Annotated in this window: 94 protein-coding genes (1 of these 94 only partly in view); 74 read left to right on the top strand and 20 right to left on the bottom strand. The window is 69.6% G+C overall.

Annotated elements, in window-relative coordinates; translation table 11 throughout:
* Positions 1-128: 128 nt before the first annotated feature.
* Together E4P42_RS08925 and E4P42_RS08920 are read right to left on the bottom strand one after the other, a co-directional pair.
* Complete coding sequence (locus tag E4P42_RS08925) at positions 129-707, bottom strand: TetR/AcrR family transcriptional regulator (RefSeq protein ID WP_135125221.1); 579 nt, start codon at positions 705-707, stop codon at positions 129-131.
* 32 nt (positions 708-739) lie between these two features.
* Positions 740-3553, bottom strand: a complete 2814-nt coding sequence (locus E4P42_RS08920) for an aconitate hydratase (RefSeq protein WP_135125219.1) — start codon at positions 3551-3553, stop codon at positions 740-742.
* 173 nt (positions 3554-3726) lie between these two features.
* On the opposite strand from E4P42_RS08920, the gene E4P42_RS08915 reads away from it, so the two are divergent.
* From E4P42_RS08915 to E4P42_RS27380, 21 genes are all read left to right on the top strand, one after another.
* Positions 3727-4308 (top strand): DUF6676 family protein, encoded by a 582-nt coding sequence (locus E4P42_RS08915; RefSeq protein ID WP_135125217.1) that lies wholly within the window; start codon positions 3727-3729, stop codon positions 4306-4308.
* 222 nt (positions 4309-4530) lie between these two features.
* Positions 4531-5967, top strand: coding sequence for an NlpC/P60 family peptidoglycan endopeptidase RipA (gene ripA / locus E4P42_RS08910; protein ID WP_135125215.1), 1437 nt, complete (start codon positions 4531-4533; stop codon positions 5965-5967).
* A 41-nt stretch (positions 5968-6008) separates the two neighbouring features.
* Positions 6009-6686 (top strand): NlpC/P60 family peptidoglycan endopeptidase RipB, encoded by a 678-nt coding sequence (gene ripB / locus E4P42_RS08905; protein WP_245233953.1) that lies wholly within the window; start codon positions 6009-6011, stop codon positions 6684-6686.
* A gap of 155 nt (positions 6687-6841) precedes the next feature.
* Positions 6842-7999, top strand: coding sequence for a MoxR family ATPase (locus tag E4P42_RS08900; RefSeq protein WP_135125213.1), 1158 nt, complete (start codon positions 6842-6844; stop codon positions 7997-7999).
* Positions 7996-8943, top strand: coding sequence for a DUF58 domain-containing protein (locus E4P42_RS08895; protein ID WP_135125211.1), 948 nt, complete (start codon positions 7996-7998; stop codon positions 8941-8943). Before E4P42_RS08900 ends, E4P42_RS08895 begins: the two co-directional genes overlap by 4 nt.
* 67 nt (positions 8944-9010) lie before the next feature.
* The gene (locus tag E4P42_RS08890) at positions 9011-10018 is read left to right on the top strand and encodes a VWA domain-containing protein (RefSeq protein WP_135125209.1); all 1008 of its coding nucleotides are present in this window, start codon (positions 9011-9013) and stop codon (positions 10016-10018) included.
* Positions 10019-10065: 47 nt separating this feature from the next.
* Positions 10066-10830, top strand: a complete 765-nt coding sequence (gene fabG1 / locus E4P42_RS08885) for a 3-oxoacyl-ACP reductase FabG1 (RefSeq protein WP_135125206.1) — start codon at positions 10066-10068, stop codon at positions 10828-10830.
* Positions 10831-10849: 19 nt separating this feature from the next.
* Positions 10850-11659, top strand: coding sequence for an NADH-dependent enoyl-ACP reductase InhA (inhA, locus tag E4P42_RS08880; RefSeq protein WP_135125204.1), 810 nt, complete (start codon positions 10850-10852; stop codon positions 11657-11659).
* A 69-nt stretch (positions 11660-11728) separates the two neighbouring features.
* Positions 11729-12709: a ferrochelatase gene (locus tag E4P42_RS08875; protein WP_245233952.1), complete on the top strand. Its 981-nt coding sequence runs from the start codon at positions 11729-11731 to the stop codon at positions 12707-12709.
* 273 nt (positions 12710-12982) lie between these two features.
* Positions 12983-15409 carry an FAD-dependent oxidoreductase gene (locus E4P42_RS08870; RefSeq protein WP_135125199.1) on the top strand — a complete coding sequence of 809 codons (2427 nt, stop codon included), beginning with the start codon at positions 12983-12985 and terminating at the stop codon, positions 15407-15409.
* 2 nt (positions 15410-15411) lie between these two features.
* Positions 15412-16557, top strand: coding sequence for an N-methyl-L-tryptophan oxidase (gene solA / locus E4P42_RS08865; protein WP_135125197.1), 1146 nt, complete (start codon positions 15412-15414; stop codon positions 16555-16557).
* Complete coding sequence (locus E4P42_RS08860; protein WP_135125195.1) at positions 16554-17711, top strand: aromatic ring-hydroxylating dioxygenase subunit alpha; 1158 nt, start codon at positions 16554-16556, stop codon at positions 17709-17711. The genes solA and E4P42_RS08860 overlap by 4 nt, the downstream gene beginning before the upstream one ends.
* A gap of 4 nt (positions 17712-17715) precedes the next feature.
* Positions 17716-19206 (top strand): aldehyde dehydrogenase family protein, encoded by a 1491-nt coding sequence (locus E4P42_RS08855; protein ID WP_135125193.1) that lies wholly within the window; start codon positions 17716-17718, stop codon positions 19204-19206.
* 19 nt (positions 19207-19225) lie between these two features.
* Entirely contained in the window at positions 19226-20761 is a 1536-nt protein-coding gene (locus E4P42_RS08850) for an APC family permease (protein WP_135125191.1), read from the top strand.
* The gene (locus tag E4P42_RS08845; protein WP_135125188.1) at positions 20754-22277 is read left to right on the top strand and encodes a GMC family oxidoreductase; all 1524 of its coding nucleotides are present in this window, start codon (positions 20754-20756) and stop codon (positions 22275-22277) included. Before E4P42_RS08850 ends, E4P42_RS08845 begins: the two co-directional genes overlap by 8 nt.
* Positions 22278-22328: 51 nt before the next feature.
* Positions 22329-24104, top strand: coding sequence for a putative nucleotidyltransferase substrate binding domain-containing protein (locus E4P42_RS08840; protein WP_135125277.1), 1776 nt, complete (start codon positions 22329-22331; stop codon positions 24102-24104).
* 10 nt (positions 24105-24114) lie between these two features.
* Positions 24115-24903 (top strand): IclR family transcriptional regulator, encoded by a 789-nt coding sequence (locus E4P42_RS08835; RefSeq protein WP_135125186.1) that lies wholly within the window; start codon positions 24115-24117, stop codon positions 24901-24903.
* Between the two features lie 92 nt (positions 24904-24995).
* The gene (pafA, locus tag E4P42_RS08830; RefSeq protein ID WP_135125183.1) at positions 24996-26354 is read left to right on the top strand and encodes a Pup--protein ligase; all 1359 of its coding nucleotides are present in this window, start codon (positions 24996-24998) and stop codon (positions 26352-26354) included.
* Between the two features lie 188 nt (positions 26355-26542).
* Positions 26543-27376 carry a hypothetical protein gene (locus tag E4P42_RS08825; RefSeq protein WP_245233949.1) on the top strand — a complete coding sequence of 278 codons (834 nt, stop codon included), beginning with the start codon at positions 26543-26545 and terminating at the stop codon, positions 27374-27376.
* A gap of 283 nt (positions 27377-27659) precedes the next feature.
* On the top strand, positions 27660-28616 hold the full coding sequence (locus tag E4P42_RS08820; RefSeq protein WP_245233948.1) for a hypothetical protein: 957 nt from the start codon (positions 27660-27662) through the stop codon (positions 28614-28616).
* A 1460-nt stretch (positions 28617-30076) separates the two neighbouring features.
* Positions 30077-30928, top strand: coding sequence for a secretion protein EccK (locus E4P42_RS27380; RefSeq protein ID WP_245233947.1), 852 nt, complete (start codon positions 30077-30079; stop codon positions 30926-30928).
* A 167-nt stretch (positions 30929-31095) separates the two neighbouring features.
* Here the strand turns inward: E4P42_RS27380 and E4P42_RS08810 are convergent, their stop codons facing one another.
* Positions 31096-31914: a hypothetical protein gene (locus E4P42_RS08810; protein ID WP_135125172.1), complete on the bottom strand. Its 819-nt coding sequence runs from the start codon at positions 31912-31914 to the stop codon at positions 31096-31098.
* A 127-nt stretch (positions 31915-32041) separates the two neighbouring features.
* A complete protein-coding gene (locus tag E4P42_RS08805) occupies positions 32042-34336 on the bottom strand; it encodes an EspA/EspE family type VII secretion system effector (protein WP_135125170.1) in 2295 nt (764 codons plus the stop codon).
* Positions 34337-34571: 235 nt separating this feature from the next.
* Here E4P42_RS08805 and E4P42_RS08800 point away from each other — a divergent pair, with 235 nt between their 5' ends.
* The 6 genes from E4P42_RS08800 (at position 34572) to E4P42_RS08775 (ending at position 41431) form a co-directional block, all read left to right on the top strand.
* Positions 34572-35558, top strand: a complete 987-nt coding sequence (locus tag E4P42_RS08800) for a YafY family protein (protein ID WP_135125167.1) — start codon at positions 34572-34574, stop codon at positions 35556-35558.
* Positions 35555-36532: a YafY family protein gene (locus tag E4P42_RS08795; protein WP_135125165.1), complete on the top strand. Its 978-nt coding sequence runs from the start codon at positions 35555-35557 to the stop codon at positions 36530-36532. Before E4P42_RS08800 ends, E4P42_RS08795 begins: the two co-directional genes overlap by 4 nt.
* A 28-nt stretch (positions 36533-36560) precedes the next feature.
* The gene (gene tatA / locus E4P42_RS08790) at positions 36561-36812 is read left to right on the top strand and encodes a Sec-independent protein translocase subunit TatA (protein WP_135125162.1); all 252 of its coding nucleotides are present in this window, start codon (positions 36561-36563) and stop codon (positions 36810-36812) included.
* A 70-nt stretch (positions 36813-36882) separates the two neighbouring features.
* Positions 36883-37833 (top strand): twin-arginine translocase subunit TatC, encoded by a 951-nt coding sequence (gene tatC, locus E4P42_RS08785; RefSeq protein WP_135125159.1) that lies wholly within the window; start codon positions 36883-36885, stop codon positions 37831-37833.
* The gene (locus tag E4P42_RS08780) at positions 37817-40573 is read left to right on the top strand and encodes an RNA helicase (RefSeq protein WP_135125157.1); all 2757 of its coding nucleotides are present in this window, start codon (positions 37817-37819) and stop codon (positions 40571-40573) included. The genes tatC and E4P42_RS08780 overlap by 17 nt, the downstream gene beginning before the upstream one ends.
* A 39-nt stretch (positions 40574-40612) precedes the next feature.
* A complete protein-coding gene (locus tag E4P42_RS08775; RefSeq protein ID WP_135125154.1) occupies positions 40613-41431 on the top strand; it encodes a DUF4333 domain-containing protein in 819 nt (272 codons plus the stop codon).
* Here the strand turns inward: E4P42_RS08775 and E4P42_RS08770 are convergent.
* Positions 41428-42378 carry a 5'-3' exonuclease gene (locus tag E4P42_RS08770; protein ID WP_135125152.1) on the bottom strand — a complete coding sequence of 317 codons (951 nt, stop codon included), beginning with the start codon at positions 42376-42378 and terminating at the stop codon, positions 41428-41430. The genes E4P42_RS08775 and E4P42_RS08770 overlap by 4 nt on opposite strands.
* Positions 42379-42417: 39 nt before the next feature.
* Between E4P42_RS08770 and E4P42_RS08765 the strand changes: the two genes are divergently transcribed.
* Positions 42418-43560, top strand: a complete 1143-nt coding sequence (locus E4P42_RS08765) for a Xaa-Pro peptidase family protein (RefSeq protein ID WP_135125149.1) — start codon at positions 42418-42420, stop codon at positions 43558-43560.
* 80 nt (positions 43561-43640) lie between these two features.
* Here E4P42_RS08765 and E4P42_RS08760 read toward each other — a convergent pair whose 3' ends face one another.
* Positions 43641-44066 carry a F420-dependent biliverdin reductase gene (locus E4P42_RS08760; protein ID WP_135125147.1) on the bottom strand — a complete coding sequence of 142 codons (426 nt, stop codon included), beginning with the start codon at positions 44064-44066 and terminating at the stop codon, positions 43641-43643.
* Positions 44067-44100: 34 nt separating this feature from the next.
* On the opposite strand from E4P42_RS08760, the gene E4P42_RS08755 reads away from it, so the two are divergent.
* A complete protein-coding gene (locus E4P42_RS08755) occupies positions 44101-44850 on the top strand; it encodes an SDR family NAD(P)-dependent oxidoreductase (protein ID WP_135125144.1) in 750 nt (249 codons plus the stop codon).
* Positions 44851-44910: 60 nt separating this feature from the next.
* Here the strand turns inward: E4P42_RS08755 and E4P42_RS08750 are convergent, their stop codons facing one another.
* Positions 44911-45999 (bottom strand): phosphotransferase family protein, encoded by a 1089-nt coding sequence (locus E4P42_RS08750; protein WP_245233946.1) that lies wholly within the window; start codon positions 45997-45999, stop codon positions 44911-44913.
* A gap of 155 nt (positions 46000-46154) precedes the next feature.
* The gene (cobG, locus tag E4P42_RS08745) at positions 46155-47285 is read right to left on the bottom strand and encodes a precorrin-3B synthase (protein WP_209305732.1); all 1131 of its coding nucleotides are present in this window, start codon (positions 47283-47285) and stop codon (positions 46155-46157) included.
* A 57-nt stretch (positions 47286-47342) separates the two neighbouring features.
* On the opposite strand from cobG, the gene E4P42_RS08740 reads away from it, so the two are divergent.
* The gene (locus E4P42_RS08740) at positions 47343-47888 is read left to right on the top strand and encodes a cyclic nucleotide-binding domain-containing protein (RefSeq protein ID WP_245233945.1); all 546 of its coding nucleotides are present in this window, start codon (positions 47343-47345) and stop codon (positions 47886-47888) included.
* A 9-nt stretch (positions 47889-47897) separates the two neighbouring features.
* On the opposite strand, the gene E4P42_RS08735 is transcribed toward E4P42_RS08740, so the two are convergent.
* Complete coding sequence (locus E4P42_RS08735) at positions 47898-48812, bottom strand: TauD/TfdA family dioxygenase (protein WP_135125137.1); 915 nt, start codon at positions 48810-48812, stop codon at positions 47898-47900.
* A gap of 148 nt (positions 48813-48960) precedes the next feature.
* Here E4P42_RS08735 and E4P42_RS08730 point away from each other — a divergent pair, with 148 nt between their 5' ends.
* The 6 genes from E4P42_RS08730 to E4P42_RS08705 all read left to right on the top strand — a co-directional run bounded on the left by E4P42_RS08730 (position 48961) and on the right by E4P42_RS08705 (position 53630).
* On the top strand, positions 48961-49608 hold the full coding sequence (locus E4P42_RS08730; RefSeq protein ID WP_135125135.1) for an ABC transporter permease: 648 nt from the start codon (positions 48961-48963) through the stop codon (positions 49606-49608).
* Positions 49605-50780, top strand: coding sequence for an ATP-binding cassette domain-containing protein (locus E4P42_RS08725; protein WP_135125132.1), 1176 nt, complete (start codon positions 49605-49607; stop codon positions 50778-50780). The genes E4P42_RS08730 and E4P42_RS08725 overlap by 4 nt, the downstream gene beginning before the upstream one ends.
* Positions 50777-51556, top strand: coding sequence for an ABC transporter permease (locus tag E4P42_RS08720; RefSeq protein WP_135125129.1), 780 nt, complete (start codon positions 50777-50779; stop codon positions 51554-51556). The genes E4P42_RS08725 and E4P42_RS08720 overlap by 4 nt, the downstream gene beginning before the upstream one ends.
* Complete coding sequence (locus E4P42_RS08715; protein WP_135125126.1) at positions 51553-52539, top strand: glycine betaine ABC transporter substrate-binding protein; 987 nt, start codon at positions 51553-51555, stop codon at positions 52537-52539. The genes E4P42_RS08720 and E4P42_RS08715 overlap by 4 nt, the downstream gene beginning before the upstream one ends.
* Before the next feature lie 321 nt (positions 52540-52860).
* The gene (locus tag E4P42_RS08710) at positions 52861-53241 is read left to right on the top strand and encodes a PPOX class F420-dependent oxidoreductase (RefSeq protein WP_135125124.1); all 381 of its coding nucleotides are present in this window, start codon (positions 52861-52863) and stop codon (positions 53239-53241) included.
* A complete protein-coding gene (locus tag E4P42_RS08705) occupies positions 53241-53630 on the top strand; it encodes a PPOX class F420-dependent oxidoreductase (RefSeq protein ID WP_135125122.1) in 390 nt (129 codons plus the stop codon). Before E4P42_RS08710 ends, E4P42_RS08705 begins: the two co-directional genes overlap by 1 nt.
* A 3-nt stretch (positions 53631-53633) precedes the next feature.
* Here E4P42_RS08705 and E4P42_RS08700 read toward each other — a convergent pair whose 3' ends face one another.
* Positions 53634-54332: a dienelactone hydrolase family protein gene (locus E4P42_RS08700; RefSeq protein WP_209305733.1), complete on the bottom strand. Its 699-nt coding sequence runs from the start codon at positions 54330-54332 to the stop codon at positions 53634-53636.
* Between the two features lie 61 nt (positions 54333-54393).
* Here E4P42_RS08700 and E4P42_RS08695 point away from each other — a divergent pair, with 61 nt between their 5' ends.
* Genes E4P42_RS08695 through E4P42_RS08680 form a run of 4 tightly spaced genes read left to right on the top strand, consistent with a single transcriptional unit; the run spans position 54394 to position 58974 of the window.
* Positions 54394-54894 carry an FxsA family protein gene (locus tag E4P42_RS08695; RefSeq protein ID WP_167759409.1) on the top strand — a complete coding sequence of 167 codons (501 nt, stop codon included), beginning with the start codon at positions 54394-54396 and terminating at the stop codon, positions 54892-54894.
* A gap of 21 nt (positions 54895-54915) precedes the next feature.
* Positions 54916-56508 (top strand): amidohydrolase, encoded by a 1593-nt coding sequence (locus tag E4P42_RS08690; protein ID WP_135125118.1) that lies wholly within the window; start codon positions 54916-54918, stop codon positions 56506-56508.
* Complete coding sequence (gene lnt, locus E4P42_RS08685) at positions 56501-58207, top strand: apolipoprotein N-acyltransferase (protein WP_135125115.1); 1707 nt, start codon at positions 56501-56503, stop codon at positions 58205-58207. Before E4P42_RS08690 ends, lnt begins: the two co-directional genes overlap by 8 nt.
* Positions 58204-58974 carry a polyprenol monophosphomannose synthase gene (locus tag E4P42_RS08680; RefSeq protein ID WP_135125112.1) on the top strand — a complete coding sequence of 257 codons (771 nt, stop codon included), beginning with the start codon at positions 58204-58206 and terminating at the stop codon, positions 58972-58974. The genes lnt and E4P42_RS08680 overlap by 4 nt, the downstream gene beginning before the upstream one ends.
* Positions 58975-58980: 6 nt before the next feature.
* On the opposite strand, the gene rbpA is transcribed toward E4P42_RS08680, so the two are convergent.
* On the bottom strand, positions 58981-59319 hold the full coding sequence (rbpA, locus tag E4P42_RS08675) for an RNA polymerase-binding protein RbpA (protein ID WP_135125109.1): 339 nt from the start codon (positions 59317-59319) through the stop codon (positions 58981-58983).
* Positions 59320-59443: 124 nt separating this feature from the next.
* Between rbpA and E4P42_RS08670 the strand changes: the two genes are divergently transcribed.
* The 9 genes from E4P42_RS08670 to E4P42_RS08630 all read left to right on the top strand — a co-directional run bounded on the left by E4P42_RS08670 (position 59444) and on the right by E4P42_RS08630 (position 68115).
* Positions 59444-59785 (top strand): hypothetical protein, encoded by a 342-nt coding sequence (locus tag E4P42_RS08670; protein WP_135125107.1) that lies wholly within the window; start codon positions 59444-59446, stop codon positions 59783-59785.
* Positions 59786-59819: 34 nt separating this feature from the next.
* The gene (locus E4P42_RS08665; protein ID WP_245233944.1) at positions 59820-61472 is read left to right on the top strand and encodes an ATP-dependent DNA helicase RecQ; all 1653 of its coding nucleotides are present in this window, start codon (positions 59820-59822) and stop codon (positions 61470-61472) included.
* 80 nt (positions 61473-61552) lie between these two features.
* A complete protein-coding gene (locus tag E4P42_RS08660; protein ID WP_167759408.1) occupies positions 61553-62791 on the top strand; it encodes an alpha/beta fold hydrolase in 1239 nt (412 codons plus the stop codon).
* A gap of 92 nt (positions 62792-62883) precedes the next feature.
* Positions 62884-63609, top strand: coding sequence for a hypothetical protein (locus tag E4P42_RS08655; RefSeq protein WP_135125102.1), 726 nt, complete (start codon positions 62884-62886; stop codon positions 63607-63609).
* Between the two features lie 127 nt (positions 63610-63736).
* A complete protein-coding gene (locus E4P42_RS08650) occupies positions 63737-64549 on the top strand; it encodes an ABC transporter permease (RefSeq protein ID WP_371287003.1) in 813 nt (270 codons plus the stop codon).
* Complete coding sequence (locus tag E4P42_RS08645; RefSeq protein ID WP_135125100.1) at positions 64546-65289, top strand: ABC transporter ATP-binding protein; 744 nt, start codon at positions 64546-64548, stop codon at positions 65287-65289. The genes E4P42_RS08650 and E4P42_RS08645 overlap by 4 nt, the downstream gene beginning before the upstream one ends.
* A 47-nt stretch (positions 65290-65336) precedes the next feature.
* Positions 65337-66365 (top strand): ABC transporter substrate-binding protein, encoded by a 1029-nt coding sequence (locus E4P42_RS08640; RefSeq protein WP_135125269.1) that lies wholly within the window; start codon positions 65337-65339, stop codon positions 66363-66365.
* 1 nt (position 66366) lies between these two features.
* The gene (locus E4P42_RS08635; RefSeq protein WP_135125098.1) at positions 66367-67515 is read left to right on the top strand and encodes an LLM class flavin-dependent oxidoreductase; all 1149 of its coding nucleotides are present in this window, start codon (positions 66367-66369) and stop codon (positions 67513-67515) included.
* Positions 67516-67539: 24 nt separating this feature from the next.
* Complete coding sequence (locus E4P42_RS08630) at positions 67540-68115, top strand: hypothetical protein (RefSeq protein ID WP_135125095.1); 576 nt, start codon at positions 67540-67542, stop codon at positions 68113-68115.
* A gap of 7 nt (positions 68116-68122) precedes the next feature.
* Here the strand turns inward: E4P42_RS08630 and E4P42_RS08625 are convergent, their stop codons facing one another.
* Positions 68123-68806: a hypothetical protein gene (locus tag E4P42_RS08625; RefSeq protein ID WP_135125093.1), complete on the bottom strand. Its 684-nt coding sequence runs from the start codon at positions 68804-68806 to the stop codon at positions 68123-68125.
* 77 nt (positions 68807-68883) lie between these two features.
* Here E4P42_RS08625 and E4P42_RS08620 point away from each other — a divergent pair, with 77 nt between their 5' ends.
* From E4P42_RS08620 to E4P42_RS08595, 6 genes are all read left to right on the top strand, one after another.
* Positions 68884-70395 carry a carboxylesterase/lipase family protein gene (locus tag E4P42_RS08620; RefSeq protein WP_135125091.1) on the top strand — a complete coding sequence of 504 codons (1512 nt, stop codon included), beginning with the start codon at positions 68884-68886 and terminating at the stop codon, positions 70393-70395.
* A gap of 44 nt (positions 70396-70439) precedes the next feature.
* The gene (locus E4P42_RS08615; protein ID WP_135125088.1) at positions 70440-72389 is read left to right on the top strand and encodes a primary-amine oxidase; all 1950 of its coding nucleotides are present in this window, start codon (positions 70440-70442) and stop codon (positions 72387-72389) included.
* A gap of 170 nt (positions 72390-72559) precedes the next feature.
* Positions 72560-74548, top strand: coding sequence for a phosphotransferase (locus E4P42_RS08610; protein WP_135125086.1), 1989 nt, complete (start codon positions 72560-72562; stop codon positions 74546-74548).
* A 22-nt stretch (positions 74549-74570) separates the two neighbouring features.
* Complete coding sequence (locus tag E4P42_RS08605; protein WP_135125267.1) at positions 74571-74897, top strand: YnfA family protein; 327 nt, start codon at positions 74571-74573, stop codon at positions 74895-74897.
* Positions 74898-74962: 65 nt separating this feature from the next.
* Positions 74963-75175, top strand: a complete 213-nt coding sequence (locus E4P42_RS08600; protein ID WP_135125083.1) for a DUF2945 domain-containing protein — start codon at positions 74963-74965, stop codon at positions 75173-75175.
* Positions 75176-75185: 10 nt separating this feature from the next.
* The gene (locus E4P42_RS08595) at positions 75186-75530 is read left to right on the top strand and encodes a DUF3140 domain-containing protein (RefSeq protein WP_135125080.1); all 345 of its coding nucleotides are present in this window, start codon (positions 75186-75188) and stop codon (positions 75528-75530) included.
* 6 nt (positions 75531-75536) lie between these two features.
* On the opposite strand, the gene E4P42_RS08590 is transcribed toward E4P42_RS08595, so the two are convergent.
* On the bottom strand, positions 75537-76424 hold the full coding sequence (locus tag E4P42_RS08590; protein ID WP_135125078.1) for a hypothetical protein: 888 nt from the start codon (positions 76422-76424) through the stop codon (positions 75537-75539).
* A 76-nt stretch (positions 76425-76500) separates the two neighbouring features.
* Between E4P42_RS08590 and E4P42_RS08585 the strand changes: the two genes are divergently transcribed.
* Positions 76501-76998, top strand: a complete 498-nt coding sequence (locus tag E4P42_RS08585; protein ID WP_135125075.1) for a gluconokinase — start codon at positions 76501-76503, stop codon at positions 76996-76998.
* 78 nt (positions 76999-77076) lie between these two features.
* On the opposite strand, the gene E4P42_RS08580 is transcribed toward E4P42_RS08585, so the two are convergent.
* The 3 genes from E4P42_RS08580 to E4P42_RS08570 all read right to left on the bottom strand — a co-directional run bounded on the left by E4P42_RS08580 (position 77077) and on the right by E4P42_RS08570 (position 79266).
* The gene (locus E4P42_RS08580) at positions 77077-77667 is read right to left on the bottom strand and encodes an RDD family protein (protein WP_135125073.1); all 591 of its coding nucleotides are present in this window, start codon (positions 77665-77667) and stop codon (positions 77077-77079) included.
* Positions 77668-77773: 106 nt separating this feature from the next.
* A complete protein-coding gene (locus E4P42_RS08575; protein WP_135125070.1) occupies positions 77774-78739 on the bottom strand; it encodes a DoxX family protein in 966 nt (321 codons plus the stop codon).
* Between the two features lie 38 nt (positions 78740-78777).
* Positions 78778-79266 (bottom strand): DUF6328 family protein, encoded by a 489-nt coding sequence (locus tag E4P42_RS08570; RefSeq protein ID WP_135125067.1) that lies wholly within the window; start codon positions 79264-79266, stop codon positions 78778-78780.
* Between the two features lie 181 nt (positions 79267-79447).
* Here E4P42_RS08570 and E4P42_RS08565 point away from each other — a divergent pair, with 181 nt between their 5' ends.
* From E4P42_RS08565 to E4P42_RS08540, 6 genes are all read left to right on the top strand, one after another.
* Positions 79448-80845: a xylulokinase gene (locus E4P42_RS08565; RefSeq protein ID WP_167759414.1), complete on the top strand. Its 1398-nt coding sequence runs from the start codon at positions 79448-79450 to the stop codon at positions 80843-80845.
* A 112-nt stretch (positions 80846-80957) separates the two neighbouring features.
* Complete coding sequence (locus E4P42_RS08560) at positions 80958-81791, top strand: DeoR/GlpR family DNA-binding transcription regulator (RefSeq protein WP_167759407.1); 834 nt, start codon at positions 80958-80960, stop codon at positions 81789-81791.
* On the top strand, positions 81788-83314 hold the full coding sequence (locus E4P42_RS08555; protein WP_135125059.1) for an FGGY-family carbohydrate kinase: 1527 nt from the start codon (positions 81788-81790) through the stop codon (positions 83312-83314). Before E4P42_RS08560 ends, E4P42_RS08555 begins: the two co-directional genes overlap by 4 nt.
* The gene (locus E4P42_RS08550; protein WP_135125057.1) at positions 83311-84348 is read left to right on the top strand and encodes a zinc-binding dehydrogenase; all 1038 of its coding nucleotides are present in this window, start codon (positions 83311-83313) and stop codon (positions 84346-84348) included. The genes E4P42_RS08555 and E4P42_RS08550 overlap by 4 nt, the downstream gene beginning before the upstream one ends.
* On the top strand, positions 84345-85022 hold the full coding sequence (locus E4P42_RS08545) for a class II aldolase/adducin family protein (RefSeq protein ID WP_135125055.1): 678 nt from the start codon (positions 84345-84347) through the stop codon (positions 85020-85022). Before E4P42_RS08550 ends, E4P42_RS08545 begins: the two co-directional genes overlap by 4 nt.
* Before the next feature lie 68 nt (positions 85023-85090).
* Positions 85091-86308 carry an acyl-CoA dehydrogenase family protein gene (locus E4P42_RS08540; RefSeq protein WP_135125052.1) on the top strand — a complete coding sequence of 406 codons (1218 nt, stop codon included), beginning with the start codon at positions 85091-85093 and terminating at the stop codon, positions 86306-86308.
* A gap of 10 nt (positions 86309-86318) precedes the next feature.
* On the opposite strand, the gene E4P42_RS08535 is transcribed toward E4P42_RS08540, so the two are convergent.
* Positions 86319-86948 (bottom strand): flavodoxin family protein, encoded by a 630-nt coding sequence (locus tag E4P42_RS08535; RefSeq protein WP_135125049.1) that lies wholly within the window; start codon positions 86946-86948, stop codon positions 86319-86321.
* A 116-nt stretch (positions 86949-87064) separates the two neighbouring features.
* On the opposite strand from E4P42_RS08535, the gene E4P42_RS08530 reads away from it, so the two are divergent.
* Together E4P42_RS08530 and E4P42_RS08525 are read left to right on the top strand one after the other, a co-directional pair.
* Entirely contained in the window at positions 87065-87877 is an 813-nt protein-coding gene (locus tag E4P42_RS08530) for an acyl-CoA thioesterase domain-containing protein (RefSeq protein ID WP_135125045.1), read from the top strand.
* A gap of 26 nt (positions 87878-87903) precedes the next feature.
* Positions 87904-89385: an FGGY-family carbohydrate kinase gene (locus E4P42_RS08525; RefSeq protein ID WP_135125042.1), complete on the top strand. Its 1482-nt coding sequence runs from the start codon at positions 87904-87906 to the stop codon at positions 89383-89385.
* Positions 89386-89416: 31 nt separating this feature from the next.
* On the opposite strand, the gene E4P42_RS08520 is transcribed toward E4P42_RS08525, so the two are convergent.
* Positions 89417-90454, bottom strand: a complete 1038-nt coding sequence (locus E4P42_RS08520; protein WP_135125039.1) for a sugar-binding transcriptional regulator — start codon at positions 90452-90454, stop codon at positions 89417-89419.
* 117 nt (positions 90455-90571) lie between these two features.
* Here E4P42_RS08520 and eltD point away from each other — a divergent pair, with 117 nt between their 5' ends.
* From eltD to E4P42_RS08480, 8 genes are read left to right on the top strand one after another with little or no spacing between them, the layout of a single operon-like run.
* Positions 90572-91660 carry an erythritol/L-threitol dehyrogenase gene (gene eltD / locus E4P42_RS08515; protein ID WP_135125036.1) on the top strand — a complete coding sequence of 363 codons (1089 nt, stop codon included), beginning with the start codon at positions 90572-90574 and terminating at the stop codon, positions 91658-91660.
* A 53-nt stretch (positions 91661-91713) separates the two neighbouring features.
* Positions 91714-93084, top strand: coding sequence for an extracellular solute-binding protein (locus E4P42_RS08510; protein ID WP_167759413.1), 1371 nt, complete (start codon positions 91714-91716; stop codon positions 93082-93084).
* A 32-nt stretch (positions 93085-93116) separates the two neighbouring features.
* On the top strand, positions 93117-94073 hold the full coding sequence (locus E4P42_RS08505; protein WP_135125034.1) for a carbohydrate ABC transporter permease: 957 nt from the start codon (positions 93117-93119) through the stop codon (positions 94071-94073).
* A gap of 3 nt (positions 94074-94076) precedes the next feature.
* Positions 94077-94955 carry a carbohydrate ABC transporter permease gene (locus E4P42_RS08500; RefSeq protein WP_167759406.1) on the top strand — a complete coding sequence of 293 codons (879 nt, stop codon included), beginning with the start codon at positions 94077-94079 and terminating at the stop codon, positions 94953-94955.
* Positions 94955-96073, top strand: coding sequence for an ABC transporter ATP-binding protein (locus E4P42_RS08495; RefSeq protein ID WP_135125021.1), 1119 nt, complete (start codon positions 94955-94957; stop codon positions 96071-96073). Before E4P42_RS08500 ends, E4P42_RS08495 begins: the two co-directional genes overlap by 1 nt.
* Positions 96070-97197 (top strand): ABC transporter ATP-binding protein, encoded by a 1128-nt coding sequence (locus E4P42_RS08490; protein ID WP_135124995.1) that lies wholly within the window; start codon positions 96070-96072, stop codon positions 97195-97197. The genes E4P42_RS08495 and E4P42_RS08490 overlap by 4 nt, the downstream gene beginning before the upstream one ends.
* Positions 97194-98945 carry a D-erythrulose 4-kinase gene (gene derK, locus E4P42_RS08485; protein ID WP_135124993.1) on the top strand — a complete coding sequence of 584 codons (1752 nt, stop codon included), beginning with the start codon at positions 97194-97196 and terminating at the stop codon, positions 98943-98945. Before E4P42_RS08490 ends, derK begins: the two co-directional genes overlap by 4 nt.
* A complete protein-coding gene (locus E4P42_RS08480) occupies positions 98942-99409 on the top strand; it encodes a ribose-5-phosphate isomerase (protein ID WP_135124991.1) in 468 nt (155 codons plus the stop codon). The genes derK and E4P42_RS08480 overlap by 4 nt, the downstream gene beginning before the upstream one ends.
* A gap of 19 nt (positions 99410-99428) precedes the next feature.
* Here the strand turns inward: E4P42_RS08480 and E4P42_RS08475 are convergent, their stop codons facing one another.
* A complete protein-coding gene (locus E4P42_RS08475) occupies positions 99429-100331 on the bottom strand; it encodes a glycosyltransferase family 2 protein (RefSeq protein ID WP_245233943.1) in 903 nt (300 codons plus the stop codon).
* A gap of 414 nt (positions 100332-100745) precedes the next feature.
* Between E4P42_RS08475 and E4P42_RS08470 the strand changes: the two genes are divergently transcribed.
* On the top strand, positions 100746-103214 hold the full coding sequence (locus E4P42_RS08470; RefSeq protein WP_167759405.1) for an alpha/beta fold hydrolase: 2469 nt from the start codon (positions 100746-100748) through the stop codon (positions 103212-103214).
* On the opposite strand, the gene E4P42_RS08465 is transcribed toward E4P42_RS08470, so the two are convergent.
* Positions 103207-103698 (bottom strand): hypothetical protein, encoded by a 492-nt coding sequence (locus E4P42_RS08465; protein WP_135124987.1) that lies wholly within the window; start codon positions 103696-103698, stop codon positions 103207-103209. The two genes, E4P42_RS08470 and E4P42_RS08465, sit on opposite strands and share 8 nt — an antisense overlap.
* Before the next feature lie 235 nt (positions 103699-103933).
* Between E4P42_RS08465 and E4P42_RS08460 the strand changes: the two genes are divergently transcribed.
* A protein-coding gene (locus E4P42_RS08460; RefSeq protein ID WP_135125261.1) for a DMT family transporter crosses the window boundary here: on the top strand, positions 103934-104240 show its 5' portion. The gene runs 527 nt beyond the window's last position; the window shows 307 of its 834 coding nt (coding positions 1-307); the start codon lies at positions 103934-103936; its stop codon lies beyond the right edge, outside the window.

Below are 104240 nucleotides of genomic sequence, written 5' to 3'. Positions count from 1 at the left end.
CGGTCAGCCGAGCATTAGCGTGGGACACGAGGACCTCCGTGTGTGTGAAGACGTCAGACATCTCCACTAAGCCCGGAGGTCCTCCCCTCTCACAGCCAAACCGTCAACAACGTCCCTGCCGAGTACATCTAGCCGGTGCCGGAACCCTGCTGGCGCACCGACGCCTCGACCAGGTCGAGTACCGCGCTGAGCTTCTTCGGGTCGTCCCCGGAGGCCAGCCGTGCCACCAGGCCGTCCAGAACCAGGTCGAGGTAGGTCTGCAGGACGTCGCTGGGGACGTCGTCGCGCAGCCTGCCCGCCTGCTTCTGACGCCGTAGCCGTGCCGTGGTGGCCGCGGACAACTCCGCGGAGCGCTCGGCCCAGCCCCGGCTGAACGCCGGGTCGTTGCGCAATTTGCGGGCGATCTCCAGCCGGGTGGCCAGCCAGTCGAACTGCTCCGGTGCCGCCAGCAGGTCACGCATCACCTGAATCAGTCCTTCGCGCGAGGCCACATCGGCCATCCGCTCGGCGTCCTCGCGCGCCAACTCGAAGAACAACGTGTCCTTGTCGCGGAAGTGGTGGAAGATGGCGCCGCGCGACAGCCCGATCGTCTGTTCGAGCCGTCGCACGGTCGCCTCGTTGTATCCGTACTCCGCGAAGCACCGACGCGCGCCGTCGAGAATCTGCCGCCGCCGGGCCGCCAGATGGTCATCGGTGACCCGGGGCATTCGTGCCTCCTCGCGCCGCGCTCGCCGGACCCTTACTTGGACTTGAGCATGTTGCGCAGCACGTACTGCAGGATGCCGCCGTTGCGGTAGTAGTCGGCCTCACCGGGGGTGTCGATGCGCACCACCGCGTCGAACTCGACCTTGTCGCCGCCTTCCTTCGTCGCGGTGACGTGCACGGTCTTCGGCGTCTTGCCCTCGTTGAGCGCCTCGATCCCGGTGATGTCGAACGTCTCGGTGCCGTCGAGCTTGAGGCTCGCGGCCGACTCACCCTCGGGGAACTGCAGCGGGATGACGCCCATGCCGATCAGGTTGCTGCGGTGGATGCGCTCGAACGATTCGGTGATCACCGCCCGCACGCCGAGCAGCCGGGTGCCCTTGGCCGCCCAGTCGCGCGACGAGCCGGAGCCGTACTCCTTGCCGCCGAGCACCACCAGCGGGATGTCCTGCGCGGCGTAGTTCTGCGCGGCGTCGTAGATGAACGCCTGCTCGCCGCCCTGGGTGAAGTCCCGGGTGTACCCGCCCGACACGTCGTCGAGCAGCTGGTTCTTGAGCCGGATGTTGGCGAACGTGCCCCGGATCATCACCTCGTGGTTGCCGCGGCGCGAGCCGTAGGAGTTGTAGTCCTTCTTCTCCACCCCGTGCTCGTCGAGGTACTGCGCGGCCGGTGTGCCCGGCTTGATGCTGCCGGCGGGGGAGATGTGGTCGGTGGTGACCGAATCGCCCAGCAGGGCCAGCACCCGCGCACCGCTGATGTCGGTGACCGGCTGCGGTTCGGCCGGCATGCCGTCGAAGTACGGAGGCTTGCGCACGTAGGTCGACTCGGCGTCCCACTCGAACGTGTCACCGCTCGGGGTGGGCAGGTTGCGCCACCGCTCGTCGCCCTTGAACACGTCGGCGTAGTTCTTGACGAACATCTCCTGGCTGATCGCGTTGGCGATCGTGTCCGAGATGTCCTTCTGCGACGGCCAGATGTCCTTCAAGAACACCTCGTTACCGTCTTTGTCCTTGCCCAGGCAGTCGGATTGGAAGTCGAAGTCCATGCTGCCGGCCAGCGCGTAGGCGATCACCAGCGGCGGCGACGCGAGGTAGTTCATCTTCACGTCCGGGTTGATCCGGCCCTCGAAGTTGCGGTTACCCGACAGCACCGCGGTGACCGACAGGTCGTTGTCGTTGACGGCCTTGCTGATCTCCTCCGGCAGCGGACCGCTGTTGCCGATGCAGGTGGTGCAGCCGTACCCGACCAGGTAGAAGCCCAGCTTCTCCAGGTACGGCCACAGGCCGGCCTTGTCGTAGTAGTCGGTGACGACCTGCGACCCGGGTGCCATGGTGGTCTTGACCCACGGCTTGGAGGTCAGGCCCTTCTCGACGGCGTTCTTGGCCAGCAGCGCCGCGCCGAGCATCACCTCGGGGTTGGAGGTGTTGGTGCAGGAGGTGATGGCGGCGATCACCACGGCCCCGTGGTCGAGCACGAACTCGCCGCGCTCGTCGGATTTCACCGTGATCGGGTTGGTCGGTCGGCCCTCGGCGCCGTTGGCCGCGGAGACGACCTCGACGGCATCCTCCTCGGCGAACGACAGCGACACCGGATCGCTGCCCGGGAAGGTCTCCTCGACCGCCTCGTCGACGTTCGAGTGCGCCGGCGAGTTGCCGTTCTCCACGTAGTTGTGGATGTCCTTGCGGAACGCGGACTTCGCGTCATCCAGGGCGATGCGGTCCTGCGGACGCTTGGGCCCCGCGATCGAGGGCACCACGTCGGCCAGGTCCAGTTCGAGGTACTCGGAGAACTTCGGCTCGCGGCTCGGGTCGTGCCACATGCCCTGCTCCTTGGCATAGGCCTCGACCAGCGCGAGCTGCTGATCGCTGCGGCCGGTCATCCGCAGATAATCGATGGTGACGTCGTCGATCGGGAAAATAGCGGCGGTAGAACCGAATTCGGGGCTCATGTTGCCCAGCGTGGCGCGGTTGGCCAGCGGCACCTCGGCCACGCCCTCACCGTAGAACTCGACGAACTTGCCGACCACGCCGTGCTTGCGCAGCATCTCGGTGACGGTGAGAACCACGTCGGTGGCGGTGACGCCGGGGCGGCGCTCACCGGTCAGCTTGAAGCCGACGACGCGGGGAATGAGCATCGAGACGGGCTGGCCGAGCATCGCGGCCTCCGCCTCGATGCCACCGACGCCCCAGCCCAGCACGCCCAGGCCGTTCTCCATCGTGGTGTGGCTGTCGGTGCCGACACAGGTGTCCGGATAGGCCACCCCGTCCCGGTCCATGACGACACTGGCCAGGTACTCGATGTTGACCTGGTGCACGATGCCGGTGCCGGGCGGCACCACCTTGAAGTCGTCGAAGGCGCCCTGACCCCAGCGCAGGAACTGATAGCGCTCGCCGTTGCGCTCGTATTCGATCTCGACGTTGCGCTCGAAGGCGTCCTCGCGGCCGAACAGGTCGGCGATCACCGAGTGGTCGATGACCAGATCGGCCGGCGCCAGCGGGTTGACCTTCTGCGGGTCGCCGCCGAGGTCGCCGACGGCCTCGCGCATGGTGGCCAGGTCGACGATGCACGGCACGCCGGTGAAGTCCTGCATGATCACGCGGGCCGGCGTGAACTGGATCTCGATGCTCGGGTCGGCCTCGGGATCCCAGTTGGCGATGGCCTCGATGTGGTCCTTGGTGATGTTCGCGCCGTCCTCGGTGCGCAACAGGTTCTCGGCGAGCACCTTGAGGCTGTAGGGCAGCTTCTCGGTGCCGGGAACCTTGTCGAGGCGGTAGATCTCGTACGACGTGCCGCCGACCTCGAGGGTGTCACGGGCATCAAATGAGTTCTTCGACGAATCCTTACTGCTCACATCAACTCCCGGCTAGTTCTCGCCGTCGACGGGCTGTGTCGGCGGCGCTCCTGACTCTAACAGTACGCTTGTCCTGCATTTCACTCCAGGGCGGAGTCACGGCCGGGTACCAGTCTGGTCGCCGTCCGCGGGCCCTGCCACCCGGGTACCCGCCGTCGCGGTACCGTCTGCTCGTGAGCGCTCCGCATGTCCTGCCCTTCCTGCCCGGGTACATTCCGACGGACGTATGCGGGCTGGTCGGACGGGATCCGGCGACCACGCCGGTGGACACCTGCATGAGCGAGGTCGTCGCCGACGTTCGCGACGACGGGGTGAGTGCGCCGGCCGCCGATCAGGCCGCGCTGCGCCAGGTGGTCTCCGAGGCGCGCGCCGACGGTATCGATCTCAAGATCGTCGTCATCCCGACCAATCCGCCGCTGGACACCCCGCTGCGCGACATCGCCACCGAGGTGGGTCAGGCCTACCCGGGGTCGACCGTGCTCGCGATGAGCCCGTCATTCGCCGGCGCGTACAGCACGCAGTTCGACCGCGTCACCCTGGAGGCCGGGCAGGACCTGGCCAAGACCGGCGATCCGGTGCAGTCGTCGGAGAATTTCGTGAGCCAGCTCAACACCCCTGATTTCCCCTGGACGGGCCTGACAATTGTGGTGGTTCTGGCCGTCGCCGCCGCGGTTGCGGCAACGCGGTGGTTACAGATCCGAGGCAAACGCTCGGTGCAGGGGGAGCCGGCCACTACGGGGACTGACCAGGGCTGATCCGCCCGCCGGCCGCGGTCGGCAAATTCGATAATCACCTTTCGATAACAAGTCTGGCAATTACATTGTTGTAATTTGTGACTAAAGTTTCTTCAGCGTCGAATGTGACGTACGGTGCTGTCGGTACCCAATGTTGTCGTTGTGTCTGCTGTGACTTCTGAGCATGGGTGCGCCGACGAATGTGCCGGCACGTTCGCGTCGACCCGAGGAGACCTGAGTCGAATGAAGCGCTCCACTCGCGCCGCCGCCTCCCGGATGTACGGCCGGGCCTGCGCGCTGCCGCTGACCGTCGGAATGCTGATGGGCACGGTCCTGTGGGGCGGCGGTACGGCGGCCGCCGACCCCGACGACGTGGCGACGCTCGTCGCCGCCGTCGCCAACGCCGACCAGAAGCTGCAGGAACTCGGCGCCGCGGTGCAGAGCACCCAGGAAGGCGTCAACAAAGCCATCCTCGACGTGCAAAATGCCCGGGACGCCGCGGCCACCGCACAGCGCGAGCTGGAAGCCAGCCGGCGCGGTATCGAGGACGCCACCATCGCGATCGAGTCGGCGCAGCAGCGGTTCGACACGTTCGCCGCCGCGACCTATGTCAACGGACCGTCGTCGTCGTACCTCGCCGCCGGTGACCCGGCGGACATCCTGCACACCGCCTCGACCGCGCAGACGCTGTCGATGACCTCGGCGCGGGTGATGGAGAACCTGCAGCGCGCCCGCACCGAACAGGTCAACAAGGAGTCCGCGGCCCGGCTGGCCAAGCAGAAGGCCGACCGGGCGGCGGCAGACGCCCAGGCCAGCCAGCAGGCCGCGGTCGCCGCGCTCACCGAGGCGCAGCGCAACTTCGGCGGTCAGCAGGCCGAACTCAACCGGCTCACCGCCGAACGCACCGCGGCGCAGACCCGGCTGGCCGAGGTCCAGAAGGCGTCGACCACCCGGGCGACCGCACCCGCGCCCGGACCGGCTCCCGCCCGGGCGGCGGCACCGCAGGCCGTGGCGCCGTCGGGCAACTGGGACCGCACGCCCGGGGCCACCGCGCCGGCCACCCAGAACTGGAACACCGCGTGGGATCCGACGCTCCCGGCCATCCCGAGCGCGTTCGTCAGCGGGGACCCGATCGCGATCATCAACGCCGTCCTGGGCATCACCGCCACCTCGGCGCAGGTGACCCAGCAGATGGGGCGCAACTTCCTGCAGAAGCTGGGCCTGCTGCCCACCCCGTCCGGCTACACCAACAATGGCGCGATCCCGCGGGTCTACGGCCGGCAGGCCACCGAGTACGTCATCCGCCGCGCGATGTCGCAGATGGGCGTGCCCTACTCCTGGGGTGGCGGCAACGCGGCCGGCCCGAGCCGCGGCATCGACTCAGGCGCCGGCACGGTCGGGTTCGACTGCTCCGGGTTGGTGCTCTACGCCTTCGCCGGCGTCGGCATCAAACTCGACCACTACTCGGGCTCGCAGTACAACGCGGGCCGCAAGGTCCCCAACTCCCAGATGCGCCGCGGCGACCTGCTGTTCTGGGGACCCAACGCCAGCCAGCACGTCGCGATCTACCTCGGCGACGGCCAGATGCTCGAGGCCCCGTACACCGGCAGCCACGTCAAGGTCTCGCCGGTGCGCACCAGCGGCATGACCCCGTACGCGACTCGATTGATCGAATGGTGACTTTGTTGAAAGCGTTGCGCGCGTTGGTGTCCCGCTGCGGTATGGCGATCCTCGCGGTCGCCGCCGCGGGCGCGATGCTGGTGGGCGCCACTCACACCGCGGCGGCCGCGCCCGAGGACGGGCAGTGGGATCCGACGCTGCCGAAGCTGATCAGCGCGGGCGCGCCCGGCGACCCGCTGGCGATCGCGAATGCGTCGCTGGCCGCCACCGCGCAGGCCACCCAGGTCACCATGGACCTCGGTCGCAAGTTCCTGTCCAGCATGGGGCTGGGCGGCGCCGCCCCGGCGGCGGGTGTGGCACCCGGCCGGGTGCGCGGTCCGCAGGCCATCGAATACGTCATCCGCCGCGGCGCGTCGCAGATGGGCACCCCGTACTCGTGGGGCGGCGGCAAACCCAGCGGGCCCAGCCGCGGCATCGACTCGGGCGCCAACACCGTCGGTTACGACTGCTCGGGGTTCACCCAGTTCTCCTACGCCGGTGTCGGGGTCCTGATCCCGAAGTACTCCGGGGACCAGTACGACACCGGGCGCAAGGTGCCCGTCGCCCAGGCCAAACGTGGCGACCTCCTGTTCTGGGGACCCGGCGGCAGCCAGCACGTCGCGATGTACCTCGGCAACGGGCAGATGATCGAGTCGTCGGGCAGTGCGGGCAAAGTGACGGTCAGCCCGGTCCGCACCTCGGGTCTGCAGCCCTACGCGGCCCGCATCATCGAATCCTGAGCGCACGCTGAGGCCACCCGGGCAGCGTCGACGGATCCGGAAGTGCCTGGAATAGTTGAGGCGGGCGCCGGTGCGCCCGAGCGCTGACGCGGGAACGGCCTGCGGCACGGGCCCGGAGAGCGGCTCGACTGGAAGCAACAGTGGGAGGAATCTCGATGACGTCACCGAGTGGGCCGCCGCAGGGCGCCGGAGGCTTTTCCGGCTCGAATCCCGCGCAGGGGTACCCCGCCGGTTCGCACGCCGCTCCGCAGGGCCAGCCGCCCGCGCACCACAACGGCGGGCTGCAGGGTGAGGTCAACACTCTCGAACGCGCCATCTTCGAGGTCAAGCGCATCATCGTCGGCCAGGACCGCCTGGTGGAGCGGATGCTGGTCGGCCTGCTGGCCAAGGGCCACGTGCTGCTCGAAGGTGTGCCCGGTGTCGCGAAGACGCTGGCGGTCGAGACGTTCGCCAAGGTGGTCGGCGGCACGTTCGCCCGCATCCAGTTCACCCCCGACCTGGTGCCCACCGACATCATCGGTACCCGCATCTTCCGGCAGGGTAAGGAGGAGTTCGACATCGAACTCGGCCCGGTCGTGGTCAACTTCCTGCTCGCCGACGAGATCAACCGCGCCCCGGCCAAGGTGCAGTCGGCGCTGCTGGAGGTCATGGCCGAACGCAAGATCTCCATCGGTGGCAAGACGTTCCCGCTGCCGCAACCGTTCCTGGTGATGGCGACCCAGAACCCGATCGAGCAGGAGGGCGTGTACGCGCTGCCCGAAGCCCAGCGCGACCGCTTCCTGTTCAAGCTCAACATCGACTACCCGTCGCCCGAGGAAGAGCGGGAGATCATCTACCGCATGGGCGTCAAGGCGCCCGAGCCCAAGCAGATCCTCGCCCCCGGCGACCTGCTGCGGCTGCAGGATGTCGCGGCCAACACGTTCGTCCACCACGCGCTCGTCGACTACGTCGTGCGGATCGTCACCGCGACCCGCGAGCCGGAGAAGTTCGGGATGCCCGACGCGAAGTCGTGGATCGCCTACGGCGCCTCCCCGCGCGCGTCGCTGGGCATCATCGCCGCCGCCCGCGCACTGGCGCTGGTGCGCGGCCGCGATTACGTGATTCCCCAGGACGTCGTCGAGGTCATCCCGGACGTGCTGCGCCACCGCCTGGTGCTCACCTACGACGCGCTGGCCGACGAGGTCTCGGCCGAGACCGTGATCGGGCGCATCATGCAGACCGTGGCGCTGCCCCAGGTGAATGCCATTCCGCAGCAAGGGCCTTCGGGTCAGCCCGCAGTCCCGGCCGGGGCGGGCGTGGCGGGCGGTCGGTGACCGAGCCCGCACGCCGCACGGTCGACCTGCCGTCGCTGCAGCGCGGGGAGATCCGCGACCCCGCGCTGTCGGCGGCGCTACGCAAACTGGAACTGACCGTCCGGCGCAAACTCGACGGCGTTCTGCACGGCGACCATCTCGGGCTGCTGCCCGGCCCCGGCTCCGAACCGGGGGAGTCGCGGATGTACGAACCCGGCGACGACGTGCGCCGTATGGACTGGTCGGTCACCGCGCGCACCACCATCCCGCACGTGCGGGAGATGATCGCCGACCGCGAGCTGGAGACCTGGCTGGTGGTCGACATGTCGGCCAGCCTCGACTTCGGGACCACCGGCAGCGAGAAGCGCGACCTCGCCGTGGCCGCGGCCGCGGCCATCACGTTCCTCAACAGCGGGGGCGGTAACCGCATCGGGGCGATCATCGCCAACGGCGACACGGTGCGGCGGGTGCCCGCCCTGTCGGGCCGCATGCACGAGCAGGAGATGCTGCGCACGATCGCGACCATGCCCAAGGCGCCACCGGGCGTGCGCGGCGATCTGGCCGCCGCCATCGACGCGCTGCGTCGCCCCGAACGCCGCCGTGGGATGGCCGTGGTGATCAGTGACTTCCTCGGCCCGATCAATTGGATGCGGCCACTGCGCGCCATCTCCGGACGCCACGAGGTGCTCGGCGTCGAGGTGCTCGACCCGCGCGACATCGAGCTGCCCGACGTCGGTGACGTCGTGCTGCAGGACGCCGAGACCGGGGTCACGCGCGAGTTCACCATCGACCACCAGCTGCGGGAGGACTTCGAGCGGGCGGCCGCCGAACACCGCGCCGAGGTCGCCCGCACGCTGCGGCGCTGCGACGCCCCGCTGCTGACGTTGCGCACCGACCGGGACTGGATCGCCGACGTGGTGCGGTTCGTGGCCCAGCGGCGGCGCGGCGCCCTGGCCGGCCGATGAGCGCTTGCGCGAAGAGCAACTGGCGCCGATGACACGACACATCGATCGACGAAATGACAAGTAACACATGACTTTGCCGTTGCTCGGCCCGATCTCGCTGTCGGGTTTCGAACACCCGTGGTTCTTCCTGTTCCTTCTCGTCGTGCTCGGACTGGTCGGCCTCTACGTCATCGTGGCGCTGGCCCGGCAGCGGCGGATGCTGCGCTTCGCCAACATGGAGCTGCTGGAGAGCGTCGCCCCGAACCGGCCCAAGCGGTGGCGGCACCTGCCGGCCATCCTGTTGGTCGCCGCGTTACTGCTGCTGACTGTCGCGATGGCGGGTCCGACCCGCGACGTGCGGATCCCGCGCAACCGCGCGGTGGTGATGCTGGTGATCGACGTGTCGCAGTCCATGCGGGCCACCGACGTGTCGCCGAGCCGGCTGGCCGCCGCGCAGGAGGCGTCCAAGCAGTTCGCCGACGAGCTGACCCCGGGCATCAACCTCGGGCTGATCGCCTACGCCGGCACCGCGACCGTGCTGGTGTCGCCGACCACCAACCGCGAGGCCACCAAGAACGCGATCGACAAGCTGCAGCTGGCCGACCGCACCGCGACCGGTGAAGGCATCTTCACCGCGCTGCAGGCCGTCGCCACGGTCGGCGCGGTGATCGGCGGCGGTGACGAACCGCCTCCGGCGCGCATCGTGCTGTTCTCCGACGGTAAGGAGACCGTGCCGTCGAACCCCGACAACCCCAAGGGTGCGTTCACCGCGGCCCGCACGGCCAAGGATCAGGGTGTGCCGATCTCGACGATCTCGTTCGGCACCCCGTACGGCTACGTCGAGATCAACGATCAGCGCCAACCGGTTCCGGTGGACGACGAGATGCTCAAGAAGATCGCCGACCTCTCCGGTGGCGAGGCGTTCACCGCGTCCAGCCTCGAGCAGCTGCGCGAGGTGTACTCGAATCTGCAGCAGCAGATCGGCTACGAGACCATCAAGGGTGACGCCAGCGTGGGCTGGCTGCGGCTCGGCGCGCTGGTGTTGGCACTCTCGGCGCTCGCCGCGATGCTGATCAACCGCCGGCTGCCCGGTTAGCTAAGGCGATTTCTTAAGAATGGCGGGCACCGACTAAGTTGACGGACATGACTTCCACCGAGGATCGCGTTGACGCTGCCGGTGACACGGGCGGGCGGCCCGCGTTCGTCTCCCGTTCGGTGCTCGTCACCGGCGGCAACCGGGGCATCGGCCTGGCGATCGCGCAGCGGCTGGCGGCCGACGGGCACAAGGTCGCGGTGACCCACCGCGGATCCGGCGCCCCCGAGGGACTGTTCGGCGTCGAGTGTGACGTCACCGACAACGAGGCCGTCGACCGCGCCTTCAAGGAGGTCGAGCAACACCAGGGGGCGGTCGAGGTCCTGGTGTCCAACGCCGGCATCTCGAAGGACGCGTTCCTCATGCGGATGACCGAGGAGCGGTTCGAAGAGGTCATCAACGCCAACCTCACCGGCGCGTTCCGGGTGGCGCAGCGGGCCTCGCGCAGCATGCAGCGGAAGCGGTTCGGCCGCATCATTTTCATCGGTTCGGTCTCGGGCATGTGGGGCATCGGCAACCAGGCCAACTACGCGGCCGCCAAGGCCGGGCTGATCGGTATGGCCCGCTCCATCTCGCGCGAACTGGCCAAGGCCGGGGTGACCGCGAACGTGGTGGCGCCCGGCTACATCGACACGGAGATGACCCGGGCCCTGGACGAGCGGATCCAGGCCGGCGCGCTCGACTTCATCCCCGCCAAGCGGGTCGGCACCGCCGAGGAGGTGGCCGGAGCGGTCAGCTTCCTGGCTTCGGAGGACGCGACCTACATCGCCGGTGCGGTGATCCCGGTCGACGGCGGCATGGGCATGGGTCACTAAGGAAGGTAAGGACTTTCACATGGCAGGCTTTCTCGAAGGTAAGCGGATCCTCGTCACGGGGATCATCACCGACTCGTCGATCGCGTTCTACATCGCCAAGGTCGCCCAGGAGGCGGGCGCCGAGGTGGTGTGCACCGGCTTCAACCGGATGCGGCTGATCGAGCGGATCCTCGACCGGCTCCCGTCGAAGCCGCCGCTGCTCGAACTCGACGTTCAGAACGACGAGCATCTCGACACCCTGGCCGACCGCATCACCGAGGTGATCGGCGAAGGCAACAAGCTCGACGGTGTGGTGCACTCGATCGGCTTCATGCCGCAGACCGGTATGGGCATCAACCCGTTCTTCGACGCCCCGTACGAGGACGTCGCCAAGGGCATCCACATCTCGGCGTACTCGTACGCCTCGCTGGCCAAGGCCGTGCTGCCGATCATGAACCCGGGCGGTGGCATCGTCGGCATGGACTTCGACCCCACCCGCGCGATGCCGGCCTACAACTGGATGACCGTCGCCAAGAGTGCGCTCGAGTCGGTGAACCGGTTCGTCGCCCGTGAGGCCGGCAAGGTCGGTGTGCGGTCGAATCTCGTTGCCGCCGGGCCGATCCGGACACTGGCGATGAGCGCGATCGTCGGCGGCGCCCTCGGCGACGAGGCCGGCGCCCAGATGCAGCTGCTCGAGGAGGGTTGGGACCAGCGCGCCCCGCTGGGCTGGAACATGAAGGATCCCACCCCGGTCGCCAAGACGGTGTGCGCCCTGTTGTCGGACTGGCTGCCCGCCACCACCGGCACCATCATCTACGCCGACGGCGGCGCCAGCACCCAGCTGCTCTAGTGGAGTGCCCCGTTGTTTGACGCGCTGCTCGTGCTGTCGTTCGGTGGCCCCGAGGGCCCCGAGCAGGTGATGCCGTTCCTGGAGAACGTGACCCGCGGACGCGGGATCCCGCGCGAGCGGCTGGCCAGCGTCGCCGAGCACTATCTGCACTTCGGTGGGGTCTCGCCGATCAACGGGATCAACCGGGCGCTGATCGAGCAGATCGAAGCCGAACTCGCCGAGCGCGGCGAGGATCTGCCGGTGTACTTCGGCAACCGCAACTGGGAGCCGTACGTCGAGGACACGGTCACCGCGATGCGCGACGCCGGTGTGCGGCGCGCGGCGGTGTTCGCCACCTCGGCGTGGGGTGGCTACTCGAGCTGCACGCAGTACAACGAGGACATCGCCCGGGGCCGCGCGGCCGTCGGCGACGACGCGCCCGAACTGCTCAAGCTCCGGCACTATTTCGACCACCCCCTGTTCATCGAGATGTTCGCGGAGTCGATCCACGCTGCGCGGCAAGAGCTTCCGGCCGAGCTGCGTGACGACGCGCGGCTGGTGTTCACCGCGCACTCGATTCCCACCGCCGCCGACGACCGGCACGGACCCCGCCTATACAGCCGCCAGGTGCACTACGCCGCCCGGCTGGTGGCCGCCGCCGCGGGCGTCGACGAATTCGACCAGGTGTGGCAGTCGCGGTCGGGGCCGCCGCGCATCCCGTGGCTGGAACCCGACATCGGTGACCACATGACCGCGCTGGCCGAACAGGGCGTGCGGGCAGTGATCATCTGCCCGATCGGCTTCGTGTCCGACCACATCGAGGTGGTGTGGGACCTCGACAACGAGGTGCGCGAGCAGGCCGCCGAACTCGGCATCCTGATGGCACGCGCGACCACGCCGAATGCCGACCGCAGGTTCGCCCGCCTGGCGCTGGACCTGGTCGACGAGCTGCGGCAGAACCGCCCGCCGACCCGGGTCGCGGGGGCGGACCCGGCGCCGGGCTGCGGGCACACCGTCAACGGCACGGTGTGCGCCGACTCGCCGCGGTGTACGGCGATCATCACCAGCTGAGCCCGCTGGTCCGCCCGCGTGTGGCGGCGCCCGCCAGCTGCCGCGAGTTCCCCCCGCCTGGGCGCGAGACTGAAGCTACGCAGGGGTCTACCCGCACTTCCGCTGCATAGGTTCAGTCTCGGGGCGCGCCCCGGCACGCGTCGGTTCCCAGCGATCTCCCAGCGTGTTCACCTTGCGCTCCGCGCTGGCCGGGTGAACAATCGCTGTTGCGTATAGAAGAGCGCGTTGCGTAATATGCAACAGCATCTTCCCTCAGTGGAAGCCGGTTCATTCATGCCGAGAATCGTGATCATCGGTGCCGGGATCGTCGGGACATCGCTGGCCGACGAGTTGACCGCGCGCGGGGCCACCGACGTCACCGTGGTCGACCGTGGGCCGCTGTTCGTCACCGGCGGCTCCACGTCGCACGCGCCCGGCCTGGTCTTCCAGACCAACCCGTCGAAGACCATGACGGCGTTCGCGCGGTACACCGTTGAGAAGTTCTGCGCGCTCGAGCACCCCGACGGGTGGGCCTTCAACCAGGTCGGCGGCCTCGAGGTCGCCACCACGCCGCAGCGCTGGGCCGATCTACACCGCAAGGCCGGCTGGGCGCAGGCCTGGGGCATCGAGGGACGGCTGCTCACGCCCGGCGAATGCGCCTCCCTGCACCCGCTGCTGGACCAGGACCGGATCCTCGGCGGATTCCACACGCCTGCAGACGGTTTGGCCAAGGCCGTGCGCGCCGCCGAAGCGCAGGGCAGGCGGGCGATGGCGCGCGGCGCGACGTTCCTGCCGCACACCGAGGTGCTCGGCGTCCTCGACCACCACGGCCGGGTCACGGGCGTGCGGACGTCCACCGGCGTCATCGACGCCGACGTCGTGGTCTGCGCGGCCGGGTTCTGGGGCGCGCAGCTGGCCAAGCAGGTCGGGCTGGTGGTGCCGCTGGTGCCGATGGCCCATCAGTACGCGAAGACCGGCCAGGTGGCGCCGCTGGCCTGCCGCAACACCGAGCCGGCGGAGGCGGGGTTGCCGATCCTGCGCCACCAGGACGCCGACCTGTACTTCCGCGAGCACGTCGACCGCGTGGGCATCGGCTCCTACAGCCACCGCCCGATGCCGGTGGACCTGTCCACGCTGATGGCCGACACCGCCGACGAAGCCATGCCGTCGATGCTGCCGTTCACCGACGAGGACTTCGCGCCCGCGTGGGACGCCGCGGTCGGACTGCTGCCCGCGCTCGGCGACGCGAAGGTCGAGGAGGCGTTCAACGGGATCTTCTCGTTCACCCCGGACGGCTTCTCGATCATGGGGGAGCACCGGGAGCTGGCGGGTTTCTGGGTGGCCGAGGCGGTCTGGGTGACGCACTCGGCGGGCGTGGCCCGAGCGACGGCGGAGTGGATCCTCGACGGCACCCCGACGGTGGACGTCAGCGAATGCGACCTCTACCGGTTCGAGGACGTCGCGCGCAGCCCGGAATTCGTCATGCAGACCAGTTCGCAGGCCTTCATCGAGGTGTACGACATCGTGCACCCGTACCAGTTCCGTGAGAAGCTGCGCGGGCTGCGCACCAGCCCGTTCCATGCCCGCCACCGCGAGCTCGGCGCGTACTTCTACGAGGGCGGCGGCTGGGAGCGCCCGGCGTGGTTCGACGCCAACGCCGACCTGCTGACCGGACTGCAGGTCCCCGACCGCGACGACTGGTCGGCGCGGTTCTGGTCACCGATCTCGGTCGCCGAGGCCCGGGCGACCCGGGACCGCGTCGCGATGTACGACATGACCCCGCTGACCCGCTACGAGGTGTCCGGGCCCGGCGCCGCGGCGTTCCTGCAACGGATGACCACCAACAATGTCGACAAGAGCGTCGGGTCGGTGACTTACACCCTGATGCTCGACGAGGCCGGCGGGATCCGCAGCGATCTGACCGTCGCCCGGCTGGGGGAGAGCACGTTCCAGGTCGGTGCGAACTCCCCGCGCGACCTCGACTGGCTCGAGCGGCACCGGCCGGACGACGTGATGCTGCGGGACATCACCGGCGCGACCTGCTGTGTGGGCCTGTGGGGCCCGCTGGCCCGCGACGTCGCCCAACCGCTGTGCCCGGACGACCTGTCGCACGGCGCGTTTCGCTACTTCCGTTGTCTGCGCACCTATCTGGGCGCCATCCCGGTCACCATGATGCGGGTGTCCTACGTCGGCGAGCTCGGCTGGGAGATCTACACCAGCGCCGACTACGGCGCAGCGCTGTGGGACCTGCTGTGCGAAGCCGGCCGCGCGCACGGCATCGTTCCCGCCGGCCGGATCGCGTTCAACAGCTTGCGCATCGAGAAGGGCTATCGCAGCTGGGGCACCGACATGACGCCCGAACACCTGCCCGCCGCGGCCGGCCTCGACTTCGCGGTGCGGATGGACAAGGGTGACTTCGTCGGCCGCGCGGCGCTCGAGCGGGCGTCCGAACCGGCAAACCTGCTGCGCAGCATCGTGTTCGAGGACCCGAGTGCGGTGGTGCTGGGCAAGGAGCCGGTCTTCCGGGACGACCGGTGCGCCGGGTACGTCACCAGCGCCGGCTTCTCGGCCACGGTCGGGCGCACCATCGCCTACGCGTGGCTGCCTGCCGACGCCGCCACTGGTGAATCGGTGACCGTCGACTACCGGGGCACCCGCCACCGGGCCGTCATCCACCCCGAACCGGTCGTGGACCCCGACATGCTGCGGATCCGGAGATAGCCATGGTGCACCCGACACATGCGGACGTCATCGTCATCGGCCTGGGGGGAATGGGCAGCGCCGCGGCCTACCACCTCGCCGCGCGCGGTCAACGCGTCCTCGGACTGGACCGTTTCACCCCGGCCCACGACAAGGGCTCCAGCCACGGCGGATCCCGCATCATCCGCCAGTCGTATTTCGAGGACCCGGCCTACGTGCCGCTGCTGCTGCGCGCCTACGAACTGTGGGACCAGCTGGCCGCCGACGCCGCCCGCGAGGTCTACCGGATGACCGGCGGACTGTTCATCGGGCCGCCGGACTGCCTCACCGTGGCGGGCAGCCTGCGGGCCAGCCGTGAGTGGGACCTCCCGCATGAGGTGCTCGACGCAGCGGAGATCCACGCCCGGTATCCGAATTTCACGCCGCGCCCCGGGGACATCGCGCTCTACGAGGCCAAGGCCGGCTTCGCCCGCCCCGAACTGACCGTGCAGGCGCACCTCGACCTCGCCGAACGCGCCGGCGCCACGCTGGTGTTCGGTGAAACGGTGACCGGATGGCAGGAGACCGCCGAAGGCGTCGCGGTCACGACCACCGGCGGCACCCACACCGCCGGACAGCTGGTGATCTGCCCCGGGGCGTGGGCGCCCGAACTGCTCTCCGAGTTCGGCATCCCGATCACCGTCGAACGGCAGGTGCTGTACTGGCTCGACCCCGTCGGCGGCACCGGCCCCTTCGAGGACCACCCGATCTTCATCTCGGAGAACGCGGACGGCGAACAAATCTACGGGTTTCCGGCCATCGACGGGCCGGCCGGCGGTGTCAAGGTCGCGTTCTTCCGTAAGGGCACCGTCTGCACCCCCGACACCATCGACCGCGTCGTGCACGACCGCGAGATCGCCGAGATGCGCGCCGAGGTGGCGCACCTGATCCCGGCGCTCGACGGGCCCTGCGTGCACTCCGCGACGTGCATGTACTCCAACACCCCGGATCAACACTTCGTCATCGCCCGCCACCCCGCCGCCGCCAATGTCACGGTGGCGTGCGGCTTCTCGGGTCACGGGTTCAAATTCGTGCCCGTGGTGGGCGAAATTCTGGCGGACCTGGCGATCGACGGCGCCACCCGCCATCCCATCGACCTGTTCGACCCGCGACGGCTGGTGACCGCATGACCGCCACCCAACACCCGCCCACACTGCTGGCCACGCTCGGCGGCGACTACTACACCAGCGAGGCGGTGTTCGCCGCCGAGCAGGAGAAGATCTTCGAGAACTCGTGGATCTGCGCGGCGCGGTCCGCAGACCTCGCGCTGGCGGGCCAGTTCAAGAAGGTCCAGATCGGCCGCGAGAGCGTGCTCGTGGTCCGCGGCCGCGACGGCATGCTGCGGGCGTTCCTCAACGTGTGCCGCCACCGCGGCGCCCAACTGTGCACCGAATCCGAGGGACAGGTGCGCCGGACGCTGCGCTGCCCATACCACGCGTGGACCTACGCGCTGGACGGAAAGCTGGTGGCCGCGCCCAACATCGCGGCGCTCACCGACGACGACGGGGTAGCGATCGACCGGTACCGGTACGGGCTGGTGCCGGTCGCGCTCACCGAGTGGCTCGGCTACGCGTGGGTGTGCCTGGCCGACCTGCCGCCGTCGTTCGAGGAGACCGTCGTCGGCGAGGTGACGCTGCGGCTCGGCGACGACGGGGCGGTCGACCGGTACGGAATCGACGGGCTGCAGCTGGGCCGGCGCGTGGTCTACGACGTAGCGGCGAACTGGAAGCTCATCGTCGAGAACTTCATGGAGTGTTACCACTGTGCGTCGATCCATCCCGAACTCGTCGACGTGCTGCCGGAGTTCGCGCGCGGGATGGCCGCCCAGTCCTACGTCGGTCACGGCGCCGAATTCGCCGCGGACGTCGCGGGTTTCACCGTCGACGGGACGGACGGGTTCGGCAGGCTGCCCGGGCTGATGGCCGACCAGGACCGGCGCTACTTCGCGATCACGGTGCGGCCGTCGGTGTTCGTCAACCTGGTACCCGACCACATCATCTTCCACCGCATGTATCCGCTGGCGCCCGACCGCACGGTCGTCGAATGCGACTGGCTCTACGCGCCGGACGTGGTGGCCGCCGGGCACGACGTATCGCACTCGGTGGAGCTGTTCCACCGGGTCAACCAGCAGGACTTCGCGGCGTGCGAACGCACGCAACCGGCCATGTCCTCGCGCGCGTATCAGCACGGCGGTGTTCTCGTCCCTGCCGAACATCACCTCGCGGAGTTCCATCAGTGGGTAGTGTCCCGTCTCGGCACGTCGGACGGCTGCGCAAGGGGTTAGACCCATGGACGGTGAACCGGACCTCTACATCGGGGGGTCATGGCGGCATGCGTCCGACCGCGGCACCCGCGACATCGTCAACCCCGCCGACGGCAGCGTCGCCGCCACCGTCGACGAGGCGACACCCGACGATGCCCGCGCCGCCGTCGCCGCCGCCCGCGCCGCGTTCGACGACGGCGCCTGGCCCGCCACACCGGTCGCCGACCGTGCCGCGCTGCTCGACCGCGTCGCCGACCTGCTGATCCGCGACAAAGAACGGCTTGCCCTGCTCGAGACCCGGGACACCGGTAAGACCCTGACCGAGAGCCGCATCGACATCGACGACGTCACCTCGGTGTTCCGCTACTACGCGCGGCTGGTGGCCGTGCAGTCCGACAGACTCGTCGACGTCGGCGATCCCGCCATCGTCAGCCGCGTGGTCCGTGAACCGATCGGCGTCTGTGTGCTGATCGCGCCGTGGAACTACCCCCTGTTGCAGATGTCCTGGAAGGTGGCACCGGCCCTGGCCGCCGGCTGCACGATGGTGCTCAAACCCAGCGAGGTCACACCGCTGACCACGATCGCGTTCACCCGCCTGATCGAGGAGGCCGGTGTTCCGGCGGGCGTGGTGAACCTGGTGCAGGGCAGCGGCGCCACGCTCGGGTCCGCGCTCACCGACACCTCCGAGGTCGACTTCATCTCGTTCACCGGCGGTGTGGCCACCGGACGCACCATCGCCGAGACGGCGGCCAAGCACGTCACCAAGGTGGCGCTGGAACTCGGCGGGAAGAACCCCCACCTGGTGTTCGCCGATATCGGCGACGGGGAAGCGTTCGACACCGCCGTCGACCACGTGCTCACCGGTGTCTTCCTGCACTCGGGGCAGGTGTGTTCGGCGGGCACCAGGCTGATCGTCGAGGAGTCGATCGGCGACGACTTCGTCGCCGCGCTGGCCGCGCGGGCGGGCAAGATCCGCGTCGGGGACGGCATGGACCCGGCGAGCGAGACCGGGCCGCTGGTCTCCGAACAGCACCGCGAGAAAGTCGAGCGCTATGTGGCGCTCGGCCTCTCGGAGGGCGCCACGCTCGTGTGCGGTGGGGCCCGGCCGGACGACCCGGCGCTGGCGACCGGCAGCTACTACCTGCCCACGATCTTCGACCGGTGTGACCGGTCGATGCGGATCGTCACCGAGGAGACCTTCGGCCCGATCCTGACGGTGGAGCGGTTCACCGACGAGGCCGAGGCGGTCGCGCTCGGCAACGACACGGAATACGGTCTCGCGGCCGGGGTGCGGACCTCCGACCCCGCGCGGGGCGAACGGGTGGTGCGGGCATTGCGGCACGGCACCGTATGGCTCAACGACTTCGGCTACTACACCGCGGCGGCGGAGTGGGGTGGCTACGGCAAGTCGGGTAACGGACGCGAACTCGGACCCACCGGGCTCGCCGAATACCAAGAGATCAAACACATCTGGCACAACACCGCACCGCAGGCCGCCGGCTGGTTCAAGGGCTGAACCCCGAGAGGACACACAGATGGTCATCAAGGAACCGCACGCCGACAGCGGTCTGGACGATTTCGGCTACCGGGAATCGCTCGACCGCAGCATCGGCAAGTTCGCCAGCTTCGCCGCAGGAGTCAGCTACATCTCGATCCTGACCGGCACCTTCCAGCTGTTCTACTTCGGCTACGGCACCGCGGGACCGGCCTACCTGTGGTCATGGCCGATCGTGTTCGTCGGTCAGATGGCCGTGGCGCTGTGCTTCATGGAGCTCGCCGCCAAGTACCCGGTCGCGGGATCGGTCTACAACTGGAGCAAGAAACTGGCCAGCCGGCTGGTCGGCTGGACGTCGGGCTGGCTGATGCTCACCGCGTCGATCGTCACGATCTCCGCGGTGGCGCTGGCCTACCAGCTGAACCTGCCGCGGCTGTGGAGCGGGTTCCAGATCATCGGCGACGGCAGCGGCGAATACGACTACGCCGCCAACGCGGTACTGCTCGGCACGGTGCTCATCGCGTTCACCACGCTGGTCAACGCGCTCGGCGTGCGGCTGATGGCGATGATCAACAGCAGCGGGGTGTTCATCGAACTGATCGCCGCTGTGCTCATCGCGTTCCTGCTCGCCATCAACATCCAGAACACCCCCGAGGTGTTCTTCTCCAGCAACGGATACGGGGCCGAAGAGTCCATGGGCTTCCTCGGGGCGTTCCTCATCGCCTCGCTGGCGTCCGGATACGTGATGTACGGCTTCGACACCGCGAGCTCGCTGGGGGAGGAGACCGTCGAACCGCGGCGCACCGCACCCAAGGCCATCGCCCGAGCCATCCTCGCCTCGTTCGTGATCGGCGGCGCCATCCTGGTGTTCGCGGTGATGGCCGCCCCGAATCTGCAGGACCCGCAACTCGGTGAGAGCTCCGGCGGACTGCAGTACATCGTCGAACAGGTCATGTGGGGGCCGCTGGGCAAGATCTTCCTCGCCTGCATCGTCGTCGCCGTCACCGTGTGCTGCCTGGCGGTGCACACCGCCGCGATCCGGCTGACGTTCGCGATGGCCCGCGACAACGCGCTGCCGTTCGGCGAGAAGCTCGCCACGGTGCACCCGAAGACCCAGACCCCGATCGTGCCCGCGGTGACCATCGGCATCATCGCGGTGATCATCCTGGTGCTCAACATCGCCAACACCCAGATCTTCACCGTGCTCACCTCGATCGCGATCATCATGATCTACCTGGCCTACCTGATGGTCACCGGGCCGCTGCTCAAGAAGCGCCTGCAGGGCCAGTGGCCGCCGAAAGATCTGAAGGAGGGCGGCTACTTCACCATGGGCCGCTGGGGGCTGCCGGTGAACATCGTCGCGGTGGTGTGGGGCATCGGGATGGCGCTCAACCTGGCGTGGCCGCGCGCCGCGGTCTACGGCGAACCCTGGTACAACACCTGGGGCGCATTCGTCTACATCGGCGTCATCCTCGGCGCCGGACTGATCTGGTACGCCGTCAAGGGCCGCCACCACATCGGCTGCCTCGAGTCCCACGCCGCGACAACGAAAACCGAGGCTCGCCTCGATGGCTGACACGGGCACGTTCGATTACGTCATCGCCGGGGGTGGGACCGCCGGATGCGTGCTCGCCGCCCGGTTGTCGGAGAACCCCGGCGTCACCGTCTGCCTCATCGAGGCCGGGCCTACGGATGTGGGCGACGACAACATCCTGGTGCTCGACCGGTGGATGCACCTGCTCGACTCGGGATACGACTGGGACTACCCGATCGAACCGCAGGAGCGCGGGAACTCGTTCATGCGGCACGCGCGGGCCCGTGTCCTCGGCGGATGTTCGTCGCACAACTCCTGCATCGCGTTCCATCCGCCGGCCGAGGCGCTCGACGAGTGGGTCACCATGGGCGCCGCCGGCTGGGGCGCCGCCGAGATCCTGCCGCTGACCGACCGGTTGACCAAAACGGTGCTCCTGCGCGACGTCCCGCCCGAAGATCCCTGCGGGACTGCGGTTCTCGAGGCGGCCGCGGCGGTCGGCATCCCCACCGTCGCGTTCAACCGCGGCGAGACGGTCCGCAACGGGGCGGGCTGGTTCCAGATCAACGCCGGCGAGGACGGCCTGCGGAACTCGACGTCGCACGCGTTCCTGCACCCGATACTGGGCACCCGGCGAAACCTCGAGGTGCGCACCGACTGCTGGATCGCCGAGATCCTGTTCGACGAGGCGTTGCAGGCCACCGGGGTGCGCTATCAGCGGCCCGACCTCACCGGCTACGACGCCGTATCCGCCCGCCGCGAGGTGATCGTGTGCGCGGGCGCGATCGACACCCCGAAGCTGTTGATGCTGTCGGGGATCGGGCCGACCGCGCACCTACGGGAGATGGGCATCGCGGTGCGCGTCGACTCGCCGGGAGTCGGCGCGAACCTCGATGACCACGTCGAAGGCCTGGTGTTCTGGGAGGCGTCGCGGCCGATGGTCTCGACGTCGACCCAGTGGTGGGAGATCGGGCTGTTCACCACCCTGGATGACGGTGCCGCACAACCCGACCTGATGATGCACTACGGCAGCGTTCCCTTCGACATGAACACGCTACGGCGCGGCTACCCGACCACCGACAACGGATTCTGCCTCACGCCCAACGTCACCCAGGGCCACAGCCGCGGCACCGTGCGGTTGCGCACCCGCGACTTCCGCGACCGCGCCCGCGTCGACCCCCGCTACTTCACCGACCCCGACGGCTACGACGAGCGGATCATGCTCGCCGGGGTGCGGCTGGCCCGCCGGATCGCCGAGCAGGCGCCGCTGGCCGACTGGGTGGCACGCGAACTCGCCCCCGGCCCCGACGCCACCACCGACGACGAACTGCTCGACTACATCCACCAGTGCCACAACACCGTCTACCACCCGGCGGCCACCGCGCGGATGGGCGCGGCCGACGATCCGATGGCCGTACTCGACCCGCAGCTCCGGGTCAAGGGAGTGACGGGACTGCGGGTGGTCGACGCGTCGGCGATGCCGAAACTGCCTGCGGTGAACCCGAACATCACGGTCATGACGATGGCCGAGAAATGCGCCGACCTGATCCGGGGAGTCTGATCACGCGTGGCCGTCCGGGCCTTCCTGGCCGAGCACACGCCGTTCCAGTCGATGGCCGGCGACGACCTCGACCGGTTGGCGGAGGCGGCGACGGTCGAGGAGTTCGGGCCCGGTGCGGTCGTCGCGGACTACACGCACCGCGTGCCGGATGACGTGTGGATGGTGGTCACCGGGCAGGTGACGCTGCACGCGTCCGCCGACGGATCCGTCATCGACACCGTCAACGCGGGCGGGATCTTCGGGTACACGCCGCTGCTCATCGGCGGAGGGATGCCGTTCGAGGCGCGCGCCGGGGTCGCCAGCACGCTGCTCCGGCTGCCGGCTGCGCTGGTGCGCACCCAGCTGGCCAGCCCCGCCGGACTGGCGTTCCTCGCGTCGTCAGCATGGCAGGCGACCACCGCCGACCGGCCGACGCTGGCGGCCACCACCGACGGTCAACCCGTCGGCGAGCTGGTCCACGGCGACGTCCTGATCGTCGACGCGCAGACCACGGTGCGCGACGCCGTCGTCCGGATGACCGAACGCCGGGTGTCCTACGCGCTGATCCGCCGCCCTGACGGGGCGCTGGGCATCTTCACCGACTGGGATCTGCGGGCCCGCGTCGTGGCCGAAGGTCTGCCGGTCGACATCGAGATCGGCCGGGTGATGAGCGCCCCGGCCCGCACCGTCACCGCCGACCTGACCGCCGAGACCGTGCTGATGGAGATGCTCGAGCGCGGGGTGCGGCACATGCCGGTGCTGACCGGGCGCGGCATCGTCGTCGGCGTGCTCGAGGACGCCGACCTGCTGGCCGCGTCGGCGCGTCAGAGCTTCACGCTGCGCCGCGCGATCGGCGCCGCCGCGGACGCGCGCGCCCTGCAGCGCGTCGGGCAGCGGGTGCAGGGCATCGCCGCCGAACTGTTCGGGAACGGCACCAAGGCGTCGGCCACCAGCGCGATCCTGTCGGTCATCGTCGACAGCCTGGTGCGCCGCGCCCTCGAGGTGGCGCTGGCCGAATCCGGCAGCGCCCCGGCCGACGAATTCGCCTGGCTCACGCTGGGCAGTGTGGCGCGCCGCGAGGCGATGCCGTCGTCCGACGTCGACAGCGCGCTGAGCTGGCATCACGAAAGCGACTCGGGTGCAGCGGTGCTGCGCGACATCGCCCGGCGTGTGCACGCCATCCTCGACGGGTGCGGGCTGCCGTCGGACCGCAACGGGGCGGTCGCCAGCACGCCGGCGTTCTCCCGGTCGGCCGCCGACTGGTCGGCCGCGGCGCAGGGTTGGCTGGACGATCCGCTGCGCGACCGCGGGCTCATCCTGTCGTCGCTGCTGATCGACGGCCGGGTGGTGTGGGGCGACGCCGCGCTGCACACCGTGCCCGCCGCCTACCGCCGCATCGGTGAGCGGCATCCCGACGCGCTGCGCCTGCAGCTTCTCGACGCGCTGTCCGGGCGGGTGCGGACCCGGTCGCTGCGCGATGTGCTGGCCCGCCGCGGCGGTACCTTCGACCTCAAAAACCACGCGATATCGCCGATCGTGAACCTGGCCCGCTGGGGCGGGCTGGCCGCCGGGCTGACGACGGCGACGACGCCCGCCCGGCTGGCGGCGGCCGCGCAGGCGCGGGCGATCAGCGAGCAGGACGCGACCACGCTGTGCGACGTGTTCCGCATGCTGCAGCGCCTGCGGATGACCCACCAGGTCGACCAACTCACCGCCGGCCACACCCCGAACGACGTGATCACGATGTCGGAGCTCTCACCGCTGCACCGCAGCCTGCTCAACGACGGCCTGCGCGAGATCGCGGCTGTGCAGCGGCGGGTGCGCCAATCCGGGATCCCACCCGTTTAGGCTGACGCCGATGCCACAGGGAGATGACAGGCCGGCCGCCGCGGTGCAGTCCGTCGACCGCGCACTGGTCGTGCTGGAGATCCTGGCCCAGACGGGGCAGGCCGGCGTCACGGAGATCGCCGCGGCGCTCGACGTGCACAAATCGACCGCCTCCCGGCTGATCGCGGTGCTGGAGTCCCGCGGCTACGTCGAACAGGTGTCGGGGCGCGGCAAATACCGGCTCGGATTCGCGATCGCTCGGCTGGCGCGCGCCAGCAGCGGGCACCTTGACCTCGGCCGGCTGAGCCAGGACGTCTGCGACGACCTCGCCGAGGACCTCGGCGAGACGGCCAACGTGGCGATCCTCGACGAAAACCGCATCGTCAACATCGTCGAGGCGATCGGACCGGGGGAGATCACGCTGCGGACCTGGGTCGGCCAGAGCTGCCCGGCGCACGCGACTTCCAGCGGGAAAGTGCTGCTGGCCGGCCTGGACGTCGCGGAGGTGCGCACCCGCCTGAGCGATCCGCTGCAGTCCTTCACCCCAGCCACCATCGGCACGCTCGACGATCTGGTGGCCGAACTGGCGGCGGTACGGGACCGCGGCTGGGCCAGCGTCACCGAGGAGCTGGAAGTCGGGCTCAACGCGGTCGCCGCGCCGGTGCGCGATGCGGGCTCACAGGTGGTGGCGGCGCTGAGCGTGTCGGGCCCGTCGTACCGCATGGGCGAAGAGAAGTTCGGCGACGTGGCCAAGCGTGTCACGGCCGCCGCCGACGCGATCAGTCGCCGGCTGGGATGGATCGAGCCCGATACGGCCTGACGTGACACCGCCCCGTCGCGGTGTCAATGGGCGCAACGCCCGGCGCACCCGTTGCGCGCCGTACGCCGCGACGAACCCGTAAGCTCGATGACGTGCAGCGACGAATCATGGGCATCGAGACCGAATTCGGCGTGACCTGCACGTTCCATGGTCATCGCCGGCTCAGTCCGGACGAGGTTGCCCGCTATCTGTTCCGGCGCGTGGTGTCGTGGGGCCGCAGTTCGAACGTCTTCCTGCGCAACGGCGCGCGGCTGTATCTCGACGTCGGTTCGCACCCCGAGTACGCCACCGCCGAATGCGACAACCTGATCCAGTTGGTCACCCACGACCGGGCCGGTGAGCGGGTCCTGGAAGACCTGCTGATCGATGCCGAGCAGCGGCTCGCCGACGAGGGCATCGGCGGCGACATCTACCTGTTCAAGAACAACACCGACTCGGCGGGCAACTCGTACGGCTGCCACGAGAACTACCTGATCGTGCGGGCGGGGGAGTTCTCCCGGATCTCCGACGTCCTGCTGCCGTTCCTGGTCACCCGCCAGCTGATCTGCGGCGCGGGCAAGGTGCTGCAGACGCCAAAAGCGGCGACGTTCTGCCTGAGCCAACGCGCCGAACACATCTGGGAGGGCGTGTCCTCGGCGACCACGCGATCGCGCCCGATCATCAACACCCGCGACGAACCGCACGCCGACGCCGAGAAGTACCGCCGCCTGCACGTCATCGTCGGCGACTCCAACATGTGCGAGGCCACCACGATGCTCAAGGTGGGCACGGCGTCGCTGGTGCTGGAGATGATCGAGGCCGGGGTGCCGTTCCGCGACTTCTCGTTGGACAACCCGATCCGCGCGATCCGCGAGGTCAGCCACGACCTGACCGGGCGGCGTCCGGTGCGGCTGGCCGGCGGCCGGCAGGCCAGCGCGCTCGACATCCAGCGCGAGTACTACTCGCGCGCCGTCGACTACCTGCAGACGCGGGAGCCGAACTCGCAGATCGAGCAGGTGGTGGACCTGTGGGGCCGCCAGCTCGACGCGGTGGAATCGCAAGACTTCGCGAAGGTCGACACCGAGATCGACTGGGTGATCAAGCGCAAGCTCTTCCAGCGCTACCAGGACCGCTACGACATGGAGCTGTCCGACCCGAAGATCAGCCAGCTCGACCTGGCGTACCACGACATCAAGCGTGGCCGCGGGGTGTTCGACCTGCTGCAGCGCAAGGGCCTCGCCGCGCGGATCACCACCGACGAGGAGATCGAGGCCGCGGTCAACACGCCGCCGCAGACCACCCGGGCCAAGCTGCGCGGGGAGTTCATCAGCGCCGCCCAGGAGGCCGGGCGCGACTTCACGGTCGACTGGGTGCACCTCAAGCTCAACGATCAGGCGCAGCGCACGGTGCTGTGCAAGGACCCGTTCCGGTCGGTCGACGAGCGGGTCAAGCGGCTCATCGCCAGCATGTAGCCCTTCCGGATCGGCTGCACATTTGGTGCAGTGTGGGTGGACCGTGCTCAGGTAGCATTTGCTGGAGTATTCGTTGACGGTTGGCCGATACGTGTCTTGAAGCGGGTGGGGGTTCGATCTTGTCTGCGGCACACTTGCTGGGTGTTCCGGAGATGAGGCTTCGCGCGCTTGGTGATGGGGGGGCGTCGATGACCGAGCTGAGGGTGAACACCGGCGAGCTGGCTAACGGGGGCAATGGTCTGGCCGAGGGCGCGCGGGCGATTCCCGAGCCGCTGCAGCCTCTGGTGACGTCGGGCACCGATGCGTTGTCGCTGGCACTCAATGCGCGGACCAACGAGATCGAGCAGCCCCTGATCGAGGGCATGCCCAAGACCAAGGCCGAAGCGCTGGCGACGGCGGAGAACATCATCAGGGCCGCCGGGATGTACGAGCAGACCGATCAGGAGATCGCCGACCGGATCCGCAAGGCGCTCGACGAGCTGGACGGGGCGGGAGCGCCCGGTGCCGGGGTTTCCGGTGGCGCGTCCGGTGCCGAGGGAGCTGCCGGGGCGGGCGGCGGTGCGGCGCCGGCGGCGGGTGGTGCGGATGCCATGGGCCAGATGGGTCAGATGTTGGGCATGCCGCTCCAGATGGCGCAGCAGGCCGCGCAGATCCCGATGCAGCTCGCCGGGATGGCGGCGTCGATTCCGCAGCAGATGATGCAGGGTCTCCAGGGCGGAATGCAGCAGATCGGGCAGATGACGGGTCAGCGGAGCGAGATGGGCGGCAAGGACGACAAGGATCGGCGCGAGGAGCTCGAGGACCGCGAGCGTCCTGACGAGCGGTCCGAACGGCCGGAGCCGGAGCGGGCGCCGGAGGGCGCCGCGGCCGGGGATGGCGGCGGCGAGCGAGCACCCGAGTATGTGCCGCGACATGCCGCGCCGGAGACACCGCCGGTGGAGCAGGCGCCCGAAGCTGTGCCCGTTCCGCCGAAGCCGGCGCCGACGCGACCCGCAGAGGCCGACCCGTCGATTCTGTTGTGACAGTGACTGTTCCTGACGCAAAGGTGCGCTTATGACGATGCCTCCCCCTCCCAACCCGTACGGCGGACAGCCTCCGTATGGCGGTCAGCCACCGCATGGTGGGCAGCCGCAGTGGGGAGCGCAGCCGTCGTGGGGTGGGCAGCCGCCGGCGGGTGATGCCAGTGGGCAGTTCGGGGGTCCGCCGCCGTGGGGGCCGCCGCCGCAGCAACCGCAGTGGGGTGGTCCGCCGTCCGGCCCGCCGCCGGGCAAGGGCGGTAAGGGCAAGTGGATCCTCGGCGGGCTGGTGGTGTTGCTGGCCGTCGCGCTGGCGGTGACCATCACTGTCTTGGTGACGCGGCCGGATCCGGATGGCAATTCGCCGGCGGGGCCGGGCGACGATCAGGCGTCGGAGTACGCAAGCGCGGATGACACGGGGCCGGTCAACATCATTACGGAAGATCCGACGTGTGATGCGTGGGGACGGATCAGCCGGTCATACAGCGATTCGGCAGCCGCGGCAGGTTGGGCGGAACGAGACGATTCAGTGCCGGCGGCTGGTTGGAATGTCGAACAGCGGCAGATGTACGAAGTTGTTGGCGAATCGATGGCGACGGCTGCGGATGCAGCGGTCAACCTGACGAAGGCGACACCGCATCGAGTGATGCGCGAGCTCTACGAACAATTTATCGCCTACGCCGAGGACTTCACAACGCGTCTCCCCGATTACGTACCGACCGACGGAAAACTCGCTGTAGTAGTAGATAGTCTTTCCTCGGCTCTGGCTATGATCTGTTCCGCAATTGATTTTAATTCCGCGGAAGCGCTGGCCCCGTTAGTCGAGCCGTCTCCGACGCCTACCGAAGTCGCACGGCCTCCTAGTGAAGCTGCTGACCGCGAGATTTTCCTTGAGTCTCCTATCGGAGTTTGCGCTGCGTGGGAAGTCGAGGCTGAGGCTTTCTCGTCGAAGGTCGTAGGGTGGCAAGCGATCGACTCAAACCTCTCGGCCGCGCAATGGTCTCCGGAGCAGCGCAAAACGATTGAAGACACTGTACCCGTGATGCGGGCAAGTGCCCAAAGGCTGCAAGAGTTGGGGGGAAGAAGTGGGAACGCAACATTTGAAGATATGGCCTATCTAGCATCCCGTTATCGCGCAGCGTACGCTGCAGGACTTCCCAACTACTCCAGCGCCGACAATTTCGTTTCTTCGGCGGCCACCTACCTTGTGAATTTCTTACTCTCCGCGTGTCAGGCGTCTGAGTGATAGGCGGAGGCGCAGGCAAGCCGAAGCCCATAGGGCCGTACGCGGGTGAGATGACAGGTTCCGGTGCCTGGCCGGAGGTTGACGAAAGCGTCTTCACCGAGCGCGCCAACACCTTGGAGCAGATCCGATCAAGCTTGGAAGGCGCCCGGGATACATTCGCGAACCATAGCGCCGCGATCTTTAATGGCCCCTTCGTATGGAACGGGAATGCTTCGATCAAAGCCGCTGCTGAAGTTAACGAGCATGCCCAATCGATGCGGTCATATGATCAGCGACTCCGAGATGCGGTCACTTGGTGCGCAGATGCTGCGAACGGAATCTCGTCGCTCAAAGATGGCATTGCCGAGAATGTACAGGCAGCTCAAGATCAGATATCTCGGCTCGAAAGCGAGGCGGCCGCCAAGAACCTCGACGCGACAGCCGCTGTCAGATCGTTTGTAAATGGCAGATACCTCGAGAATCTCAACGCCGTAAATGGCCTTGCTGAGCGCTTCGGCGGGAAACCGACTTCGCCAAAGGTGCCCTTTGATGAGACGGAAATCAAAAGCTCGGAGAACAATGGCGACGCCCCCGGTGACGGCAATCCGCTGGCAACGTTCACTGCCAAGCCGCTGGACATGACAAAAGTGTCGTCGCCGACCTCGGGCCCATCGCCGGTCCAAGCGCCAACGGCTACACCCGCTTCGCATAAGCCGATGGATATCGCCCCACCGGAAGCCCCTGTGCCGGCCCCCGTACCAGAGGTAGCGCCTCCTCCGCCGAGTTTTGTGCCGAAACCGACCGATGTGCAGCAAGTTGGAGCGCCGGTCGCAGGTCCGGCTTACCCTGCCCCGACCGGCGGAGGCGGCGGCGCTCCACGGCCGCAAGCACCGACTGTGCCCAGTGTGCCGTCGACAACCGCAGGTAACGCCCCGAGTGCGCCTACGTCGCCGCTAGCAAGCGGCTCCACGAGCGCTCCCACCATGGGCAGTGCAGGGATCTCAGCAGGAGGCCTCAGCTCCGGAGGGGGTGCCTCATCTGGGGGGAGCTCGTTGGACGGGTTGTTCGGTGACAGTCCAGCCTCTGGAGGCGACGGCTCGGCCGTGGATACTGGTTTCGACCCATCGCAGGCCAGCGCCGCAGGCGGCCCTTCAAGCGGCTATGGCACACCGCCGCCCATTCAAGCTACCGCCGAGGCACTTTCGAACATCGGGCCAGCGATTCAGCCGGCCGCTGCGGCGGTGCCGGCGCCCGTCGCCCCTCCGCCGGTCGACACGGCAGCCACAACGGCATCCGCTCCAGTGAGTACCAGTGCAGCGAGCACACCGGTCACGCCGCCGTCGACACCGCCGTCGGCAACTCCCGCCGGTCCTCCCATGTCAGGTGGTGCTCCGGCCATGCCGCCGGGCATGCCATTGGGGCCGCCTCCGACGCCGTCACCGGCCGCACCGGTCGCGCCGGCTTCGGCGATGCCACCGCCCGTGGCGCCTGCCGCACCGAACGCCGCGTCTGTTGCCGGTGCACCCGCGCCGGTGCCGGTATCGGCCGCGCGGGCGGAACGGGATGCCATTGCCGGTTCGATGCGACGTCAGTCCAGCGGTGATCCGGTGCAGGTTGCTCGCCGGATCGGTGCCGCGTTGAACGCGTATCGCTCGATAGATTTCGGGTTCTTCTGGCTGACCGGCGTGACGAAGGAGGGGACGCTCCTTGTCGCGAACAGCTACGGCATTGGCTACATCCCGGACGGGGTGAAGCTGCCCGAGCAGGTGAAGATGGTCAGCGCTGATGAGTCGATTCCCCTGGAGGAGCGGGCGAAGTGGGCGACGTTCCCGATGCTGGCCTTACATGGCTGGGCACAGCATCACGACACGGCGCTGCGTGCGGTGGTGGCGACCGCCGACCAGTTCGACGGGTTCGACCCGGGCGCTGCGCGGGTCATCCTGCAGCCCGACGACATTCCGGAGAAGGGTGACATCGCCGGCCGCTCGAGGCTTGAGATCGTCGCCCCGAACGCGGTGAAACAGCTGAACTCGGTCAGCGACGCATCGCTTGGTGATCTGCTTCCGCCTGCGCCGGTCGATGCCAATGCTCCTGAAGACAAGTCGATGTCGCTGTGGTTCGACGTGATGAAGCCGATGATGAGTACGGCACCTGATCGGGGCGGCGCGCATCTCGCGGCCATGGTTATTTTCGCTGACCACGCCCAAGTGCTGGCGGTGCACCGGGCGCAGACGGCGACCGACGCGGAACTACAGCGCGCCGCTATCGCCGACTGGGTCTACTGGCAGCACGTCAGCGTCATGTGCGGCGACGCTATTGCGGTAAAGCACTAGCCTCTAACGCAGCGTGTCCGGCCGTCCACCTAGGCAAGCGGGCGTCCGTCTGTCTGCTTGAAGGAGCCAAGCGGGAGGATCAGCGCTCGTAGGAAGGTCCCGAGTCTGTATGGCCATCCTGCAGACGCAATGTGTCGCGCACTGGTGTGACGGTCAATTGCAGCGGTTCACGCATTAGCGATTCGTTGATAATTGTCATTGAAGTCGGCGATCGCTGCACTGACGGCTGGATAAGCCGACAGGAAATTGGAGAGTTGGGCTGCATACAGACTCGACTGCGCGTTGTCGACGCGTCCGGGCGAGATCAGCGTTCCTTGTGGATCGAAGAACTGGGCGCTGATCCGAGGATCACTGCCGCGGACCATCCGGGACACGACCGCGTATTCCAGCTGACTCTTCGGGCCTGATAGCGAGACACGGCCGCCCTCACCGTCTTGCTCTACTCGAGCGATCAATCCCAGCAGGCGGCCGGCGAATTTCGTTTCGCCGCGCACGGAGCCGGTGATGGGAGCTGCGGGGTCGGCTGCGGCCTGATCTGCGAAGGCTTCTTCGTAACGGTCAACGCGCTGCCGTGCTTCGGCGACGAAGCCTTGGCCTGCCGGACCTGCCGAGTTCATCGTCGAGAACAATGAGGCGGTTCGCGGCATGTCACTGTCGGGCGCATCCAGCGGTGCGAAACCCGTTGTGCCCGCGGGATCTCCGACCATGGCTCCTTGGTAGGAAATGAGTGCAGCAGCGAGCGACTCGAACAGAGCCGGGTTGCGACCTTCGCAGTCACGCGTTGCATCCGGATGCTCCGCGAAGAACTCAGCCACCGAATGTGCGATCTTTCCGGCCGCTTGCGCGGAAGGCTGATCCGCACCGTCGACGGCGGGACGAATCCACGTGAACAGACCTGCTGGTTCAGCGCCGTCCTCAGGCCATTCGTAGCTGCAAGTCCGCTCGAGGAACGAGGCGCCGTCTTCTCCGGTAACGACTTCCGCCACCGCCGCTGGGTCGTCCCCCGCCGGTAGCGCCGGCAGCTCAGGTGCGCAGGAAGTAACGAGGATTAGCGACGCCATAAAGGCGAGCAGGATCCGAGCGCCCCGGATTATCGATGACCGGCTCATCTGCTTATCCGCCCGGTTGAATCTGAGGGATCGAAGGGAGCCCATGAAGCATCAGATATGTGGTGCGATAGTTGGTGACTGATGCGTTCAACTCCGGATGGGTGGTCGCCAGATAGTTGGCGAGTTGTGTGTCATAGGCGCTCCAGTCAGCGGGGCTGATCGTGTTAGGGGGCTTCAGCGCGCCCGTTCTCTCGTCGAAGAACCGCGGGTCGATGTAGCCGGAATTCGGATCAGCGAATCGGCTTGCTACCTCGTACTGCACGTTCGTGGCGCTGTGCTGCGCGTCCTGTTGCGTGGCGCTCAGGCCGATATCGGTTACGTAACCGGCTTGAGGATCAATCTTGAAGTCCGTCCTCTCGGGCGGGGGTCCCAGAAGGATGTTGTCCGCCTGGCCGGTGATCAAGTCTCCGCCGGGTGCGTAAGACGCCACCTGATCGATTATCTCTTTCTTCCAGTTGTACGAGGCTTCTGCCGCTGAGAAGGCCTGTTCCGCGTTCATACGACCGTTTTGAATGCTCGACGCTAATTCGAGGTGTTGGCCGCCGTTGATCGCGCCCAACAATCGGGCCGAACTACTGAGGTCGTCCAATCGACTGTCGGTCGTGCGCAGGTCGGGGTTCTCCGCGGCGAGATCTCCGAAGGAGTGCTGCAGACCGAGGACGTGGCTGTAGGCCGCCTTATTGAACTCTCTTGCGGCGTCCTCATTCGAATCGATCACGGAGAAAAGCTGCTTGGTCACTTGCATATCGCTGCCGAGATCTTCGAGTGGCTGGAAGCCGTGAGGCTCGACGCCTTCCCCGACCATGGCGAGTTGGTACGGTTGCAAGCCTGTTGCGAACGACTTCACGAGCTCAGGATTGAGTTCACCGATCTGCTGGTTGCCGGGGAGATTAAGAAGCTCCGGACCGTGATTCGCGAGGTAGGTCGCATACTTTTGCGCTGTCTCCGCGGCGATCTGTCCGTCGGGGCCAGTAGTGCTCGCAGTCCACTCGAACAGGTTCCCCGCCGCCTCCCCGTTGTCTATCCATGCGCGGTGAGTGATGCCTTCCATGAATTCGTCGGGATCAACGCCTTCAATACCCGAGCTTCCGCCAGCAATCGCACTGTGAATAGCTTGGTGGTCTGGTGCCACCGCGTCGAAGACATTCGACACCAGTGGGTCGAGCACCTGAGGGCGCCGGTCGTCAGGGAGGGTGGCCTCCTCAGCGCTCTGTTGCCAGCCGGGAGACTCCATGATGTCCGCGGTTTTTCGCAGCAACCCGCGATCAATCTCGGTGCTTGTTTGGAAGCGGTCGTCGCCGTCTTTCACGATCGCTGCGATCTGCTCAAGCCTTGGCGCGCCAGCCGAGCCGGGCGCTTCTAAGGTGTCACGAACATCTTTCGGTAGCTGGTCAAATCCGCCCTTAACCGGCACGCTGGGGTCGTCTAGGGCGCCTACCTCCGTCTCAGTCTTGGGGAAGGTGACGTCCGGGTCGCTCACCAACTGCCACGAGTCGCCGATGATGTCCTTGTGGTCGCCCAGTCGTTGCTCGACTTCGCGGAGGCGATCCACGCTCATGCCGTGTTGCTGGGCCTGCATCTGACTGAGGTACGAGCCCTGCTCGGGGCTCAGCGGCTGACCCGGCCAAATGGAGTCGAGCACCGCGTCAACACGACCAGCGGCCTGCGCATCGCCAGATAAGGCGTCTTGAACATCCTGCTTAGCGCGCTCTTGGAACTCCCCTTCTTCTTTCTTCTCGTCTTCGTTGCCCAGCGCTTCTGCTTCGCCGTCGCCTTTGTCCTCCTTGATGTCGCCGGCGAATCGGATGGTCTCCTTGAGCGAGTCGTATTCCGAGGTGATGGCGCCGATGTTCTGACCGATGGTGTTGGACTGCTTGTTGGTCTGCTCGACAACTTCGGTGAGCCGCCCAAGTCCGGCTTTGGCGATCTGCAGCTCCATCTGGTGCCGCTGCTTGCCGGGCGGGAGGCTGTTGACTGCGTCGGTCACCCATCGCTTGACGCTGTTGAGATTCTGCCGGCCGGTCGCCACCACCTGAGCGGAGTTGTCGACCTGCTGGGCGATCTTCTGGTCGAGCTGGGCGAGCTGGGTGAAGACGGCTTGGTGGTCGGTGTTGGCCTTGTCGTAATTCGACGCGGCCGCCCCGGACCACTTCGAGCCCGGCGCCGCCGACGACAGCCCGGTGCCGAGCCCGGTGAGCTGCGAACTGTTGTCGAAGTCCGCGCCCGACTGCGGGCTGCCCTGGCCGAATGTCTGCCGCGCGTTGTTCCAGTTCGCATAGAAGCCGCCGACTGCACTCACTGCCGCGCCACCCACCCCCGCAACCCCATTTGCTCAGTATCTCCCAGACCCGATGACGTCGGTGTCACGAATCCGACCCGACCGGGGACTATGGCAACCGGCAATGTCGAACGCGTCGCACTGACCTTGATAGCGGCCCGACGGCGGGACTCCCGGCTCGCTGGCTGAACTTCGAAGACCACGCCGCACCCACAGAAGCGTCGCCCCACACCTCCGACGCCTTAAGCTCGTAGGAGTGGCCACCTCCAAAGTCGAACGGCTGATGAACCTGGTCATCGCACTGCTGTCGACGCGCACCTTCATCACCGCCGACCGCATCCGCCAGGTCGTCGCCGGCTACGCCGACAGTCCCAGCGACGAGGCCTTCTCCCGCATGTTCGAGCGCGACAAGAACGAACTGCGCGACCTCGGCATCCCGCTGGAAACCGGCCGCGTCTCCCAGTTCGACCCCACCGAGGGCTACCGCATCAACCGCGACGCCTACGCGCTGCCCGCCGTCGAGCTCACCGCCGACGAGGCCGCCGCCGTCGCTGTCGCCACCCAGCTGTGGGAGTCGCCCGAACTCATCACCGCCACGCAGGGTGCCCTGCTCAAACTCCGCGCCGCCGGCGTCGACGTCGACGCCGGTGACAGCGTCGCCATCTCCACGGCGACCCTGCCCGGCGTCCGCGGCTCCGAGGCGACGCTGCGCACCCTGCTCGACGCCATCGACGCCGGCCAGGCCGTCCAGTTCGGCCACCGCCAATCCCGCACCGACCCCTACAAGACCCGCACCGTCGAACCGTGGGGCGTCGTCACCCACCGCGGCCGCTGGTACCTCGTCGGCCACGACCGCGACCGCGCCGCGCCCCGCACATTCCGGCTGTCCCGCATCGCCGACGACGTCACTGTCATCGGCCCCCCGGGCGCCGTCCGCAAACCCGAGGACGTCGACCTCAAAGACCTGGTGCACCGCGCCGTCGCCGAATGGCCCACCGGTACCCAGGCCCGCGTCTGGGTCGCCGAGGGCCGCGCCACCGCGCTGCGCCGCCAGGCCGTCGTCGAAGGCCCCATGACCCTCGGCGGCCGCGCCGGCGACGTCGTCACCGTAGAAATCGGCATGTTCGACCGGCTGGCCCGCGAGGTCGCCAGCTACGGCGCCGACGCCATCGCGCTGGAGCCCGAGTCGCTGCGCGACGACGTCATCGCCCGCCTCACCGCGCAGGCGGAGGTGACCGCATGAGCGCCGTCTCCACCCGCCTGGTCCGGCTGCTCAACATGGTTCCGTACTTCCAGGCCAACCCGCGGATCACCTACACCGAGGCGGCCTCCGACCTCGGCGTCAGCGTCGACCAGCTCCGGACCGACCTCGACCAGCTGTGGATGTGCGGCCTGCCCGGCTACGGCCCCGGCGACCTCATCGACTTCGAATTCTCCGGCGACACCATCGAGGTCACGTTCTCCGCGGGCATCGACCATCCGCTGCGCCTCACCTCGCCCGAGGCCACCGGCGTCCTGGTCGCGCTGCGGGCCCTGGTCGACGTGCCCGGCATGGTCGACCCCGAGGCCGCCCGCAGCGCCATCGCCAAGATCGAGCAGGCCGCCGGCGCCGCCGGCCACGACATCAGCGACGCCGTCACCGCCGTCGAGGAACCCGCCCCGGTCGAGAGCGAGGCCGCCGCGGCCGTGCGCACGGCCGTGCGCAACGCCCGCGCCTTGACCATCGAGTACTACTCGGCCTCCCACGACGTGCTGACCAGCCGGACGGTCGACCCCATCCGGGTCGTGCTGGTCGCCGACCACAGCTACCTCGAGGCGTGGTGTCGTTCGGCCGAAGGCGTGCGCCTGTTCCGCTTCGACCGCATCGTCGACGCCCGCGTGCTCGACGAACCCGCGGCACCCCCGCCGCCGGCGGTCGAGGCGGGTCCGGACACCTCGCTGTTCGACGCCGACCCGGCTCTGCCGTCGGCGACCCTGCTGATCGACCCGTCGGCGTCCTGGATGTTCGACTATTACCCCCTGCGCGTGGTGCGCGAACTGCCCGACGGCGCCTGCGAAGCGGCCATGACCTACGCCTCCGACGCCTGGATGGCCCGCTTCGTCCTCGGCTTCGGTTCGGCGGTGCGGGTGCTCGAACCGCAGGCGCTCGCCGACAAGGTCCGCGAATCCGCCGCCGCGGCCCTGCTCGCCTACGCCCGGAGCGGCACCGGCGGGTAGACTCGGCGGCGACTTCGAGGAGGTGCACATGGGCGGTCTGCAACCCTGGCATTGGGTAATCGTCATCGCGGTGTTCGTGCTGCTGTTCGGCGCCAAGAAACTGCCGGATGCGGCGCGCTCGCTGGGCAAGTCGATGCGGATCTTCAAGTCCGAGATCAAGGAGATGCAGGCGGAGGGCAAGTCCGACACCCCGCCGGCCACGCCGATCGCCTCCGAGCGAGTCGACGTCGCCGATCCGGCCACCACTGCCGACAAGACGTCGGACAAGCGGTCGGCCTGACCACTCCGTCCCGCGCGGCGTGACGCCGCGTCGTCAGGCCGCACTCGCCGGCGGCCTCTAGGCAATACACGTGCAAATCCCCGGAATCATCAAGCGGCTCAACCCGCGGCAGCGTCGCGCCCAGGTGAACCCCGACGGCACCATGTCGTTGGTCGAACACCTGCATGAACTGCGCAACCGGCTCCTGGTGGCCGCCGCCGCGGTGGTGCTCACGACCATCTTCGGTTTCTGGTGGTACAGCCACGGCGTCTTCGGCTTTCCGAGCCTCGGTGACTGGCTGCGCGGCCCGTACTGTGCGCTGCCGGCGTCCGCCCGCGCCGACATCACCCCCGACGGCGAGTGCCGACTGCTCGCGACCGCGCCATTCGACCAGTTCATGCTGCGCCTGAAGGTCTCGCTGATGGCGGGCATCGTGCTGGCCTGCCCGGTGTGGCTCTATCAGCTGTGGGCGTTCATCACCCCCGGCCTGTACAAGAACGAACGCCGGTTCGCCGCGGTGTTCGTCGCCATCGGCTCGATCCTGTTCATCGCCGGTGCGGTGCTGGCCTACGTGGTGCTGTCGACCGCGTTGAGCTTCCTGCTCACCGTCGGCAGCGACGTCCAGGTCACCGCCCTGTCCGGCGACCAGTACTTCGGCTTCCTGATCAACCTGCTGCTGGTGTTCGGGTTCAGCTTCGAGTTCCCGCTGCTGATCGTCATGCTCAACTTCATCGGGATGCTGCCCTACGAGAAGCTCAAGGCGTGGCGGCGCGGGCTGATCTTCGCGATGTTCGTGTTCGCCGCCCTGTTCACGCCCGGCTCGGACCCGTTCTCGATGCTGGCGCTGGCCTGCGCGCTGACCATCCTGCTCGAGATCGCCATCCAGGTCGGCCGCATCCACGACAAGCGCAAGGCCAAGCGCGAAGCGGCCGTCGCCGTGCCCGACGACGAGGCCGCTCCGATCGGCACCGCCGAACCGATCGAGGCCCCCAGCGCCGTGCCGACCCCGTCGCGCGTCAACGTCCATGACGAATCCACCTGACACCCAGCTCGCCGCCTTCACCGCCGCGCTGCCCTTCACGCTCGACCCGTTCCAGATCCGCGCCTGTCAGGCACTCGAATCCGGCCACGGCGTGCTGGTGTGCGCGCCGACCGGCGCCGGCAAGACCGTCGTCGGCGAGTTCGCCGTCCACCTCGCGCTGGCCGCCGGCGGCAAGTGCTTCTACACCACCCCGATCAAGGCGCTGAGCAATCAGAAGCACAGCGATCTGGTGCGCCGCTACGGCGCCGAGAAGATCGGCCTGCTCACCGGCGACCAGTCCATCAACGGTGACGCCGACATCGTCGTGATGACCACCGAAGTGCTGCGCAACATGCTGTATGCCAACTCGCCTGCGCTGCAGGGATTGTCGTACGTCGTGATGGACGAGGTGCACTTCCTGGCCGACCGGATGCGTGGCGCGGTGTGGGAAGAGGTGATCCTGCACCTGCCCGACGAGGTGCGGCTGGTCAGCCTGTCGGCGACGGTCAGCAACGCAGAGGAGTTCGGCGGCTGGATCCAGACCGTGCGCGGCGACACCACCGTGGTGGTCGACGAGCACCGTCCGGTGCCGCTGTGGCAGCACGTGCTGGTCGGCAAGCGGCTGTTCGACCTGTTCGACTACCGCGCGCACAACGCCGACCGCAGCGGCCGCGAACTGATCGTCGACCCCGAACTGCTGCGCCACATCGCCCACCGCCGGGAAGCCGACCGGATGGCCGACTGGCAGCCTCGCGGCAAGGGTCGCGGCGGCCACCGCGGCCGCCCCACCATGTACCGCCCACCGGCCCGGCCCGATGTCATCGCCGCGCTGGACCGCGAAGGACTGCTGCCGGCGATCACGTTCGTGTTCTCCCGCGCCGGCTGCGACGCCGCGGTCAAACAGTGCCTGCGCTCCCCGCTGCGGCTGACCTCCGAGGAGGAACGCAAACGCATCGCCGAGGTGGTCGACCGGCGCTGCGCCGACCTCGCCGAGGACGACCTGATCGTGCTCGACTACCACGAGTGGCGCGAAGGGTTGCTGCGCGGCCTGGCCGCCCACCACGCGGGCATGCTTCCGGTGTTTCGGCACACCGTCGAGGAGCTGTTCACCGCCGGGCTGGTCAAGGCCGTCTTCGCCACCGAGACCCTGGCGCTGGGCATCAACATGCCCGCCCGCACCGTCGTCCTCGAACGCTTGGTGAAGTTCAACGGCGAGCAGCACATGCCGCTCACGCCGGGGGAGTACACCCAGCTGACCGGGCGGGCCGGCCGCCGCGGCATCGACGTCGAAGGTCACGCGGTGGTGCTGTGGGGCACCGAGGTCGAACCCGCCGAGGTCGCCGGGTTGGCGTCCACCCGCACATTCCCGCTGCGCAGCTCGTTCGCGCCGTCCTACAACATGACCATCAACCTGGTGCAGCAGATGGGTCCCGCGCAGGCGCGCCAACTGCTCGAGCAGTCGTTCGCGCAGTACCAGGCCGACCGGTCGGTGGTCGGGTTGCGCCGCGGGGTGGAACGCGGTGAACGCGTGCTCGATGAGATCGCCGCCGAACTCGGCGGCCCCGAGGCGCCGATCCTCGACTACGTGCGGCTGCGCGCCAAGATCGCCGAACGCGAACGCGCCCAGTCGCGCGCGTCGCGGTTGCAGCGCCGGGTCGCCGCCAACGACGCGCTGAGCGCCCTGCGCCGCGGCGACATCATCACCATCACCCACGGGCGGCGCGGCGGGCTGGCCGTCGTCCTCGAATCCGCCCGCGACAGCGACGACCCACGCCCGCTGGTGCTGACCGAACACCGCTGGGCCGGTCGCATCTCGTCGGCCGACTATCCCGCCGCGACTCCGCGCGTCGGCACCATGGCGCTGCCCAAACGCATCGAACACCGCAACCCGCGTGTGCGCCGCGACCTGGCCTCGGCGCTGCGGTCGGCCGCCGAAGGCATCGTCCCGCCGTCGGGTCGCCCCCGCCGCGGCGGCGCCCCCGCCGAGCAGGATTTCGACCCGGAGCTGACGGCGCTGCGCGAGAAGATGCGCCGCCACCCCGCCCACCAGCTGCCCGACCGCGAGGACCACGCCCGCCTGGCCGAGCGATATTTGCGCATCGAACGCGACAACGCCCAGATCCGGCAGAAGGTGGCGGCCGCGACCAATTCGCTGGCCCGCACCTTCGACCGCATCGTGGTGCTGCTCGGCGAACGCGGCTTCATCGACACCACCGGCGACGACCCCGAGGTGACCGACGACGGCCGGCTGCTGGCCCGGATCTACAGCGAGAGCGACCTTCTGGTGGCCGAATGTCTGCGCGGGCGGATCTGGGAGGGGTTGGAACCGGCCGAGTTGGCGGCGGTCCTGTCGTCGGTGCTCTACGAGTCGCGCGGCGACACGCCGGGCGCGCCAGCGGGTTCGGAGGCGCCGACCGGGAAGGTGCGCCGCGCGCTCAACCAGACCCGCCGGCTGTCGGCCGAATTACGCGCCGACGAGAACCGCCACCGCATCGCCCCCGGCCGCGAACCCGACGAGGGGTTCGTCACCGCCGTCTACCGCTGGGCGACCACCGGCGACCTCACCACCGCGCTGGCCGCCAGCGACGTCACGGGGAGCGGGTCCCCGCTGTCCGCAGGCGATTTCGTGCGCTGGTGCCGCCAGGTGCTCGACCTGCTCGACCAGGTCCGCAACGCCGCCCCGAACCCCGCCCTGCGCGGTGTTGCGAAACGCGCGATCAACGACATTCGACGCGGCGTCGTGGCAGTTGATGCGGGGTAGTGTGTTGCCAGCGAACGGACCGACGACCAAGGAGACACGATGAGCGGACCGCAAGGTTCTGATCCCTCGCAGCCGTGGGCCGGTCAGCAGCCGGACGCGGCCAAGGATCAGCCGGCCGGCGACCCGTCGAACACCCAGTGGCAGTCGCCCGGCACCGGCGGGGGCGACCAGCCGCCGACCGGCGAGACCCCGGCGTGGCAGCAACAGCAGCCGCCGGCGTACACGCCGCAGCAGTATCCGCAGTACCAGCAGCCGACGCATCAGCAGCCGGCCTACCAGCCGTACCCCACCACCGAGCAGCAGTACGGGCAGCAGCCGCAGTACGGGCAGCCCGGCCAGCCGCAGTACGGCCAGCAGCCTCAGTACGGTCAGCCGCAATACGGCGAGCAGCCCCAGTACGGGCAGACCGCGCAGTACGGTCAGCCGCAGTACGGGCAGACCGGCCAGTTCGGTCAGCAGCCTCAGTACGGCCAGCCCGGCCAGTACGGCTACGGTCAGCCCGGCGCGCAGGACCACTCGAAGCGCTCGCTGAAGGTCATCGGTGGCGTCGTGGGCGCGCTGGTGGTCGTCCTGCTGCTCGTGGTCGGCATCCTGGGTTTCTGGAAGCCGGGCTTCTTCGTCACCACCAAACTCGACGTCGACGCCGCCCAGACCGGCGTGCAGCAGATCCTCACCGACGAGTCCAACGGCTACGGCGCCAAGAACGTCCAGGACGTGACGTGCAACAACGGCGAGAGCCCCGAGGTGCGCAAGGGTGCGACGTTCGACTGCGAGGTCAGCATCGACGGCACCAAGCGCGAGGTCACCGTGACGTTCCAGGACGACGACGGCACTTACGAGGTCGGCCGGCCCCGCTAGTCGAGGTCGTCGAGCGCCTTCTGCAGGCGCCCGACCGATGACGTGACGCCGAGGTCGCCCGCCAACTGGGCGACCTTGCGCGGGTGGGCCGCGGCCAGCGGCAGCTCGTCGGTCTTCGTCGACATGGTCACGGGTGCGTCGGTGGCCACCCGCACCACCGGCTCGGCGGCCTCGATGTAGTCGGTCGCGGCCAGCAGCTTCTTGCGGTACGCCTTGGACATCTTCGACGCCGGGTCGTGGGCGGCCGCGACGATCGCCTCGAGCGACCCGTACTGCGCGAGCAGCGTCGCGGCGGTCTTCTCGCCGACGCCCGCCACCCCGGGCAGCCCGTCGGACGGGTCCCCGCGCATCAGCGCCAGCTCGGCGTAGGCGGCGCCGGCGCGGTCCTCGGGCACGGCGTACTGCTCGGCCACCTCCTTCGGCCCGAACAACGTCGCCTTGGACATGCCGCGGCCCAGGTAGAGCACCCGCACCTCGACCGGTTCGTCGCGGACGACCTGCAGCATGTCGCGGTCCCCGCTGACCACGATGACCCGGTCGCGCCGCTCGGCGGCGGCCAGCGTGCCGAGCACGTCGTCGGCCTCGTACCCGGGGGCGCCGGCGTGGGGGATGCCGAACGCGTCGAGCATCGCCATGATCATGTCGACCTGCGGGGTCAGCTCATCGGGTACCACCTCGACGTCGGTGCCCGCCGGTTGCGGTTCGGCGACCCGGTGCGCCTTATAGGACGGGATGCGGTCGACGCGCCACTGCGGCCGCCAGTCGTCGTCGCGGCACACCACCAGCCGCGACGGCCGTTCCCGGGCGATCAGCATCGCCACCGTGTCGAGGAACCCCCGGACCGCGTTGACGGGCCGGCCGTCCGGCGCGGTGATCGACGACGGCAACGCGAAGTAGGAACGGAACCACATGCTGGCTCCGTCGAGGAGCATCAGGGGAGCGGCCATGGTGGTTCAAGCTACCGGCCGCGCCAGTAGCCTTGGGCCATGACCGGTAGCCGTTTCAGCACCGACGTGTACGCCAGCCGACTGCGGGCCGCCGCCACCGCGGCGGGGGAGGCCGGGCTGGCCGGGCTGGTCATCACCCCCGGCTACGACTTGCGCTACCTGACCGGATCTGCGGCGCAGACCTTCGAACGGCTCACCGCGCTGGTGCTGCCCGCCGACGGCGAGCCGACCGTGGTGCTGCCCAAGCTGGAGCTGGCCACGCTCGGTCATTCGGCGATCCCGGAACTGCCTGTGCGCGTGCGAGATTGGGTCGACGGTGACGATCCGTACGCGATCGTCGCCGAGGTGCTCGGCGGGGGACCCGCCCGCATCGCGGTCACGGACTCGATGCCCGCGCTGCACCTGCTGCCGCTGGCCGGGCTGCTCGGCGAGATGCCGGTGCTGGCCACCGAGGTCCTGCGCCGACTCCGGATGATCAAGGATCCCGCCGAGATCGACGCGCTGCGCAAGGCCGGCGCCGCGATCGACCGGGTGCACGCTCGGGTGCCGGACTTCCTGGTGGCCGGCCGCACCGAGGCCGACGTCGCCGCCGACATCGCGAAAGCCATTGTGGACGAAGGGCATTCGGAGGTGGCGTTCATCATCGTCGGCTCCGGCCCGCACGGCGCCGACCCGCATCACGAGTGCTCGGACCGAGAGCTGCGGGCGGGCGACATCGTTGTCGTCGACATCGGCGGGCCGTACGAGCCCGGCTACAACTCCGACTGCACCCGCACCTACAGCCTCGGGGAGCCCGACCCCGAGGTGGCGCGGCGCTACGCGGTGCTACAGCGCGCGCAGCAGGCCGCGGTCGAGGCCGTGCGACCGGGGGCGACCGCGCAGGAGGTGGACGCCGCTGCCCGCGATGTGCTGGCCGCCGAGGGGCTGGCCGAGGCGTTCGTGCACCGCACCGGCCATGGGATCGGACTGTCGGTGCACGAGGAGCCCTACATCGTCGCCGGCAACGACCTGCCGCTCGAGGAGGGGATGGCGTTCAGCGTCGAACCGGGGATCTACTTCGCCGGTGAGTGGGGCGCGCGGATCGAGGACATCGTGATCGTCACCGCCGACGGCGCGGAATCGGTGAACCGGCAGCCACACGACTTGACCGTGGTGCCCGCCGGCCCGGCCGCGACGGTCTAACTCTCTGCGCCGAGCAGACATAAAAGTGCACTCTGTGGCCCCATTTCGGGCACTATTGCGTCTGCTCGCGCCGAAGATGTTCAGCCGTTGGAGCGGTCGAGCAGCTGCGACGAACCCAGCACCCGCTCCACCCGCACCTCGATCACCACGCGTTCCGGGTTGACCCGGGGGGTGCGGTAGCGCTGGGCGTAGCGCAGCTCGGCGTCGCGCACCGCGTCCGGGTCGGAGTTCACCGTCGACTTGCCCTCCAGCGACAACCACCGTGCGCCGTCGACCTGGCTGAGCACCGCCACGCCGCGCTGATCGGCGTTGACCGCCTTCTGCGAGCCGCCGGTGGTGATGACCCGCGCGATGTGGGTCTTCGGGTCGAAGGTGAACCCGACCGCCACCACATGGGGTGAGTTGTCCGAGCGCAGGGTGGTCAGCATCGCCAGGTGACGTTCGGTGAGAAACGCCAACGCGTCACTGGTGAGTTTCGTGGTCGCCCTGCCGCCGGATCCAGCCATCGACCCCACGCTAGCGCAGGACATAATCGCTGCCGTGAAAGACACGGGTGCGGGTCTGGTCGTGGTGTTCGGCGGCCGCAGCGAGATCGGGGTCGAGGTGGCGGTCCGCCTGGCGCCCGGCGCGACGGTGGTGCTCGCCGCGCGCGGGGCCGACCGGCTCGACGCGCAGGTCGCCGCGGTGACGGGGGCCGGGGCGACCGCGGTGCACACCGTCGAGTTCGACGCCGACGACCTCACCGGGCACGTCCCGCTGGTCGAGCGCCTCGTCGCCGAACACGGCCTGATCGGCACCGCGGTGCTGGCGTTCGGAATCCTGGGCGATCAGGCCCGCGCCGAACGCGACCCCGCGCACGCGGCCGCGATCGTGCACACCGACTACGTCGCGCAGGTCAGCCTGCTGACCGTGCTCGCCACCGTCATGCGGGAGGCGGGCTCGGGGTCGCTGGTGGTGTTCTCCTCGGTCGCCGGTGCCCGCGTGCGCCGCGCCAACTACGTCTACGGCTCCGCCAAGGCGGGCCTGGACGGGTTCGCCGGCGGCCTGGCTGACGCGCTGCACGGCACCGGGGTCCATCTGCTGCTGGTGCGACCCGGTTTCGTCATCGGCCGGATGACCCAGGGGATGGACCCGGCGCCTCTGTCGAGCACCCCGGCGCAGGTCGCCGACGCGACCGTCCGCGCGCTGGCCAGGCGGCGGAGCACGGTGTGGGTGCCGCGGTCGCTGGCCGGACTGGTCGCCGTGATGCGGATGCTGCCCCGACCGGTGTGGCGGCGGATGCCGCGCTGACCGGCTGCGCGGCGAGACTGAAGTCCTGCAGGCGAGACCGGGCGAAACAGCTGCGAGGGTTCAGTTTCGGCGGCCGAGCTCGTCGATCAGCTCCAGCGCGCCGAGTTCGCGGACCGCGCGGCAGCCGCGCTCGAGCATCGTCAGCGCCATCTCGTCACCGCGCTCGGTCGACGACGCGAATGCGAAGCCCAGGGCGGTGATCAGCGGCGCCTGCACAACGCCGAGCCGGTAGTCGCGCCAGCAGTCCTCGGCGTCGTAACCGGTGACGCCATGGCCGGCCAGCGCCGCGTGATAGCGGTCGACGAGGTCGCGCTCCAGCGTGGACCGCTCGTCGGGCAGCAGGCTGGTCGCGGTGAAGTACGCCAGGTCCCGGGCGGGCAGTCCCACCCCGAGGGTCTGCCAGTCCACCACCGCCACGCGCGTGCGCTCCGGGTCGAACAGCAGGTTGTCCAGCCGGAAGTCGCCGTGCAGCAACGCGAACCGGTCACCGGCGGCCAACAACCAGGGCGTCACCCGGCTCATCGCCTCCGACAGCGTGTCGCGGTCCTGCATGGACATCCGCTCGCCGAGCTTGTCGGCGGTGATCCCGGCGGCCATCACCGCGATGTCGCCGAAACCCTTGGCGCCGTCGGCATCCGGGCGGGGCATCACGATGCCCGGCATCCCGTCCAGGTCGGGGTCGCACCACGTCGGCCCGTGCAGCCCGGCCAGCGCCTCGACCGCGAGCCGGGCCTCGGCCTCGCGGCAGCCGGCCAGCTGGTCACCCTGCACGGCGGGGCTCATGTCGGCCAGCAGGAGGACGAAGTCCGCGCCGTCGGAGGCGGCGTCGCAGTGGTAGCAGTGCGGCATCGGCACCGCGACCCGGTCGGCCATCGCGGTGTAGAACGCGTGCTCCGACCGGTAGCCCAGGGCCACCCGCTCGCGGACGGTCTCGTCCTGTGACGGCAGCTTGACGACGAAGGTGGCCGGCAGGTCGGGGTGTGCGTCGGTGTAGGTGACCGACAACCGGTACGTCGCACCGGTCTGTCCGGTGCCGACCGGCGTCACGTCGACCGCGGCGACCCCGACCGGCGCGCCATCGATGCTGAGGACGGTACTGAGCCACTGCGGGGTCACCTCGGCGGGGCGACCGGGAATCAGAGCCTGCACGGCACCGCCTTTCGTCACGCTGTGACGCCGGACACTATCACCGCAAGTGTCTAGTCGGCGGCGGTGCGCCCGGTGCCGAGCAGACGCAGAGTCGCATGATCGAGGCGCCATTCATGCGAGTTCGTGTCTGCTCGCGGTTAACGCAGGCCCTGGGCTCAGGGCGACGGCGGGCGCACGCGGTAGCCGTCGGGCCCGGCCACCAGCACCTCGCCGACCGGCGGGCTGCCACAGCCGCGTTCGCACCCGACGAAGTGGCGATGCCCCTCGGCGGGGTGGTGCACCGCAGCGGCGGCGTCGGCGCGCACGTCGGCGGCCGACTTGTCACAGCCCGGGGTGCCGGTGCAGGCGCTGACGTCCAGCCACGGCGAGTTCTCGTCGAACACCAGGCCCATCGGCGCCAGCACACGCAACGCGACGTCCGCGACGCCTTCGTCGAGGTCGCCGACCAGCAGCGACCGCCACGGCGTCACGACCACCGGCGCCTCGATCGCGCCGACGAACTCCGCGGTGCGCGCAGGCAGCACGCCCAGCGGAACCGCGGCGCCCAGCGTGATCCGGCCGTCGTCCTGCGGAATCCAGCCGACCGGCGGCCGGGTGACCGGTGCCCAGGTTGCCCCCGGCGCCGCGGTGGGCCTCAGGCCCGCCAGCAGAACCCCGGGCTCGTCGAGTTCGTCGACCCGCCACGCGGTGCCACGAATCTCGGTGAAGCGGGCCGCGACCGCGAGCAGCGTCGACACGGCGTCCGCGACGTCGACCCGCACGCCGGTGTCGCGCCCGGACAGCAGCAGCGCCGCCCGCGCGTCGTCGAGCAGGTGCACGCCGGCGTCGGTGCCCAGGCCGGACACGTCACCGCGCCCGTCGTCGAATCCGAACCAGAACCGCCCCGACAGGGCCGCCAGCTCCGGCGCCGACTGCAGTGCGGCGTCGAGAGCGGTCACCAGCGGGCGGACGTCGCCGAGTCCGCCGCTGCGCCCGGACAGCGGGGAGGCGACGATGTTGCGCACCTTCTCGTGGGTGGGCGACGGCAGCAGCCCGGCGTCGGCGACCGCGGCGGCCACCGCCGCGGTGTCGGACACCCCGCGGATCTGAACGTTGCCGCGCGAGGTCAACTCCAGCTCGGCCGTGCCGTACTCGGCCGCGGTGTGTGCCAGCGCGGTCAGCTGGGCTCCGGACAGCATGCCGCCGGGCAACCGGATGCGCGCCAGCGCACCGTCGGCGGCCCGGTGCACAGAGAGGGCACCCGGGCATGCGTCCTGGTCGCGGGATCGAGTCGTCACTGCAGCCATCGTATCGACCGGGGATCGCAGCGCCGTGGGACCGGGAGCGGGCACGACGCGTGAGATGTGTTTGATCGCGTCAGCACGCGGGAGGCGCCGTGCCCGTTCGATACTGCAGAGGCCCGCCGTTTACTACGCTTCGCCATGTCACGGTTTCACCCCGCGGAACAGGAGCCCGTCATGAAAGCCCGCGACAAGGAACATCGCGAGGACGTTGCACGCCTGCGGGAATTCCCCGCCTTCGCAGACTTCTCCGACGACGACCTCATGCGCCTCGTCCGAGTAGCTCATCGCACCTCGATGTCGGGGCCGTGGCCGATGATCCACGAGCAGACGCCGTCGGATGCGGTGTTCATCCTGTTGAGCGGCGAAGCCGGGGTGTATCTGGGTCGCGACCGCATCGCCGTCCTGCCACCGGGTGAGTTGATCGGCGAGAATGCGCTGCGCCGCGGGAAGTTGCGTTCGGCCACGGTGACGACGACGGGTCCGGCGGAGATGTTGCGGCTCGCGCGCGACGACTTCGAGCGCCTCCTCGAGGAGATCCCGGCGTTGCGCGGCATGGTGGACGACACGATCGCGCGTCACATGTCGGCGGAATCCGGCCAGTCCTGACGAGGCAGCTCAGCTCGCGAGCGCGATCGGCGTCACCTCCGAGTAGCCGGACGCGTCGCCCGCGATCACCCGGCTGGACTGACCGAACACGTCGACGGGGATGTCGCCGGCCAGCGTGACCCGGCTCAACCGCCGGTACTGGTCGTCGTAGTCGGCCACCGCGTAATGCTGGGTGGCGCGGTTGTCCCAGATGGCGATGTCGCCGGGCGCCCATGTCCAGCGAACGGTGTTCTCCAGCTTCGTCACCCGATTCTGCAGGAGAGCCAGCAGCGTGGCGGATTCCGCGGCGCCCAGGCCGACGAACTGCTTGACGAAGTGACCGAGCAACAGCACCTTGCGGCCGGTCTCGGGGTGAACGCGCACCACCGGATGTTCGGTCTCGTAGTACTCGGAGACGAACTCCTCGCGGTACTCGCGTTCGGTGGCGGCCAGCGCCTCGCGTCGGCCGTCGTAGTCGGCGGCGTAGTCGAACTGATTGGTGTGCACCGCCCAGAGATTCTCGACCAGCGCCCGCAGCGGCGGCGGCAGTCGGTCGTAGGCCACCTCCGTCGACGCCCACGTCGTGGTCCCGCCGTACTCGGGCAGCGTGACCGCGCGCAGCACGGACGCCTTCGGGATGCGGTCGACGAACGTCACGTCGGTGTGCCAGCTGTTGGCCTTGTCGTAGCGGGAGTCAATCGGCAGGATGCGGTGTCCGCGCGAGGTGACCGTCGGGTGTGCGGTCGTCGGCGTGCCGAGCAACCGCGCGAAGGCGAGCTGTCCGTCGTCGTCGAGGTGGTGCTGGTCACGAAAGAAGATCACCTTGTGCGCGAGCAACGCCGCATTGATCGCAGTGACGGTGCCGGCGTCCAATCCGCCGCCGAGCCGCACCCCGTCGATCCGGGCGCCGATGTGCGCGCCGAGCTTCACCACATGTACAGACATGCAGGCCAGCGTCGGCGCTACGGCGCTGCCGCGCGACCGTTGTACTCACCGCGATCGCAACCGGCGCGGGCCCGTCGCCGTTTCGTTTTCCTGCTGTTCGGGTACCGGCAAATGCGGCAGCGGTCGACGAAGTCTCACGGAGGTGGTCGTGCAGGAGCTGTGGGACTACCTCAGCACCCACCGGGATCAGTTGATGTTCGACTCGTACCAGCACGTCAGCGCGGTGGTGCAGAGTGTGCTGATCGCCACCGTGATCGGCGTGGCCATCGGCGTGCTGACCTATCGCAGCGCGGCCGCGGCCAACCTCGCCACCGCGGGTTCCAGCGTGATCCTCACGGTGCCGGCGTTCGCCCTGCTCGGCCTCCTGATCCCGCTGTTCGGGCTGGGCGTCATCCCGTCCGTCGCGGCGCTGGTGCTGTACTCGCTACTGCCGATCATCCGCAACACCGTCGTGGGGCTCAACGCCGTTGACCCCGCGCTCACCGACGCCGCCCGCGGCATCGGTATGGGTCGGATGGCCACCCTCGGCCGCATCGAACTGCGGCTGGTGTGGCCGTCGATCCTGTCCGCCATGCGGATCAGCACCCAGATGGCGATGGGCGTGCTGGCCATCGCCGCCTACGTCAAGGGTCCGGGCCTGGGCAACCTGATCTTCGCCGGACTGGCCCGGGTCGGCAGCCCGACCGCCGTGCCCATGGCCGTGACCGGGACGCTGCTCATCGTGATCCTTGCGCTGGCGCTCGACGCCGTGCTCGTGTTGATCGGGCGGCTCACCACATCGAAAGGCATCCGATGACCACGACGACGGCAGCGGACACCACGGCGGGGACGCCCTCGGGGGTGCGCATCGAGCTCGACCACGTGTCGAAGATCTATCCCGGCGCCACCGAACCCGCCGTCGACGACGCCTCACTGGACATCCCGGCCGGGGAGATCGTGGTGTTCGTCGGCCCGTCGGGATGCGGCAAGACGACGATGATGCGGATGATCAACCGGCTCTCCGAGCCGACGTCGGGCAGCATCCGTATCGGCGACCAGGATGCGCTGTCGATCAAGCCGACCGAACTGCGCCGCAAGATCGGCTACTCCATCCAGCAGGCCGGCCTGTTCCCGCACATGACGATCCGGCAGAACGTCGGCCTGGTACCCGGGCTGTTGCGCTGGGACCGCAAGCGCATCGACGCGCGGGTCGACGAACTGCTCGACCTCGTCGGCCTCGACCCCGGCCAGTACGCCGACCGCTACCCGCGTCAGCTCTCCGGTGGCCAGCAGCAACGCGTCGGGGTGGCCCGCGCCCTGGCCGCGGACCCACCGGTGCTGCTGATGGACGAGCCGTTCGGCGCCGTCGACCCGATCACCCGCAGCTCGCTGCAGGACGAACTGCTCAACCTGCAGAACGACCTGCGCAAGACCATCGTCTTCGTCACCCACGACTTCGGCGAGGCGGTCAAACTGGGCGACCGCATCGCCGTGCTCGGCCCGCGGTCCAAACTCCTGCAGTACGACACTCCGCAGAACATCCTGGCCAGCCCGGCCGACGACACGGTGGCCGGCTTCGTCGGGTCCGGCGCCTCGCTGCGCCAGCTCGGGCTGATGCGGATCAAGGACGTCGACCTGCGGCCGCATCTGGCGGTGCGCATCGACGATTCCCTCGACCAGGTACGGAACGCGTTGTCGGGCAGCGAATTCGACTGGGCCGTGGTGCTGGACCGGCGCGAACGCCCGATCAAGTGGGTGCGTGAGTCGCGGCTGCGCCACGCCGCCACACTGGCCGACGCCGCCGAGGACCTCGACACGGTGAGCACGCATTCGACCCTGGAGGATGCGCTGGAGGCGATCCTCGCCGAGCAGCACGCCTCGGCGGTGGTCAGCGGGCCGGGCGGCCGGTACGTCGGCGTCGTCACCCTCGACACGCTGATCGACACGATCACCCGGCTGCGCGCCGAGGCGGAGACGTCGAGCGCGTGAGTACCGTCGCCGAGCGGCCCGGGAAGGCCGCAGGAGCCGGCGCCGTCTCTGCAGAACGGCTGCGCCTGCTGATCCAGCCCGCGCTGACGCTCGTGGTGGCCGCGGCGGTGCTGTACTGGGCGTTCGACCGCGACCTGACCGCCACGCAGCAGGAGAACATCAACGTCGCCAACGTGGCGACGCTGATCTGGGAGCATCTGCTGATCACTGCCGCGGTGACCGGAATCGTGTTGGTCGTCGGGGTGCCGCTCGGCGTGCTGGTCACCCGGCCCGGCGCGAAAGCGTTGCGGCCGTTGTTCATCGGCGTGGCCAACGTCGGCCAGGCCGCACCGGCCATCGGTCTGCTGGTGCTGCTGTTCCTGATCACCGCGCGCACCGGCTTCTGGATCGGGGTGCTGCCGATCGCGCTGTACTCGCTGCTGCCGGTGCTGGCCAGCACGATCCTCGGGCTCGACCAGGTCGACCGGTCGATGATCGACGCCGGTCTGGGACAGGGCATGTCGCGGGCCGGGCTGCTGATGCGCGTCGAGCTGCCGCTGGCGGTGCCCTACATCCTGGCCGGCCTGCGCACCTCGCTGGTGCTGGCCGTCGGCACCGCCACACTGTCGTTCCTGGTCAACGCCGGGGGGTTGGGCATCCTGATCGACACCGGTTACAAGCTGCAGGACGACGTCACCCTGATCCTGGGCAGCGTGCTGGCGGTGTGCCTGGCCCTGCTGGTCGACTGGATGGGCGGACTGGCCGAGCACTTCCTCAACCCGAAGGGCTTGCGATGAAAAGCCGCAGCACGATTCGGAACCTGAGCGCGATCGTGCTGACCGCACTGCTCACCGCCACCGGATGTGGGCTCGGCTCGGGCAGCACCGTGCCGCTCAAGGTCGGGCCGGGCTCGGTCACGCCGACCGAGGGGCTGGAGGGCGTGCCGATCACGGTGGGCTCCAAGGAGTACACCGAGCAGGTCATCCTCGGCTACATCCTGGAATTCACCCTCGCCGCCGCAGGCGCGGACGTCCGTGACCTCACCGGCATCGTGGGGTCGCGCAGTACGCGCGAGGCGCAGCTGTCGGGTCAGGTCGACGTGGCCTACGAATTCACCGGCAACGCGTGGATCAACTACCTCGGCCACGAGAAGCCGATCCCCGACAGTCGCGCCCAGTACGAAGCCGTGCGCGACGAGGATCTCGAGCGCAACGACATGGTGTGGCTCGAGCCGGCGCCGATGGACGACACCTACGGCCTGGCCGCCAGCCGCGCCGTGGTGGACCGCACCGGGGTGCGCACGCTGTCGCAGTACGCCGAGTTGGTGCAGACGAACCCGGCCGCGGCGAAGACGTGCGTGGACACCGAGTTCCGGGCCCGCCAGGACGGCTTCCCGGGCATGGCAGCCGCCTACGGTTTCGACCCGGGGCGGGCGCAGACGCCGATCCTGCAGGTCGGCATCATCTACCAGGCCACCGCCGATGCGCGGCAGTGCGACTTCGGCGAGGTGTTCACCACCGACGGCCGGATCTCGGCGCTCGACCTGATCGTGCTCGAAGACGACAAGCAGTTCTTCGCCCACTACAACCCCTCGGTCACCATGAAGCGCGATTTCTTCGCCGCCCACCCCGAGATCGAGGAGGTGACCGCGCCCGTGACCGCTGCGCTCACCAACGAGGTGATCATGGAACTGAACAAGCAGGTCGACGTGGAGGGCCGCGATCCCAGCATCGTCGCCCGCGACTGGATGGTGGCCCGAGGCTTCATCACCGCCGCGTAGGTCCCTGATCGGGCCTTTCGCGCGTCGCTGTGACATCCGTCACGTCGAGGCGCCTAGTGATCCGTGCCACACAGAATGCCCCATGCGTCTTCTGCGCGTCGTACGTTCCCTGTGAAGCCGGTACCACCGGTACCGGTGAGAGAAACGTGAAGGGAGCACACCGTGTTCGCATTGCTCGCCATGGTCGCGGCGTTGGCCGTGCTGGTGTCCATGCTGGGACTGCCCTACTCGCAGTCCTGGTACGACCGCTGGGGCGGCCACTCCTGATCGAGGGGTGCCTGGCCGCCGGTCGTGGGGGCGGCCGGCGGCTAGGTTTAACCCATGGCCCCCACTTTTGCTGAGATCGCCGGTTCGGAGTACGTCCTGCTGACCACGTTCACCAAGGACGGTAGGCCCAAGCCCACCGCCGTGTGGGCCGCCCCCGCAGGCGACGGTCTACTGGTCATCACGCAGGAGAAGTCCTGGAAGGTCAAGCGGATCCGCAACACCCCGCGGGTGACCATCGCCAAATGCGACCGGCGCGGCGCCCCGCAGAGCGAACCCGCCGAGGCGGTCGCCACCATCCTCGACAAATCGCGCACCGCCGAGGTGTACGACGCGATCGCCGCGCGCTACGGCGTCGTCGGCAAGACGTTCAACTTCTTCTCGAAACTGCGCGGCGGCATGAAGAACAATGTCGGCCTGGAACTCAAGGCCGCATGATGGCCGACCGCTTCGACGATGTCGCCGACGCCAAGTACCTCCTGCTGACCACGTTCACCAAGGACGGCAAACCCAAGCCCACCGCGATCTGGGCCGCCCGCGACGGTCACCGGCTGGTCGTCATCACCGACGACGGATCCTGGAAGGTCAAGCGGATCCGCAACACCCCGCGGGTGACCATCCAGCGCTGCACCGCGCTGGGCAAGCCGAAAGGCGGACCCGTCGATGCGCAGGCCCGGGTGCTGCCGAAGGACGAGACCCGCGCCGTTTATGACGCCGTGGTGCGCCGGTACTGGTGGCACGCCTGGTGGTTCGTCCCGCACAGCCTCATCCGCGGCGGCATCGACAAGGTCCACATCGGCTTGGAGATCACCCCCGCGACGGCCTGACCGTCACGACGTCGGCAGGTGTTCGGCGAAGAACGCGAACACCCGCCGCCACGCGTCGTCGGTGGCCTCCGCGTCGTAGTTGAAGCCGATGATGCGCGCAAATCCCTGGGCGGGAAGCTGATTGGCGAAGCTGTGCCCGGCGCGCGGATACACCTTGATGTCCGCGGCCACGCCCTTGGCGGCGACGGCCGCGCGCAGCGTGGCGGGGGCGCCGACCCCCATCGGATCCCGGCGGCCGAAACTCGCCACCACCGGGCACGACGGGTCGAGCGTGTCGGTGACACTCTTGGGCAGGGGAGTGCCGTAGAACGGCGCCGCCGCCCCGAAATTGCCGGGGCCGAGCAACAGCGCGAACTGCCCCCCCATGCAGAAACCGGCGATCGCGATCGCCCCCGTGCACTGCGGCATCTCCCGCAAGTGGTCGCGGGCGGCCAGCACGTCGTCGAAAGCCCGGCCCTGCCCGCGCACGGCCTCACTGAACACCCGCTTCACGCAGCGGATGCGGCCGCCGCGGGAGAACAGGTTCGGGGTGATGGTCAGGTAACCCGCCGCCGCGACGCGCGCCGCGGTCGCCGCGATGTCGGGCCCGTAGCCGATCGCATCGTGCACCACCACCACACCCGGCCACGGACCGTCGCCGGCGGGCACACCCAGCCAGGCGTCGATCGGCCCGTCGGCGGTCTGTACGCGAACGGTCTCCACGGTGTGCGTCACGATTGCCGAATCTACGGAACCTCCCGGCGGCGCGGTACGTTCGACGGTCATGGCAATGCGGCTGTTCCTGCTCTACGCCGTCATCGAGATGGCGGTCGTCGTGGCGCTCGTCTCCACCATCGGGCTGGGGTGGACGCTGCTGCTCGCCGTCTCGGTGTTCGTGCTCGGCCTCGCGCTCGCCGGCGCACAGCTCAAACGCCAGCTGCACCGGCTGCGGACCGGGCTGACGGCCACCACCGCGCAGGGTGCGGTCACCGACAGCGCGCTGGTCGCGCTGGGCACCGTGCTCGTCGTCGTCCCGGGCCTGGCCAGTTCGGTGCTCGGGGCGCTGCTGCTGCTGCCGCCCACCCGGGCCGCCGCCCGACCCGTCGTGACCGCGCTCGCCGCGCGTCGCGTGGGTCGCGGTGCGCCGCTGTTCGTGGCCGGCGCCTCGGCCATGCAGCCGCGCGGCGCCTACCGCGGCACCTACATCGACGGTGAGGTCGTCGATGTCGCCGACGACGCCGGCGCCCCGCCCGCACCCAACGCGGTGGAACGCCGGGCCGACTGACCCGGTTACGCTGTCGGGTCCGTGACCACTCTGCTGCTCAACGGACGGGTGCACAGCCCGGCCCACCCCGACGCCACGGCGATGGCCGTGCGCGACGGCACCGTCGCCTGGCTGGGCAGCGACGATGTCGGACGCGCGCAGTTCCCGGACGCCCGCATCGTCGACCTCGACGGAGGTTTCGTGGCGCCCGCGTTCGTCGACAGTCACGTTCACCTCACCGCGACGGGGCTGGCGCTGGTCGGGCTGGACCTGCGCGACGCCACCTCGCTGCGCGACTGCCTCGAGCTGCTCGGCAGCTACGCCCGCGCCCATCCCGAGGGCGTGATCTGGGGGCACGGCTGGGACGAGTCCGGTTGGCCGGAACCGGCGGTGCCCACCACCGCCGACCTCGACGCCGCGGTGGGGCAGCGGGCGGTCTACCTGGCCCGCGTCGACGTGCACTCCGCGGCGGCGTCGAGTGCCCTGCGCCGCTCGGTGGCCGGTCTCGCCGGCGCCGACGGGTACCACCCCGAACGCCCGCTGACCGCGGGCGCCCACCACCTGGTGCGCGACGCCGCCCGCGCGCAGCTCACCGCCGATCAGCGCGCGCTGGCCCGCCGCGCCGCCCTCGACGCCGCCGCGGCATACGGCATCGCGGCCGTGCACGAATGCGCAGGCCCGCAGATCGGCGGCCTCGACGACTGGCTGGAGATCGGCCGACTCGACCACGGTGTGGAGATCGTCGGGTACTGGGGTGAGGCGGTCACCGACGCCGGGCAGGCCCGCGACCTGATCGCCCGCACCGGCGCCCGCGGACTGGCCGGGGACCTGTTCGTCGACGGCGCGCTGGGGTCCCGCACCGCCTGGCTGCGCGAACCGTACGCAGACGCGCCGCACACCTGCGGCAACACCTTCCTCGACGTCGACGCGATCACCGCGCACCTGCGGGCCTGTACCGAGGCCGGCATCACCGCGGGGTTCCACGTCATCGGGGACGCGGCCGTCGGCGCCGTGGTGGCGGCGCTCACCCGCGTCGCCGACCACCTCGGCGCCCCCGCGGTGGCCCGCTGCGGACACCGGCTCGAACACGTCGAGATGATCACCCCCGATCAGGCCGCGCAGCTCGGCGCGCTGGGCGTGATCGCCAGCGTGCAACCGCACTTCGACGCGCTGTGGGGCGGCCGGGACGGCATGTACGCCCAGCGCCTCGGGGCGGACCGCGCCGCCGGGCTGAACCCGTTCGCGCTGTTAGCATCCCGAGGCGTGCCCCTCGCGCTCGGCTCCGACACCCCGGTCACCGGCATGGACCCGTGGTCGAGCGTGCGCGCGGCGACGCGGCACCGCACCCCGGGCAGCGCCATCTCCCCGCGCGCGGCGTTCGCGGCGGCCACCCGCGGCGCCTGGCGGGCCGGGGGGGTGCGCGACGGTGTGACCGGCACGCTGGTCCCGGGCGCGCCCGCGTCGTACGCCGTGTGGGACGCCGAGCACTTCGACCTCAGCGCCCCGGCCGACTCCGTCCAGCGGTGGTCGACCGATCCGCGCTCACGCGTCCCCGCGCTGCCGCGCCTGGAGCCCGACGACGCGCTGCCGCGGTGCCGGCAGACCGTGCACCGGGGTGTCGTCGTCCATGGTTGACGCCCCTGACCGCAGCCGGACCGACGTCTTGGCGGCCCGGGCCCGGCGCTTCCCCCGGGCGGTCGCCGACCGGGTCGTCCCGCTCACGGTCGCGATCGCGGCCGGGCTGGCGCTGTGTGTCAGCTTCCCCCCGTTCGACTGGTGGTACTGCGCGTTCGTCGCCGTCGGCCTGCTGGCATGGGTGCTGACCCGCCCGTCCACCACCCGAGCCGGTGGGTTCGGCTACGGCTTCCTGTTCGGGCTGGCCTTCTACATCCCGCTGCTGCCGTGGATCAGCGGGCTGGTGGGACCGGTGCCCTGGCTGGCGCTGGCCGCGGTACAGGCACTGTTCCCGGGCCTGTTCGGCCTCGCCGCGGTCACCGTCCGCGGGCTGCCGGGCTGGCCGCTGTGGTTCGCCGGGCTGTGGGCCGCCCAGGAGTGGCTGAAGTCGACGATTCCGTTCGGCGGATTCCCCTGGGGGGTGGTCGCGTTCAGCCAGACCGACAGCCCGATGCTCGCGCTCGCCCATGTGGGCGGGGCACCGCTGCTGTCGTTCGCGGTGACGCTGGCCGGTTTCTGCCTCACCGCTCTGGTGGCCGAAATCGTGCGGTGGTGGCGCCATGGTCACACCGCGCCCGCACCGCCCGCCGTGGTGTTGCCCGGGGTGGGGTTGGCCGTCGTGCTGCTCGGCACCGCGGTGGTCTGGCCGCAGGTCCGTCACTCGGCGATGGGCGCGTCCGACGATCAGCCGGTCACGGTGGCCGCGGTACAGGGCAACGTGCCGCGGCTGGGCCTGGAGTTCAACGCCCAGCGCCGTGCGGTGCTCGACAACCACGTCACCGAGACGCTGCGGCTGGCCGCCGACGTCCGTGCGGGGCGCGCCCCGCAACCGATGTTCGTGGTGTGGCCGGAGAACGCCTCCGACATCGACCCGCTGGCCAATCCCGACGCTGCGGCGCAGATCTCCGCGGCCGCCGACGCCATCGACGCGCCGATCCTGGTCGGCACCGTGGTGCGCGCGCCCGACTACAGTCGCGACAACCCGGTGTCGACCAACACGGTGCTGGTGTGGAACCCCGACAGCGGTCCCGCCGACCGCCACGACAAACAGATCGTGCAGCCGTTCGGCGAGTACCTGCCGTGGCGCGGCTTCTTCAGCAAGCTGTCCCCGTACGCGGACCGGGCCGGCTACTTCATCCCCGGCGACGGCACCGGCGTCGTCCGCGCGGCCGGCGTCCCGGTGGGCGTCACGACCTGCTGGGAGGTCATCTTCGACCGGGCCGCCCGCGAATCGGTCCTGGCCGGCGCCCAGGTGCTCACGGTGCCGACCAACAACGCCACGTTCACCGAGGCGATGAGCGAACAACAACTGGCGTTCGGCAAGCTGCGCGCGGTCGAACACGGTCGCTACGTGGTGGTCCCGGCGACCACCGGCATCAGCGCGGTGATCGCACCCGACGGCCGCGAACTGGCCCGCACCGGGTTCTTCGAACCCGCCTACCTCGACACCCAGATTCGGTTGAAGTCCGATATCGGATTCGCCACCCGGTGGGCTCCGGCCCTGCAGGCCGTCCTCATCCTCGTCGGGGTCGGCGCCGTGACCGTCGCCATACTGCACAATGGGAATTTCGTGCCCGCGAGACTGCGGCGGCGGCGCAGCACCACCGATACGGCGATGAAACCGTCCGGTGGGGGCCGCAACGACGAAGGAGCGATATGACCGACCGTGCGGCAGATGCGCCCAGTGGGCGCACGCTGGTCATCATCCCCACCTACAACGAGCGGGAGAACCTGCCGCTGATCGTGCGCCGCGTCAACGACGCGTGCCCCGGCGTGCACCTGTTGATCGTCGACGACGGCAGCCCCGACGGCACCGGCGCGCTGGCCGACGAGTTCGCGCTGGCCGATCCGGACCGGGTGCACGTCATGCACCGCACCACCAAGGACGGGCTGGGTGCTGCCTATCTCGCCGGATTCGCGTGGGGACTGGGCCGCGGCTACTCGGTGCTGGTCGAGATGGACGCCGACGGCAGCCACGCGCCCGAACAGCTCCACCGGCTGCTCGACGCGATCGATGCGGGCGCGGATCTCGCGATCGGGTCGCGCTATGTCTCCGGCGGCGCCATCCGCAACTGGCCGCGGCGGCGCTATGCGCTGTCCAAGACGGCCAACACGTACGCGCGGGTGCTGCTGGGGGTGGGGATCCACGACATCACCGCCGGCTACCGGGCCTACCGGCGCGACGTGCTGGAGAAGATCGACCTGTCGGCGGTCGATTCGAAGGGCTACTGCTTCCAGATCGACCTCACCTGGCGGACCATCAACAACGGGTTCACCGTCGTCGAGGTGCCGATCACGTTCAGCGAACGGGAGCTCGGTCAGTCGAAGATGAGTGGGTCGAACATCCGCGAGGCCATGGTCAAGGTCGCGGAATGGGGAATCCGCGGGCGCTTCGACCGCGCCCGCGGACTCGAATACCGGCGCTGAGCCCGGTCAGTTGCCGCGGCGCTTGGCCTTGATCAGGTCCAAACGCTCCTTGAGCAGCTCCTCGAGCTCGTCGACCGAGCGACGCTCCAGCAGCATGTCCCAATGGGTGCGCGGCGGCTTGACCTTCTTGGGCTCCGGCACGTCGCCCTCGATCAGGGTGCCTTCCATCCCGTTGCGGCACAGCCAGGTGCCGGGGATCTCGGCGTCGTCGGCGAACGGGACGTCGAATTCCTCACCGTTGTCGGTGCGGTAGCGAGCGACCTGACGGGGGGCCAGGTCGTGGTTGCGGTCGGTCTCGTAGCTCACGGCTCCGAGGCGACTGCCTCTCAGGACGCGATCAGCCATCGTCATCACTCCTCAATCAGCGAAACTTGCCGGATTTATCAACGCGGCAAGGCCCGCGACAGTTCCCGACTCGACCCTTCATGATACCGGGCTCCGTCGGTGCGGCCGTCTACAGTCGAAGTCCGTGGAGACCGCCAGCAGACGACGCGCCAAGGCCCAGCCGTGCCGCTGGTGCGGACGCGAGGTCGACGACGCGGGGATGGGCCGCCGCCGCCAGTACTGCAGGCAATCCTGCCGGCAACGCGCCTACGAACAGCGGGCGATGGTCAAGGGCACGTCGTTGTCCCCGGATGCGGTGGTGCTGACCGCCGAGGAGGCCACCCAGCTCTCCGACCGGGTGTTCGAGGTGCGCTGCGCCGCCGAGGACGTCGCGACGGCGGTCGAGGAGGGCGCCGGCGCCGAGGAACTGCGCGCGCTGTGCGATGCGCTGCTGCGCGCGGCCAAGGCCGCCGACGGCTGGCGGTAGGTTTTCCGGCCCGCGGCCCGGGTAACTGGACGCGGTGGTCAGACAAGATGGGGTCGCGGACGAACTGTGCCGCACCGCCCGCCGGGTGTTCGGCTGGGACGAACTGCACCCTGAACAGCTCGAGGCGATGCAGGCGATCATGTCCGGACGCGACGTCCTAACGGTGCTGCCGACCGGTTCCGGGAAATCGGCGATCTATCAGGTGCCCGACGTCCTGCTCGACGGAGCGACGCTGGTGGTCTCTCCGCTGATCGCGCTGCAGCAGGATCAGATCGCCGGCCTCGCCGACACCCGGGCGCCCGACGCCGTCGCGATCCACTCCCAGCAGCGGTCCACCGAGACCGAGGACAACTGGGAGGCGGTGCGCAGTCACGAGGCCGACTACCTGTTCGTCTCGCCCGAGCAGCTCGCCAACGACGACGTGGTGGCCCGGCTGGCCGAGCTGACGGTGTCGCTGATCGTGGTCGACGAAGCGCACTGCGTATCGGCGTGGGGGCACGACTTCCGGCCCGACTACCTGCGGCTGGCGGATGCCTTCGCGCGGCTCGACAGCTCGGCGCCGGTGGTCGCGCTGACCGCGACGGCGTCGGTGGTGGTGCGCCGGGAGATCGCCGAACGGTTGCGGCTGCGCGACCCGCTGATGGTGGTCGGCGATTTCGACCGGCCCAACCTGACGCTCGAAGCCCGCCAATACCTGCGCGACGGTGACAAACGCGCTGCGGTGGTGGACACCGTGGCCGAGCTGCCCCGGCCCGGACTGCTGTACACCGCGACCCGCAAGGACGCCGAACGCTACGCCGAGGCGCTCGGGGAGCGCGGCATCCGCGCGGCGGTCTACCACGCCGGGCTGAGTGCCGCGGACCGTGAAACCGTGCACGAAGGGTTCCGCAACGACGACTACGACGTGGTGGCGGCGACGTCGGCGTTCGGGATGGGCATCGACAAACCCAACGTCCGCTTCGTCGCCCACGCCTCGGTGCCCGATTCGCTCGACTCGTACTACCAGCAGATCGGACGGGCCGGCCGCGACGGTGAGGATGCGCTCGCGCTGCTGTTCTACCGTGCCGAGGACCTCGGCTTGGCCCGCTTCTTCACCACGCACCGCCCCGATCCCGAGCTGATCGAGACGGTCTACAAGGCGCTGGACACCGAGACGCCGAAGCGCCTCAAGGAGTTGCAGGGCGAACTCGACACCCGCGGGCGCAAGCTGACCAATGCGATCAACCTGCTCGAACAGGCCGACGCCGTCACCTCGACCAAGAAGGGTTTCGTGTCGTCGGGCCGCGCGACCGCCGACGCCGTCGACGGGGCGGTCGAGGTGGTGGAGATGCGCGAGCGCATCGACCGCAGCCGGGTCGAGATGATGCGCGGATACGCCGAATCCAGGGACTGCCGTCGGCAGTTCCTGCTGAGCTATTTCGGCCAACCGCTGGACGGCCCGTGCGGTAACTGCGACCGCTGCCGCGCCGTGCACGACGCCGCGCAGGACGGCACGGAAGCTGAAGTGCAGTCCAGCGGTGAGCCGCCGGCCATCCCGGTGAACACCGCGGTGTCCCACAAGCAGTGGGGGAGCGGCGTGGTGATCGGCGGGGACACCGACCGCATCACGGTGTTGTTCGAGGACTACGGCTACCGCACGCTGGCGATGAAGGCCGTCACCGAGAATCACCTGCTCACCACGGGCTGAGGCAGCGGCTGCGGACACGCTGTGAGCGAGGCCGTGAGGCCTTACCATGAGGCGACCGTCCGCCGAGAGGGATGCCGCCCTTGTCCGTGTCGCCACCCGAATCGAACCCGGCCACCGGCGTGGCGCGCCGGGGCGTATGGCGGTTCGACGACTTCGTCCTCGACACGCAGCGCTACGAATTGCGTTGTGGCGCGGCCATCATCAAGGTCGAACCACAGGTGTTCGACGTGCTCACCCAGCTGGTGACCCATCACGACCGGTTTGTCAGCAAGGAAGAACTGTTCGACACCGTGTGGGGCGGGCGCTTCGTCGGTGAGGCCGCGCTGACCAGCCGGATCAAGGCCGTCCGCCGTGCGCTCGGCGACGACGGCGAGTCCCAGCGCTACATCCGCACCGTGCGCGGCCGCGGCTACCAGTTCGTCGGCACGCTGGCCGACGACGCCCCACCGGTCCCCGCGCCCGAGCCCGAACCCGCGCCACCGAGCCAGCACATCGCGTTCTGCCGGGCCGCCGACGGTGTGCGGCTGGCCTATTCGGTGTGCGGCGCCGGACCCCCGCTGGTGCGGGCCGCGAACTGGATGACCCACCTCGGATACGACATCGAGAGCCCGGTGTGGCGGCACTGGGTGCGCGACCTGTGCCGCCGCCACACGTTCATCCGCTACGACGAACGCGGCTGCGGCCTGTCCGACTGGGAGGTCTCCGACGTCACTTTCGACGCCTGGGTGGCCGATCTCGAATCGGTGGTGGAGGCGCTGGGCCTGGAGCGGTTCCCGCTGCTGGGGGTGTCGCAGGGCGGGGCGGTGGCGGTGGCCTACGCCGCGCGCCATCCCGACCGGGTGAGCCGGCTGGTGCTGTGCGGCGCCTACGCGCGGGGCCGCGCGGTCCGGGCCGTCGGTGACGACGAAAAGCGCGCTGCAGCACTGGATCTCGAGCTCGCCCGGGTGGGGTGGGGGCGCGACGACCCGGCGTTCCGGCAGGTGTTCGCCGCCCAGTTCCTGCCCGACGGCACCCGCGCCGACTGGGCCGCATTCGACCAGCTGCAGCGGCGCACCACCTCACCGGAGAACGCGGTGCGCTTCCTGACCGAGTTCGGCCGCATCGATGTGCGCGACGAAGCCGAGCGGGTGCGCTGTCCCACCCTCGTCCTGCACTCCCGCGACGACCACCGGGTGCCGATGCGCTTCGGTGAGGAGCTCGCGGCGCTGATCCCCGCCGCGCGACTGGTCGCGCTGGACAGCAACAACCACCTGCTCACCGCCACCGAACCGGCGTGGCAGGTGTTCTGCGGCGAGGTGGACGCCTTCCTGTGCGACTAAAAGGAGCCGGGCCGCAACTCCAGCGGCACGTCTCCACGCAATCTCCACGCAATCTTCATGTGCCGCCGCCACTCCCGATCCATGCTGGTCACATGAGAAAGCACACCCGCACCCTGCTCGTCGGCGTCAGCGCGCTCTGCGCCTTCGGCACGCTGTCGGCCTGCTCCGGCGGCTCGTCGACCGAGTCCACCACGTCGGCCACCGCCTCGGGTGCGCCGACCACCACCGCGGCGCAACCCGCACCGGTCCCGCAGTCGGCGAAGTACATCGCCGACATGGAGAAGGACGGCCGCACCATGACCATCGGCGTCGCGGTGGAGGGACAGAACATCGCCGCATACGCGTGCAACGGCTCCGACGACGAAGCCTGGTTCTTCGGCACGCAGACCGACGGGGCGATCGACGTCACGTCGAAGTTCCGCGACACCCTCAAGGCGAACTTCGCCGGTGACGAGGTGCGCGGAGACCTGACAATGGACGGCGTCACCTACACGTTCACCGCCGCCGAGGTGCCGGCCCCCGCCGGCATGTACACCGCCGCCCTCGACGGGGTCCGCGAGTCGTGGGTGGTGCGGCCCAACGGGTCGGCGGTCGGCGTCCAGTTCGGTGGATTCGGCGGCGACGCCGACGAATTCGGCGAGTTCGAACGCCAGCAGCTCAAGGACGCGCAGTTCCGCGCCGAGGTGCGCAACCGGCGGCTGCTGCGCCCCGCGAGTGAACTGCAGGAGCGGCCCAACGGCAAGTGGGGGGCCACCATCAACGGCCAGCCCGTGGAGGCGGTCATCGTCGACGGCAACTTCCGGCTGCCGCCCGGTTAGGCAAACCTGACCCACGGCCCCGCCGGCGCCTTCGCGCCGGCGGGGCCCGCTGGTGTCGGGCACCGTTCCCGTCATCGCGAGCCGAATTCTTCACCACCGCCGTGGGCGTCCGTAGCGTTCCCGCACTGTGACCACCTCCGCCGTTCCCAAACCGCCGGCACCGCTCGGCGCGCCGGTCGACAACGGGCGAGGGCAGCACACGTGGACGCTGATCAGGCTCGTCTCGCCGCTGATGCTGCTCGGCCTCTGGCAACTCGGCAGCGCGCTTCGGCTCATCCCGGAGGACGTGCTGCCCGCGCCGTCGCTGATCGCCGAAGCCGGGATCGAACTGCTCGGCAACGGTCAACTGGCCGATGCGCTCGCCGTGTCCGGTATCCGGGTCGCCGAGGGCCTCCTGCTGGGCGGCGTGGCCGGTGTCGCCCTCGGCACCGCGGTGGGTTTGTCCCGCTGGGTCGAGGCGACCCTCGACCCGTCAATGCAGATGCTTCGCGCGCTGCCCCACCTGGGGCTCATCCCGCTGTTCATCCTGTGGTTCGGCATCGGTGAACTGCCGAAGGTGCTGCTGGTGGCGCTCGGGGTGAGCTTCCCCCTCTACCTCAACACCTTCTCCGCGATCCGCCAGGTCGATCCCAAGCTGTTCGAGACCGCCAGGGTGCTCGGCTTCTCGTTCCGGCAGCGGTTCACCACCGTCATCGTCCCGAGCGCCGCCCCGCAGGTGCTGGTCGGCCTGCGTCAGTCCCTGGCCATCGCCTGGCTGACGCTGATCGTCGCCGAACAGATCAACGCCGACCGGGGGATCGGCTTCCTGATCAACAACGCGCGCGATTTCCTTCGCATCGACGTGATCATCTTCGGCCTCATCGTGTACGCCCTGCTGGGCATCGGCACCGACGCCGTCGTCCGGCTCCTGGAACGCCGAGCCCTGAGGTACCGCACATGACCCTGACCACGCCACCGCTGTCGCGGACCGGCACCGCCGCGACACTGCGCCACGTCGACAAGTGGTACGGCCACCACCAGGTGCTGATTGACGTCTCACTCGAGGTCGGCCGCGGCGAGATCGTCGCGCTGATCGGCCGCAGCGGATCGGGGAAGTCCACGGTGCTGCGGGTGCTCGCCGGCCTGGCTGCCGACCACACCGGTGAACGGACCGTGGCCGGCGCTCCCGCACTCGCCTTCCAGGAGCCCCGCCTGTTCCCGTGGCGCGACGTGCGCACCAACGTCGAGTACGGGTTGACCCGTCGCCCGGTGAGCCGTAGCGAGGCCCGCAGCCGGGCCGAACGTGCGCTGGCCGACGTGGGGCTGGCCGACCGCGCCGAGGCCTGGCCGCTCACGCTGTCCGGCGGTCAGGCGCAACGCGTTTCGCTGGCCCGCGCTCTGGTCGCCGAGCCGCAGCTGTTGTTGCTCGACGAACCCTTCGGCGCGCTGGATGCCCTGACGCGGTTGAGCATGCGCGCACTGTTGCTGACGTTGTGGCGTGAACACGCATTCGGGGTGCTGCTGGTCACCCACGACGTCGACGAGGCGGTGGCGCTGGCCGACCGGGTGCTGGTGCTCGAGGCCGGGCGGGTGGTGCACACCGTGGCGATCGTGGATCCGCGCCGCCCACCCGAAGACCCGTCGGCGCATACGGTCCGCCACCGCCGCGAGTTGCTCGACCGGCTCGGCGTCTCGGTGTGACCCGACTTCAGCCATTCGACGACCGACGAGGAGTTGCCGTGCCCTGGATCCGCCGGACCCTGACCCTGTGGGTCATCGCCCTGACAGTGGCGGCCTGGCTCACCGGCTGCGTCACCCGCTCCGCGGAAAGCGGGGCGCAACAGGCGCCGGAGAGCGTCCCGCTCTCCGAACTGGCCGACCTCACGCTGCGGATCGGTGACCAGAAGGGCGGCACCCAGGCGCTGTTGCGGGCCGCCGGCGCGCTCGACGATCTGCCCTACCGCGTCGAGTTCTCGACGTTCACCTCCGGGCCGCCGCAGATCGAGGCGGCCACGGCGGGGCGGATCGACTTCGCCATCACCGGCAACACCCCGCCGATCTTCGGGGCCGCATCCAACGCCAAGGTCAAGGTGGTGTCGGCCTACGACGGCGGCGGCTTCGGCGATCAGGTGCTGGTACATGCCGATGCGCCGTGGCGCTCGGTCGGCGACCTGCGTGGGCGCAGCATCGCTGTCGCCAAGGGCAGCTCCGCGCACGGCCACATCCTGGTCCAGCTGTCGCGCGCCGGACTGCGCCCGTCCGACGTGCAGCTGGTCTTTTTGCAGCCGGCCGACGCGCTGTCGGCGTTCACTCAGCGCCGGGTCGACGTGTGGGCGGTGTGGGATCCGTACACCGCCCAGGCGGAAGTGGAGCTGCCGGTGCGCAGCATCGCCCGGGCGACCGGAGTCACCAACGGTGCGGGGTTCGGCGTGGCCGCGGACCAGGCGCTGGCCGATCCGCGGCGCAACACCGCCCTGAGCGACCTGCTGGTGCGCTACGCCGAGGCGGTGCGGTGGGCGCACGATCACCCGCAGGAATGGGCCGCGCGCTACGCCTCGGACGTCGGTCTCGACCCCGAGGTCGCCGCCCGCGCCCAGGAGCGCAGCCTGCGGTTGCCGACCGACCTGTCCGACGGCCTCATCGCCTCCGAACAGGAGATGGCGGATCTGTTCGCCGAGTCGGCGCAGATCGCGTCGGCGCCGGACTTCTCCCGCTGGGTCGACCGCCGCTACCGGGCGGCCCTGGCACCGCTGAACATCGACCGCAACCAGGAGTGACATGTCTGTTCCGTCCCACCTCACCGCGCCGCTGCTGGACGGCGAAGCGCGCGCACCGCGTGCCGAGTTCTTCTGGTTCCTGCCGACCGCCGGTGACAGCCGGTCGATCGTCGGGTCCTCGCACGCCTCGGCGCAGCAGTCGTTGCCCGCCAACCACCGCGCGCCCACTCGCCGCTATCTCGCCGAGGTCGCCCGCGCGGCCGACCGCCTCGGCTACAAGGGTGTGCTGACCCCGACCGGAACCTGGTGCGAGGACGCCTGGTTGACCACCGCCGCGCTGCTGTCCGAGACCGAACGGCTGAATTTTCTCGTCGCGTTCCGGCCCGGCCTGGTGCCGCCCACCCTCGCCGCCCAGCAGGCCGCGACACTGCAACGGTTCTCCGACGGCCGGCTGATGCTCAACATCGTCAGCGGCGGCGACGACGTCGAACAGCGCCGCTTCGGCGACTGGCTGGACCACGACGAGCGGTACGCGCGCACCGACGAGTTCCTGCACATCGTCACCTCACTGTGGCGCCAGGAGAGCCTCGACTACACCGGCGATCACTATCGCGTCGCCGAGGCGCGGGTGTCTGCTCCGCCGGACCCGTTGCCGCCCATCTACTTCGGCGGATCGTCGGCGGCCGCGCTCCCGGTCGCCGCCCGGTATGCCGACGTCTACCTGACCTGGGGTGAGCCGCCACAGGCCGCGGCCGCGAAAATCGACCGCGTGAAGGCGCTGGCCACCGAACGGCACCGGACCGTGCGCTTCGGCATTCGGCTGCACACCATCACCCGTGACACCTCGGCGGCGGCGTGGGCGGTGGCCGAGGAGCTGCTCGCCGGGTTGTCACCCGAGCAGATCGCCAAAGCAACTGAGTTGCATGGCAGTTCGCAATCCGAAGGGCAGCGAAGAATGACCGCCCTGCACGGTGGCCGGATCGACCGGCTCGAGATCTACCCGAACCTGTGGGCCGGGGTCGGGCTGGTCCGCGGTGGCGCAGGCACCGCACTGGTCGGTAGCCACGAGGAGGTGGCCGGCCTCATCCACGAATACCACTCGCTGGGATTCGACGACTTCATCCTGTCGGGTTATCCCCATCTGGAGGAGGCGTACTGGTTCGCCGAGGGAGTGTTACCGATCCTCAGACAGAAAGGCATCGCCGACTGAGGCGGCGCGTACGCTGCGGATGTCATGGATGAGTGGTTCGACCGCAGTCCGTTCGTCGGCTTCGTCCCGTGGATCGTGTACTGGGTGGTGGCCGACGGGCCCAGCACGTGGAAGTTCGGCGCGTTGTGCGCGGTGTTCTCCGCGGTGATCCTCGGCATCTCGATCGGCCGCGGCGGCCCGCGCCTACTCGACGTGGTGACCATCGTGTTCTTCTTCGGCGTCACGACGGCGGCGATGATGGTCGGCGCGGCCGACCGGGACTGGATGGACACCTACGCCACCACGCTGTCCAGCGGCGTGCTGGCCGTCATGTGCCTGGCCTCGCTGGCCTTTGTGCCGTTCACCGAGCAGTACGCCCGGGAGTCGGTGCCCCAGCGGGACTCCGAGTTGCCCCTGTTCCGGCGCGTCAACCAGGTGCTGACCCTGATGTGGGCGCTGGTGTTCGCGCTCATCGCGGTCCTCGGCCTGCTCGCCGCGCACCTCCCGCACACCAAGGACTGGACCAACTACGTCATTCCCGTCATCGTCACCGTCGGCGCGGTGGGCATGACGCAGATCTATCCCCGCCGGGCGCGGGAGCGGGCCCGCTCGGCCGGGTGACGCCGCCTCAGCAGCTGAACCGCAGCCCGATCCCCGGCGCCGGCGGTTGTTGCTCGAGGCAGCCGAAGGTGACGACGCCGGCGTCGCTGAACCGGGCCGCCGACTGGTGGGCGTAGTTCACGCAGAACAGGCCCGCCGGATCGGTGCGGCACCGGTAGTCACCGAAGGCCAGGGTGTGCCCGTACGGGAGTTCGGCACCGAAGCCGTCGGAGAACGGCCCGGGATCGCCGTGCGCCGAACCCACGTCGAGGCTGGCGCCCGGATAGTCCACCCAGCCTCCCTTCCACTCGCCGTAGACGTCGGCCGGACGCGGGGGCGGGTCGGTCAGCTCGACCAGGCACGTCAGGGCGCCCTCGGCCCTGCGGTCGGTCATGCACCTCGAGGTGCCCGACGGTGTGGTGAACGCGATTTCCTCGCCCAGGTCGGTGCTGATGCCGTCGCGGCTGACGGTGTGGAAGCCGTCGGCCGCGGCCGGCGCTCCCGCCTCGACCCAGCGGATCACCTCCGCGACCGGCGCCTGCCCGGCTGGTGGGCCCGCCGGCGGGGTGGTGGTCGGGGACGGTGACGGTGACGGGCGCGTCGTGCCCGACGGTGCCGACAGCGTCGGTTCCGGGCGTTGTGCCTGCCCGTCCACCGCGTCTGAACAACCCGCGACCAGCACAGACGCCGCGATGAGCACAGCGATCCGCATGTCGGCCAGGCTAGCGGGCCGACACGCGACCGCCGGTCAGGCGCGGTCCACGGCAACGGATTCGCTACCGTCGGGTGATGCACGAACGCATCGTCCGCGCGAACATCAGCACCGGCACGATCGAGGGCTTCACCCAGGACGGCGTCCACCGCTGGCGTGCCGTGCCCTACGCCCGCCCGCCGGTGGGGCGGCTGCGGTTGCGGGCGCCGCGGCCGGCCGAGCCGTGGCCGGGGGTGCGCTACTGCCACAGCGTCGGTTACTGCTCGCCGCAGGACCCCAAGTACACGCTGCTCGGCGTCGGCAAACACCAGTCGATGAGCGAGGACTGCCTGACGCTCAACGTGGTCGCGCCGGAGCACCCGCCCGAGGGCCCGATGCCGGTGATGTTCTTCATCCACGGCGGCGGGTACATCCTCGGCAGCTCGGCCACCCCGATCTACGACGGTGCGGCGATGGCGCGCCGCGGATGTGTGTTCGTCTCCGTGAACTACCGGCTCGGCGCGCTGGGCTGCATGGATCTGTCGGCGCTGTCGACGCCGGAGCACCCGATCGACGGCAACCTGTACCTGCGCGACCTGGTCATGGCCCTGCGCTGGGTGCGCGACAACATCGCGGTGTTCGGCGGCGATCCGGACAACGTCACGATCTTCGGTGAGAGCGCCGGCGCGCATGCGGTGGCCACCCTGCTGGCGGTGCCGCAGGCCGGTGGCCTGTTCGCGCGGGCCATCGCCGAGAGCCCGGCCAGCGGGATGGTCCGGTCGGCCGACGCCGCCAAGGTGTTCGCCGAACATTTCGCCGGGTTGCTCGGTGCCCGCCCGCAGGACGGCGCCGCCGCATTGATGGCCGCCCGCCCGTCGGAGCTGGTGCGCGCCCTGGACAGGCTCCTCAGCCGCGGTATGCAGGACGACCTGCCCGGCGCATTTCCCGTCGGCCCGACGTCCGGCACCGACTACCTTCCGGTGGACCCGGTGGAGGCGATGGCGGCGGGTTCCGCGCACCGGGTTCCGCTGATCGTCGGCAACAACGCCGAGGAGGGTCGGCTGTTCACCCGGTTCCTGCCGCTGCTGCCGATGTCCGAACCGATGATCGAGATGCTGCTCGCCGATTCCGACGCCGAGCGCCGGGAGCGGATCACCGCCGCCTACCCGGGCTACCCGAGTTCCTCGGCGTGCGTGCGGTTGGGCGGGGACTTCGCGTTCGGCACCGCGACGTGGCAGATCGCCGAGGCACACTCCCGCCACGCCCCCGTCTACGTGTACCGCTACGACTACGCGCCGCGCACGCTGCGCTGGTCGGGGCTCGGCGCCACCCACGCCACCGAACTGTTCGCGGTGTTCGACGTCTACCGCAGCCGGTTCGGGTCGCTGCTGACCGCCGCCGCGGACCGCCGCTCGGCGCTGAAGGTGAGCAACGACGTGCAGCGGCGGTGGCGGGCGTTCAGCCACACCGGCGAACCCGGCGACGACTGGCCCGCCTACCGCGCCGACCACCGGGCGGTCCGCGTGTTCGACCGCAAGCCGCGACTGGAGTTCGACCCCGACGCCGACCGGCGCACCGCGTGGGAGGGTTTCACGCTGGCGGCCCGCTGAGCCGATCGGCTGCGCGGCCCACCGCGATGTGATTGCGTAGCGACGTGCCGCATCCCCTCGACCCGTTGACGGCCGCCGAGTTCACCGCGGTCGCTGCGGGGCTGCGCCGCGCGCACGGCGTGGCCGACGGCTGGCGCCTCACGTCGATCGAACTGGCCGAACCGGACAAGGACGAGCTGGCCGCCTTCGAGCGTGACGGCACCCGCCCGGCCCGACGGGCGACCGCCACCTGCCTGGACCGGGCCCGCAACGCCACCTACAAGGCGGTGGTGTCACTGACCGGCGACCACGTCGAGTCGTTCACCCACATCCCGGGCGTGCAGCCGAACTTCACCGTCGACGAGTTCACCGAATGCGACGCGATGCTGCGTGCGCATCCCGACGTGCTCGCCGCGCTGCACCGCCGCGGCATCACCGACATCGACAACGTGTTCATCGACACCTGGACCTACGGGGACGTGGTCGCCCCGGCCGAGTACCGCGACCGCCGGTTGGGCTGGTCGGACATCTGGTACAAGAACGCGCCGGGCGCCAACCCGTACGCGCATCTGGTCAGCGGACTGCACTGCGTGGTCGACCTCAACGCGATGGCGCTGCTCACCGTCGAAGACGACGGGCCCTTCTCGTCCGGTGAGGCCACCATGCCCGACGTGATGGGTGAGTATGTGCCCCACCACATTCCGGAGCGGATCCGGGCGGCGTCGCGGCGGGAACCGCTGCACCCGCTGCACATCACCCAGCCCGAGGGACCGTCGTTCACCCTCGACGGTCACCTGCTCGCATGGCAGAACTGGTCGGTGCGCATCGGTTTCAACCACCGCGAGGGCATGACGCTGCACACCTTGCGTTACCGCGACGGCGACCGCGACCGCTCGGTGGCGCACCGATTGTCGTTCGCCGAGATGGTGGTGCCCTACCGTGACCCGTCCCCGGATCATTACCGGCGCACCGCCTTCGACATCGGCGAGTGGGGTCTGGGCTTCATGACCACCTCGCTGGAACTGGGCTGCGACTGTCTCGGCGAGATCCGCTACCTCGACGCGGTTCTGCACAACAGCAGGGGCGAGCCGTACACGATCCGCAACGCGATCTGCATTCACGAGGAAGACGACGCGGTGCTGTGGAAGCACGTCGACCACCATGCCGGCGCCGAGGTGCGCCGGATGCGGCGGCTGACCATGTCGTTCCACGTCACGGTCGCCAACTACGAGTACCTGGTCTACTGGCGGCTGTACCAGGACGGCAACATCGAGTGCGAGGTCCGGGCCACCGGCATCATGGTCACCACGCCGCTCGCACCCGGCGCGCCGCATCCCAACGGCACCCTGGTCGACGAGCGCACCTACGCCCCGTTCCACCAGCACTTCCTGGTCGCCCGCCTGGACCTCGACGTCGACGGACCCGACAACACCGTCTACATGACCGAATCGCACGCCGAACCGGTCGGGCCAGACAATCCCTACGGGCTGTCGCTGGTGACCCGCGACGTTCCGCTGCGCACCGAGCAGGAGGGCAGGCAGGACGTCTCGTTCGCCACTCAGCGCGGCTGGAAGGTGGTGAACACCGGCGTCGTCAACGGGCTGGGCACCCATCCGTCGTACAAGCTGGTGCCCGGTGGGGCGATCCCGCCGATGTTCGATGAGTCCTCGCCGGTGCTGGCGCGCGCCAACGTCATCGGCCACACCCTGTGGGTGACTCCGAACCGGCCCGACGAGCGCTGGCCGGCAGGCGAATTCGTCAACCAGTCGGCGCGCGACACGGGCCTGGGGGAGTGGACGCGGGCCGACCGGTCGATCGCCGACACTGATGTCGTGCTGTGGTACGTGTTCGGCATCCACCACATCACCCGGCCCGAGGACTGGCCGGTCATGCCGGTCGACGTGGTGTCGTTCTGGCTCAAGCCGTACGGCTTCTTCGATCGCAATCCCGCCCTGGACGTGCCGGCCACCGAACCGGACGCCTGCCACACCCCGGCGCGCAGCGCACACCACTGAATCCGTTCATTCGGGCCCGGTCGACCTGCTCGGCCCGTCGCCGTCTTCCCCGAGTGCGCTTTCATCCGCGACGCGCCGCGGCGGCCGGCTGAAAACGCACCCGCGGCGCGGCGCACACACTGATTGACACCCGTCAACAGTGTGATGCAGCCCACTGCTAGGTTCTCGGTGTGGCTCACACTGCAGACCTCGTCATCGAACGTCCCACAGATCTGACGGCCGACTGGCTGAGCACGGTGCTGCGCGCAGGTACCGTCGCCGACTTCACGTTCGACCGCATCGGCACCGGTCAGATGAGCGAGTGCTACCGGGTGACGCTCACCTATGCCGAGGGGTCCACCGGCCCGGCGTCGGTGGTGCTCAAGGTCGCGGCCACCGATACCAACAGCAGGCAGACCGGGCTGGCGCTCGGACTCTACGGACGCGAGGTGCGGTTCTACACCGACATCGCGCCGGGCCTGGCCGGGCCGGTCGCCCCGTGTTACCACGCCGCCTACGACCCGCAGACCGGTGCGTTCGACCTGGTGCTGGGCGACGCCGCGCCCGCCGTCGTGGGCGACGAGATCCGGGGCGCCACCGCCGAGCAGGCCGCGCTCGCGCTGGCCGAACTGGGCCGCGTGCACGGACCGCTGCTCGGGAACGCGGCGCTGGCCGATGCGGAGTGGCTCAACCGCGAGTCGCCGATGAATCAGGCGCTGATCGCCCAGCTGTGGGCGGGATTCGCCGACCGTTACGCCGAGCAGATCGCCCCCGAGCACCGACAAGTGTGTGAGCGACTGGTCGCCGCGTTCGACGCGTACCTCGAGGCGGAGGCGGCCACCCCGGTGCAGGGGCTGATTCACGGCGACTACCGCCTCGACAACATGCTGTTCGGCCAGCCCGGCGCCGACCGCGCGCTCACCGTCGTCGACTGGCAGACCGTCACCTGGGGGCCGGCCTTCACCGACGTCGCCTACTTCCTCGGCTGCGCGCTGCCGACCGAAGACCGGCGCACCCACTACGACGCGCTGCTGCACGCCTACCACGACGCACTCGGCGCGCAGGCCCCCGTCGACTTCACCGCCGTGCGCGACGGCGTGCGCCGACAGAGCTTCTTCGGGGTGATGATGGCGATCGTGTCCTCGATGCTGGTCGAACGCACCGAACGCGGCGACCACATGTTCATGACGATGCTGCGCCGCCACTGCGAGCACGTCCTCGACACCGACGCGCTCGGGGTGCTGCCCGCCGCCGTGGCCGACACCCCGCTGCAGCCCACCGCCGAGGACGAGGGATCCCATCCTCCGGGTGCGGAGGAGATGTGGAACGAGAGCTGGTACTTCGACTTCGTCGACCGACGCGCCGGGATCGGCGGCTGGATCCGGCTCGGCCTGGTGCCCAACCAGGACACGGCCTGGATCAACGCGCTGCTGTGCGGTCCCGATATGCCCACCATCGCGATCGTCGACTTCGAGGCGGCGGTGCCCACCGACTACCGCGAAACCCGCGGTGCCGGCGTCGAATTGCGGCTCGACCCGGCCGACCCGCTGCGCACGTTCCGGGTCACCGTGCGGGGGCGCGGCGCCGCGTATGACGATCCTGCCGCGCTGCTGCGCGGTGAGCCCGGCCGGCCGACCGACCTGTCGATGGACCTGACGTGGACCACGGTGGGCACGCCGTACCAGTACCGCATCACGTCCCGGTACGAGATCGCCTGCACGGTGTCGGGCACGGTCGCCGCCGACGGCCGCGACTACGCGTTCGAGTCGGTGCCCGGCCAGCGCGACCACTCGTGGGGAGTGCGCGACTGGTGGGCCATGGACTGGGTGTGGCACGCGCTGCACCTCGACGACGGCACCCACACCCACGGCGTCGACCTGCGCATCCCCGGTGCACCGCCGATGAGCGTCGGATACGTGCAAGCGGCCGGCGCGGCGCTCACCGAGACCACCGCGGTGACCGCGCGGGCCACCTTCGCCGACAACGGCCTGCCGGTCACCACCACGCTCGCCCTGCAACCCGGCGACACCACAATCGAGGTCGACATCCGCGGGCAAGCGCCGGTCCGCCTGACCGCCGCCGACGGGCGGGTCAGCTTGTTTCCCCGCGCGTGGGCCGTGGTCACCACCGCCGACGGCCGCACCGGCACCGGCTGGCTGGAGTGGAACCGCAACACCTAGACAGGGCAGGGTGGTCGTCGTGATGGTGGCCAAGTCGATCGCCCTGTTCATCCTTGCCGCGCTGCTCGAGATCGGCGGCGCCTGGCTGGTGTGGCAGGGGGTCCGCGAACACCGCGGTTGGCTGTGGGTCGGGGCAGGTGCGCTGGCGCTCGGGGCCTACGGCTTCGTCGCCGCCTTCCAACCCGACGCGCACTTCGGGCGCGTGCTCGCCGCCTATGGCGGGGTCTTCATCGCCGGATCGCTGATCTGGGGGGTGGTGGCCGACGGGTTCCGCCCCGACCGCTGGGACATCACCGGCGCGCTGATCTGCCTGGTCGGCGTCGGGTTGATCATGTACGCGCCGCGGTGACGACGAAAATGTGACGGGTTGGGCGCACCCGGGATCAACCGCAGGCATGCGGGTATGCGCGCGTCATGAGCAACCAGGAATTCCACAAGGGTGACAAGGTCACCTGGAAGAGTCACGGCAGCACGGCCGAAGGCAAGGTCGAGGAAAAGATCACCAAGGAGACGGAGGCGGCCGGCCGCAAGGTGAAGGCGTCGAAAGAGGAGCCGCAGTACCGCGTGCGCAGCGAGAAGAGCGGTAACGACGCCGTGCACAAGCCCGAGGCGCTGAAGAAGAAGTAGGCGACAGCGAATGGCGGAGAAGCACAAAGACGACCACCAGGAGACCTGGTCGGAGTTCAAGGACGTGGTGAACATGACCGCGCGCGAACTCGACACGTGGCTGGGCACCGACGAATCGAAGTCGGTGGGTCAGAAGTCCGGTGGCGGAGAAGCGACCGGCCACGCGAGTGGGCGACACATCGTCAAGATCCTCGAGGCCAAGAAATCCGACCTCGGCGACGAGGATTACGCCCACATGCGCAAGGTGGTCGGCTACGCCAAACGCCATCTCGCGCAACGGCCTTCGGGTGACATCGAGGACACCGCGTGGCGGTACTCACTGATGAACTGGGGCCACGACCCGCTCAAGAAGTGACGGTTCTCAGCCGAGGTGGGCGCTGTCGTCGTCGAGGTCGGCGCGCGACAGACCCATCGGGGTGGTGGCCGGCAGGTCACCTCCGGCGATGACCGCGCGCGTGAGCGGCGTCAGGGCGCGGAACAGGGTCTCCACCTCGTCGTCGCTCAGGGCGTCGAGGGCGCCCAGCGCCAGCGCATCGGTGGCGTCCTCGAGCCGCTGCTTCTCGGCCCGCCCGGCGTCGGTCAGCTCGCCTCCGGCGTCGAGGAGACCGCGTTCGGCCAAACGTTCGGCGTAGTGCTGCCACTGTTCGTCGTCGTAATCGCGGCTGCGCATGATCATCTCGCGGGGCACCCGGCCGTCGGCGGCATGCAGCACGTTGCACTCGCGCCCGGAGATCCCGGCGGCGGTGAGCAGCGCGACGTGGCCGTCGCCGCGGTGTTCACGCAGCAGTGTGGTCGCGTGCCACAGCATGGCGACCGGCTCCTGCGGCCAGTCCAGCGCCCGGTTCGCCGCATAGAGCGGCCTGCCGTCGACGGTGAGACCGCGCGCCGCCTTGGCCGCCAGTTCGGCGGCCGTCGCAACGCCGTCCCCGTCGGCGACCCCGTAGCGCCGCAGCGCGGCGACGGCCGACTGCTCCCGCGCGCGCAGGGCCGCTTCGGGCGGCGCGATGTCCCAGGCCGCGGGCAGCGCCTTGGCGACCCGCTCGGGGGCGAAGTTGTAGAACACCGCGCCGACCACCTCGGCGGGCACCACGCCCAGCGGGGCGGACCGGGCCGCGAAGTACCCCATCCAGAAGCCGCGGTACCCCAGATCATCCAGCGCCGCACGCGCTTCCGGGGCGAAGTAGGTGACGGCGTGAAGCGGCTCGATGCGGTCGAAGAACCGGCGCGCCAACTGCGGGTGTCGGGTCACATCGGCAGCCTAACCAGCCGGTGTCGGCGCACGCTCGGCTGGTGTGGCGGCCCCGACTTTCGGGTAGGTGATCAAGATGACACCACCGATCGTCGTGATGGGGGTGTCGGGGTCCGGTAAGTCGACCGTGGGCGCCGCGCTGGCGCAGCGGCTGCGGGTGCCGTTCGCCGACGCCGACGACTTCCACCCGCCGGCCAACATCGAGAAGATGACGGCCGGCCATCCGCTCGACGACACCGACCGCCATCCCTGGCTGGAAGCGATCGGGGAGTGGTTGGCCGCCCACGCGGACGGCGGCGTGATGAGCTGCTCGGCGCTCAAGCGCCGTTACCGCGACCAGCTGCGGGGACACTGCGCCGCAGTGGAATTCCTGCACCTGAGCGGTACGCAAGACGTGATCGGCAGGCGGCAGGCGAGCCGGCCCGGTCACTTCATGCCGGCTTCGCTGCTGGCGTCGCAGTTCGCGACGCTCGAACCGCTCGGCGACGACGAGCGGGGCGTGACCATCGACGTCGCCCGCGACATCGACGCGATCATCGAGACGTACCTGTCGCGCACCGACACCGCTTCCTGACCAAGAAATCCCCCGACCCGCGGGGCGGTGTCGGGGGATCTCCGGAGTGCGAAAGTCGGGCTCAGCCGCCCGCGAGCGTCAGCCTTTGACCACCTGGGTGCCGCCGGCCATCTCATCGTGCTTGCCCTGTTTGGTCGGGCTGCCGTTGATGGTCACCGCGATCACCACGATCGCGATGACGCCGAGCAGGCCGCCGACGAACGGGATGATGGGCAGCAGCGTGAACAAGTTGCGAATAGCCGACTGCGACGCCGACGGCTTCGGCGCGCCACCGGGGCCGCGCACGCTCATACCGAGCAGTTTCTTGCCCGGCGTCCACCCCTGCGTCACCTCGAACACGACGTAGTACAGGAACGACAGCGCACCGGTGAACAGTCCGGTGACCCAGAAGTTGTCGGAGGTCCCGGTCAGCAGGATCACCAGGCCGCCGACGATGCCGACGATGATGCCGTCGATCAGGCGGGCGAGGAACCGCATGCCCAGGCTGCCGGGCTGGGTGCCGCCGAACGGCGGGGGATATCCGCCCGGCTGCCCGTATTGCGGCTGCCCGTAGGGCGGTTGGCCGTACTGGGGCTGACCGGGTGGCGGCCCACCGTACTGCGGTCCACCGTACTGGGGTTGTCCGTACTGGGGCTGGCCCGGTTGAGGGGGGTAGTCACCGGTTGTCATCGCATCCGCTCCTGACCGCGTAGTGGGGTCTGACGAATGTACCGTCCGACGACAACGGACCGGGCGCTTCGACGCGCCCGGTCCGGTCGGTGAGAGTCGCGGCTGGTCAGCGCAGCCGGCGCTTGGCCTGCTTCTTGGACTGCTTGACCTGGCTACGGGTGGTGTCGGCGAGCTCGTTGGCGCGCTCGCGCGCCAACTCGGCCAGCTCGGCGCTGCGCCGGCTGGCCGCGTCGGCCAGTTCCGGTGCGCGCTCGCGTGCGACATCGGCCCACTCGTAACCGCGTTCGCGGGCGACGTCGGCCCACACGGCGCCGCGCTTGCCCGCGGCGTCGGCCAGTTCGGCGCTGCGCTTGCTGGCGATCTCGGCGAGTTCGGCGCTGCGCTTGCTCGCCGCGTCGGCCAGCACCGCACCGCGCTTGCCGGCGACCTCGGCCCACTCCGAGCCGCGCTCGCGGGCCACCTCGGCGAGTTCGGCGCCGCGCTTGCCGGCCACCGTGGCCAGCTCCCGGCCACGCTCGGCGCCGACATGCAGGCCGTGGCCCAATTTCTCGGCGAACTCACTGTCGGTCAGCGAGTGACCGGCGGCGGCGCCCACGGGCAGCGCCGCGGTGACCGCACCGGCGGCCTTCTCGGCGGCCTTGCGGCCGCGCCAGCCCAGCGACGGCTTGCCTTCGGTGTCCACCGCGGCGATGATCAGCCCGCCGATCAGGCTGACGTCGGTGAGGAAGGCGCGCCGCTCTTCGGCCTTACGGGCCGGGTCGGTCTCGCTCCAGAAGGTGTGTCCGCCCAGGCTTCCCGGCACCACGCTGAACGCCAGCGCGGCGGACGCCAGACGCGGCATCTTGCCGGTCGCCAGCAGCAGCCCGCCGCCGATCTGCACCGCGGCGGTGATCTTCGCGACGGTCTCGGCATTCGACGGCACGTTGGTGCCGACCGGATCGGGCAGCTTGCTCAGGCCTTCGAGCGTCGGCCGGGCGGCGTCCGCAGCCGGTTTGGGGCTGCGCAGCGCCTCCACACCCCGCCCGATGAACACAGCAGACAACATGGGTCGCGCGATACGTCGGATCAGCATGGCGGGTGTGTTCCCCCGCCGACGACGTCACAAACTCCTCAGTCCGGCCTTCTGTCGCGCCGTTCCCGAACCGGCAGGACCAGCCAGAACGACGTGAGCGCGACCAACGTCAGCACCCCGGCGGCCCAGGCGCTCGCGGGGCCGAGCACCGCGTCGAAGATTACCGCCGCGACACCGGCCAGGGTCAGGCCCAACAGCAGCAGACCCCACATCGCGCACAGGTGCGACGAGGCGACCAGCACGTCGAGCCGGTGCCTGCGGAACAGCACGCGGTGCATGCTCACCGGCGCGACGAGCAGGACGGTGGACCCGATCGAGCACGCCACGGTGACGAGGTAGACCAGCCGCGCGCCGTCACCGAGCTGGGTGAACCGCTGCTGGAACGGGAGGGTGAGCAGAAAACCGGTGAGCACCTGTACACCGGTCTGGGCGACGCGCAGCTCCTGCAGCAGGCCGGCCCAGTTCCGGTCGAGCCGCTGCGCCTGCGTCTCGTCGCGTTCGGGATCCCACCGATCTCCGATGCTCATCACTTGATTGTCGCGCTGTCACGGCGAGTGTGCGCTCACTGCGAGAAGTCGGCCCGAATTCCGCAGTGGACGCACGTCCGGCGGGCTGTGGGCAGCGAGGCCGCGAGGACGGTGCCGCCGTCCCTGCTGCGGCGGGCCCGGCTGGATAGGCTGGTTGTCCGTCTGAACATAGGAGGCCATGGTGGCGCTGGTTGCCGGTGTCGACTCGTCGACCCAGTCGTGCAAGGTTCTGGTGTGCGATGCCGACACCGGTGAGATCGTTCGGTCGGCGACGTCACCGCATCCGGACGGGACAGAGGTCGACCCGCAGCTGTGGTGGGCGGCGCTGCAGGCCGCCGTCACCGCCGCCGGCGGCCTCGACGACGTCGCCGCGGTGTCGGTGGGCGCCCAGCAGCACGGCATGGTGTGCCTCGACGAGTCGGGCGCGGTGGTGCGAGATGCGTTGCTGTGGAACGACACCCGCTCCGGCCCCGCCGCGGCCGAGCTGGTCGAGGAGCTGGGTGGGCCTGCGGCCTGGGCCGAGCGGATCGGCGTCGTCCCGGTCGCCTCCATCACCGCAACCAAGCTGCGCTGGCTCGCCGACACCGAGCCCGCCCACGCGGAAGCCACTGCCGCCGTATGCCTTCCGCACGACTGGCTGACCTGGCGGCTGTCCGGCTCCACCGACATCGCCGACCTGCGGACCGATCGCAGTGACGCCAGCGGCACCGGCTACTTCTCCGCCCGCAGCGGCGACTACGACCCCGAGCTCTTGGAGATGGCCATGCGCGGGCGCCGGCCCGCGGTGCCGCTCGTGGTGGGGCCGCGCGACGAGGCGGGCCGGACGCCGGCGGGCGCCCCGCTCGGCCCCGGGGCCGGGGACAACGCGGCTGCCGCGTTCGGCCTGGGCGCCGAACCCGGCGACTGCGTGGTGTCGCTGGGCACCTCCGGTGTGGTGAGCGCCGTCGGGACCACCGCCCCGCGCGATCCGGAAGGCATCGTGGCGGGCTTCGCCGACGCGACCGGCCGGCAGCTGCCGCTGGTGTGCACGCTCAACGGCGCGCCCGTGCTGGCGGCCACCGCGAACATGCTGCGGGTGGACTTCGACGAACTGGACCGCCTGGCGCTGCAGGCGCCCGCGGGGGCCGAAGGGCTCACGCTGGTGCCCTACTTCGACGGGGAACGCTCGCCGAACCTGCCGGGCGCCTCGGGGGCGCTGCACGGTGTGACGACGCGGAACCTGACGGCGGCCAACATCGCGCGGGCGGCGGTCGAAGGCCTGCTGGCCTCCATGGCGTACTGCATCGACAAGATCTCCGCCCAGGGCATCGACGTGCACCGCATCATCCTGGTCGGCGGCGGCGCCCGGTCGGCGGCGGTGCGCCGGATCGCGCCCGCGGTGTGGGGCCGTCCGGTGCACGTCCCGACACCGGCCGAGTACGTGGCGCTGGGCGCCGCCCGGCAGGCCGCGTGGGTGGTGTCGCAGCAGGACACGCCCCCGGCATGGTCGTCCGGCGCCACCGAGACCTACGAGGCGGCCGCCACCCCGCAGGTCAACGAGCGGTACGCCGGCGCGCAGGCGTTGACCCTGGGGCAGTGACGCCGACCGTGCTGTTATAACGGCGCCCTACTTAACACGTTATGTGTTGATTATGTGATGTCGCGTGATATGTTCTCGTGCGCATGTGTTGCTGCTCACGAGGAGGTTCGCGGTGTCCACACCGCCGTCGCGCACCGGCACGCACTCACACCGGCGCTCGGAGATCGTGGAGTTCGTCAAGGCGCGGGGTGGCGCCCGCATCGACGAGCTGGCCGACGTCTTCGGCGTGAGCACGATGACGATCCACCGCGATCTCGACCACCTGCATGCGCGCGGGATGCTGCGCAAGGTGCGGTCCGGCGCCGAGGCGCCGCCCAGCGAGGCGTTCGAGCGCAACATCGCGTTGCGCAAGAGCCTCAACCTCGCCGAGAAGCAGGCGGTGGCGCGGGTGGGCTTCGATTGGGCCGCCGGTCGGGTCGACATGCAGGCCGTCGCTCTCGACGACAGCACCACCGCGCTGCATCTGCTGCCGGTGCTGCTCGAACACCTGCCCTTGACGGTGGTGACCAACTTCCTGCCCGCCATCAACGAGTTGTCGGCCGACCCGCGCGTCCGGCTCAACGCCGTCGGCGGGGACTTCGTCCCCGAGTTCTCGTCGTTCGTCGGGCCGCAATCGGTGCGCGCGCTGCGCGACATGCACTACGACGTGTTGTTCATGTCGGTGCCCGCCGTCTCGCGCGGGGCGTGTTTTCACCCCTCGAGTCCGGCCGCCGATCTCAAGCGCGCGTTCATGGCGAGTGCGGAGATCCGCGTCCTGCTGATCGATCACACCAAGGTGGCCCGCCGGGCCATCCACCGGATCTGTGACCTCGAGGAGTTCGACGCGGTCGTCGTCGACGACGCCCTCGATCCCGAGGAGCGGCGACGCATGGCAGACAGCGGCGCGAACGTCGTCCTGGCGCCGCGCCTCGAAGCCGCCGCCACCGATCAGGAGGGGCAGTCATGACGACACCGTTGGTGATCGCCGTCGACTGCTCCACCACGGCGGCCAAGGCGATCGTCGTCGACGCGCGCGGCCGGCTCGTCGGTGCCGGGGCACAGGCGCTCGACACCCGTAGCCCGGCGCCGCACTGGTTCGAACAGCAGGCGCCCCAGTGGTGGACGGCCACCGACCTCGCCGTCAGGCAGGCGCTCGACGAGATCCCCGACCGGAGCGCCGTCGCCGCGATCTGCGTGACCCATCAGCGGGAGACGTTCGCGTGCCTGGACGCCGACGAAAAGCCGTTGCGGCCGGCGATCCTGTGGATGGACGGCCGCGCCGACGTCGAGGTGCGGCGCTACGGCACCGACCGGGTCGAGTTGCTGTCCGGCAAACCGGCCGACATCACGCCCGGTCTCTACAAGCTGCTCTGGCTGCGCGACCGCGAACCCGACACCATGGCCCGCTGTCACCGCGTCGCCGACGTCCACTCCTATCTGGTGCACGCCATGACCGGACACTGGACGTCGAGCCTCGCCTCGACCGATCCGCTGGCGCTGATCGACCAGGCCACCGGTGACTACAGCCCCGAGCTGCTCGAGCTGGCCGGCCTGCGCCGCGAACAGCTTCCCGACCTCGTGCCCACCGGAACGCCGTTGGGTCCCCTGCTCACCGACGTCGCCGACCGCTGGGGCGTACGCCGCGACGTCGTGGTCGTCGCGGGCACCGGTGACGGCCAGGCCGCGGGCGTCGGGCTGGCGGTCACCGATCCGGGCGCCGCCTACCTGGTCCTCGGGACCGCGGTGGTGATCGGCAGCGAGACCCCGTCGTATCTGCCCTCGCGGGCGTACCGGTCGATGGTCTCCGCGATGCCCGGGCAGACCACCGTGGAGACGTTCAGCGCATCCGGCACCTACCTGCCGACCTGGTTCCGCGAAGAGTTCGGCGATCCCGACCTCGCCGGGGCGCCGGACCCGCAGCTCGAACGCGCCGCCGCCGCACTGCCGGTGGGTAGCGAGCGACTGCTCACGCTGCCGTACTGGAACTCCGCGCAGACACCGCACTGGGACACCCAGGCCTCCGGGCTGACGGTGGGCTGGCGCGGCTGCCACACCAGGGCACACTTCTACCGCTCGCTGCTCGAGGGCATCGCATTCGAACTGCGATTGCAGCTCGACGGACTGGAAGCCGCCCGTGGCGAACGGGTCGACGTGTTGCGCGCGATGGGTGGCGGCGCACGCAGCGCGCTGTGGACCCAGATCCTCGCCGACGTCTTCGGCCGCCCCCTGGAGGTCTGCGCCTCCGGGGAGGTCAGCGCGCTCGGCGCGGCCGCGATCGCGCTGACCGCCATCGGCGAGTACGCCACGCTGCCCGAGGCGGCGGCCGCGGTGGCCCAGATCGATGCCGTGGTCGAACCGCGGGACCCGGCAGTGACCGAATACGCGGCACTGCGGTCGATCTACGAACGCATGTACACCGAGACCCGGAGCCTGCTGCACGCGCTCCACGACCTACCTCAGCACCACGACACGCAAGGAGTAATGCGATGAGAGCGGCCATGTTCTACGGGCCAGGAGAGTTACGACTCGAGGATCTCGCCAGCGCCGAACCGGCGCCGGGGGAGGTGCTGGTCGAGGTCAAGGCCGCGGCGACGTGCGGGACGGACCTGAAGTCCTACCGGCGGGGGCATCCGAAGCTCTTTCCCGTCCTGCCGTCGCGATTCGGGCACGAGTTCGCCGGAGTGGTCACCGCTGTGGGCGACGGCGTCACCGGCTTCGCGGTTGGTGACCGCGTCACGGCGGCCAACACGGTGCCGTGCGGGCACTGCTGGGCGTGCACCCGCAACCGCCAGAGCCTGTGTGAGAACCTGGAATTCCTCAACGGCGCCTTCGCCGAGGAGGTGATCATCCCCGCGGCCATCGTGCAGCGCAACACCTACCGGCTGCCCGACGACCTCGACTTCGCCGACGCCGCACCGCTGGAGCCGTTGGCCACCGTGGTCCACGGAATGCACGAGACCGGTATCGAACTCGGCGACACCGTCGTCGTGCACGGGGCCGGGCCGATCGGCCTGATGTTCGTGCGGCTCGCGACGCTACGCGGCGCCAATGTGATCTCGGTCGACCAGTCGTCCTGGCGGCTGGAACAGGCGAAGATGGCCGGCGCGGTGGAAACCGTTGACCTCTCGGAGGTTCCGGACTTCGAGGATCGCGTGGCGCTGATCAAGAGCCGCACCCCGTACGGCCGCGGGGCGGATGTCGGCATCGAAGCCGTCGGCCTGCCTCAGGTCTGGGAGCAGACGGTGCGCACCCTGCGCCCCGGCGCGACGGCGGTGCTCTTCGGCGGGACGCCCAAGGGCGCGATGTTCTCGGTCGACTCGAGCGCCATGCACTACGAGGAGTACACGCTCAAGGGCGTCTTCCACCACACACCCGACTTCGTCCGGGTGGCGGTGGAGTTGCTGGCGAGCCGGAAGGTCGACGGGTCGATGCTGGTGACCGAGCGCCGACCGCTCGACGCGCTGGTGCCCAGCCTCGAGGACATGGCCGCCGGCCGCGGCTCCAAGTACATCCTCGAACCGTGACCGCGCCGGACCTCCGGCTCGGCCGCGAACGCCGGCAGGTCGTCGACGCCTGCCGGTTCCTGAGCCGCTCGGGACTCGTGGTGGGCACCGCGGGCAACGTCTCGGTGCGCGTCGGCGACCTCGTGGTCATCTCGCCCAGCGGCGTGGATTACGAGGCGATGTCGCCGCGCGACGTCGGGATCCACGACCTCGCCGGCAACCCGGTCGACGCGCTGCTGAAGCCCTCGAGCGAGCTCGCGCTGCACCTGGCCGTCTATCACGGATCGCCGCACACCGCGGTGGTGCACACCCACGCCCCGGCGTCCACCGCGATGTCGACCGTCGCCGACGAGGTACCGGCGTCGCACTACTACGCGGCCTTGTTCGGCGGCGCGGTGCGCGTCGCCCCGTACGCGACGTTCGGAACGCAGGAGCTGGCCGACAACGTCACCGCGGCGCTGGTCGACCGCACCGCCGCACTGATGGGCAACCACGGTGCCGTGCTGGTCGGCCGGGCGCTGCCGAAGGTGCTCGACATGGTGCCCTACCTGGAATATCTGTGCGACGTGCAATTGCGCGCGATGGCCAGCGGAGCGCCGGTGCGGGTGCTCGGCGACGACGAGATCGCCGAGGTCGGGCGTCGGCTCGCGGGTTACGGTCAGCAGGCGACCGGGCCGGGCGGCGGGCAGGGCTGACCGAGGGCACGGACCAGCGGCCATGACACCATGGCAGCGAAAGCCGCGCCCACGACAGGAGACTCGCGATGGAGCCCACGTTCTCCCTGGAACTGCCCGACGACGTCGTCTCCGTGCGGGACTGGGTGCACGAATTCGCCCGCGACGTCATCCGGCCCGCCGCGGCCGAGTGGGACGAGCGGGAGGAGACGCCCTGGCCGATCATCGAGGAGGCGGCCAAGGTCGGCCTGTACACCCCTGAGCTGTTCGCGCAGATGGCCGGCGAGTCCAGCGGTCTGGGGCTGCTCACCGTGTTCGAGGAGATGTTCTGGGGCGACGCCGGCATCGCGCTGTCGATCCTGGCCACCGGGCTGGCCGCGGCGGCGCTGGCGTCCAACGGGACGCCGCAGCAGATCGGTGACTGGCTGCCTGCGATGTTCGGCACTCCCGGAGACACGAAGGTCGCCGCCTTCTGTTCCTCGGAGCCCGGCGCCGGATCCGACGTCGGTGCGGTGCGCACCCGGGCGGTGTACGACGAGGCGGCCGACGAATGGGTGCTCAACGGCACCAAGACGTGGGCGACCAACGGCGGGATCGCCAACGTGCACGTCGTCGTGGCGTCGGTGTACCCGGACCTCGGCACCCGCGGCCAGGCCAGCTTCATCGTCCCGCCGGGGACGCGGGGACTGTCGCAGGGGCAGAAGTTCAAGAAGCACGGCATCCGGGCGTCACACACCGCCGAGGTGGTGCTCGACAACGCGCGCATCCCCGGCGACCTCCTCCTCGGTGGCCGGGAGAAGTTCGAACAGCGCGTGGCCCGCGCCCGCGAGGGACAGCGCACCTCCAGCCAGGCCGCGATGGCGACCTTCGAACGCACCCGCCCGTTCGTCGGGGCCATGGCGCTCGGCGTGGCCCGGGCCGCCTACGAGTACGCCCTCGACTACGCCTGCCAGCGCGAGCAGTTCGGCCGCAAGATCGGCGAGTTCCAGGCGGTGGCGTTCAAGCTCGCCGATATGAAGGCCCGCGTCGACGCCTCCCGGATGCTGGTGTGGCGGGCCGGCTGGATGCACCGCAACAACAAACCGTTCACCGCGGCCGAGGGGTCGATGGCCAAACTGCACGCCAGTGAGACCGCCGTCTACGTGACCGACGAGGCCATCCAGATTCTCGGCGGCAACGGCTACACCCGCGACTATCCGGTCGAACGGATGCACCGGGACGCGAAGATCTTCACGATCTTCGAGGGCACCAGCGAGATCCAGCGCCTGGTCATCGGGCGGGCGCTGACGGGACTGCCGATCCGCTGAGAGCGGGTGATCAGGAGTACGCGGGATAGGGGCGTTCACGCAGGACCCGGGCGAGGTGCACCGCGTTGCGGGCGGCGTTGCCGGTGGTGCTCGCGACGGCTTCCGGGGTCTCGTCGAGGTCCTTGAAGTCGCGGCCGCCCATCGCCTCGTCGTTCCAGTAGGTGCAGCCCTGTGCGGCGATGCTGAAGCCGATGTCGTTGAGCGCCTGGAACAGATCGGCCTCGATCTTGTGCGCGCCGTCCTCGTTGCCGACCACCGCGGCGAGCGCAACTTTGCCGACCTGCCGCGGGCGGCCCGCGTCGTCGGTCTCGGACAGCTCGGCGTCGAGGCGCTCGAGGACCCGCTGGGCGACGCTGGACATGTGCCCGACCCACGTCGGGGTGGACACCACCAGGATGTCGGCCGCGACGATCTTCTGCAGGATCGCCGGCCATTCGTCGCCGTCGCCCATATCGGCGTCGGTGCCCGGTTTGATGTCGTAGTCGACGCAGCGGACCGTCTCGCACTCCACCCCGGCCGAGCGCATGTGGGCGAGCAGCTGTTCGGCGATCACGTCGCTGCTCGACTCGGCGGGGCTGGCCTTGAGGGTGCAGATCAGGGCGACGGCACGCAGAGGCGTGGTGTTCTGGGAAGCGGTCATGATCATCGGCTACCCGCCCGCGGCGGGTCGAACCGTCGCGGGGCGGCCGTCACATAGAGGTCATGATGGCGTGGTCGTCGCAGCGTGGTCCTCTCGGCCTGTGCGACGATGCGCGGATGACCGACCGCCGCGCCCACTTCGTCCAGACCGACGACGGGGACTACCAGCCCACCCGGTTCGCGCAGAGCCACTGGGGTGAGGACCACCTCAACGGCCCGGCCGTCGTCGGGTTGGCCGCGCGGGTGCTCGAGGGCGAGTACGGGGACGCCGACTTCCTGCCCGCCCGGTTCACGGTGGATCTGTTCAAGGCCGCGCGCGGGGTGCCGACCACGGTCAAGACCAATCTCGTGCGCGACGGCAGGCGGGTCCGCAACGCGGAATGCGAAGTCGTCCAGGCCGGGGTGACGGTCGCGCGCGCGACCATGGTGCAGTACCGCCGGTCCGAGGCGCCGCGTGGTCGCGAATGGGTGGGCGACGACGCCTTCTCCCCGCCCGCCGCGCTCGACCCGGACCGCGCGATCTACCTGGGCAGCGACGGCACCGGGTGGACGACGTCGATCGCCGAGCACCAGAACGACGCGAGGAAGCGGTCGATGAGCCGGTTGATCGACGTGGTCGAGGGGACGGACAACACCCCGTTCGTGCGGGCTGCGATGGCCGCGGAGGGCACCAGCCTGGTGACCAACCTGGGCACCGCGGGCGTCGGCTACATCAACGGCGACCTCACGGTCGCGCTGGTGCGCCTTCCGCGCGATGAGTGGATCGGCCTGCAGGCCGATTCGCACCGGGTGGCCGACGGCGTCTCGGTGGGCACGGCGACGCTGTTCGACAGCGCCGGCGCCTTCGGCACCGGCATGGTGACCGCGGTGAGCAATCCCGCCGCGCAGATCGACTTCTCCGCCGACCCGTTTCCCTCGAGGATGCACTGAGCCGCGAGGGACGTAGGGTGTCGCGCGTGGATCTGCTGCTGGGGATCGACATCGGGACGGGAAGTACCAAAGGCGTCCTGGTCGACGCATCGGGATCGGTCATCGCGTCGGAGACCATCGCGCATGCGATGAGCCTGCCCCGGCCGGGCTGGGCCGAGGCCGACGCGGAGGCGCTGTGGTGGCGTGAGGTCTGCCAGATCAGCACCGCGCTGACGGCCCAGGTGCCCCGCGGCGGCGCGGTCGCCGGGATGTGTGTCAGCGGCGTCGGACCCTGCCTGGTGCTGTGCGACGACCAGCTCACGCCGTTGCGCCCCGCGATCCTCTACGGTGTGGACACCCGTGCGACCGCCGAGATCGCCTCTTTGACCGAGGAATTCGGCGAGGCTGCGATTCTCGAGCGGGCCGGCACGCTGCTGTCGAGCCAGGCGGTCGGGCCCAAGCTGGAGTGGGTACGCCGGCACGAACCGAAGGTGTTCGACCGCGCCACCGGCTGGTACGGCTCGAACTCCTACATCGCGGCGAAGCTCACCGGCGAGTACGTCATCGACCACCACACGGCCAGTCAGTGCGATCCGCTCTACGCGACCCGCGCCTTCGACTGGAACCACGATTGGGCCCGCCGCATCTGCGGGCATCTGCCGCTGCCGCGGCTGGTGTGGCCGAGCGACGTCGTGGGCACCGTGACCGCTGCCGCGGCCGCCGCGACGGGTGTCCCGGCCGGCACCCCGGTGTCGGCCGGCACGGTGGATGCCTATTCGGAGGCATTCTCGGCGGGGGTACGCCGGCCCGGCGATCAGATGTTGATGTACGGCTCGACGATGTTCCTGGTCCAGGTGATCGACGAGTACTTCAGCGACCCCACGCTGTGGACCACCACCGGCGTCGAGCACGGCAGCCTCGCCCTGGCCGCGGGCACCTCCACCGCGGGCAGCCTGATCGGCTGGCTGCAGGCCACGACCGGAGGGGCCTCGTTCGAGGAGCTCACCGCCGAGGCCGCCGCGGTGCCGCCCGGAAGCGAAGGGTTGCTCATGCTGCCCTACCTGGCCGGGGAACGGACGCCGGTGTTCGACCCCCGGGCCCGCGGCGTGGTGGCCGGGCTGACGCTGCGCCACGGCCGGGGGCATCTGTTCCGTGCGGCCTACGAGGGCATCTCGTTCGGCATCCGGCAGATCCTGGAACGGTTCGACGACGCGCACTCGGGCATCCGCACCGTCGCCGTCGGCGGCGGGCTGCGCAGCCCGGTGTGGGTACAGGCGGTCAGCGACATCACCGGCCGCCCGCAGCTGGTGCCGCGCCAGGCCATCGGCGCCAGCTACGGCGACGCCCTGTTGGCGGCCATCGGCACCGGCGTCGTCCCGCCCGACACCGACTGGACCGAGATCGCCTACGAGGTGGAGCCCGATCCGCGCCACCGCGGACTCTACGACGACCTCTACGCCACCTGGTGCGAGCTCTACCCGGCCACCCGCGCGCAGGTGCACCGGCTGTCGGCGGCCGATCCGGAGTAGCGCGCCTGCGGTCGGTCTCGCCGTGGGCGTCTCAGGCGTCGGCGTGGTCGACGGCGTCGAGGATCGCCGCCGCGGTGGACGGGTCGGTGACGAGCTGGTTGAAGTAGCCGCCGCGCGCGCCGGCGATGATCGAGGCCACCTTGTCGGCGCCGACCGCGACCGCGATGGTCACCGGCACGTGCCGGAGCGCCTCGAGCGCGACCGCGATCAACCGGTCACTGCCCTCGAATTCGACCTCGTGGCCGTCGCTGTCGTAGAACCGCGAACAGACGTCGCCGACGGCGGCGCGCAGCGCGCTCGACCCCGTGGGCACGAACTGCGGGATGTCCGACCGCGACAGCGGCGGTGCTCCGACGCCCATCAGCGCGCACCGCGCGTGCGGCCACAGGTGCAGCACCCGCTGGATGCTCGGATCGTTGAGCAGCGACGGATACAGGTCGGGGCCGGGCAGGGCGGGAGCGAACAGATAGTTCGGCCTGCCGTTGACGCGGTTGGCGACGCGGCGGGTGATCTCGTTGGTCTGGTACCACTCCTCGGGCTGGTCGTTGCCCCCGACGGTCGGGGCGACCAGCACGCCGGGCAGCGGCACCAGGTCGTACTGCGCCACCTCGTACACGGTGCGGCCGGACGAGACCAGCAAGACGTCACCCGGTAGCAGGCCCGCACCCGACAGCGCGCGGCCGACGGCGGGCGCGAGCGCGGCCCCCATCACGTCGACGATGCCGCGGCCCGGGCCGGGACTGGGCAGCGGATGGCTGAGGAAGACCGTGGTCAGCGACAGCGCCCGGGCCACCCGGTCGGCCAAATCCCCGGTCGCCACCTCGGCCGGGGGCACCACCTCGATGCGCACGATGCCGCGCCGCTTGGCCTCGGCGAGCAGGCGGCTGACGGTGGCGCGGCTGGTGCCCAGCTGGCTGGCGACCTCGGCCTGGGTGGCGTCCTCGGTGTAGTAGAGCTTCGCCGCGGCGTAGAGCAGCGAAGCCGGGAAGTGGCCGGCTGAGACGTCGGCGCCGTCCGAGACGGGGCTGTCCACGCCGGCCGGGGGAGATGTCTGTGCGGACCGAGGCACGCTGTCGAGTATGGCATTGAACACATGTTCCTGAACAGATTCTCGCTGAACAGATGTTCTGGACATATGTGCATGGGTTGGTTAATGTGAGCGCAGCCACACCCGAAGGAGCTGCCGATGACCGATCACATTCCGGAGAAGATGCAGGCCGTGGTCTGCCACGGACCGCACGACTACCGGCTCGAGGAGATCGCGGTGCCGCAGCGCGGCCCCGGCGAGGCGTTGATCCGGGTGGAGGCGGTCGGCATCTGTGCCAGCGACCTGAAGTGCTACCACGGCGCGGCCAAGTTCTGGGGCGACGAGAACCGCCCGGCCTGGGCGGAGACAATGGTGATCCCCGGCCACGAATTCGCCGGTACCGTCGTCGAACTCGATGACGAAGCCGCGCAGCGGTGGGGTATCGCGGTCGGCGACCGGGTGGTCTCCGAGCAGATCGTGCCGTGCTGGGAGTGCCGGTTCTGCAAACGCGGCCAGTACCACATGTGTCAGCCGCACGATCTGTACGGCTTCAAGCGCCGGACCCCGGGCGCCATGGCCAGCTACATGGTGTACCCGGCGGAAGCACTGGTGCACAAAGTTTCCCGCGACATCAAACCGCAGCACGCTGCCTTCGCCGAACCGCTGTCGTGCTCGCTGCACGCGGTCGAGCGCGCGCAGATCACGTTCGAGGACACCGTGGTGGTGGCGGGCTGCGGCCCGATCGGTCTCGGCATGGTCGCCGGCGCGCGGGCCAAGAACCCCATGCACGTCATCGCACTCGACATGGCGCCCGAGAAGCTCGAACTCGCCGGCCGGTGCGGCGCCGACATCACGATCAACATCGCCGAACAGGACGCGGTGTCGATCGTGCGAGAACTCACCGACGGCTACGGCGCCGACGTCTACCTCGAGGGCACCGGGCACACCTCCGCGGTGCCCCAGGGCCTGAACCTGCTGCGCAAGCTGGGCCGCTACGTCGAGTACGGCGTCTTCGGCAGCGACGTCACCGTGGACTGGAGCATCATCAGCGATGACAAGGAACTCGACGTCCTCGGCGCGCACCTCGGGCCGTACTGCTGGCCGGCGGCGATCAAGATGATCGAGTCCGGGGTGCTGCCGATGGACGACATCTGCACCCATCAGCTGCCGCTCACCGACTTCCAGAAGGGGCTGGACCTCGTGGCCAGCGGTAAGGAGTCGGTCAAGGTCTCGCTGATCCCGGCGTGAGAGGCATCGAAGACATGAACCGCTTCACGGGACCGCAACTCTCGCGGCGAAACATGCTGGCCGCCATGGGCATTGCCGCTGCGGGCGTACCGGTGCTCTCGGCGTGCGGCGTCGGCGGAAAAGCCAGCGCCCCCAACGGTGCCTCGGAGGTGAGTGGTGGCTTCGACTGGCGCAAGGCCGAGGGGTCGACCATCAACATCCTGCAGACCCCGCACCCCTACCAGCTGTCCTACCAGCCGCTGCTCAAGGAGTTCACCGAGCTGACCGGCATCACCGTCAACGTCGACCTGGTGCCGGAGGCGGACTACTTCACCAAGCTCAACACCGAGCTGGCCGGCGGCTCCGGCAAGCACGACGCGTTCATGCTCGGGGCGTACTTCATCTGGCAGTACGGGCCGCCCGGCTGGATCGAGGATCTGGGGCCCTGGCTGCAGAACACCTCGGCCACCAGTGCCGAATACGACTTCGAGGACATCTTCGAGGGTCTGCGCACCTCGACGCGCTGGGATTTCACGCTGGGCAACCCGCTGGGCACCGGCGGCCAGTGGGCGATCCCGTGGGGCTTCGAGAACAACGTGGTGGCCTACAACAAGCGGGTGTTCGACGAGAAGGGCATCACCAGGCTGCCCGACAACCTCGACGACTTCATCCAGCTCGCCGTCGACCTGACCGACCGCGCCAACAACCAGTACGGCATCTCGACGCGCGGGTCCAAGTCGTGGGCGACCATCCATCCGGGCTTCATGACGCAGTACAGCCGCCAGGGTGCGGTCGACTACACCTTCGACGGGCGCGAACTGGTGGCCGAGATGGCCAGCGACAAGGCCATCGAGTTCACCGAGAAGTGGATCGCGATGCAGCACGAGGCCGGCCCGACGTCGTGGACCACGTACGACTATCCCAATGCCACAGGTGATCTCGGTGACGGGAAGGCGATGATGGTGTTCGACGCCGACAGCGCCACATACCCGAAGAACAAGCCGGGGGCGAGCAAGGAGGCCGGCAACCTCGGCTGGTACGCCGGGCCCGCCGGTCCGGACGGGAACTACAAGACCAACCTGTGGACGTGGAGTTGGGCGATGAGCGCGAACTCCCGCAACAAGCTGCCCGCGTGGTTGTTCATCCAATGGGCCACCGGCAAGGAGTCGATGAACAAGGCCGTCGAGGCCGGCAAGTACGCCGACCCGGTCCGCAAGTCGGTGTTCGACACCACGTTCAAGCGGGTCGCCGCCGACCAGTTCGGCTACCTGGAGGCGTTCGAGACCGTGATCGGTGAGTCGAAGATCCAGTTCACGCCGCAGAAGGCGTTCTTCGACACCACGCAGAACTGGGCCGTCGCGCTGCAGGACATCTACGGCGGGGACGACGCCGCGTCACGACTGCGCAGCCTGGCCAAGACCAACACCTCCAAGGTCAACCTCTAGGAGCCGTGTCCCATGAAAGAGCAGGGCAATCCATGACCACTCAGACCCCCAAGGCGCCGGAGACGTCGCCCGAGCAGCCGTCCCGGGCGCCGGGCGGCGCGCTCCCGGAGGTGCCGGGCTGGCGGCGCCGGCTGCGGCCCTACCTGTTGTCGATCCCCGCACTGGTGATCGTCATCGGGATCCTGTACCCGTTCTTCGTCGGCGCGTACTACGCCTTCCTCAACTACGCGGCGGTCAATCCCGACCCGCACTTCATCTGGTTCGAGAACTTCCGGTCGGTGCTGGGTGACCAGATCTTCTGGGAGAGCGTGAAGGTCACCGGCATCTTCGCGATCGTGGCCACCGCGGTCGAGACGGTGCTGGGGGTGGGACTGGCGCTGCTGCTCAACCGGTCCTCGCTGATCGGCTCGTTGTTCGAGAAGGTGCTGATCCTGCCCCTGATGATCGCGCCGGTGATCGCCGGTGTGATCTGGAAACTGATGTTCAACCCGCAGTTCGGCATCCTCAACCACGTTCTGGGACTGGGCAACACGTTCGACTGGCTGTCGGCGGACAACGCTCTGCTTTCGGTGATGCTGGTCGACCTGTGGATCTTCACGCCGTTCGTGGCGATCCTGGTGCTGGCCGGGATCCGGTCACTGCCCAAGGAGCCGTTCGAGGCCTCGGCGGTCGACGGGGCCAGCTGGTTCTACATGTTCCGCAAGCTGATGCTGCCGATGCTGTGGCCCTACATCCTGGTCGCGGTCATCTTCCGGTTCATGGACAACCTCAAGGTGTTCGACCACATTTACGTGCTGACCGCTGGTGGGCCCGGAATCGCCACCCGCACACTGCAGATCGGGGCGTTCGAGGATTCGATCATCAACCTCAACTACTCCCGCGGCAGCACCTACATGCTGCTGCTGTGGATCATCGTGTTCATCACCGCGCGCTACCTGGTGAGCGTGTTGGGCAAGGCGCAGCGTCGCGCTGCCGGAGCGGAGTCGTAGACCATGGCCATCATGCGCAGAACCGAGCTGATGCCCGGGCAGAAGCGGCTGTCGATCGGATCGGTCGCCGCTGACGTCGGACTGGTGTTCTGGTTCCTGTTCTCGCTGTTCCCGATCTTCTGGATGCTGATGCTGGCCCTGAAGAACGCTGAACAGCAGACCACCACGTACTTCTCGTTCAGCCCGACGTGGTCGAACTTCGCCACCGTGCTGTCCGACAAGGGCACCCAGATGACCAGCGTCGATTTCAAGACGTCGCTGCTGACCAGCCTGATCAACTGCGGTGGCGCGGTGATCGTCTCGCTGGTGATCGGCATCCCCGCCGCCTATGCGGCCGGCCGCTGGCAGTACCGCGGCAGCAACGACCTGATGTTCCAGATGCTGTCGTTCCGATTCGCCCCGGAGCTCATGGTCATCGTGCCGCTGTTCGTGATCTACAACCAGATCGGGCTGTTCGACACCAAGGTCGGCATGATCTGGGTGCTGCAGCTGGTGACGATGCCGCTGGTGGTCTGGATCCTGCGGTCCTACTTCCAGGACCTGCCCGAGGATCTGGAACAGGCCGCGCTGCTCGACGGCTACACCCGCAAGCGGGCGTTCGTCATGGTCGCGCTGCCGATCGTGCGGCCGGGGATCGCCGCCGCGGCGCTGCTGGCGTTCATCTTCGCGTGGAACAACTACGTGTTCCCGCTCATCCTGGCCGACACCAATGCCGGCACCGTCACCGTGGCGATCACCAAGTTCCTCGGCGGCGGCGGTCAGGCCTACTACAACCTCACGGCCGCGGCGGCACTCATCGCGGCACTCCCGCCCCTGATCCTGGCGCTGACCATTCAGCGCTACCTGGTACGGGGCCTGTCGTTCGGGGCGGTGAAAGCCTGATGGCCACGGTATCGATCAACGAGTTGCGCAAGCATTACGGCAAGAACGACAGGATGATCCGAGCGGTCGACGGTGTGTCGGTCGACATCGCCAACGGCGAGTTCTTCGTCATCCTCGGCCCGAGCGGCGCCGGAAAGACCACGACGCTCAAATCGATCGCCGGACTGGTCGACATCGACGGCGGCACCGTGCACATCGGGGGCCGCGACGTCACCCGCGTCGAGCCCTACCACCGCAACGTGGCGATGGCGTTCGAGAGCTACGCGCTCTACCCCCAGAAGACCGTCAGCGAGAACCTGGCCTCACCGCTGAAGTCCGGCCGCACCGGGCGCTACACCGAGGCCCAGCGCACCGAGCGCATCGATCAGGTGACCTCCACACTGGGGATCAACCACCTGCTCAAGCGCTTCCCGCGGGAGCTGTCCAACGGGCAGCGCCAGCGCGTGGCGCTGGGCCGGGTGCTCGTGCGGCCGGCCGACATCTACCTGCTCGACGAGCCGCTGAGCCATCTCGACGCCAAACTGCGCGCCGCGATGCGCGCCGAGCTCAAACAATTCGGCGCGATGTCGGACACCACCACGCTCTACGTCACCCACGACTACCAGGAGGCGCTGGCGCTGGGGGACCGGATCGCGGTGATGCGGGAGGGCCGGCTGGTGCAGATCGGCACACCCGAACAGATCTGGCGCCGCCCCGCGGACACGTTCGTCGCCAAGGCGCTCGGCCAGCCCGAGATCAACCTGCTCGACGGCGTGGTCGACGACGGGCGGATCCGCCTCGGTGACGGGTCGATCGAGGTGCCCATCCCGGCCGACGCCGAGGTCGACCGCGGTGACCGGGTCCGGGTCGGTCTGCGCCCCAGCGACATTCACGTCACCGAAGGGGAGGGCTCGCTGCGCGGACGGGTCCTGCTCGCCGAGCGGCTGGGCCGCAACATCGAGCTGACCGTCGACTGCGGGGGCACTCAGCTGATCGTGCTCACCTCGGGGCGGCACGGGGTCGGCGAGGGCGACAACGTGACCATGCGGGTCGCCGACACCGATGTGCACGTCTTCGCCACCGGCGACGGCGACACGGCGCGACTGGGCGCCGACAAGACACTGGAGGCAGCGCAGTGACCGTGACGACCGAGGCAGCCAAGACCGCGACGGCCCAGAGCCTCACCCTGGAGAACCTGGTCAAGACCTACGCCTCCCGTGGGCGCGAGAGCGTCACCGCGGTCAAGGGCATCGACCTGGCCATCGAACCGGGCGAACTGGTCGCACTGCTGGGCCCGTCCGGATGCGGCAAGACCACCACGCTGCGGATGATCGCCGGCCTGGAGACCGTCACCAGCGGCTCGATCAGGATCGGGGAGCGGGAGATCTCCCAGCTGCCCGCGGCCAAGCGGGGCATCGGGGTCGGCTTCGAAAGCTATGCGCTCTATCCGCCGCTGTCGGTGCGCGAGAACCTGCTCTACGGGCTCAAGGCGCGCAAGGTCAAAGGTGCTGAGCAGATGGTCGATTCGATCAGCCGCCGCCTCGAGATGGACGAGCTCATGCACCTCCGGCCGGCCGGGCTGTCCAGCGGTCAGAAGCAGCGGGTGGCGCTCGCGCGGGCGCTGGTGCGCAACCCACCGGTGCTATTGCTCGACGAACCGCTCAGCCACCTCGACGCCTCCGCACGCCAGCGCGTGCGCCGGGAACTCAAAGTGCTGCAACGCGAATTCGGCTACACCACGATCGTGGTCACCCACGACCAGGTGGAGGCGCTCTCGCTGGCCGACCGGCTGGCCGTGATGGATGCCGGTGTCGTGCAGCAGTTCGGCACGCCCGACGAGGTCTTCGACGATCCGGCCAACCTGTTCGTCGCGCAGTTCGTCGGCGAACCGCAGATCAACGTGCTGCGCGGCACCACGACGGTGCGCGACGGCAAGGTCAGCGTTCGGATCGGCGACGGCAACGGCGCACTGCACACCGTCGTCACCGACGTCGCCGATGAGACCCAGGTCACGGTGGGTGTGCGGCCGCAGGACTGCGCGATCACCACCGACCCCGGACAGGGCATCACCGCGACCGTGGCGTACTTCGAACACCTCCTCGAGTTCGGTCTGACCACAAGTACGGTGTCAGGCATGGAGGAGGGCATCGTGGTGCAGACGCCTGCCGCGCAGAGGTACGAACCGGAGCAGAAGGTGGTGGTGACGGCGCCGCCGGAGCGGGTCTACCTGTTCGACGCCGACACCGGAGCGCGGCTGCGATGACCAAGCTCTACAACGACCCCGCCCGCTTCACCGAGGACATGCTCGCCGGCTTTCTCGACGCGAACGCGCGGTACGTCGCCGGGGTGCCCGGCGGTGTGGTGCGCGCACAGGAGACCCGGCCCGGCAAGGTGGCCGTGGTGATCGGCGGCGGGTCCGGGCACTACCCGGCGTTCTGCGGCACCGTCGGCGTGGGATTCGCCGACGGCGCGGTGGTCGGCAACGTGTTCACCTCGCCGTCGGCCGAGGAGGCGGCCTCGGTGGCCCGCGCCGCACACGGCGACGCCGGGGTGCTGCTCACCACCGGCAACTACGCCGGTGACGTGATGAACTTCGGCCTGGCCGTGACGCAACTGCGCAACGAGGGCATCGACGCGCGGTACTTCGCGGTCACCGATGACATCGCCAGCGCGCCGGCCGGGGAAGAAGCCAAGCGGCGCGGGATCGCCGGTGACTTCACGGTGTTCAAATGCGCGAGCGCCGCCGCCGAAGAGGGCCTCGACCTCGACGGGGTCGAACGTGTGGCGCAGGCGTCGAACGCGGCCACGCGCACGCTCGGTGTCGCGTTCGACGGATGCACGCTGCCTGGCGCCGATCATCCGCTGTTCACCGTGCCGGACGGGCAGATGGGCGTCGGGCTCGGCATCCACGGCGAGCCGGGTGTGGCCGAGGAACCGATGCCGACCGCCGCCGGCCTGGCCGGCACGCTGGTCGACGGCGTGCTCGCCGACAAACCCGCGGAGGCGTCCTCGACGCGGATCGCGGTGATCCTCAACGGACTCGGCCGCACCAAGTACGAGGAACTGTTCGTCGTGTGGGGTGAGGTGGCCCGGCTGCTGCGCGAGCGCGGCTACGAGATCATCGAACCCGAGGTCGGCGAACTGGTCACCAGCCTCGACATGGCCGGCTGCTCGCTGACCGTCATGTGGCTCGACGAGGAACTCGAGCGGTACTGGACCGCCCCCGCCGACACTCCGGCCTACCGCAAAGGTGCTGCGACACAGGACACTTCATCGGCACGCCGCACCGGTGCGGCCGCCGGCGCGGCCGCGGCCGCACCCGCGCTGCGCGAGCTCGCCGACGACGCAGGCCGCCGGGGCGGCGAGCTCGTGTCGCGGATCTTCGACGCGATGGCGGCCATGCTCGCCGAGGCCGAGGACGAACTCGGCCGCATCGACGCGGTCGCCGGCGACGGCGACCACGGCCGCGGCATGGTCAAGGGGTCGTCGGCCGCACGCGACGCGGCCGCCCGCGCCGTCGCCGACGGCGGGGGGCAGGGTTCGGTGCTGGCCGCCGCCGGTAAAGAGTGGGCGGCCAAGGCCGGCGGCACCTCCGGGGTGCTGTGGGGCGCGATGCTCGGCGCGCTGGGCGCCCGCCTCGGCGACACCGGGAAACCCGACTCGGCGACCGTCGCGGCGGGAATACGCGACGGCTACAACGCGCTGATTCAGTTGGGCGGGGCCGCACCCGGCGACAAGACCATGCTCGACGCGCTGCTCCCGTTCGTGGAGGAACTCGAACGGCGGGTCGGGGACGGGGAACCGTGGCAGCAGGCGTGGCCGGCGGCCGCGCAGACGGCCACCGAGGCCGCCGAGGCGACCGCACACCTGCGCCCCAAGGTGGGCCGGGCCCGGCCCCTGGCCGAACGCAGCGTCGGCACCCCCGATGCCGGTGCGACCTCGCTGGCGATGTGCGCCCGCGTCGCCGCCCAGCACCTCACCACCACCGCGGAAGGAAACAACGCGACATGACCTCGAGTCTTCGCATCGTCGTCGGCTCCGACGACGCCGGTTACGAATACAAGGAAGCGCTCAAGGGGGATCTCAAGGCCGACTCGCGCGTCGCCGAGGTCACCGATGTAGGTGTCGGCACCGACGAGGACACCGCCTACCCGCACATCGCGGTGGCCGCGGCCCGGCTGGTTGCCGAGGGCAAGGCCGACCGCGCGCTGCTGGTCTGCGGCACCGGTCTCGGGGTGGCGATCGCCGCCAACAAGGTGCCCGGCATCCGCGCGGTGACCGCGCACGACAGCTTCTCCGTCGAGCGGTCGGTGCTGTCGAACGACGCGCAGGTGCTGTGCTTCGGTCAACGTGTCGTCGGCCTGGAGCTGGCGCGCCGGCTGGCCCGCGAGTGGCTCGGCTACGAGTTCGACCCCGCCAGCAAGTCCGCCGACAAGGTCGAGGCGATCTGCGGCTACGAGCCGGCCACCAACTGACTCGACGCCCCGCCGGGGACTACGCGCTCTCGCGGTCCTCGGCGGGCGGCTGATAACCGTCCAGGAAGCTGGTCTTCGGGCGCAGGAACCCCGGCCGGGGTAACCGCATGTCCGGCTTGAGCGCCGCAGGCCCCACCGACGACCACACCGTGGACGCGGGCTTCTTCGACGAGCGGATGCCGAAATCCCGCGCCAGGTGCGATCGGTATGGCATACCCGGACCCAGCAGGAAGTTGCCGCTGTGGTTTTCGCCGGTGTCGACCTGGTACACCGATCCGGCGAACGGCAGGGGCCGTAGGACACGCCCGCGGTCCTTCCACCACTCCAGCGCGTGCCGGTGATCGGCCAGGACACGCTCGAGTTTGTCCCCGAACGCGTCGGCGATCTGGTGCTGTGACGCGGTGACCGCGAGGTCCGCGGGTACCTCGTACGCGTCGAGCGGGAGGATGAACGAGGTGCCGCAGATCCGGAACAGGCGGAAGCGCGGCGCGTAGGCGTTGCGGGCCCGCGAGTACATGAACCCGCGCTTGACCACCCACCCGGGGCTGGCGGGATGCGCGCGCGCGAACGCCGCGAGCTCCCGGTGCACGAAGTCGTCAGCGTCGACCAGCATCGCGTAGCGGGCGCCGAGGACCCGCGCCGCCACCAGGCCGACGCCGACCTTGGTGCCCTTGTCCCACACGAATGGCGCCATCCCCGTTTGCGGCCCGCGGTGGGCGGTGGGCGGGGGGAAGTCCACCTCGACGAAGTGCGCCCGGTCGGGCAGCGCGAACGACGGCCGCCGGTTGCCCACGATCAGCACGGCGTAGTGGTCACACGTCTGCCGGGTGATCGACGCCAGTGTGTCGGCCAGCAGCGCTTCGACGCGACCGTAGTCCGCGGAATTGCGAGGGTGGCGCAGCGTGGTGATGAAGGCCAGCATCAGCGATCGCCTCCGGCCGTGCCGGTGGCGACGCAGCAAAAGTTTGCGGCCCGAAGGTGGTGTGGGGCCGGTGGATCGGTGCGCAGGGCCAGCTGCGTGGCGTGAGGAGCGTCACCCCGGCGGTGTTGCGGGAGCAGGACGGTCAGGCCGCGTGCGTCCGAGCCACCCACGACGTTCCTCCGTTCGATGACTGTTGGCGGTCAACGGCATTCGTGCACATGGTGCCGGGTCGACGGTGGTGGCCCGGCGGACGTTCCCTACAGGAATATCACACGGTGTTCAGTTAGGCTAACCTACGTTGATCGTGGTTGGACCACTCGCCGCCGCCGTCGGGTGGTGCATCGACATGGAGAACAAGCAAACGCCACGCGACCCAGGCGTCGACGTGTGCTGCCACCACCGGATCGAGGTCTGTTGAATCCCGACGAAAGCCCGCTCGAATACCGATCGGTGATCGCCCACGTCGAGGCGACCGCCCGGCGTCGGCCGGACTCGATCGCGATCCGCACGGCGACCCGGTCGGCCACCTACGCACAGCTCCTCGCCGCTGTCCACGCACTGACCGAAACCCCGCCCGAGCCGGGGCGGCGCCGGGCGGCGCTGCTGTCGGCGAGCCTGACCCCCGCCACGGCGGCGACCATCCTGGCACTGTTCGCCTCGCGGACCGTGCTGGTGGCCGTCGATCCCGCGCTGCCGGCCAACCGGGTGCGCCGGATGAGCGGAATCCTCGAAGCGGCGGGATATTCCGTGGACACCGCCCGGGTTCCTGCAGACCTGCCCACCGGTGTCGTGACCGGTGCGCCGGCCGCAGGCGGCGCACCCGACGACGTGACGAGCATCCAGTTCACCTCCGGCTCCACCGGCATGCCGAAGGCGGTGCTGCACCCCAACGGGCTCTGGCTGGCCGACGCGCAACTGCTGCAGCGGCGGTTCGGCATGGCCGACGGGCGCACGGTCGCGCTGGGTATGCCCGTCAGCTTCGCCGCCGGCCTCAACGTCCTGCTCGGAGCGCTGATGGGCGGCGCCGAGGTCATCGCGGTCGACCCGCGCGTCACCTCCGCCGTCGAGGCGTTCGATCAGATCCGCGCATCGGGCGCGCAGGTCATCGCGGCGACCCCGGCCTTCGTCGACGCCTTGCACACCGCGGCGCGTGGGGCCACCGTGCCGACCGTCGAGCGGATCGTCACCACCGGTGAACCCGCGCACGCCCGGCACGTGCGGTTGGCGCGCGCGTTCGCACCGAACGCCGTCTTCACCAACTGGCTGGGTTCCACGGAGGTCTGCGGGATCGCCAGCCACGACGTCGCACCCACCGCTCCGCTGCCCGAGGGCGCGCTGCCGGCCGGAATCCCCACCCCGCACAAGCGGGTCGAGGTCGACGCCGACGGCGCCATCTCGATCACCTCGCACCACATCGGCCTCGGTTACCTCGACGGGCAGGCGGCCGCGGCCACCTTCGTCCGCAACGCGGACGGAAGCCGCACCTACCGCGGCGGAGAGGTCGGCCGGTGGGACGACGGCATCCTGGTCATGCGCGGCCGCGCGGACGCAGCCGTCAAGATCCGCGGCTACCTGGTGGAGCCGGCGGAGATCGAGGCGGCGCTGCTGCGCTACGACGACGTCCGCGAGGCCGCGGTGGTCACGCATCCCGCGAGCCCGGCCGCACTGGCCGCCTACGTCGCACCCAGCACCACGGTGCGGACCCCCTCGGTCGCCGATCTGCGCACGCGCCTGCACCGTGACGTGCCCCCGTGGATGGTGCCCGCCCATCTCGAGGTGATGGCCGCGCTGCCGCGCACCGACCGCGGCAAGATCGACCGGATGGCATTGCCCGCCCCTCGGCGCGGTGCCGGGCAGCAACCGCGGGGGGAGTGGGAGAACCGGATCGCCGGATTGTGGGCGGAGGTGCTGCACACCGATGCGGTGGGACGCGACGAATCGTTCTACGCGCTGGGCGGTGACTCACTGACCGTGACGGTGATGCTGTCGCGGTTGTGCCGCGGCCACGGCGTCGTCCTGCAGCCCTCCGATCTCGCGAGCGCACCCAGCGTCGCGCAGTTCGCACGGAAGGCGGCCGCCCAACACACCGGCGCGGTGCCAGAGGGAACTCGGCTGAGCCGCACCACGGTCGCGCTGCGACCCGCCTCCGCCTCGACCGGCACCACGCTGTTCTGCTTCACCGGCGCCGGGGCTTCGTCCCTGTGTTTCGTCCCGCTGGCCGACCGGGTGGGCGCCGGCACCGCGGTCTACGCGTTCGAACCGAAGGGCCTGGAGAAGCGGGCGCTGCCCGACCTCTCGGTGCGCGGCGCCGCCCGGCGCCACGTCACCGACCTGCGTCGCATCCAGCCGCACGGTCCTTACGTACTCGTCGGCCATTCCCTGGGCGCGCACATCGCGCTCGATGCCGCTCGCGCGCTGGAGGCCGCGGGGGAGTCTGTCGAGCTGTTGGTGATGCTCGACCCGTGGCTGTCCCCGGCGGCGGTCCACGAGGCCCGGCGCGATGTGCCCGACGCCAGGCTGACCCTCGAGCAGACCGTGCCGACCGATGTGCGCTCGTGGTGGGCGCATCAGCGACGGCTACCCCTGGCCGGTCTGCTGTTCGGCGGTCGCCAGCGCCAGGTCGACGCCGTCGAGGAGGTCGGCGTGATCACCGGGATGCGGCACCGGCCGCAGCCGTGGGCGGGTCGGGCACTGGTGGTGATGAGCCATCTCAACGAGGACGACCCCCGGTTGTGGCGCCGGGTCCTGACCGGCGAGCTGACGATCGAGCGGCAGGACTGCGACCATCACTCGATCGTGCGCGAACCCCACATCGGGGCCGTGGTCGAGCTGATCGCCCAGGCGCGGGCTCGCGCGACGGTCGGGCAGCGGCGGGCTATTTGAACGTGGCCGGATCGGCCACCGCGAAGCATCGCTGGCTGTTGGTCATGATCAGCACCTCGCGCACGGCGGCGGGATCGGTGTTGGGGAAGTCGAACAGGTGGATCTCGCCGCGGTCGAGCACCGCGCGCTCGGTGACGTCGATCCCGGTCTCCGCACGCACCAATACGGTGACCGCGGTGAACTCATCGGCCCAGAACGTGACCAGCACACCGCGGCCGTCCGGGTGGCGGCCCCAGGCCTGCGACGACGGGCACGCGGGATCGCCCTGGGCGTTCGGGGGGATGGCCAGCGGCGTGGGATGGGCCTCGTGCTGGTGGTTCGACGGCAGCACCGCCGGAGCGCTGCGCACCGACACCACCGCCGTCGCAGGGGCGGCCTCGGCGGCCGGTGCGGACGCCGCCTGATACCCGCCGATCCGGTAGCCGCAGCCACTGACCGCCATCGCGGTCGCGGCGACCACCAGGGTCGCCCTACCGATGTTCACGAGTCCCCCTCGTAGCCATCCCGACGAGCCGTGAGTACCCCCTTACTCGTGCGTCAATCAGGCCCATCATGGCGGCCGAGGGCCCGTTCGGGAGCCGAACCGCACATTTCAGTCAGTCACTGACAAAAGTCGTCCCCGGAAAATTCCGCCGCGGCGTGCGCCATCAACCCCGTGGACGGGCACGCGGCGGGTCCCGTTCAATGCAGGGATGAATCCGACCCGCACCGGCGCCCTCATGGCGGTCACGGCGATGCTGTCGGTGCAGCTGGGCGTCGCGGTCGCGATCGGGCTGATCGACCAGGTCGGCGCCGAGGGCGCCGCGTGGCTGCGGCTGGCCTGGGCCGGGCTGCTGTTCCTGCCCTTCCTGCGGCCCCGTTCAGCCGGCTTCACCCGGCGCAGCGTCGCCGCGTGCGCAGCCCTCGGCGTGGTGACCGCGGGCATCACGCTGCTGTTCATGGCGGCGCTGGACCGCATCCCGATGGGCACGGCCAGCGCGCTGGAGTTCCTCGGCCCGCTCGCCGTGGCCGTCGCCCACGGCCGCG

The organism is Mycobacterium sp. PS03-16, from assembly GCF_004570325.1.
Classification (GTDB): domain Bacteria; phylum Actinomycetota; class Actinomycetes; order Mycobacteriales; family Mycobacteriaceae; genus Mycobacterium.
This window is presented reverse-complemented; position numbering and strand designations above follow the sequence as displayed.

Coding starts and splice junctions, on each gene's coding strand:
- E4P42_RS08680 (WP_135125112.1), top strand. CDS start 58,204: ATGACCGACCGTGCGGCAGATGCGCCCAGTGGGCGCACGCTGGTCATC.
- E4P42_RS08835 (WP_135125186.1), top strand. CDS start 24,115: ATGCCACAGGGAGATGACAGGCCGGCCGCCGCGGTGCAGTCCGTCGAC.
- E4P42_RS08595 (WP_135125080.1), top strand. CDS start 75,186: ATGGCGGAGAAGCACAAAGACGACCACCAGGAGACCTGGTCGGAGTTC.
- E4P42_RS08715 (WP_135125126.1), top strand. CDS start 51,553: ATGAAAAGCCGCAGCACGATTCGGAACCTGAGCGCGATCGTGCTGACC.
- E4P42_RS08870 (WP_135125199.1), top strand. CDS start 12,983: ATGCCGAGAATCGTGATCATCGGTGCCGGGATCGTCGGGACATCGCTG.
- E4P42_RS08860 (WP_135125195.1), top strand. CDS start 16,554: ATGACCGCCACCCAACACCCGCCCACACTGCTGGCCACGCTCGGCGGC.
- E4P42_RS08575 (WP_135125070.1), bottom strand. CDS start 78,739: ATGCTGATCCGACGTATCGCGCGACCCATGTTGTCTGCTGTGTTCATC.
- tatA (WP_135125162.1), top strand. CDS start 36,561: ATGGGCGGTCTGCAACCCTGGCATTGGGTAATCGTCATCGCGGTGTTC.
- E4P42_RS08550 (WP_135125057.1), top strand. CDS start 83,311: ATGAGAGCGGCCATGTTCTACGGGCCAGGAGAGTTACGACTCGAGGAT.
- E4P42_RS08875 (WP_245233952.1), top strand. CDS start 11,729: ATGCCGTTCCTGGAGAACGTGACCCGCGGACGCGGGATCCCGCGCGAG.
- E4P42_RS08655 (WP_135125102.1), top strand. CDS start 62,884: ATGAGAAAGCACACCCGCACCCTGCTCGTCGGCGTCAGCGCGCTCTGC.
- E4P42_RS08625 (WP_135125093.1), bottom strand. CDS start 68,806: ATGCGGATCGCTGTGCTCATCGCGGCGTCTGTGCTGGTCGCGGGTTGT.
- E4P42_RS08765 (WP_135125149.1), top strand. CDS start 42,418: ATGACCGGTAGCCGTTTCAGCACCGACGTGTACGCCAGCCGACTGCGG.
- E4P42_RS08555 (WP_135125059.1), top strand. CDS start 81,788: ATGACGACACCGTTGGTGATCGCCGTCGACTGCTCCACCACGGCGGCC.
- derK (WP_135124993.1), top strand. CDS start 97,194: ATGACCAAGCTCTACAACGACCCCGCCCGCTTCACCGAGGACATGCTC.
- E4P42_RS08780 (WP_135125157.1), top strand. CDS start 37,817: ATGACGAATCCACCTGACACCCAGCTCGCCGCCTTCACCGCCGCGCTG.
- solA (WP_135125197.1), top strand. CDS start 15,412: ATGGTGCACCCGACACATGCGGACGTCATCGTCATCGGCCTGGGGGGA.
- E4P42_RS08535 (WP_135125049.1), bottom strand. CDS start 86,948: ATGACCGCTTCCCAGAACACCACGCCTCTGCGTGCCGTCGCCCTGATC.
- E4P42_RS08770 (WP_135125152.1), bottom strand. CDS start 42,378: ATGGCCGCTCCCCTGATGCTCCTCGACGGAGCCAGCATGTGGTTCCGT.
- E4P42_RS08850 (WP_135125191.1), top strand. CDS start 19,226: ATGGTCATCAAGGAACCGCACGCCGACAGCGGTCTGGACGATTTCGGC.
- E4P42_RS08840 (WP_135125277.1), top strand. CDS start 22,329: ATGGCCGGCGACGACCTCGACCGGTTGGCGGAGGCGGCGACGGTCGAG.
- E4P42_RS08645 (WP_135125100.1), top strand. CDS start 64,546: ATGACCCTGACCACGCCACCGCTGTCGCGGACCGGCACCGCCGCGACA.
- E4P42_RS08500 (WP_167759406.1), top strand. CDS start 94,077: ATGGCCATCATGCGCAGAACCGAGCTGATGCCCGGGCAGAAGCGGCTG.
- E4P42_RS08570 (WP_135125067.1), bottom strand. CDS start 79,266: ATGAGCATCGGAGATCGGTGGGATCCCGAACGCGACGAGACGCAGGCG.
- inhA (WP_135125204.1), top strand. CDS start 10,850: ATGGCAGGCTTTCTCGAAGGTAAGCGGATCCTCGTCACGGGGATCATC.
- E4P42_RS08925 (WP_135125221.1), bottom strand. CDS start 707: ATGCCCCGGGTCACCGATGACCATCTGGCGGCCCGGCGGCGGCAGATT.
- E4P42_RS08855 (WP_135125193.1), top strand. CDS start 17,716: ATGGACGGTGAACCGGACCTCTACATCGGGGGGTCATGGCGGCATGCG.
- E4P42_RS08620 (WP_135125091.1), top strand. CDS start 68,884: ATGCACGAACGCATCGTCCGCGCGAACATCAGCACCGGCACGATCGAG.
- E4P42_RS08600 (WP_135125083.1), top strand. CDS start 74,963: ATGAGCAACCAGGAATTCCACAAGGGTGACAAGGTCACCTGGAAGAGT.
- fabG1 (WP_135125206.1), top strand. CDS start 10,066: ATGACTTCCACCGAGGATCGCGTTGACGCTGCCGGTGACACGGGCGGG.
- E4P42_RS08705 (WP_135125122.1), top strand. CDS start 53,241: ATGGCCGACCGCTTCGACGATGTCGCCGACGCCAAGTACCTCCTGCTG.
- E4P42_RS08900 (WP_135125213.1), top strand. CDS start 6,842: ATGACGTCACCGAGTGGGCCGCCGCAGGGCGCCGGAGGCTTTTCCGGC.
- E4P42_RS08475 (WP_245233943.1), bottom strand. CDS start 100,331: ATGCTGGCCTTCATCACCACGCTGCGCCACCCTCGCAATTCCGCGGAC.
- E4P42_RS08540 (WP_135125052.1), top strand. CDS start 85,091: ATGGAGCCCACGTTCTCCCTGGAACTGCCCGACGACGTCGTCTCCGTG.
- E4P42_RS08725 (WP_135125132.1), top strand. CDS start 49,605: ATGACCACGACGACGGCAGCGGACACCACGGCGGGGACGCCCTCGGGG.
- cobG (WP_209305732.1), bottom strand. CDS start 47,285: ATGGCTGCAGTGACGACTCGATCCCGCGACCAGGACGCATGCCCGGGT.
- E4P42_RS08760 (WP_135125147.1), bottom strand. CDS start 44,066: ATGGCTGGATCCGGCGGCAGGGCGACCACGAAACTCACCAGTGACGCG.
- E4P42_RS08775 (WP_135125154.1), top strand. CDS start 40,613: ATGAGCGGACCGCAAGGTTCTGATCCCTCGCAGCCGTGGGCCGGTCAG.
- E4P42_RS08890 (WP_135125209.1), top strand. CDS start 9,011: ATGACTTTGCCGTTGCTCGGCCCGATCTCGCTGTCGGGTTTCGAACAC.
- E4P42_RS08635 (WP_135125098.1), top strand. CDS start 66,367: ATGTCTGTTCCGTCCCACCTCACCGCGCCGCTGCTGGACGGCGAAGCG.
- lnt (WP_135125115.1), top strand. CDS start 56,501: ATGGTTGACGCCCCTGACCGCAGCCGGACCGACGTCTTGGCGGCCCGG.
- E4P42_RS08825 (WP_245233949.1), top strand. CDS start 26,543: ATGACCGAGCTGAGGGTGAACACCGGCGAGCTGGCTAACGGGGGCAAT.
- E4P42_RS08480 (WP_135124991.1), top strand. CDS start 98,942: ATGACCTCGAGTCTTCGCATCGTCGTCGGCTCCGACGACGCCGGTTAC.
- E4P42_RS08495 (WP_135125021.1), top strand. CDS start 94,955: ATGGCCACGGTATCGATCAACGAGTTGCGCAAGCATTACGGCAAGAAC.
- E4P42_RS08505 (WP_135125034.1), top strand. CDS start 93,117: ATGACCACTCAGACCCCCAAGGCGCCGGAGACGTCGCCCGAGCAGCCG.
- E4P42_RS08580 (WP_135125073.1), bottom strand. CDS start 77,667: ATGACAACCGGTGACTACCCCCCTCAACCGGGCCAGCCCCAGTACGGA.
- E4P42_RS08530 (WP_135125045.1), top strand. CDS start 87,065: ATGACCGACCGCCGCGCCCACTTCGTCCAGACCGACGACGGGGACTAC.
- ripA (WP_135125215.1), top strand. CDS start 4,531: ATGAAGCGCTCCACTCGCGCCGCCGCCTCCCGGATGTACGGCCGGGCC.
- E4P42_RS08710 (WP_135125124.1), top strand. CDS start 52,861: ATGGCCCCCACTTTTGCTGAGATCGCCGGTTCGGAGTACGTCCTGCTG.
- E4P42_RS08845 (WP_135125188.1), top strand. CDS start 20,754: ATGGCTGACACGGGCACGTTCGATTACGTCATCGCCGGGGGTGGGACC.
- E4P42_RS08510 (WP_167759413.1), top strand. CDS start 91,714: ATGCTGGCCGCCATGGGCATTGCCGCTGCGGGCGTACCGGTGCTCTCG.
- eltD (WP_135125036.1), top strand. CDS start 90,572: ATGACCGATCACATTCCGGAGAAGATGCAGGCCGTGGTCTGCCACGGA.
- rbpA (WP_135125109.1), bottom strand. CDS start 59,319: ATGGCTGATCGCGTCCTGAGAGGCAGTCGCCTCGGAGCCGTGAGCTAC.
- E4P42_RS08585 (WP_135125075.1), top strand. CDS start 76,501: ATGACACCACCGATCGTCGTGATGGGGGTGTCGGGGTCCGGTAAGTCG.
- E4P42_RS08630 (WP_135125095.1), top strand. CDS start 67,540: ATGGATGAGTGGTTCGACCGCAGTCCGTTCGTCGGCTTCGTCCCGTGG.
- E4P42_RS08795 (WP_135125165.1), top strand. CDS start 35,555: ATGAGCGCCGTCTCCACCCGCCTGGTCCGGCTGCTCAACATGGTTCCG.
- E4P42_RS08605 (WP_135125267.1), top strand. CDS start 74,571: ATGGTGGCCAAGTCGATCGCCCTGTTCATCCTTGCCGCGCTGCTCGAG.
- E4P42_RS08695 (WP_167759409.1), top strand. CDS start 54,394: ATGGCAATGCGGCTGTTCCTGCTCTACGCCGTCATCGAGATGGCGGTC.
- ripB (WP_245233953.1), top strand. CDS start 6,009: ATGGCGATCCTCGCGGTCGCCGCCGCGGGCGCGATGCTGGTGGGCGCC.
- E4P42_RS08735 (WP_135125137.1), bottom strand. CDS start 48,812: ATGTCTGTACATGTGGTGAAGCTCGGCGCGCACATCGGCGCCCGGATC.